Genomic DNA, 115343 nt, shown 5'->3' on the forward strand with positions numbered 1-115343 from the left:
CGAGCTCGCCGAATCCCGCGGCTGGGAGATCGCGATCAAGGACGACTTGCTCGAAGAGGTGCTTTTCCTGGTCGAGACGCCGACCGCGCTGTCGGGCTCGTTCGATCCGGCCTTCCTGGACATCCCGCAGGAGGTGCTGATCACGTCGATGCGCGAGCATCAGCGCTACTTTCCGGTGCTGGACGCGCAGGGCAAGCTGCAGCCGCACTTCGTCACCGTGCGCAACGGAGACGCCGCTTCGCTGGCTAACGTCGCGAAGGGCAACGAAAAGGTGCTGCGCGCCCGGTTGTCGGACGCGAAGTTTTTCTACGCCGAAGACCAAAAGGGAAAAATCGACGCCTTCCTGCAAAAGCTGGAGAGCATCGTCTATCACGAAGAGCTCGGCACGGTCGCCGACAAGGTGCGCCGCATCCGGGTGACCGCCGACAAGCTCGCGGAGCTGCTGAGAGCGGACGAGAAGGTTCGCGCGGCCGCGTCGCGCGCCGCGGACATTTGCAAGTTCGACCTGGTGACGCAGATGGTTTACGAATTCCCCGAGCTGCAGGGCATCATGGGAGAAGACTACGCGCTTAAGTTCGGCGAGTCGCCTGCGGTCGCCACGGCGATCAACGAACACTATTCGCCGCGCAACGCTTCGGACAATCCGCCGGCTTCGCTCGTGGGCGCGATCGTGGGCATCGCCGACAAGCTCGACACGATCGTCGGCTGCTTCCTGATCGGCATCATTCCGACGGGCTCCCAGGATCCGTACGCGCTACGCCGCCAGGCCGCCGGCATCGTGTCGACGCTGCTGGCGCACGGGCTCGAGCTCAAGCTGTCCGACCTGTTCAAGCTGTCCCTCGACGTCTATGCCGCCGCCGGCCTCGGCAAGCGCGAAGCGTTCGAAGTCTCGCGGGACTTGAGCGAATTTTTCGCGCTGCGGGTAAAGAACGTATTGACGGAGCAGCAGATCCGTTATGACGTCACCGATGCGGTGCTCGGCGCGGGCTGCGACGACGTCCGCCGCACGGTGCTGCGCGCGCAGGCGCTGCAAGCTGCCGCCGGCGGCGATGACCGCGAGACGTTCCGTCCCGCGGCCGAGGCGTTCGGACGCGTCGCGAATCTCGCGGCCAAGGGCGGGGATTCGCGCCAGGTGGACGCGTCGCTGTTCGCCGACCCGGCCGAAGGCGCGCTGTACGAAGCGTGGATGAACGCGCACGGCAAGATTCTGACCGCGACGGCCGAGGCGAGGCTGTCCGAGGCGCTGTCGGCGCTGTCGGCGCTCAGCGGGCCGATCGCCGCGTTTTTCGAGGCGGTCATGGTCATGGCCGAGGACGAGGCGATCCGCCGCAACCGGCTGGCGCTGCTCGGGCTGATCGCGGACGACGTGCGCGGCTTCGCCGACTTTGCCAAGCTCGCGGGCTGACCCTGGCCGCGCCGCGGCCAATCGAACGGAGGGATGCACCATGGAAGCAACAAGCGTAACCGTCTACGTCGTCTCCGATTCGGCCGGCGATACCGGAGAACTCGCGGTGCGGGCGGCCGCCGCCCAATTTCACCCGCTCAAGGTGCAAATCCGGCGGGCCGGCTTTATCCAGCGGGAGGCGGCGATCGACGCCGTGCTCGAGGCGGCGCAGAGCGAACGTGCCGTCGTGCTGTATACGCTCGTCATCGATGCGCTCCGCGCTTATATGGCTACGGAGTCCGCGCGGCGGGGCATCTCGGCGATCGATCTGCTCGGCCCGCTCATCGACCAGATGGAGCAGCGCTTCGGCTGTCAATCCAGGCATGAGCCGGGTTTGAATCATGTGCTCGACGCCGGGTATTTCCGCAAGGTCGAGGCGGTCGAGTTCGCGGTTCGTTACGACGACGCGCGCGACGTGACCGGCGTCAGCAAGGCGGACATCGTGCTGACCGGCGTCTCCCGGACGTCGAAGACGCCGCTCTCCATGGTGCTCGCGCACCGGACGTACAAGGTCGCGAACGTGCCGCTCGTACCGGAGCTCACGCCGCCGCGGGAGCTGTTCCTGGTCCCGAAGACCAAGATCTTCGGGCTGACGATCCGGCCGGACGCGCTGAACGCGATCCGCGTCGAACGGCTCAAGGCGCTCGGACTGCCGAACACGGCTTCGTACGCGACGGCCGAGCGGATCCAGCAGGAGCTGGAATACGCGCACGGCATTATGAAGAAGCTCGGCTGCGTCATCATCGACGTGTCGAATAAGGCGGTTGAAGAGACGGCCAGCCTGATCATGGAGCAGCTGGAAAAATAGTCGCATTTCGACAAAAAAACGGCGGACAACCGGCATGCCTCCAAGGCGGCTGGTTGTTGCTTTCTTACGGGAACCCGGCCTGAAATTTTGGGCCGCAGGAAGGATTTATCGCGCCGGTAGCGTATATAATAGGGACTCACAACATCATCAATGAGCGGGGTGTCGAATGCTGCAAAATCCGGTCCGGGTCGTGGTCGACGCGGACGCCTGCCCGGTAAAACCGGAGATCGCCGCGTGCGTGAGGGCGGCGGGGACGAGAGCCCTGCTCGTATCTTCGCATGCGCACGTGCTCCAAGCCGAGGAAGGCGTCGACGTCGTGACGGTGGACGCCAGCGACCAGTCGGCGGATCTGTATATCGCCAATGCGCTTAAAGGCTCGGACATTCTCGTCACCGGCGACTATGGGCTGGCCGCGTTAGGACTGGCGCGCGGAGCGGCGGTGTTGACGCCGCGCGGCAAGGCGATCGACGAGGAGAATATCGACGGTCTGCTCGCGCAGCGGCATTTTTCGGCCAAGCAGCGGCGCGGCGGGATGCGGACGCGAGGACCGAAGCCGTTCACTGACGAGGACCGCGACCGCTTTCAACAAAAACTGACATTGCTGCTGCGGAGGTTGCAGGAGAATTCGTTCGTTTAGCGAATTGTATTACGTGCCGAAATCGAACGGCAGGGCGGATGGCTTAATATGTATAACGGCATGATTCCACAAGAGACGATCGACGAGGTTCTTCGGCGGTACGACATTGCGGAGACCGTCGGTCGTTACGTTCAGTTGTCCAGGAACGGCAAGTATTTGAAGGGGCTTTGCCCTTTCCATTCCGAGCGCACGCCTTCCTTCACGGTGACGCCGGAAAAGCAGATCTTCCATTGCTACGGCTGCGGCAAGGGCGGGAATGTCGTCAAGTTCGTGATGGAAATCGAAAACGAGACTTTCCCCGAAGCGATCCGGAGCATGTGCGAGGAAGCGGGCATTCCGATCTCCTGGCAGGCGCCGGAAGGAGAGCAGTCCGAGCGCCAGAAGGAACGCTCCGTCATGACGGAGGCGCATGCGTACACGGCGAAGTTCTATCACGCCGTGCTGCGCAACACCGCGGCCGGCACCGGTGCGATGAACTATCTCCGGGACCGCGGCATGACGGACAAGCTGATCGAGGAGTTCGGGCTCGGCTACGCGCCGGCCCGGTGGGATACGCTGACGCAGGCGTTGGACAAGAAGGGCTTCGACCTGGCGGAGATGGACCGGGGCGGACTTCTGTCCAGGCGGCACGAAGGCGAAGGCTTCGTGGACCGCTTCCGCGACCGCGTCATGTTCCCGATTCACGACGGCGACGGCAAGATTATCGCTTTCGCGGGGCGGCTGATGTCGGACGGCCAGCCGAAGTACCTGAATTCGCCCGAGTCGCCGCTGTTCAGCAAGAGCCGGACGCTGTACCGGTTCCACGCGGCGAAGGGCACGATTCGCAAGACGAGGCAGGTCGTGCTGCTCGAAGGCTACATGGACGTCATCAAAGCTTGGTCGGCAGGCGTGCACAACGGCGTCGCGACGATGGGGACCGCACTCACCGGCGAGCACGCTTCCTTGCTGAAGCGCTACGCGGACGAGGCGATCGTCTGCTACGACGGGGACGATGCGGGGATGGCCGCGGCGAGCAAGAGCATCCCGCTCCTGGAGAACGCCGGCTTCAGAGTGCGGGTGGGCGTGCTGCCCGGCAAGATGGACCCGGACGAATACATCTCGGCATACGGCTCCGAAGCTTATATGCGGGAGATCGTCGAAGGCGCGGTGTCCGCCCTCAAATTTCAGCTCATCTATTTGAGGAAATCCCATATACTGCTAGAAGAAGACGGGAAGCTCCGGTATCTCGAAGACGCCATCAAGCTCGTGGCCAGGCGCGAATCGGCTACCGAGCGGGAGTTGACGCTCAAGGAGCTGGCGCAGGAATTCGGGGCTTCGACGGACAGTTTAAAGCAGGACGTGTTCAAGATCAGGCAGCAAGAGAAATTGGGAACGGCTGGGGATATTCCGGACGGATCGTGGAATAATGAATGGAATGATAACCGAAGTTCGGCCAAGCTTCCCAAGGTGTCGGTCGACTATGTCAAGGCCGAGCAGTATCTCCTGTCGTGGATGCTGCAGGACGGCGAGACGGCGGGGATCGTCCAGGGACGGTTGGGCGATCGCTTCCATGTGGAGGATCACGCGGCAATCGCTGCTTATCTATATGCCTATTACGCGCAGGGCAACCAGCCTGACATAGGAAGATTCATCGCCACGCTGCAGGACGACCGGCTGGAGCGCGCGACCAGCGCCATCGCGCTGATCGAAGTGCCATTCGGAGAGCGGGAACTTGCCGATTGCATGCGAACGGTCGAACGCCAGGTGACGAAAAAGGACGATTTGCAGAGCTTGTACGAAGAAATGAACCGAGCGGAGCGTACCGGTGATCCATTGCGCGCCGCGCAAATATTGACAGAGATTATCGCCCTGGAGAGACGGCAGAAGGAAAGCTGAAGCCGCCGCTGCAGGGAGGAGGGAGTCGGAAATGGCGAACGATCAACACACCGGACTCGAGACGGAGAGCTCGCTGGAGCAGGTCAAGTCGCTGCTCATCGAACAAGGCAAGAAAAAGGGCGGACTAACCTATAAAGACATCATGGAGAAGCTGTCTCCGTTCGACCAGGACGCCGAACAAATCGACGATTTCTTCGAGCAGCTGGCCGATCACGGCATCGAGGTCGTCAACGATCACGACGAGATCGGAGGCGGCCGGGATCGCGAACGCGACGAGGACGAACGCGACGAGTTCAACTTCGACGACGATCTGTCGCTCCCGCCCGGCATCAAGATCAACGATCCGGTTCGCATGTACTTGAAGGAGATCGGACGCGTGCCGCTGCTGGGCGCCGACGACGAGGTCGAGCTTGCGAAGAAGATCGAGATCGGCGGCGAAGGCGGCGAGGAAGCGAAGAAGCGTCTGGCCGAAGCGAACCTGCGCCTCGTCGTCAGCATCGCGAAGCGGTACGTCGGACGAGGCATGCTTTTCCTCGACCTCATCCAAGAGGGCAATATGGGCCTGCTGAAGGCCGTCGAGAAGTTCGACCATACGAAGGGCTACAAATTCAGTACGTACGCCACCTGGTGGATTCGCCAAGCGATCACGCGGGCGATTGCCGACCAAGCGCGGACGATCCGGATTCCCGTCCATATGGTGGAGACGATCAACAAGCTGATCCGCGTATCGCGTCAGCTGCTGCAGGAGCTCGGACGCGAGCCGGCGCCCGAAGAGATCGCGGAGCAAATGGAGCTCAGCGTGGATAAGGTTCGCGAGATCATGAAGATCGCGCAGGAGCCGGTGTCGCTCGAGACGCCGATCGGCGAAGAGGACGACTCGCATCTGGGCGACTTCATCGAAGATCAGGAGGCGTTGGCGCCGGCGGATGCGGCGGCTTACGAGCTGCTGAAGGAACAGCTGGAGGACGTGCTGGACACGCTGACCGAACGCGAGGAAAACGTGCTCAGGCTGCGGTTCGGCCTCGATGACGGCCGCACGCGTACGTTGGAGGAAGTCGGCAAAGTATTCGGCGTCACGCGCGAGCGGATCCGGCAGATCGAAGCGAAGGCGCTCCGCAAGCTTCGTCACCCGAGCCGCAGCAAGCGTCTGAAGGACTTCCTGGAATAAAAACCGAACGCCGGACTGCGTTCATGCAGAGGACCTTGCGCCGATCCATGGGCTGCAAGGTCCTCTTGGCATCCAGGGTGCTACGTAGCGAGAGGAGCTGTCGACATGCCTCCATTGGACGAGGACAAGAGGAAATGGGTCGTGCGGGAGATCGAATCCTGGCGCCGGGCGAAAATGCTGCCCGAACAGTATTGCGACTTCCTGCTGAATTTGTATTTGGACGATCTGACGGTTCGGCCCAAGAGCGCGGCGGGCGAAAAGCTGCGTCAGATCGGTCAGGCTTCCGGAAAACAATGGTTGTATGTCATTGGCATATTTTCCTTGATCTGCCTTGTTGTCCTTCATTTTAGCGCGTTTCCGCTGGCATTGCAAATAGCGGTCGCGGTCATCGGCACGGGCGCGCTCGTCGGTCTAGGCTCTCGCTATAGGGAGCGTCTGCCGGCGCGCGGCCTGGCGCTGCTCAGCGCCGGGATGCTGCTGCTGCCCGCCGCGGGCACGGCGATCCTTTACGTTCAGGGCTGGACGGACGGACCGGGATTGTTCGTGCTGCTGCTCGCCAGCGCCCTCATCTGGATCGTATGCGGCATCGCGGAGCGCTTCGCGGTGCTGCACTGGCTCGGATGGATGGGCGTCATCGCGCTCTACGCAGCCGTGCTGTCTCGGCAGGTGCCGCATCCGAGCTGGCTCGAGGTGCAGGTGTTCTGGGTGCCTGCGGCGCTGCTGTTCGCTTGGCTCAGCTGGTTCGCGCACGTGAAGTTCAAGGCGACCGGCGCCGTGCTGTTCGCGACGGCGCTTATTCTATGGTTCATGCCCGAGGTATACTCCGCGCTGTTCGGCGTGGACCGGGATTGGATCCAGGTCGAGCTGCTGGTTAAAATCGCGCTGGTCGGCACGCTCATGTTCCGGCTGCGCAGACAATGGATGGAATGGGTTGCATGAACATGAATGATAGGAACGGCAAACCTTCGATAGATGCGCCGAAGCTGTCGAAGCGGCTCGCCGCGCTTGCTGGGCTCGTGAGGCCAGGCGCGCGATTCGCGGACATCGGCACCGACCACGCGCTGCTCCCCGTGCATTTGGCTTTGGCCGGCACGATCGCGTATGCGGTCGCGGGCGACGTAAACGCCGGACCGGCCGAGGCGGCCAGGCGGCAGGTACGTGCCGCGGGCGTCGGGGACGTCGTGACCGTCCGCCATGGCGACGGTCTGACGGTGCTCGCGCCGAATGAAGTGGACACCGTCTGCATCGCCGGCATGGGCGGCAGCCTGATGGTGCGCCTGCTCGAGGAAGCGGGCGAGGCGCTGTCGGGCGTGACGACGCTCATCCTTTCGCCGCACGTAGCCGAGGATCAGGTTCGGCGCTGGCTCGAAAACAATCGCTACGTGCTTGAGCTGGAGCGCCTCGTCGAAGAAGACGGCGAGATTTATACGCTGCTGCGGGCGGAGCGCGCGGCGAGCGCCGCGGAGTCCGAAGCCAGGCACAAGGCGCTGTACGATGCGGCCCTGCTCGGCGCCGAAGGCAAGGCGGTTCCGACGGATTTGTTATACGAGATGGGCCCGTTGCTGCTCCGTTCGCCGGACGAAGCGTTCATGGCCAAGTGGCGCGGCGAACTGTCGAAGCGCGAGCGCATCGCGCAGGGAATGAAGCAATCGGACGCCCCGGAAACGCGCGCCAAGCTGGAAGCCTGGACGCGCACGACGGCCGAGATCGAGGAGGTATTGGCATGCTTGCAAGGGGAGAGACGATCGCCCAATTGATGGAACGGCTCGCGCCGAAGCACTTCGCGGTCGAAGGGGACAAGATCGGCCTGCAGGTCGGTTCGCTGCGCAAGGAGATTAAGCGCGTGCTGGTGACGCTCGACGTCAATCCGGACGTCGTGAAGGAAGCCGTCGGATTGGGGGCGGAGCTCATCGTCGCCCATCATCCGATCATCTATCGGCCGCTCGCCCATCTGCAGACGGATACGCCGGCCGGCGCGCTAGCCGCGGAGCTGATCAAGCGGGATATCGCGGTCTACGTGTCGCATACGAACCTGGATACCGCCGAGGGCGGTCTCAACGATTGGATGGCGGAAGCGCTCGGCCTCGAAGGCCGGGACGTGCTGGAGGAAGTCCACACGGACAAGCTGTACAAGCTGGCCGTATTCGTGCCGCGTACGCACGGCGAGGCCGTACGGGACGCGATGTTCCGGGCAGGCGGCGGCTGGATCGGCAATTACAGCCATTGCAGCTTTAACGTCGACGGCATCGGCACCTTTATGCCGCGCGAGGGGAGCGACCCGTTCATCGGCGAGAAGGGGAAGCTGGCGAGCGCCGAGGAGACGCGAATCGAGATCATCGTCCCCGAGAGCGCGCGCAAGGCGGTCGTGCAGGCGATGCTGAAGGCGCATCCGTACGAGGAGGTCGCCTACGATCTGTACGGCGTCGACCTGAAGGGCCGTTCGTTCGGTCTTGGCCGTGTCGGCAAGCTGCCGGCGGCCATGCCGCTGGACGACTTCGCCGACCATGTCAAGGAACGGCTCGGCATGCCGTTCGTCCGCGTCGTCGGGGACGGCGCGCGGCCGGTGCGCAAAGTCGCCGTGCTCGGCGGCTCGGGCCGCAGCTACATCAAGCGGGCGATGTTCATGGGCGCAGACGTGCTCGTCACGGGCGACATCGACTTCCATTCGGCGCAGGATGCCGAAGCGGGCGGGCTCGCGATCGTCGACCCGGGACATTATGCGGAAAAGATCATGCGACCCAAGACCGCGCAGTGGCTGCGCGAGCGGCTCGCGGAGAAGGGCTACGCGACGGAAGTGTTCGCGTCCGAGGTGCATACCGATCCGTTCAGGCTGAAATAGCTGGCGGCCGAGGCGCCCCTCATCCTGCAAAAGCGCAGGATCGCGGAGCGAGGCGCTTTCAGAATGAGGCTATCCTGCAAAAGTGCATGATGAAACGTCTAGTTTATGCGAAAATGGCTATTTGCGCGGCTGTATCATGCAAATTTGCGCGATAGCATGCGGTTAATCACATATGTCCAGCGTTTATCATGTATTTTTACATGATACCGACGACGCAAGAAAAGGCGCACAAGCCCGTGTAGCAGCCTACTTTCCGGCAGTGGGCGCCGCTGCCATTGTGCCGGAGCGCAATATTCGTTATACTTATCGGTGCATATCGGAAAGTTCGACAGACAATCGCTGGCGGCTTCGCGCCGCGAGAGGAAAGTCCGGGCTCCGTAGGGCAGGATGCTGGATAACGTCCAGTCGGCGCGAGCCGAAGGATAGTGCCACAGAAATGGACCGCCGATGGCCGCGATTCGTCGCGGATCAGGCAAGGGTGGAACCGTGGTGTAAGAGACCACGAGGAGCACTGGCGACTTTGCTCCTGGTAAACCCCATCCGGAGCAAGACCGAAGAGGAACGCAGCGGCCTTGAGCCGCGGCCCTTGCCCGGGGCGCGTTCGGGTTGGTCGCTTGAGCCGTGCGGCAACGTACGGCCTAGATAGATGATTGTCGCTTCCATCCGTGGGAGGACCACCAGGTCCGTCTTACCACCGGAAGTACAGAACCCGGCTTACGTCGCGCTTTCCGATTATGCGCTAATGAATCCGTCCTTGCTTTTTACATAAAGGATAGGAGGTCGATACAGATGAGCGTGCACGAACACAACGAAGCATGCGGCCATGACGAAGATTCGGACGGCGAAGCCGCGACGGTCCAAGAGATGGTGTCGATGATGAGCAGGGCCGGATGGCGCATTACCGACCAGCGCCGGACGCTTGCCCGCATTTTCGCCGATACCGAAGGCTATTTGTCTCCGAAGGACGTTTACGACCAGTTAGCCGTGAAGTATCCGAGCGTCAGCTTCAATACCGTTTACCGCAATCTCCGGATGCTCAGCGATATGGGCGTGCTGGAGCAATTTTATTTTATGGACGGCGGGCTTAAGTTCAGGGCGAACTGCGCCAAGCACCATCATCACCACCTCATCTGCACGAACTGCGAGAAGACGCTGTCGTTCGACTACTGCCCGATGAAGGAAGATCTGGAGCTGCCCGGCAGCTATCGCGTGCTCAGCCACCGATTCGAGATTTACGGCGTGTGCGAGGAATGCCAGCAAGAAGGCGCGAAGGCGATCGCCCGTTAGTCGCGAAGCCATGAATAGTGTTGACGCTTATGCGGCATACTGCTATATTGTTTAAGTGTAATTGTTACGGATAAATGGATACGAGTATGTTAAAGCCGGCTGCGAAGCGGGCTTTCGTTATGCGATATAAGCGTAACTTTTACGATAAAGGACGAGGAGGAGAACGAAATGGCGCTCGTAGCGATGGAGCAGGTCGTGTTCGGTTACGACGACGTACCGAGCCTGGAGGACGTGAATCTTGAGATTGGCGCAGGCGAATTCGTCGCCGTCACCGGACCGAACGGCGCATCCAAGACGACGCTGCTCCGACTCATGATGGGCCTGCTGGCCCCTTGGAAGGGCAAGATCAGCCTGGCGTCCCGAGGCACCGGCGGCGGCAAGCTGACGATCGGTTACGTCCCGCAGCAAATCGCGGCGTTCAACAGCGGCTTTCCGAGCAGCATTCTGGAGTTCGTGCGCTCCGGCCGCTATACGAAGGGCTCGTGGCTCAGGAAAATGGACGCCCGGGATCATGAACAGACGGAGTTGGCGCTCAAGCAGGTGGGGATGTGGCATCTGCGGCACCGCAAGATCGGCGAGCTGTCCGGCGGCCAGAAGCAGCGGATTTGCATCGCGCGGGCGCTGGCGATGGAGCCGGACCTGCTCGTGCTGGACGAACCGACGACGGGCATGGACCGGGAGAGCCGGTTCGGTTTTTACGAGCTCATGAAGACGCAGACGGAGCAGTACGGACGCACCGTCGTCATGGTCACGCACGGCCTGGACGAAGTATCGCCATATTTGGATCGCATCATCGAGCTGGAACGGAAGGAGGATGGCAAGTGGAGATGCTGCACTACGACTTCATGCAGAGGGCATTTCTCGCCGGCGCGCTCATAGCGCTCGTCGCATCGGCGCTCGGCGTCTACCTGATGCTTCGCAGGCAGGCGCTGATGGCCGACATGCTCTCGCACGTCTCGCTGGCGGGCATCGCGGCCGGCGCTTATCTCCACTGGAATCCCACCCTGACGGGATTCGCCATCGCCATCGTCGGCGCGGTCGCCGTCGAATATGTCCGCCGATCGTACAAGACCTACAGCGAGATCTCCGTCGCGATCATCATGGTCGGCGGGCTGTCCAGCGCCGTCATCATCATGAACCTGAACCAGAGCGTGAACAAGAGCTTCTCGTCTTACTTGTTCGGCTCTGTCGTGGCCGTCAACCGGACCGAGCTTATCCTGATGCTCGCGGTGTCGGTGCTGGCCGCCTTGTTCTTCATCCTGATGCGCCGTCCTCTCTATCAGATGACGTTCGACGAAGATACGGCCAAGACGTCCGGGCTGCCTGTCAACTGGCTGTCGCTCGCGTTCAGCGTCGTCACGGGGATGATCGTCGCCGCGGCGATGCCGATCGTCGGCGTCCTGCTCGTCTCGTCGCTCGTCGTGCTCCCTGCGGCGCTCGCCATCCGGCTCGCCTCGAGCTTCGCGATGGCGATCGGTCTCTCGATGGCGTTCGGCCTCGGCGGCGTATGGTCCGGACTGGCTGCCTCGTATGCCTTCAGCACGCCGCCCGGCGCGACGATCGCGCTCATCCTGCTCGCGATTCTGCTCGTCGGCATCGGGCTCAAGAAGGGCGCGCTTCGCGCGGCGAAGCGCAAAAGCAGGCTCGGCCATACCGGCGCTGCGCCGGATTCGCCGTACGAAGCGGCGCGATTCAGCAGCACGGCGCGCGTCGCGGAGAAGGGGGAGTCGCGAGGGTGAAGGAGATTCTGGCTAAAGCGGCGCTGTCGTCGCTGGCCGCATCGATGCTGCTCGCGGGGTGCGGGCATGGCGGGACGAACAACGCCGCGGGTACCGGCGCGAATGGGGACTCGCCGGGCAAGCTTCATGTGGCGGCCAGCTTTTATCCGATGTACGAATTCGCCAGGCAAGTCGCCGGCGACCTCGCCGACGTGACGTTGATGGTGCCGGGCGGCGTGGAGCCCCACGATTGGGAGCCGACGCCCAAGGATATGGCGCTGCTGTCCAAAGCCGACGTTTTCGTGTACAACGGCATCGTAGAGGGCTGGGCCGAGCAGGCGATCTCTAGCGCGGGCAACGGGGATCGCGTCGACGTCGAAGCTTCTTCCGGGCTCGAGCTCGAGACGGGCGGCGGCGAACAGGCGTCGGACACCCGCGAGCAGGCCGGCATGGACCCGCACGTATGGCTGAGTCCCGTGCTTGCGCAGCGGGAAGTCGAACGCATCAGAGACGGCCTGTCAAAGGCCGATTCGGCACACGCCGCCGACTACGAAGCGAATGCCAAGGCCTATATCGCGAAGCTGCAGCAGCTTGATGCGGACTACCGCACGGCGCTTGGCCAAGCGAAGAACAAGACGTTCGTGACGCAGCATGCCGCATTCGGCTATTTGGCGCGCGAGTACGGGCTGACGCAGCTGCCGATCTCCGGCCTGTCCCCGGATCAGGAGCCGACGCCTGCGCAGATGGCCTCCGTCGTGAAGGAGATCAAGTCGCTCGGCATCTCGACGATCTTTTTCGAAGAACTCGTCGACCCGAAGGTCGCCGAGACGATCGCGAGCGAGACGGGCGCGAAGACCGACGTGCTGAATCCGATCGAGGGGCTCACGAAGGATGACAAGAAGCAGGGACTCGATTATATCGGCTTGATGAATCAGAACCTGGCTGCGCTCGAAAAAGCGTTAAACGCTTAATAAGAGCTGCGCTTCCTATATGTTCGCGACATGTTTGCGATAAAAACCCCGGTTTTCCCGGGGTTTTTGCTTGTCCGAAAGAGGTCGTCTTTCGTTTAATCCCATTAAAATGACCGGACAGTTCAGTTTGTGATCGATCCTCGAATTCGGTACAATATAGAAAACCGAATGCATTCTGAAAACGGAGCGTGAGACATGTCGGAGTTCGAACATGATTTGTCCAAGTACGCCGAACTGATCGTAAAGATCGGCGCCAACGTGCAGCAAGGCCAGGACGTGTACGTCTCCAGCCAGATCGAGGGGGCGCCGCTGGCCCGTCTGGTCGCGGAGCATGCCTACAAGGCCGGGGCCGGCAACGTGATCGTGGACTGGGCGGACGATGCGCTCACCCGTCTGAAGTACGATCATGCCGCGCCTGAAGTATTCACCCAGTTTCCCGAGTGGGAGAAGCTGCGCCGCAACGAAGTCGTCGAGCGAGGCGGCTGCTTTATTTTCCTCAACTCGTCCAACCCCGATCTGCTGAGCGGCGTCGATCCTAAAAAGATCGGCAGTTATCAAAAGGCGGCCGGCGAGGCGCTCGCCGTCTATCGGCAGGCAACGGCGTCGGACAAGATTGCCTGGACGATCGCGGCCAGCGCCACCAAGGCATGGGCGGCGAAGGTATTCCCCGGCGAATCCGCCGAGGTGTCCGTCCGCAAGCTATGGCAGGCGATCTTCGATGCGGTCCGTCTCCATGCGGACGATCCGGTAGAAAATTGGCGCGCGCATGATGCGAATCTGCAGGCCAGAGCCGCTTGGCTGAACGAGCAGCGGTTCGACAAGCTGCACTACAGCGCGCCGGGTACGGACCTTACGATCGGGCTGCCGAAGGGCCATCTGTGGATGACGGCCGGCGGGACGAAGCCGGACGGCATCGGTTTTATGAAAAACATGCCTACGGAGGAAGTGTTCACGGTTCCTCACCGCGACGGCGCCAGCGGGTATGTGAGCAGCTCGAAGCCGCTTAGCTACAGCGGCACGCTCATCGACCGCTTTAAGCTGACGTTCGAGAACGGGCGAATCGTCGGCGTAGAAGCCGAGGAAGGCGAGGAGATTCTGAAGCAGATCGTCGAGACGGACGACGGCTCGCATTACTTGGGCGAAGTCGCGCTCGTGCCGCATCGGTCGCCGATCTCGAACGCCAATCTTTTATTTTACAATACGTTGTTCGACGAGAACGCGTCCAACCACCTGGCGATCGGACTCGGCTTCCCGTTCACGCTTGAAGGCGGCAAAACGATGTCGCCCGAGGAGCTGCGAGAGGCCGGCGTCAACGCAAGCGTCGTTCACGTCGACTTCATGGTCGGAAGGGCCGACATGGAGATCGACGGCATTCGGGCGGACGGCACGAAGGTACCGGTATTCCGCGGCGGTAATTGGGCGAACTGACGTTCACGCAGCCTACCCATTTCGAACGATACGGAGGATGATCCTATGGAACCATTCGAGCAGCAGCTGGCCCGGTACGCGGAACTTATCGTCAAAGTCGGCGCGAACGTCCAACAAGGCCAGGAAGTGTTCATCGTCAGCCAGATCGAGACGGCGCCGCTGACGCGCCTCGTCGCCGCGGCGGCCTATGAAGCGGGCGCTTCCAACGTGCACGTGGATTGGAGCGACGACGCGGTGTCCCGCCTCAAATACGATCATGCGGACCCCGAAGTATTCCGGTCATTCCCCGCATGGGAGACGTTGAAACGCGGCAGCTTCGTGGAAAAGGGCGCCTGCTTCATCTCGTTCGTCTCGTCGGGCCCGGACGTTCTGAAGGGCGTCGATCCGCAGCGGATCGGCGACTATCAAAAAGCGGCCGGCGCGGGACTCGCCGAATTTCGCAGGGCGATCCAATCCGACAAGGTCGCGTGGACGGTCGCGGCGGCGGCATCGAACGATTGGGCGCAAAAAGTGTTCCCGGGCGATGCGCCGGAAATCGCGCTCAGCAAGCTGTGGCTGGCGATCTTCGACGCGGTCCGCCTGCACGCGGACGACCCGGTCGAAGCTTGGCGCGAGCATGACCGCGTCCTGCACGGCAAGGTCGATTGGCTGAACGGCTTGCGTCTGCGCAAGCTGCACTACAAAGCCGCCGGCACGGACCTGACGGTCGAGCTGCCGGATCGCCATCTGTGGGTCGGCGCCTCAAGCGTGACGCCTGGCGGCGTCAACTTCATGGCGAACATGCCGACCGAAGAAGTGTTTACGGCACCCCGGCGCGACGGGGTGAACGGCTACGTGAGCAGCACGAAGCCGCTCAGCTATGCGGGCAATATCATCGACCGCTTCAAGCTGACGTTCGCGCTCGGACGGATCGTCAAGGCCGAGGCCGAGGAGGGCGAAGCGATCCTGCAGCAGCTCGTCGAGACCGACGAAGGCTCGCATTATCTCGGGGAGATGGCGCTCGTCCCGCATCGCTCGCCGATCTCGGAGTCGAACATCCTGTTCTACAACACGCTGTTCGACGAGAATGCGTCCAATCACTTCGCCATCGGCAGCGGCTACGCGTTCAACGTCGAGGGCGGCAAGACGATGACGCCGGAAGAGCTGGCGGCGAGCGGCGTCAATACGAGCGTCGCGCACGTCGACTTCATGATCGGGTCCGCCGAGATGGATATCGACGGCTACTTGGAAGACGGAACGGTCGTGCCTATCTTCAGGAACGGCAATTGGGCGTGACGATCGCGCATCGAAAAAAGGTTGACCGGCAGCTGCCGGCCAACCTTTTTTTGCTTTGCGGCGTTCGCCGCTTAACGATCCTCGAATTCCGAGTCGTCGGATTCGGCTTCGGCCCAGCCGTCGCGGCCTTGCTTCCTGCTCCCGTACCAGAGCAGCAGACCGATCAGGATAAAGGCCGTGAGCGCCATAAGCGGAATGGTGATGACGCCGAACCAATCCAAGTAATCTTCGTTGCACGGAACGCCGACCGTGCAGGGGAGAATGCTGGCCATGCCCGGCACCTTTTGCTCGCCGTAATGATAGAGCGAGATGAACCCGCCGATCGCGATTAACGGCGCGACGTAGCCGACGATGCGCCGGTCGCCGCGAATGGCGGCGCGGCCGAGCAGCAGCACGAGCGGGTACATGAAGATCCGCTGCAGCCAGCACAGCTTGCAGGGCGCGTAGTTCAGCACCTCGCTCATGAAAAGGCTGCCGCCGGTCGCGACGAGCGAGACGACCCATGCCAAGTAGAGGAAGTTAGCCCGGATAAACGAACGCATCGCTTAAGCGTCCTCCTTAGGAGGCCGAGGCGGAAGCGGTCGAGGCGGCCGGCGCTTCCGGCGACGCCTTGAGCGCCTTCTCGATCTCGGCTTTCAGATTGTCGTAGCTCAGCGCCTGGTCGTCGGACAGCTTTTTGCCGTTCAGAACAAGGGTCGGCGTGCCGGTGAAGCTGTTGTCGCGCGCGATCTTATTGTGTTTGTCCACTTCGGACTGGTATGTAGCGCCGTCGATGTCTTTTTTCAGCTTGTCGAAGTCGAGCTTCAGCGACTTGTCCTGCGCCAGTTTGACGAGGAAGTCCGAGGTCGCCCAAGTCGCGCTCTCGGCGCCTTGATTTTCGTAGACGGCATGATAGAAGTTCCAAAACTCGTCGTTGCTCTGATGATAGACGGCTTGCGCGGCGAGCGCGGCGGTTCTCGAGTCCGTCTGCGGGCTGATGATCGTGAAGTTCATGAAGCTGAGCGATATTTTGCCTGTATCGATAAAGTCCGCCTTTAACTTCGGATAGATCTCGTCGTTAAAATATTTGCATGTCGTACACTTGAAATCGCCGAATTCGACGAGCTTGACGGGCGCGTCGGTCTGGCCGATCGTCGGCAGCGTATCGTAATCGAAATTCAAGTCCTCGGGCTCGGGCCGGAATACGATGGCAAGCGCGATGATCGCCACGGCGGCCACGACCGTCGTCCAAACCCAGATCCGCGATTGCTTGCGCCTCTTGCGCGCCAACTCTTCTTTTTTCAACCGTTCTTCTTTCTTTCGCTGTGCCTTGTCCAATGAGCTCGACCCCTTCGTTCCGGATGAATATTCATCGTAATTTCGGCGATCTTTCCAAACCGCGCTTCTCTCTATTATAGAAGTCCGAGAGTCAAACGACAAATCGTAGTTTTCGAGGCGGCAAAATAAAAGCCGTTCCGCGCGGAGAGCGGGAGCGCAATGTCCCGAGCTCCGCGGCAGAACGGTTTTTAAGCCGATCGTTCGCGAGAGAAGCGCATCATGCTTTCGGCCGGAAGGACGGCAAACGAGGGAAGCGACGTCAGCGGCCCAGCAGGTTGGACAACAAGTTTTGCAATCTTACCAGGAGCCGTTGCTGAACGATGTCGGCCTGGCCTGCGTTTTGCGTGTCGGCAACGGCAGCCTGCTTATTAGCGGCCGGAGCGGCGCTTTTGCCCGCGGCCGCCTCCACGGCCCCGCGCACGTCGATCTGGCCGTAGCCGAATTCCGTGTCTTTGCCGGCTGCGCCGAGGTCTCTGGCGGTCTTGCCGAGCAGCTCGGCGATCCGGTCGTTCGTCAAGCTGCCGTCTGCCGCCAGCATGAGCGAAGCGAGCGCCGACACGTGCGGCGCAGCCATCGACGTGCCGGATAGCGCCGCGTACCGGCTACCGGGATACGTGCTGGCGATAGAGGTGCCCGGCGCGGCTACGTCGATATAGTCGCCGTAATTCGAATACGGCGCCCGCAGCTCGTCGGAGCCGGTCGCGCCCACCGCGACGACCTCCGGATAGGCGGCCGGATAGCCGGGCCGATCCGTGTTGTCGTTGCCGCTGGCGGCAACGACAATTACGCCCTTATCGTGCGCGTATTTGATCGCGTCGTGAAGGAACTGGGCCTCCGCATAGTTGCCGAGGCTCAGATTGATGACCTGCGCGCCATGGTCGGCCGCCCAGATGATGCCTTCGGCGACGGAGTAGGTCGTGCCGGCGCCGGAGTTGTCCAGCGCCTTGACCGGCATCACTTTCGTGTACCAGGTCATGCCCGCGACGCCTTCGTTGTTGTTCACCTCGGCGGCGATAATGCCCGCGACGTGGGTGCCGTGTCCGACATCGTCCTCCGGCGGCGCCGAAGGATCCACGATGTTGGTGCCCGCCACGAGGCGGCCCTTCAGATCCGGATGATCCAGCTGGACGCCGGTATCGACGACGGCGACGACGATGTCCTGCTTGCCTCGGGTGACGTTCCAGCCGCGCTCCGTCGCGATCTCCGGCAGGTTCCACTGGTATTGCCCGTACAGCGTGTCGTTGGGCACGACGTCGGTCTGGAGCGGGCTTCCCGCGCCAAGCGGCGCCGGGCGGCCCGCTGGCTTGCCGTCGTTGGTCAAATACAGGTAATGCGGCTCCGCGAAGACGGGGTTCCAGTTTTTCTTGAAGTAGTCGATCAACTGGGCGGTCCGGAGCGTCTTCGATCGGAAAACGTACGTCTGCCGGCGGTGCTCGCGTGCGACAGTCAGGTTCAACGTTTTGCGCAGCTGCAGAAGCTCCCGCGGCGTGAGCTGGCGCCTCAACTTGACGACGACTTCGTCGACGGCGTAATGGCTGGCGTTGCCGTTCGCGTCGCCCGACGTAACCTGCTTGTCCTTCAGCCTGCCCGGCTCCGTCGCTTGCGTTCTGAAGCGGCTGTTGTCGGGATACGGCACGAGCCGCAAGTTTCGGCGTTGATGTTTTCCGACTTCGTCGATGGCGTCCGCGTGAATCAGGGCGACGAGGCCGCCGCCGCCGGCCGGAACCGCGAGCACGTAGCCGCTGTCGCCGTGGATCGGGAGGGCGGCGGATTCAAAGCTGCGTCCCTGACGGACCGCGGACATCCCTTCTTGCCAGGCCTGCCGAACCGTGGGGTCGTATCGCTCCATTTTCGCGCCGACTGCGGCCTCGGACGAACCCGAAGAACCGGATGGTGCGGACGTCCACGCCATCGCTTCAAAGTGCGGATTGGCAGCCAGCATGTCCTTCATGAACGCTTTTTTCCGTGCCTCTGACAGGGTGGCTGATCCGGATTTTGAAGCCGCGGCCGCCAGCTTGCGCATATCGCTGCTGCATTCGATCCGGCACAGCATGCCGGTCGTCTCCATATCCCGCTTGATCGTGTCGAGCTTTTCGGCATGCTCTTCCTTGGCCGCCGCCGAGTACCGGCTCTCCTGCCGGGCCGGAGGAGAGACGTCCCGCGCGCCGGGCGCCGGCACGATGATCGGCACGGCGAAGATGGCCACGGCAACAGTAAATAATAATCCGACGATCGCATATCTGCGGCGCATGGGCGGATCGACTCCTTTTGCATGTAGGGGTGAACGCGAAGGTCTCGGCTTATCGCCTTTGTAGGCTTTGATAAGGGGGAAAAATTATACGGAGGAATTGCGCGCGGCGCAGTACCGTTCGAGGTCGATTTATGGTACGATAAAGGCATTGCGTCTCTCGGGAACTCTGTGAGGCGCCCCATGCATGTGCATATATGGAAAGGGGAAAGCAATTTATGCCATCCGCCAACGTGAAGGCGTTAGCCGAGTCCAGCCGCGACAAACTCAAAGCGGCCATCGATCCACTTGAGACCTTCCTGAACGGACACGCGCTTCCGCAGTTGGTTGCCGAAGATAACGCCGAATCGTTTTATGCCGGACTGCTGTCCGATCTCCGCCACCTGCTCGTATTTTCCGAAGTGTCGTACGAGAAGCTGGGCGCGCTGCTCCGCAGGCCGAACTTTGACGAGAAGGCCGCCGAACGTTCCCTTTACGAGGTTTACCATTATTGCGTCAATGCCTTTTTCTATCCGAAAAACGAAGGATATTCCGAAGACGGCCGGTACGCATACACCGGGCAGGACGCGATTCGCTTCCGCGCCAAGCCCGTTCGGGCGGCCCGCGATCTCGTGCTGGGCGTGTCGCGCGTCTACGAGGAGCTTCGGGAAGACCTTGCTTATTACGAGAGCGAATATCTCATTCAATGCCGCCTGCAGTCCAAATAAGGCCAAGCAAGCCTGCACATCCCTGATTGCCGCCCGCATGCGCTGACCCGAAGTGGCCAGACTAAGCGGCGGAGGTGATTCCGTTATGCCTAGAGGCGTAGCCTGCAGCGTCAGCAATTGCGCGTTCTGGGACAAGGGCAACCGGTGCGGCGCCGAAGAAATCGCCATCGAGATCGACGCGCACGCCAAGGCCGACTGGAATGAGGAGTTCGGGGACGAATCGTTCGCCGAGCACCATGACAAGGCGGCCAGCTCGAGGAGCACCTGCTGCCTGACCTTCAAGCCGAATTCTTGATCATTCGTTTTGCCGATCGCCGCCCGCACCGGGTTTCCCGGGACGGGCGGCGATTGCGCTTGCCGGGGATATTCGCCGCGATATGCTGGTCGTCGGCCGCGAAGTGTTGTACAATGGAAAAGGTAAAATGTCGAATAAAAGGGCGGATTCGTCGATGACATATATTAACGGCATCACGGGCAGTTCTGTCGACCCGCGGATGTTGAAGCAGCTTTTGCTGGCGCAGCTTACCTCAGGAATAGATCCGTTCGCAGGCAGCGCCGACGCCGTGACGTCGGGTGCCGGCGACAACAATTTGTTCACCCAGTTGCTCTCTCAGTATATGGGCAGCACGGACAGCTACGGTTACGCCGATTCCGGCGCGCTGGACGGCTTGTCGGCGCTGAACGGTATGTCAACCGGTACTTCCGGTTCGACGGCGAGCCTCGGGCTTTTGTCCCTGAACGCAGGTTCGTACGGGACGAGCCCGCTCGGCAGCCTCGAACTTGGCGGCACGGGCGAGCTCGCGGCCGACGCGAGCGCGTCAACGTCGGCTTACGACGGCTTGATCCAAGCCGCGGCCGAGCGCTACGGGATCGATCCCGCCCTGATCAAGGGCGTCATTCAGACGGAGTCCTCGTTTAATCCGAACGCGGGCTCGTCGGCCGGCGCCAAAGGGCTCATGCAGCTGATGGATGGCACCGCCGCTGGTCTCGGCGTGTCGGATTCGTTCGATCCCGCTCAAAATATCGACGGCGGGAGCCGGTATTTGTCTTATTTGCTGCGCAAGTACGACGGCAGCGAGATGACCGCGCTTGCCGCTTACAATGCCGGACCGGGCCGCGTCGATCGCATCGGGCTTCGCTCCGACGACGACGTGGCGGCTCGCCTGTCCGAGCTTCCCTCGGAGACGCAGGCCTATATCGGCAAAGTATTGGCGGCGCGCAGCGGATGGACGCTGCCTTAATCACGGTTCGCTAGATTAATGAACGCTGACGCGAGAAGGGATCAAGGCGGCTTCGTGCCGCCTCTGGTCTTTTTCTTTGTTTGCGGCAAAGAAGGGAACTCCGACCATTGAAAACCTACTACTTCGATCATAGCGCTTCCACGCCGCCCTACGAATCCGTGATCCGTACGGTCGCCGAGCTGATGGCCGAGCATTATGCCAATCCTTCGGCGCTTCACCGGGCCGGCACCGACGCGGGCAAGCTGGTCGAGCGAGCCAGAACCGCTATCGCCGCGCTCCTAGGCGCGGCGCCGGGCGAAGTGGTCTTCACGTCCGGCGGCACGGAGAGCAACAATCTGGCGATGAAGGGCATACTGGGGCAGACTGGCCGCAAGGGCAAGCACCTGATCACGACCGCGATCGAGCATTCCTCCGTGCACGCCACGGCCAAGCAGCTCGAGAGCGAAGGCGTGCGCGTCACCTACCTGATGCCGGACGCGCATGGCCGAATCGGCGCCGCGGACGTCGCTGCCGCGATCGCCGAAGACACGGCGCTCGTGAGCGTCATGCACGTGAACAACGAGACGGGCGCGCTGCAGCCGATCGAAGAGATCGGCGAGCTGCTCCGGGACCATCCGAGGATCCGGTTCCATGTGGACGGCGTGCAGGCGGTAGGCAAGGTGCCGTTCGACTGGGCGCGTTCCCGCGTGGACCTGTACAGCGCTTCGGCCCACAAGTTCAGAGGTCCGAGAGGCGCCGGTTATTTGCTCGTGCGCGACGGGCTGAAGCTCCGTCCGCTGCTCGCGGGCGGCGGACAGGAGAGCGACGCGCGCAGCGGCACGCACAATCTGCCCGGCATCGTAGGCATGGCGCAGGCGCTTCGACTCGCGCTCGAATCGATGCCGGAGCGGCGCACGCGGATGTACGACTTAAGGCGGAGGCTGCTAGACCGTGTGAAGGAAATTCCCGAGTATGTGCTGAACAGCCCCGAGGAAGAACGGCTCGCCTCCCCGCAGATCGTCAACCTGTCCTATCCCGGCATGCGGCCAGAGGTGTTGCTTCATATGCTCGAGGAGCACGGCGTGCTCGTGTCTACGCAATCGGCCTGCTCGTCCAAGAGTTTGAAGCCGAGCCGCGTCCTGATGGCGATGGGGCTGGGCGAAGCGAGGGGAGCCGGGAGCATCCGGATCAGCTTCGGCGACGAGCATGCATCCGAAGATATCGACACGCTGGCCGAGCGGCTGCGGATGACCGTAGCCAAGCTGAAGCCGCTGGAAAGGGACTAAACGATGAATTTTGACTATTTGCTCGTTAGGCTGGGCGAGCTTACGCTCAAAGGACGCAACCGCGGCAAGTTCGAAACGCTCATGCTGGGCAAGATCAAGCAGGCGTTGACGGACTACCCGGAGCTGTCGTACGAGAGCTCGTTCGGCCGCGTTTATATTAAGCTGAACGGTGCGGACGGCGCTCGCGTCCTCTCCAGGTTGACCGACGTGTTCGGGATCTGGACGATCAGCCCGGTACTGAGGGCGAAGCACGATCTAGAGGACATCCGCAAAGCCGCGCTGGCCGTCATGGAAGCGCACCGGCCGGTGCCTTCGACCTTCAAAATGAGCGTGAAACGCGCCTGGAAGACTTTTCCCCATGATTCGATGGAGATGAACCATCTGGTCGGCGCCCATGTGCTGCGCAACACGCCGTCGCTTAAGGTCGACGTGCGCGAGCCGGACGTCGAGCTGCGGCTGGACATCCAGCAGCAGGGCGTATTCGTCTACTGCACGGTCGTACCCGGCGCAGGCGGTTTCCCGCTCGGTATGAACGGCAAAGCGATGCTGCTGCTGTCCGGCGGCATCGACAGCCCCGTAGCCGGCTGGACCGCGATGCGCAAAGGGCTGGAGATCGAAGCCGTACACTTCCACAGTTACCCGTTCACGAGCCAGCAGGCGACCGATAAAGTCATTGCCTTGGCCCAGCGGCTGGCCTACTACGGCGGCCGCATCAAGCTTCACCTCGTGCCGTTCACCGAGCTGCAGACGATGCTGGCGCAGCAGAAGCAGGACCATCTCATCATCACGTTGATGCGCCGTTCGATGCTTCGGATTGCGGAGCGCCTCGCGGAGCGGTCCGGGGCGCTCGCGCTCGTCACGGGAGATAGTCTCGGCCAGGTCGCCAGCCAGACCCTCGGCAGCATGAACGTCATCGGGCGCGCCGCGGAGCTGCCGCTGCTCCGGCCGCTCGTCATGATGGACAAGCTGGAGATCATTCGCATCTCCGAGCGGATCGGCACGTACGAGACGTCCATTTTGCCTTACGAGGATTGCTGCACGTTGTTCGTGCCCAAATCGCCGGCCACGAATCCGAACCTGCGCGTCGTCGAGGGCATCGAGCATGCGCTGGGCGAGCAGCTTGAACGTCTGGTTGCCGAGGCTGTGGCAGGTACGGAGACGGTCGTCATGACGCCGCAGGGGCGGGAGGAAAAGCGACCTTCCGCTGCCGCCGAAGATCGTTGGTTCTAAGCGAGGGAGAACAATAGCCTGTCCGGGTCGGCTGACGACCGGATAGGCTTTTTTTTGAATGCGAAAAAGAGCCGGGACCCGTCGAGGTCTCGGCTCTTTTAGAGAGCGGCGAAAGTTAAGGCGTATTCGGGGAATTCAGCTTGCGGGCTTCGTTTTTACGGTTTTTGGCGGCGTTGCTCCAGATGCCGAGCGCCATTACCGCGATGACGATCACGATGATGAATGTCCAATTCGTCGCATCGTTGTCGAACAGTTCTTCGAATTTCTTTTCGTGGGTGATCATTTTGGCCGCTGTGTACGCCAGTATGGCGGAGCCGATATAGATGATCCAGGGGAACCGCTTGATCAAATTGACGAAAATCGTGCTGCCCCAGACCACGATCGGGATGCTGATGAGCAATCCCAGGATGACAAGCAGCGTGCTGTGGTCGGAGGAGCTGCCGCCCGAAGCGGCTCCGGCGACTGCGATCACGTTGTCGAGGCCCATCGCGGCATCCGCGATAACGATCGTTCGGATCGCGGTCCATAAATTGCTCCCGGCTTCGACATGCTCGTGCGACTCTTCCTGGACGAGCAGCTTGTAGGCGATCCAGATGAGCACGACGCCGCCGACGGCAAGCAAAAACGGGATTTTAAGCAAATATACGATCAGCAGCGTCGCGATCACCCGAATGATGACGGCGCCGGCCGTTCCCCATAGAATCGCTTTTTTCTGGCTCGCCTTCGGCAGGTTTCGAGCGGCCAGGCCGATGACGATCGCGTTGTCGCCCGCGAGCATCAAGTCGATCAAGACGATCGTAATCAAGGCGGTAAAAAATTCGGCGTTCAAAAAATCCATTCCCGACCCTCCAGCATTGAATTGATAATCGTTTATACGGCGGGCGGACGAGAAGGATTCAAAAAAATGCGGCGCCGGCTCCTTTCATATTAAGACCGGCCTGTACATATAACTGGGGGAGGAGGTGCGCTTCATGGAAATATGGGGTCAATTGGTCGTTTTTTCGCAAATCGTACTTATCAATTTGCTGCTCAGCGGCGACAACGCCGTCGTCATCGCCATGGCCGGCCGGAGACTGCCGCCCGCGCAGCGACGACGCGCGGTATGGTGGGGGGCGGCCGCGGCCGTGCTGCTGCGGTGCGCGCTCACCGTGCTGGCCGCTTTGCTGCTGGACATCCCTTATTTGCAGACTGCCGGCGCCGTCCTGCTGTTCGTCATCGCCTTCAAGCTGCTGACGGACCACAAGGAAGAGGTTAACGCCGGCACGGGCGCGTCCACGCTCGCGGGCGCCGTATGGACGATCGTGGTCGCCGACTTCGTCATGAGCTTGGACAACGTGCTCGCCGTGGCAGCCGTCGCAGGCGAGGATACGGCGCTGCTTCTGATCGGCATCGCGATGAGCATACCTATCATTATTTGGGGCAGCTCGTTCATTATGCATTTGCTGGACCGATATTCTTTTCTTTTGTATGCGGGCGGCGCGCTGCTCGCCTATGCCGCATGCGAGATGGCGCTGAAGGACAAAGGACTCGTGCCGCTAATCTCTCTTTTAAGCGAGAACGGAATGCGGGCGCTGCCTTTCGCGGCCGTGGCGGCCCTCTTGACGGCGGCGCTCTGGATGAAGCGGAGAAGCCGCGTACATTCGTGACAGCATTGTGGCTTTTCATCTTTTTTAAACGCGTCGAACTAGTTTTTTACCCCGACTTCCATTAAACTGTTAGATAAAAGAAACGAATTTCGTTCGTTCGCAATAGACAAGCGAAGTGGGGGAGACGCGTTGAACAAGCAATCCGCCGCGGTTGGAATCTGGATTTTGGCTGCGGGATTGATCATTTTGCTCGGCAAGTTGGGCGTCTTTTCATTTATCGGGGCCGTGTTTTGGCCGATCCTGATTTTAATCGTCGGCATTTTGCTCCACGTGCTGTATTTCGGCGGCATCGTGCCTGCCGTCATTCTCGTGCCTGCCGGCATCCTGACCGGATCGTCGCTGCTGCTCATGGTCGGCAACTGGTTCGGCTGGGGCTCGATGCGGTATATTTGGCCGCTCTTTTTGCTCTCGATCGCGATCGGCTTGTACGAATACGCCGTTTTCGGCATCGGCAAGGACCGCGCTGTGTGGAACGCCGCGATGGGCATCGGAGCGCTCTCGCTCCTGCTGTTCGCCATCATGCTGCTGTGGACGTGGGGGATCTATCTGCTCGCTGCGGCCTTGATCGGATTCGGCGTCTGGCTTGTCCTGAGCCGGCGCAAGCCGCGCAGACGCCGCCGATAATCCGAACCTGATGAAGTTCGACAACTGAGGGTTGGCAATCGGGCTCGCTTAGCGTATAATTGAAGGGATGTAGACAACGTCGGCCTCGCGTCGGCGTTTTGTGTTGGACACGGTAAATTAGGGGCGGCGGGTTCGATTCAGTCGAATCGGGCTTGTCGATCATAATGGATACAGATATAAAAATTACAAGGAGTGGAACCATGCAACAAAGAGACCAAATCCGCAACATCGCGATCATCGCCCACGTTGACCACGGCAAGACGACGCTCGTCGATCAGCTGCTGCGTCAATCCGGCACGTTCCGGGACAACGAGCAAGTCCAAGAAAGAGCGATGGACTCCAACGATCTCGAGCGGGAGCGCGGCATCACGATTCTGGCGAAGAACACCGCCGTCCACTATAAGGATCATCTGATCAATATCGTCGACACCCCCGGACACGCCGACTTCGGCGGCGAAGTCGAACGGATCATGAAGATGGTCGACGGCGTCCTGCTGGTCGTCGACGCGTTCGAAGGCTGCATGCCGCAAACCAAGTTCGTTCTTCGCAAGGCGCTTGAAGCGGGTCTGACGCCCATCGTCGTCGTCAACAAGATCGACCGTCCGGCGGCGCGTCCGGCCGAAGTCATCGACGAAGTGCTCGAGCTGTTCATCGAGCTCGAGGCGAACGACGAGCAGCTCGAATTCCCGGTCGTCTATGCGTCCGGCCTGAACGGCATCGCGAGCCTTGACGCGGATACGCTCGGCACGACGATGGAGCCGCTGTACGAGACGATCATCGAGAAGATTCCGCATCCGACCGAAAATCCGGACGAGCCGCTGCAGTTCCTCGTCACGCTGCTCGATTACAACGAGTACCTGGGCCGCATTCCGATCGGCCGCGTCAATCGCGGGAAGATCCGTCAAGGCCAGCCGGTCGCCGTCCTCGACCGCGAAGGCAAGATCCGTCAAGCCCGCATCGAAAAGCTGTTCGGCTTCCAAGGCCTGAAGCGCGTCGAGATGGAAGAAGCGGCAGCAGGCGACATCATCGCCATCGCCGGCATCAAGGACGTCAACATCGGCGAGACGATCGCGGACCCGGCGAATCCTGAGGCGCTGCCGGTGCTCAAGATCGACGAGCCGACGCTGCAGATGCGCTTCCTCGTCAACAACAGCCCGTTCGCGGGCCGCGAAGGCAAGCACGTCACCTCGCGCAAGCTGCGCGAGCGACTGTTCAAGGAGCTGGAGACGGACGTGGCGCTGCGCGTCGACGAGACCGACAGCCCCGATGCCTTCGTCGTCAGCGGCCGCGGCGAGCTGCATCTCGGCATCCTCATCGAGAATATGCGCCGCGAAGGCTATGAGCTTCAAGTGTCCAAGCCGGAGGTCATCCTTCGCGAGATCGACGGCGTCAAGAGCGAGCCGATCGAGCGCCTGATGATCGACGTGCCCGAGGAGAGCATGGGCAACGTCATGGAGAGCCTCGGCACGCGCAAGGCGGATATGGTGAACATGATCAATAACGGCAACGGCCAAGTCCGTCTCGAATTTCTCATCCCTGCGCGCGGCCTCATCGGCTACCGCACGAACTTCCTGACGCTGACGCGCGGCTACGGCGTCATGAACCACGCATTCGACAGCTACGGCCCGGTCGTGGGCGGCCAGGTCGGCGGCCGTCACCAAGGCGTGCTCGTCGCCAGCGAGACGGGTTCTTCTACCGTCTACGGCATGATGGGCGTCGAAGACCGCGGCATCATGTTCGTCGAGCCGGGCACGGAGATCTATGAAGGCATGATCGTCGGCGAGCATACCCGCGACAACGACATCATCGTCAACATTTGCAAAGAGAAGGCGCTCAACAACATCCGTACGGCCAACAAGGAAGAGACGGTCAAGCTCAAGTCGCCTCGCCTGATGTCGATGGAAGAAGCGCTCGAGTACCTGAACGACGACGAGCTGTGCGAGATTACGCCGAAGTCGATCAGACTGCGCAAGAAGCTGCTGAACAAGAGCGAGCGAGAGCGTTCGGAAAAGCAGCGCAAGATGGCCGAGTCCGGCGTTTAATCGGACGTCCGAGAGTGGAAAGGAGGAGCGTGCATGCAGGCCTGGTTTCATGAAAGTCCCTATGGTCCCTATGTTGCTTACGTGTTGATCTTGGCCTTTACGGTCTATATCTTCAACGCCGTCTTCCGGATGGGCCGACTGCCCATTCTGAAGGAGATCATCGTGCATATCATCATGGCGATCGGATGCCTCGTGCTACTCCTGCTCCAGCTCGACAAGCTGCCGATCATTCAATGCATGTCGGTCGCCGTCATCATGATGCTGATGCTTCGCGGCCGCCAGATGTACGACAAATGGCGGGCCAAGCGAGGCGGCGCCGAAGCGGCCGTCAAGCGGACGGAAACTTAGAATCGAATGTTGCTCCGGCGAACCCCGGGAGAGCCCCGCGCTCTCCGGGATTCGCCTTTTTAATTCACGGAAGAGGTGAAGCGATGAGTTCCAACACGCCGCTGCCGCCGCGCCGAAGTACGGGCGCCGCGAACGCAACTGTCAGGGCGAATCCTCCGAAAAAGAAAAAGAAGAAATGGCCTCGCGTTCTTTTTACGTTGATCCTGCTTGTCATTCTAGGCCTTGGCGCTTATGCATATTCCTTATGGAGACAGGTTAGCGGCGCGCTGGACGACGCATCCGCGGGCGCGTCCACGCAGACGGTTCCGGCCGCGGAGAAAGCGCAGAACAAGCCGCTGGCGCTTATGCTCCTCGGCATGGACTATCGTCCCAAGATCGGCGGCATGAACACGGACGTCGTCATGGTGGCCGCCTTCAATCCGAAGTCGAACACCGCGACGGTCGTGACGATTCCGCGGGATTCGGACCTGCAGCTTGACGGTTATTCGACGCAGAAGATCAATGCTTTTTATGCTAGATTTCATAAAAAAAGCGATGCCAAGGGCGATGCGGCAGACGCCTATGCCCGCGACGAGATGAAGCAAATGCTCGGCAAATTTTTCGACGTCGACATCAAGTACGCGTCCGTGCTGAAGTTCCAAGGCTTCGTCGACATCGTCGACAAGCTCGGCGGCGTCAAGGTAAACGTCGACAAGGATATGCGTTATGTCGACAATGCGGACGGGACCAACATCGATCTGCAGGCGGGCGAGCAGACGCTGAAAGGGGAAGACGCGCTCGGCTTCGTACGCTATCGCAAGTCCAACCGCGGCACCGCGGCGTCGAGCGACTTCGAGCGCAACGAGCGTCAGAGCCAGGTGCTCGGCGCCATCGTCGACAAGATGAAGTCGTTCGGCGGCTTGACCAAGCTGGGCGGCGTCATCGACGTTGCCGGCAAAAATCTCGTAACGGACATTCCAAAAGCGCAGATCACGAACATCTTGAAAACATACTATGATATCAAGCGCGAGGACATCCGTTTCATCCCGCTCACCGGCGTCTGGAAAAGCCCTTATGTCTACCTGGACAAAGCTTCGGTGGCGGAGGCCAAAGCCGCGCTTGCCGAAGAGCTGTCGCCCGAAGGCCGGGCCGCGACGCCGGCCGCGACGGACGCCGAAACGAAATAGCGGTGCGTCCGAGACAAGCGAGCTAGGTTGGCATCGCTTGGCCTCCTCGGGGGGCGTATGCTATACTGAGATCAAGCGTACCCCAATGCAAAGTGCCCATGACTCTAAACCACGGTGCCCAGGGAGTGTTGCGGATGGCAGGCAGAGGCTGTAGAACGACCGGATTCGGCGAATGCGTTCAGATGCCGTCTTTGCGGAGCGGCAGGCTTGTCCCGGGCTTTTCTTGCGGCTCAGGATCGCCTTCGCGCCTTCTGTCTTCGCTGCCTGCGCGCCGTCGTGCGGCGTTTATATGCGATATGTACAAGAACCCAGTGACTTCACTGGGTTCTTTGCGTATTTGCGGACGTATTCGCGTGCGATTTGGCTGCCGGTCCGTTGCCGTCCGGCAAGGCCGGTGGCACGATGCTGCGCGGTACTTGGGGTACGAGACGGCCGATAATGTCCGCCATTTCCTCGGCGAAGCCCGCGATCGGCCGGCCGCGCTTCGCGTCGGCCCGAATCTCGCGAATCCGCTCGGCCATATCCATGTCCGCGGTCACGAGCGCATCGATGCCGTAAGGATCTTTGCGGAACGCCTCGGCGACGGCATACTTCGTCGTCCCGACTCTCGAACGCTCCATCTTCGGGTCGACGTCGATGCCTACGACGGCATACTTGCCGAAGATGACGCAGTTGGCGTGGCGAACGCCTCGGACGCCTTCGGCCAGCTGCTCGAGGTGGCTTGCTACGGCCTTGGCGTTCGGCCGGACCGCGACGGTGCCGTCGCGGGCGGAGACATCGTCTCCAGGCGCGCTGCGCGCCTGCAGGCGGTTCTGGTCGGGCTGGGCGGGAGCGGCGGTCCGATTGCCGCATCCGGCGGCTGAGAGCAGGGCCGAAGCCAGCAGCAAGATCAATCCGGCTTTGGCCGGCTTGCGAACGTACATGTGGGGATCACCATCCTCGTGGGTATCAATTCTTTTAAGGGGGGATGTCCGAAGTCTTCAAAAAAGGCTTCAAGCAAGCTCCACCTGGCATTATGATTCCCTGTCCCATGCGCCGGTATGTAAATACGTCACAATCCGTCTCAACCGGGAGGAACCGCCGTGAAAAAAATTTACGTGCTCGATACGAACGTGCTGCTCCATGATCCGCTCGCTTTGTTTGCCTTCGGCGCGAACGAGGTCGTCATTCCTTCGGTCGTGCTCGAGGAGATCGACTCCAAGAAGAGGCTGGCCGACGAGATCGGGCGGAACGCCCGGTTCGTGTCCAGGGAGCTCGACCGCATGCGGGAGATCGGGCATTTGCACAACGGGGTTGCTCTTGAAAACGGCGGCGTGCTGAAGGTGGAAATGAATCATCGCCGCTTCGTACGGGTGCAGGAGCTATTCGGGGAGATGACCAACGACAACCGCATCCTGGCGGTCGCGCTGAACTATCATCTGGAGGAACAGGAGCAGCCGGAGTCCGGGCGTCCTGTCATCCTCGTGAGCAAGGACGTGCTGGTTCGCGTCAAGGCGGACGTGCTGGGCGTTACGGCCGAGGACTATCTGTCCGACCGGATCGCCGAAGGCACCGATCATTACACGGGCCAGGTCACGCTGCACGTTCACCCGGCGCAGATCGATGAATTTTATACGTACCGTTTCCTAAGCATCAATCAGCTGGGACTCAAGCAAAAGCTCCACCCGAACGAATTCGTCATTCTTCGCGACGAGCTCGGCACGTCGAAGTCGGCCCTCCTGAAGGTGAGCCAGGACGGGGCGAGGCTCGAGCCGCTGCATCTGTCCAACGAGCCCGTATGGGGCATTACGGCCCGCAACGCGCAGCAGCGCATGGCGCTCGAGCTTCTGCTGAACGACGATATACCGCTCGTCACGCTGACGGGCAGGGCGGGTACCGGCAAGACGCTGATTACGCTGGCCGCGGGCCTCATGAAGGTCGAGGACGAGCACAAGTACAAGAAGCTGCTCATCGCGCGTCCGGTGGTGCCGATGGGGAAGGATATCGGCTATTTGCCGGGAGAGAAGGAAGAGAAGCTGCGGCCTTGGATGCAGCCGATCTACGACAATCTGGAGTTTTTGTTCGATACGAAAAAATCGGGGGACTTGGATAAAATTTTGATGGGGCTAGGCAGCATCCAGGTCGAGGCGCTGACGTACATTCGCGGTCGTTCGATACCGGGGCAGCTGATCATCATCGACGAAGCCCAGAACCTGAGCAAGCACGAGGTGAAAACGATCGTCTCCCGCGTCGGCGAGCACAGCAAGATCGTGCTGCTCGGAGACCCGGAGCAAATCGACCATCCTTACCTGGACGCGCAAAGCAACGGTCTCACGTATTTGGTCGAGAGCTTCAAGGCGGAGGGGATCAGCGGTCATGTGACGCTTGAAAAGGGAGAGCGCTCCAAGCTTGCCCAACTGGCCGCGGAGAAGCTGTAGGCAAGGAAATCGGCATCGCAAGCAGGGCCGGGCGCGCGAGAGCGTCCGGCCCGCTTTATGCAGGCGCCATGCATAATCGTGCTATTTGGCCTGCATCGAAGTTAAAGCGTTTGCACGATAGAGGCGACAAGCCGTCCCAATCCTGCTATCATGGTAAAAAAACGAATCGCGCCCGCGGCAGCGGGCGGAGGAAGGTGTTGGACCGTGACGCGCCGGAAGTATGTCGTCGTGCTCATGCTGCTCATGCTTGCGGTACTGCTCACATCGCCCTGGGCTTCCGCGCCGGAGCCCGACCTCGCGCCGGACGCGGCGCCGGAGGGTCAAGAGGCGACCTTGGAGGAGCCCGTATTCGCCGAGCAGCATGCGGACCTGACCGTCAAGATCATGCAGGACGAGGATACGTTCCGACTGCTCGAGAAGCAGTCGGAAGATTTCGAGCGCAGCCATCCGGACATTCGCGTCCATCTGGAGCGAGTCGACCCGGAGGGCGTGACGGATTTGCTCGATGACTGGCACGAGGAGGCGGATGGCGCCGATGTCGCGCTTGTCCCGAGTTTATGGGTGAAGCGTTTGGCCGTCTCCGGCGTACTGATGCCGGCGGATTCCGCGTTCGAAGGCGACGCGATGTCCGAGCAATTCGAAGCGATCGCCGCCCCGCTCAAATGGAACGGCTACATGTGGGGCGTGCCGCATCATATGGACCCTTACGTCGTCGTGTGGAATCGCGCGCGACTGGCCGCGGCCTCGCGTCCAGACGGCAGCGCCTTGACGCTGCCGCTCGGGACCGATGATTGGGCGTCGTTCGGCGCGGAGATGGCGAGCGAGGGGAGCCGGCCCTGGCTCGCGATCGACGAGCGCGATTCGGCGGCGCTCCTCACTTGGCTGGGCGCGGCGACCGGACTTCGGCCCGATCTGCTGCTGGGCGATTCGCATGGCCAATGGGGAACGGGGCCGGCGGCGGCGGCGCTCGACACGCTTCGAGGCTCCGTCAGCTTGCGGGCGCCGGATGGCGGCGCCGCGTTCTGGCAAGCGATGGCCACGGGGCAATACGCGGCAGCCGTCACGCGGCTATCGGTCGCCGAGGCAGGCATCGCGAGCCTTGGCTCCGAAGCCGCCGCCGGACTGTCCATCGACCGCAGCGGCTGGGACAAGGCTTATGCGTTCGAAGGCGGAGCATCGTTCGTCATCGGCGCGCGTACGCCCGGCGAGAGCGCGGCCAAAACCTGGATCGCGGCGATGACCGAGACGCAGCTCCAGCTCGACAACTATGACGCGGCGGGGTATTTGCCCGTATACCGGACGGCGTATGCCGATCGCCGCACGATGCCGAATCTGACGGGCAGGGGCGCGCAGCAGTTTCCGAACTGGGCGCCCGAGGTCGGCCCCGACTGGCCGTCGCTGATGAACAAGATCGGTCTCTTCTGGACGGATTGGCGCCAGGAGAGGCTCTCTCTGGCGGACTGGCCCGCGAGGTGGAGCGGGTTACTTGCCGATCTTCAGCTTCACGATTAGCTTGCCGTCCTCGAGGGTCACGCTGTCGGCTTTCAAATAAGCCATCACCTGCTGCGGATAGAAGCCGAGGTCGAAGTCGCGCACCAAATCGTCGCGGGTCGTGTCGGGCAGCGTCAGTCCGTTAAATACAAGCGTGTCCATATGAAACATAATGGCGTTTTTAGGTTCGTTCTCGACCGTATAGCTGCCTGTGACGGCGACCTCCATCGAGCCGCTTTTTCCTTGCAGGGACAGGAGATTCGGCTTGAACGCAATGGTGAAGTCCTTGAGGAGCTCGCTTTGCGCGCGAAGAAATTCGTTCAATTGCGTATCGGTCAAAGTTAGCGTCGTCGACAAGCCTTTCGTTTTCAGCGCTTCCGGGTGGTCCTGGATCCAGTCCGGCAGCTTGTTCATCGCTTTGGCCAGCGCGCTGAAGTGGCGTCGCACTTCGTACAGCCCCGCGGTTTGCCAGTAGGATTGCATTTCCTCCAGTTGCTTGCGCGCCAGCGCGGGATCCTCGCTTCCGTCGATGGCATTCTGAATCTCGGCCTGCAGCGCCGCGACCCGGTCGCGTTGTCTCTCGAGGTCGGCCGCCACGCGGGACAGCTCTTCCTTGTCCTTCTTCAGCTTGTCTTGGCCCTCCCGGATTTCTTCGTATTCTCGGTTGAAATCGGCCAGCGTGCGCCGGTCGGCTTCGAATATCGTGTCCATCAAGTCCCAGCTTCTGAGCAGCCCGGCGAGCGATTTGAAGTTGACGAGGACGCCCAGCATCGCTTCCTTTTGACCCATATAGTAGGCTCGCAGCACGCGCCCTGCTTTTTCGCGCTGCGCCGCGATGGCGAGCTGACGCTCCGCGAGCTTCGTTTCGTTTTGCGCGATGCTCTTTTCGGTTTCCTCCCGAAGCCCGGAGATCCGCTCGATCTCCCTGTCGATCTCCACGACGCTGAGACCTTTCTCGAGCAGCTGCCGGGTCGTCTCGGAGAGCGGCTCCGCATAGACGGGAGGCGGCGTCGGCACGATTTTTCCGGGAAACAGCAGCATGAGAAAAACGACGGCGACGGCAAACAGCGCTAATCTCCGCATCGGGCCCTCCTTTCCCTCTGGCAGACAGGTGCGGCAGTAGTCAAGCTTATGCGTTCCTACTTCATTATAGACGAAAAGAACCCCCTCGAGAGAGAGGGGGCGCACGGGGAAGAAGCCTGCTAACGCGCAGGCATCCGTTGACGAAAATAAAAAGGCCGGAGCGGTTAGCTCCGGCCTTTAGGCGCGCCTTGGATTAAGCCGGCAAGCCCATCTCGAATACGGACCAATAGGTAAAGCCGAGGAACGCGATGATCATATAGCCCCAGAACATGAAGACGTATGTGCGCTCCGTGAACTTCAAGTAACCGAGCAAGAAGAAGGCGGCCGTCTGAATAAAGAACAGAAGCGCCATTTCATACATATCGCCTGCAAACGACATGAGCGCGATCGCGAGCGTCCAGAAACCGAGCATCCGGAACATGCGTGCCATGGTAATCCCCCTTCAGCGTTTCTCTAACCATTTTTCTACAGCATATTATACCCACGGTTCGGGGGCAGTGTAAACGGTGATTCGTGACGAAATGGCAAACTTTTCGTCCAAGCCTAGTATGCCTTCCCGGCGCGCCGCTATTCGCTTGGCCGTCCGTAAGTTTTCGGAGAGCGCGGGCGGAAGGTATACGACGTGCAAAAATGGATATACCTAGAGGTATCCGATAGATTCTATGATTTCTATCACGGGCATACAGATAAAAAAAGAAAGCAAGTAATGCGAGCGATCGAGGAGGGAATAGACCGCATGGCGGCTATTAGACAAGATGCATGGAGCGCGGATGACGATCTGATTTTGGCGGAGATCACGCTACGCCACATACGGGACGGGAGCACGCAGCTCGCCGCGTTCGAGGAGGTCGGGCAGCGGATCGCGAGGACGGCCGCGGCCTGCGGATTCCGTTGGAACAGCTGCGTTCGTAAGCGCTACGACGATGCGATCAGCATTTCGAAGCAGCAGCGGCAAAAGCGCAATTATCTCAAAAAGCAAGGCGCCATCGCGCTGACGTCCGATGAACGGCCTTCGGCCGCCGCGGAGGAAGAAGGTGCCGGCAAGGGCGAGCTGATCAGCTCCGACGCGCTCAGCTTGGAGGCTGTCATCCGTTACTTGAAGCAATGGAAGGGCTCCGTCCAGGATCTCGGCAAACAGGTAAAGCAGCTGGAAAAGGAATTGAGAGAAAAGGACGAACAGCTGCAAGCGCTCCGGGAGATCAACGATCGTCTGTCGAAGCAGGCCAATGCGGCGCAGACGGACTACCAAGTCGTCAACGACGATTATAAAGCGTTGATCCGGATCATGGACCGGGCGCGAAGGCTTGCGATCTTGTCCGAGGAGTCGGAAGAAGAAAAAGCGAGATTCAAGATGGATGCCAACGGCAATCTGGAGCGTATCGAGTAGTCTTCCGGCGCTTCGCTATTCAATGCCGTCCCCCGCCGCGCGCGGCGAGGGACGGCATTTTCGCGTTCGGCGCCGCAAAGCCGCCGTTGTGCGGGCGGGCGAGACGCGGTATGGTATTTCTTGGACAAGTAGGACGGGACAGATGCAGCGAATGCTCAAGCAAAGGAGGATTCACGTGGCGAACATGCAGATCATCGGCGGCGGGGCGATCGGATTGCTGCTCGCGGGCAGGCTGGCGGCGTCGGGCATCCGCGTTTGCGTGAGGACGAGAACGCGCGCGCAGGCGGAAGCGCTGGCGTCGGGCGGCGTAACGGTGCTGTCCGCGCCGGGATCGGCGGACGTGCGCGCCCAGGTGGACGCCGCGGCGCTGGACGATGCCGCGGCCGTGCCGGCGGGCGATACGCTGCTCGCCGTCAAGCAGACGGCGCTGACGCCGGATTTTCTGGATCGCCTGGACGCGGCTATGCCCCCTGGCGCATCGATAACGGCTTTTTGCAACGGCATCGGCCATACCGACCTGCTGGCGGCTCGCTTGCCCGGCAGGCGCCTATATGCGGCCGTGACGACGGAGGCGTCGCTTCGGATCGACGCGACGACCGTGCGCCATACCGGCATAGGCGAGATTCGGCTCGGCCGCGCGCCTTTGTTCGAGCGAAGCGGCACAGCTTTTGCGGCAGGCGAGGAGAGCGAGGCGGCGACGGTGGCGACGATGCTGAAACAGGCAGGATTTTCCGCGACGCTGTCGAATGATATGGCGGAGAGAATGCTGCGGAAACTGCTGAGCAATGCAGTCGTCAATCCGCTGACCGCGCTGCTTCGGGTACCGAACGGGGCGTTGGTCCGAACGCCGGAGCGAACGGCGCTTATGCGATCGCTGTTCGACGAGACGTTGACCGTGCTGGAAGCCTGCGGGCTGCCGAGGGACGCACGCTTGTGGGACGAGCTGCTCGAGCTGTGCGCGCGAACGGCAGCCAATCGTTCGTCGATGCTGCAGGACGTGCTGGCGAACCGGCCCACGGAGATCGGAGCGATCAACGGCGCCGTCGTGAGGCTCGCCGCGCGGCATGGGGCGAACGCTCCTTATAACGAGTCGCTCGTCGCGCTAGTGTCCGCGATGCGGGGCGACGACAAAGAAGGGTGAGTGAACGCGCTTGTGGAATGCGCTAGTATCCGCTTACGCCGTATTGGCCATCGGCTCCGTCATTCCGTTCGCCGCCGTCTACGGCATCTCGAATATGCAGACGGGCGACAAGAAGCGCGCGATGGGGCTCGCGATGGACATGACGACGATTTTTCTCGTCGGCATCGTGAGCGTGCTGCTCAATCGGGCGTTCGGCATACATATGGGTTTTTATATGATTCTTCTATTCATGCTGCTTGGCGCGGGATTGATCGGCAACGCGCAATACCGGCTGCGCGGCAAGGTGGACGGCCTCAAGCTTTTCCGAGCGATTTGGCGGCTGTCTTTTTTCGGACTGGCGGTATTGTACGTGCTGCTCATGCTGATTGAGATCGTGCGGTTCCTCGCCGGCGGGGAGTGGGAATAACCGCGCAGACGAAAGACCCGCCGCCTCGCCGAAGCGAGGGGCGGGTCTGCCATCGTGAAGCCGCATTCGCGCGGCGACGTCACATTCTCCGGGTTTTCAGGCCCGCGATGCCGCGAAACTTGAGCAGGGCGGCCGCGATCGCGATGCCGGCGGCCGTCCAGGCGGCGACGGCGACCAGCTGCGAGGCCGATTGCTGCTTCACGCCGATCGCGATAAGCGCCCAGGCGACCGTCAAGGGGAACCAAGGATCTCTGTCTTTAAACGCGGCGACGGCGGACAGCGCGGCCGCGACGACGAACAGGGCCACGGCCCACGTCCGGTCCGGCACGCCCCAGCCGTCCCAGCCGCCGGCCCGGAGCGCGACCGAGATATTGACGATCGTCGCCACCGTTACCCAGCCCAGATAAATCGAAAAGGGCAGCGCGATCAAAAAGAAACCGGCCCGGTCGCCTTTCACGCGTGCGGCGGGGCGGGACGAGATATACAAGCCGATCAATGTCAGCAGCAGGCCGCATATGACGAACGCGGACGCCGTATAGCGCTCCGAGTGCCATACGAAGAGCCAGCAGACGTTGAACAGGCAGCTCGCGAAAAACCATGGCGACGTCGCCCTCATCGTCTCGTCGTGGCGGCGGCTTGGCAAAAAGGCGGCGACGACGTAGCCGAGCGCAAGCAAATAAATGACGCTCCAGATCGAAAAGGCATAGCCGGCGGGGGTGACGAGCGTCGGCACCTTGTCCGATATTTCACCCGACGATCTGCCGAAAAGACCGCCGGTTGCGGCGGCCGCGTTGACCGCGACGACGCCGAGCCATCCGGCCGCGTTCAGAAAGCGCCAATGCAAGGGCATAGGGATTCCTCCTTCTTTCTTTGACGATATCCGGCCGCTTCATGTACAATCGAGAATGACACCATTCGGACGGGAGGATGTCCGGGATGAATACGACTCCCTTTAATGACGGGACGGCGCAGTCTCTCTCCGAAGCGTATAGGCGCGGCGACGACCAGGTCGCGGCGCTCTTCGGAAGCGCCCACTGCAAGGATATAGAAGCTTGGAGCAAGCGGGCCGCGCGGCTCGATCAAGGCGCGGGCGGCCGCGTCGACAGAAGGCGGCTCGGCGAGGCGCTGCTGGATTACCAGCGCCGGCTGAGCCCGGGCCCGCTCGCCCTGCGGCACATCGAAGCGCTCGCGGGCGAAGGCGCGCTCGCCGTCGTCGGCGGCCAGCAAGCGGGGCTGTTCGGCGGTCCGCTCCTGATCGCCTACAAGGCGCTGACCGTCATTCAGGCCGCGAAGCACGCGTCGCGAAGGCTGAGCAGGACGGTCGTGCCTGTATTCTGGATCGCCGGCGAGGACCATGATTTCGAAGAAGCCAATCATTTATACGTTTCCCCGGGCGAGGGCGAACCGCGCAAGGTCAAGCTGGGCCGGCCGGAAGGGCCCCGCCATGCCGTGAGCAGAACGCCGCTCTCCGCGGTCGATTGGGAGGTCGCGCTGACCGAGTTGGCGCTGACGCTCCCTGATACCGAATTTAAACCGAATCTGCTGCGTCAAATCAGGATGCATGCCAGCGACGCGCCTACGCTGACGCTGGCGTTCGCCCGCCTGCTCTCCGAGTGGTTCGCGGACGACGGCCTGGTCCTGATGGACGCGGACGATCCCGCGATCCGCCGGCTCGAAGGCGGCCTGTTCGGAGAACTCGTCGCGGGCAGCGAGCGCCTGAGCGACGCGCTCGCCGCGGGCGAGGAGGCCGTCAAGCGGCTCGGTTACCCGATCCAGGCGGAGTCCGCGCCGGACGGCGCCAACCTGTTCGTGCACGCCGAGCAGGGCCGCATGCTGCTCTTCAGGCAAGGCGACCGCTTTGAGGACCGCAAGGGCGGACTCGCATACGACAGGAACGAGCTGCTGCGGATGGCCGCCGAGCGTCCCGAGCAGCTGAGCAACAACGCGCTCTCGCGACCGCTCATGCAGGACTACTTGCTCCCCGTGCTCGCCACCGTGCTCGGTCCTTCCGAGATCGCCTATTGGGCGTCGCTCGGACCGGCCTTCGCGGCGTTCGGGCTGGAGATGCCCGTCATCGTGCCGCGGCAGTCTTTTACTTATTTGGAGCCGCAGGTAGAGAAGCTGCTGACCAAGTACGGCGTCACTGCGGCGCAAATCGCCGCGGACGGCGAGCGTCTGAAGCGGGACTGGCTCGCCGCGCAGGATACTTGGGACATCGGCGGCCGGTTCGCCGACGTCAAATCGCGGTTCGGCGAGCTGTACGCGCCGGTGCTCGAGACGGTGTCCCAGGTGGACAAGGGACTCGTCAAGCTGGGCGAGAGCAACCTGGAGCTCATTCTCGAGCAGATCGCTTACCTCGAGCAGCGCACGACCGGCGCGCTGGCGGGGCGGCACGAATCTTCGCTGCGCCAGTGGGACCGGATGCTGCATTCGCTGCGTCCGCTCGAGCAGCCGCAAGAACGCGTGTACGGCATCGTCCATTTTATTAACCGCTACGGCATGGGCTGGCTCTCCGCTCTCCGTTGCATTCCGTTCGACGTCACGGGCGGCCATCGCTTGATGGCCCAAAAGCAGGCCGAGCCCGGCGGCCGACATCAGGAGGTTTGTTGTTCATGAAAACGACGTTGTCCAGCATTATCCGCGATCCGTCGCTCGCCCCGGAAGGCAAGCTCAAGATCGATTGGGTCGAAGCCCATATGCCGGTGCTGAACCGGATTCGCGAGCAATTCGCCAAGGATCTTCCGTTTAAAGGGCTGAAGGTCGCCATTTCGCTCCACCTCGAAGCGAAGACCGCTTATCTGGCGAAGGTCGTCCAGGCTGGCGGCGCCGAGGTGGCGATCACCGGCAGCAATCCGCTCTCCACGCAGGACGACGTGTGCGCCGCGCTGGCCGAAGACGGCATCGCCGTGTTCGCCAAGTACAACCCGTCTTCCGAAGAGTATCACAGCCTGCTCGAGCGGACGCTCGAGACGAAGCCGGATCTCATTATCGACGACGGCGGGGACCTGGTCACGATGCTGCACACGACGCGCCGCGATCTGCTGCCTGGCATCCGCGGCGGCGCCGAAGAGACGACGACTGGCATCCTGCGCCTGAAGGCGATGGAAAAAGACGGCTCCCTGCAATTCCCGATGGTGGCCGTTAACGACGCCTTCTGCAAATACTTGTTCGACAACCGCTACGGCACCGGTCAATCGGTATGGGACGGCATCAACCGTACGACCAATCTGGTCGTCGCGGGCAAGACCGTCGTCGTCAACGGTTACGGCTGGTGCGGCAAAGGCGTGGCGCTCCGCGCGAAGGGACTCGGCGCGAACGTCGTCGTCACCGAAGTGGACGCGATCAAGGCGGTCGAAGCTTACATGGACGGGTTCACGGTGCTGTCGATGGAGGAAGCGGCCAAGGTCGGCGAGTTTTTCGTCACCGTCACGGGCAACAAAGACGTCATCACAGGCGCGCATATCGCGCATATGAAGGACGGAGCGATCCTGTCCAACGCGGGCCACTTCGACGTCGAGGTAAACCTGGTCGAGCTCGAGGCGATGTCGGTGTCCAAGCGCACCGTGCGCCGCAACATCGAGGAATATCGCCTGAAGGACGGCCGCAAGATTTACGTGCTCGCCGAAGGGCGTCTCGTGAACCTGGCGGCCGGGGACGGTCACCCTGCGGAGATCATGGACATGACGTTCGCGCTGCAGGCGCTCTCCCTTCGTTACGTCAACGAGAATTACGAGTCGATCGGCAAGCAGGTCGTCAAGGTGCCTTACGCGCTGGACGAGCAAGTGGCGAGAGCGAAGCTGGAGTCGCTGGGCATCGCCATCGACACGCTGAGCGAAGAGCAAAAATCGTACCTGGACAGCTGGGCCGGGCACGAATAATGACGATTTTTTAATATCCTAAAATATTTTGAGGAAATCCTGCTTTTAAAGCAGGATTTCTTTTTTTTTGCGCGAATAGTCATCATAAGTGGTTTAAAGTGGGGCCAAGTGGTGGAATATGGAGGGGGTGTGCAGCGGTCATGTTTTTAGGGGAATATCAGCATTCGATCGACGACAAAGGCCGAATCATTATTCCCGCTAAATTCCGCGACGCGCTGGGCACCGACTTTATCGTCACCCGCGGACTCGACAGCTGCTTGTTCGTTTATCCCCGCGAAGAGTGGGCGCAGCTGGAACAGCGGATTCGCGCGCTGCCGTCCATGGCGGCCAATGCGAGAGCTTTTTCCCGGCTGCTGTTCTCCGGCGCTTCCGAGGGCGAATGGGACAAGCAGGGAAGGGTCAACCTTCCGAACCACTTGCGAGACTATGCCAAGCTGGACAAGGAATGCACGATTATCGGCGTATCCACGAGAGTGGAGATTTGGGACAAGGCGACTTGGGAAGCCTACAGTCATGCCTCCGAGGAATCGTTTAACGAGATCGCGGAGAAGCTGGTCGATTTCGATTTTCATTTCTGATCGCAGAGGACGTCGTCGCGCAGCCACGGATCGCGTTTACACATCACCACTACATAGACAGATGCAACCGACAGCATGACCGCGAGGGTTGCCGGGAGGCCATACTTTGTTCCACCACATCACCGTGCTCAAAGAAGAAGCGGTAGAAGGTCTGAATATCCGCGAAGACGGCATCTACGTCGATTGCACCTTGGGAGGCGCAGGACACAGCGAGTTGATCGCTTCGCGTCTCGCCCCTGGAGGCAGGCTCATCGGTCTGGATCAGGACGACACTGCGCTCGCCCATGCGCGGGAGCGACTGGCGCCGTACGGCGACATCGTGACGCTGGTGAAAAGCAACTTCCGGCATCTCGCGGACGCGCTGCGGCAAGCGGGCGTACCGGAAAAGGACGGCGTGCCGCAAGTAGACGGCATCCTGTTCGATCTGGGCGTATCGAGCCCGCAGCTGGACGAAGCCGATAGAGGCTTCAGCTACAATCATGACGCGGAGCTCGACATGCGCATGGACCGCGGGCAGCCGCTCACCGCACGTGAGATCGTGAACGAGTGGGACGAGCGGGAGCTGTCGCGTATCCTGCGCGACTATGGCGAGGAGAAGTTCGCGCGCAAAATCGCCCGCCATTTGGTGGAAACGAGGGCCAAGACGCCCATCGAGACGACCGCGCAGCTCGCCGAGCTTGTGAAAACGGCGATTCCCGCCGCCGCAAGACGTACGGGAGGCCATCCGGCAAAGCGGGCTTTTCAGGCGATTCGCATCGCAGTCAATGACGAGCTGGAGGCATTCCGCGACGCGCTGGAGCAGGCGATCGATTGCGCCGCCCCGGGCGGACGCATCGCCGTCATTACTTTTCATTCGTTAGAGGACCGTATTTGCAAAGAGACGTTCGTCAAGGAAGTGCCGGCCAACATCAGCCCGCCGGGATTCCCGGTGACGGTCTGGGGCGAAGGAAGGCTGAAGCTCACGCCTCGCAAGGCGATCGTGCCTTCCGACGCGGAGCTCGAGCTGAACAACCGGGCGCGCTCGGCCAAGCTGAGAATCGCCGAAAAGCTGGATCCGGACGCAGCGAGAGAACCGGGTTGAAGATCCGCATCAGGTCCTTGAACGATCGAATGCCGCAATTCAAATAGACAAGCTTGAGACATCCAAGCGCGGGGGGGAGCGAGGAACATGCGATACTATGGCAATTTGGCGGTTCGCGAGGAGCGTCAGCCGGAGCAAAAAAAACAGCAGCGCGCCGCGTCGCCGCAGACGGCGTCCCAGGTTCGCCGCAAAAGCATACCGGTGGGGGAGAAACTGTTGTATCTGCTCACCGTTTTCGTCTGCGTCGCCGTAGCGGGATTGATCCTGTACCGCAACGCGGGGTTGTACGAGATGAACCGCAACATTCAGAAGATTACGAGCGAGTACGAGACGAGCGCCGATCAATCGAAGGAGCTGCAGCGCGAAGTGGACAAGCTGCGGGATCCTGCGAGAATCGAAAAACTTGCAAAAGAAAACGGTTTTGTCGAGCCTAGCGGCCAACAACCGATCACGCTGTCCGGTAAGGGAGACTAACGGAAACGAGGGCGTTCGCCCGAGATTGAACGGAAGGTGAGGGGCATGACGAAACGAATCAAATTGCGCACGCTGCTGGCGGGAGGGGTAATCACCCTCCTGTTTCTCGCTTTATGGGGGCGAATCTACTGGGTGCAGGTCGCGCATGCGGAGTTCTGGGCGGAGCAGGCGCGCAATACGTGGGTCACGACGAAGAAGCTCGTCCAGGATCGCGGCACGATCACCGACCGGACGGGCACCGTGCTGGCCTCGGACGCCGCGGCATACACGCTCGCGCTCAGCCCGAAGGTCATTCACGAGCTGGATGCCGGCCACCCCGAGTGGAAGCTGATCGACCAGATCGCGTCGAAGGTGAACAACATCTTGGGCAAGCCGGAGGCTGCGGTCCGCAAGATCATAGATGCTAAAACGAGCAAAGGCGTGTACTACGTTCAGCGCGAGGTGCAGCCCGAGGGCTGGAAGATGGACAAAGAGGTCGCCGACCGGCTGACCGCGTTCCGCGATCAGTTGCGCGAGCAGACCGGCAAAAAGGACGTTGGCATTTATCTCGTCGAAGACAAGAAGCGCTATTATCCGAGCGGCTCGCTCGCCTCGCAAATCCTCGGTTACGTGAGCAAAGAGGGCTTAGCGAAAATGGGACTTGAAAAGACGCTCGACGATCAGCTCAAGGGCGAAGAAGGCTCCATTACATACGAGAAGGACGGTAAGCGGACGCAGCTCGCCGACGGGGAGATCGAGGCCAAGCAAGCGGTGGACGGCAAAAACGTCACGCTTACGATCGATCGGGACATCCAGTATTACATGGAGCAGGCGATGAAGACGGCCTACGAGCAGTACCATCCGCTCAGCATGACCGCGATCGCCGCCGATCCGAAGACGATGGACATACTCGGCATGGTCAGCCTGCCGGACTTCGATCCGAACAATTACTGGGATTATGCGAAGGATCAATCCGCGTTCAAGAACAACGCGGTGCAATCGATCTACGAGCCGGGCTCCACATTCAAGATCGTGACGCTTGCGGCCGCCGTGCAAGAAGGGCTGTTCAACCCGAACGACAAATACATGTCCGGCAGCGTGGCGATCCCCAAATCCAAGCCCGTCAACGATATCAAGCGCGGCGGGTGGGGCGAGATCACTTACCTGGAAGGTTTGAAGCGTTCGAGCAACGTCGCCTTCGTCAAGCTCGGCTACGAGAAGCTGGGCAAGGACAAATTCAAGCAGTACATCGACAACTTCGGCTTCGGCCAAAAAACGGGCATCGAGCTGGCGGGCGAGATCGCGGGTACGACGCAGCTGACGTGGGAACGCGACTACGCGGCGGCGACGTTCGGCCAAGCGGTCTCCGTCACGCCGATCCAGCAGGTCGCGGCGGTCGCCGCGGTCGCGAACGGCGGCAAGCTGATGACGCCGCATATCATCAAGTCGATCTCGGACCCGAACACCGGCGAAAAGGTCGTGACCGAGCCGAAGGTCATCCGCCAGGTCATCTCGGAACAGACGTCCAAAAAGGTCGGCGAGTATCTCGAGCAGGTCGTCAGCGACAGAGAGATCGGCACGGGACGCAATGCCTACATCGACGGCTACCGGATCGCGGGCAAGACCGGTACGGCGCAGAAGGTCATCGACGGCGTATACGCCGAAGACAAATTCGTCGTATCGTTTATCGGCTATGCGCCCGTCGAGGATCCGAAAATCGTCCTCTACGTGCTCGTCGACGAGCCCGAAGACAAGACGCTCGGCGGCGGTTCCGGCGCGGCGCCGATCTTTAAAGAGATCATGCAGAAGTCGCTGCTTCACCTCGGCGTCCTGCCGAACCCGTCGAAGGATTCGGAAGAAGACAAGAAGAAGGATGGCGAAGCGGCGACGCCCGCGCCGGTGACCGCCAAGGTCATCGACGTGAAAGGCATGACGGCGGCGCAGGCGAAAAGCAAGCTCGGGAACAGCGCGTTCGACGCGATCGTGCTCGGCAAAGGCGACAAGGTCGTCTCGCAGCTGCCCAAGGCTGGCGCCGTCCTCCCGACCTCGCAGAACGTGTATCTCATGACCGAAAAAACGATTGGCAGCGTGCCGAGCATGAAGGGCTTGTCGCTCCGCGACGCGCTCGACATGTGCTCGCTCCTCGGCGCTTCCTGCACGGCGAGCGGACAGGGCTACGTGTCCGGACAGCAAGCGACCCGGGACGGCGGCAAGCTGTCGATCGCGCTGGTTCTTGCGCCGCCAGCCGGCACGACCGTCCAATCCTTTGCCGGCAAGGCTTCGGCAGGCGAGCAGGATCAAGTCGCTGCCGGAGACGGCGGCGACAACGCGGCGGACGTGGACGACAGCGCGTTGACGGACGCGGGCGATTGACGCGTTTTCTGCCAAGGCTTTGTCCGGCTAGACAGGCATAGCTTGTTCTAAGCCCCTTCTCCATGGAATAGGGTGGGAGTAACGCACCGATATTCCGGGGAGGGGGCTGACCTGCGTGAGAATCTCGCAAGTGACGGTGAGGCGGCGCCTGCTGCTGGCGCTGCTCGCGGTAGGAATCGGGTTCATGGCGCTGATCGCGCGCCTCGCATACGTTCAGCTGGTCAAGGGAGGCAAGCTGGCCGAGCAGGCGGAGGAATCGTGGCGCCGCCAGATTCCGTTCGAAGCCAAGAGAGGGACGATCACGGACCGTACCGGCATCAAGCTTGCTTACAACGTCAGTTCGCCGACCGTATACGCGGTGCCGGCGCAGGTGAAGGACAAGGAAGGGACGGCGGCCAAGCTGGCTCCCCTGATCGGCATGGACCGGGACAAGGTGCTGGAGATGCTGAAAAAGAAGGCCAGCAACGTGAATCTTCGTCCCGGCGGACGCAAGATTACGCTTGCGCTGGCCCAGCAAATTCGGGATCTCGCGCTTCCTGGCATCTACGTGGCGGAGGACAACAAACGCTTCTATCCGTTCGGCACGATGGCCGCGCAGGTGCTCGGCATTACGGGCTACGACAGCGGGCTGACCGGCGTAGAAAAGCAGTATAACCAATTGTTGTCCGGCACCCGCGGGAACATCTCGTTCCTGACCGACGCGGCCGGCCGGCAGATGCCCAATTCTTCCGAAGCCTATCAGCCGCCGCGAGACGGACTGACGCTGCAGCTGACGATCGATCAGAAGGTTCAGTCGATCGTGGAGCGCGAGCTGGACCAGGCGATGCTGAAGTACCAGGCGAAGGACGTCATCGCCATCGCGATGGATCCGAAGAGCGGAGAAATTTTGGCGATGGGCAGCCGGCCGACGTTTCAGCCGGACCGCTATCAGGAAGCGGCGCCTGAAGTATACAACCGCAATCTGCCGATCTGGATGACGTACGAGCCCGGGTCCACGTTCAAGATTATTACGTTGTCCGCGGCCATTCAGGAAGGCAAAGTCAATTTGAAAAACGAGTCTTTTTACGATCCCGGATACGTCGAGGTCGGCGGCGCGAGGCTGCGCTGCTGGAAGAAGGGCGGACACGGCAGCCAATCGTTCCTGGAAGTCGTCGAAAACTCGTGCAACCCCGGCTTCGTCGCGCTGGGACAACGGCTTGGCAAGGAGAAGCTGTTCGAATACATCAAAAACTTCGGCTTCGGCAAAAGAACCGGCATCGATATCGGCGGGGAAGAAAACGGCATCCTGTTCAAGCTCGCGAACGTCGGCCCGGTCGAATTAGCCACGACGGCGTTCGGCCAGGGCGTGTCGGTGACGCCGATCCAGCAGATCACGGCGGTCGCCGCCGCGATCAACGGAGGCAAGCTGTTCAAGCCGCATGTCGCGAAGGCTTGGGTCAACCCGGATACGGGCGAGACCTTGCAGGAGATCGAGCCTGAGCTCGTGCGCCAGGTCATCTCTCCGGAGACGTCGAAGCAGGTGCGCGAAGCGCTCGAGAGCGTCGTGGCGCAAGGTACGGGGGGCAACGCGTTTCTCGACGGCTACCGGGTCGGCGGCAAGACGGGGACGGCGCAAAAGGTCATTAACGGCGTGTACTCGGCGAGCGAGCATATCGTCTCATTCATCGGTTTCGCGCCGGCGGACGACCCGCAGCTGATCGTATACGTCGCCGTCGACAATCCGCAGGGCATCCAGTTCGGGGGCGTCGTCGCGGCGCCGATCGTACGCAATATCATGGCCGACGCGCTGCCGTATCTAGGCGTAGAACCGCGCAAGGACCAGATCGGCAAGGAATACAAGCTCGGCGAACTGCCGATGGTGAACGTGCCGAACCTCGTCGGCAAGTCGGTGACGGATCTGTACGAGGACATGAACATGAACTTTCAGCTGTCGGCCTCGGGCAAAGGAGATACGGTGCTGCGCCAGGCGCCCGAAGCCGGGCAGCGGGTGCAGAAGGGCTCGGTTATCCGCATTTACCTGGGAAGCGACGGCGGGCAGGCGCCCGCGGATGAAGGCGCGGATTGAACCGAGGCGCCGGTGGCGTTTTGAACGACGCCTTGATATAGGCGGGAAAACCGGCTAACGAGGTTGAGTGCGGCGTGATAACCGTAATAATCGGGTAACAGAGCAGGGGGCGACGACGAGAAGGGGCATTCCATTGGAACGCTCCCCCGCTTGGCCGGTTGTCTAAGGTTGATTTAAGCCCGACTGCCAAGTGTTTCCTTGCCCTTGTTTGAAAAGTCGTCCTGGCGGATAATGTACGCATAGGAAAATCAATCAATCCTCATTTCTTATCTACGCCAGAAGAGCAACTCTGCTGTAGTCCAAGGAGCTGAACGTGCGATGCAACTGAATCAATTAGCCAAGGAACTGCTGCTGCATCGGATTGTCGGCGATGGCGGCGTCATTATTCATGGCATCGAGGCGGACTCGAGAGCCGTGCAGGCGGGACAGCTGTTTTTCTGCCTGCCGGGACATACCGTCGACGGCCACGACTTCGCGCCGCAGGCGCTGGAGCGAGGCGCGGCGGCGCTCGTCGTATCGCGGGAGCTGCCGCTGTCGGCGCCGCAGCTGGTCGTGCCCGACGTGAGACGGGCGCTCGCCGTGCTGGCAGACATCTGGTACGGTCATCCTTCGCGCAGGCTGCGTCCGATCGGCGTGACCGGCACCAACGGGAAGACGACGACGACCTATCTGATCGAGCGCATCCTGAGCGATGCGGGCCTGTCGCCGGGCGTGATCGGCACGATCGAAGCGAGATACGCGGGCGCGAGTTACCCGATGTCGGGGACGACGCCGGACATTTTGCCGCTGCAACGCCTGCTCGGCGACATGGATGAAGCGGGCACGGAACGGGCGGTCATGGAGGTCAGCTCGCACGCGCTGGAGCAGGGCAGGACGTGGGGAACCCGGTTCCGGACGGCGATCTTTACGAACCTGACGCAGGACCATTTGGATTACCACGTGACGATGGAGGCGTACGCCGACGCGAAGGGGCTGTTCTTTTCGAGGCTCGGCAACGACTACGGCACAGGCCCCGACGAGCGCGCGTACGCCGTACTGAACGCCGACGACCCCGTCTCGGCCAAGTTCGCGAAGCTGACCGCCGCCGAAGTGGTCACCTACGGCATCGAGCGGGATGCCGACGTGCGCGCCCGGAACGTGCGGATCTCGTCCAGGGGCACGTCGTTCGACGTGGAGACGTTCCGCGGGTCCAAAAGCGTGCAACTGCGCATGGTCGGCAAGTTCAACGTGTACAACGCGCTCGCTTCGCTCGCCGCCGCGCTCTGCGAAGGCATCGGGCTTGACGCCGCCGTGGCGAGCCTTGAGGCGGTGCCGGGCGTCCCGGGCCGCGTCGAAGCCGTGGACGAGGGGCAACCGTACGCGGTCGTCGTCGACTACGCGCATACGCCGGACGGCCTCGACAACGTGCTGCGCGCCGTGCGCGAGATCGCCGAGGGCCAAGTCATCTGCGTGTTCGGCTGCGGCGGCGACCGTGACCGGACGAAGCGCCCGATCATGGGCAAGATCGCGGCTGCGCTCGCGGACGTCCTGCTCGTGACGAGCGACAATCCGCGTTCGGAGGATCCGCTCGCGATCCTGCGGGACATCGAGGCGGGGCTCAAGGAAGACGCGGTCGATCCGGGCCGCTACAAGCTCGAGCCGGACCGCGGCGCGGCCATTCACAAAGCGGTTGAAATGGCCGGCCCCGGGGATGTAGTATTGATAGCGGGCAAAGGGCATGAGACCTATCAAATTATCGGCGGCGTGACGCACGACTTCGACGATCGGCTGACGGCGCGCGACGCGATAAGGAGCAGGATGCTGTGATAAGAGCTACGCTTAGCGAAGTGGCCGCATGGTGCGGCGCGGAGCCGCAAGGGACGCCGGCGGGCGCGGAGCCGGAGATCGCCGGCGTATCGATCGACTCGCGGTCGATCCAGGGCGGTCAATTGTTCGTGCCGATCGCGGGAGACCGGTTCGACGGGCACGACTACATAGAGGCGGCTGCGAGCGCGGGTGCCGCTGCCGCGTTATGGCAGCGCGACCGCGCGCTGCCGGCCGACGCGGGGCTGCCGCTGCTGCTCGTCGACGATACGCTCGCCGCCTTGCAGCGGCTGGCCGAACGTTACCTGGCGAGCTGGCAGCCGAAGGTCGTCGGCGTCACCGGCAGCAACGGCAAGACGACGACCAAGGACTTGATCTTTTCGGCGCTCGCCACCGTTTACCGGACGGCGAAAACCGAAGGCAATTATAACAATCATATCGGATTGCCGCTGACGATCCTCCGGGCGGACCGCAATACGGAGGTTCTCGTGCTGGAGATGGGGATGAGCGGCTTCGGCGAGATTTCGTTGCTCTCCCGCATCGCGAAGCCGGACGTCGCCGTCATCACGAACATCGGCGAGTCCCATCTGGAGCATCTCGGTTCGCGCCGCGGCATCGCGCAGGCGAAGCTGGAGATCGCCGAGGGGCTGAAGGACGGCGGCACGTTGGTTTATAACGGCGACGAGCCGCTGCTTCGCGAAGAGCTGGCGGCGCTGGCGCTGCCCTCGGGCGCCGTCGGGACGATTACGTTCGGCGAATCCGAGGCGTGCGATCTACGCGCGCTCGATATCGCGACGGACGCGGAGCGCGCGACGTTCGCCGCGTCGCCTCGCGTCCCGGCGGACTCGCCCGGCGACGGCGACGTTGCGCCTGGATCGCATGCGCAAGCGGCCGAGAGTCAGGTTTCCCGCTTCGCGGTGCCGATTCCCGGCCGGCACAACGCGGTTAACGCGTTGGCGGCGATCGCGGTCGCCCGCCTGCTTGGCGTCGGCGACGCGGACATCGCGCGCGGCTTGGCCGAAGCCAAGCTGACGGGCATGCGCATCGAGCGCGTCCAAGCCACGAACGGCGCGCTTATCCTGAACGATGCGTACAATGCGAGCCCGGCTTCCGTGCGCGCGGCGATCTCGCTCGTCGCGCAACTGCAGGGCTACCGCCGCAAATGGCTCGTGCTCGGCGACATGCTCGAGCTCGGACCCGACGAGGCCGAGTTCCACGCATCCATCGGACGCGAGCTGTCGCAGGGCCAAGCCGACGGGCTGCTGGCTTACGGGCCGCTGTCCGCCCATACGGCGGAAGCCGCCTCGCGCGCGTTGCCGGCCGGATCGGTTCGGCATTTCGCCGACAAAAACGAGCTGGCCGAAGCGCTTTTGGCGCTCGTCGAGCCGGACGATCTCGTGCTCGTGAAGGCTTCGCGCGGCATGCGGCTCGAAGAGATCGTGCGGCGCCTGGCGGCAGGGAAGGAGGGGGGACGCTGATGGATTACGCATCTACGCTATGGACGCTCGGCGTCTCCTTCCTGCTCGCCGTATTGCTCGGCCCGCTATGCATTCCGATGCTTCGCCGGCTGAAGTTCGGGCAGCAGGTGCGGGACGACGGGCCGCAGTCTCATTTAAAAAAGACAGGCACGCCTACGATGGGCGGCATTATCATCCTGCTCGCTTTGACCGTGGCGTTCCTGAAATTTTCGGACCGAGGCTGGCCGTTCTGGGCGCTGCTCGTCGCAAGCCTCGGCTTCGGCCTCGTCGGCTTCCTGGACGACTTCATCAAGATCGCGATGAAGCGTTCGCTGGGCCTAACGGCCAAGCAGAAGCTTTTCGGACAGCTCGTCGTTTCGATCGCGTTCTGCTTCATCATCCACCGGATGGGCCTTAGCACCGCCGTCGGCGTGCCGGGGACGGATTGGTCGCTCGATCTCGGCTGGGCGTATTACATACTCGTCGTCGTCATCTTCTTCGCCGCGACCAACGCGGTAAACTTTACCGACGGCCTCGACGGCCTGCTGTCGGGGACAAGCGCGCTCGCGTTCGGCGCCTTCGCCATCGTGGCGCTGCAAGCGACGCAGCAGCAATCCGCGATTTTCTCGGCGGCCGTCGTCGGCGCGGTGCTCGGCTTCCTCGTATACAACGCGCATCCGGCCAAAGTGTTCATGGGCGACTCGGGGTCCCTCGGCCTTGGCGGCGGCATCGGCGCGGTCGCGATTTTGACCAAGACCGAGCTGCTCCTCATCGTCATCGGCGGCGTATTCGTGCTCGAGATGCTGTCGGTCATCATCCAAGTCGGGTCGTTTAAGACGCGCGGCAAAAGGGTATTCAAGATGAGCCCCATCCATCATCACTTCGAGCTTACCGGCTGGTCCGAGTGGCGCGTGGTGACGACCTTTTGGCTGGCCGGGCTCGTTTTTGCCGCGATCGGTCTGATTCTGTATAAGGGGATTGGGAACCTATGATGCCACTGGCGAATTACCGCGGCCGCAAGGTCGTCGTGCTGGGCCTCGCCCGCAGCGGCGCCGCGGCCGCGAAGCTGTTCCATCAGGCGGGCAGCGTCGTGACGGCGAACGACCGCAAGGAGAGAGACGCCTGTCCCGAAGCCTCGGAGCTCGAGGCTTTGGGCATTTCTGTTGTTTGCGGCGGACATCCGGACGATCTGGTAACCCCGGACACGGCGCTGCTCGTCAAAAATCCGGGCATTCCGTACTCGGCGGCGCCGATCCGGCAGGCCGAGGCGCTCGGCGTCGAGGTCGTGACGGAGGTCGAGGTGGCGGGGCAGCTGTCCCCGGCGCCGATCGTGGGCATTACGGGCTCCAACGGGAAAACGACGACGACGACGTGGACGGGCGAGCTGCTGACCGCGGCGGGTCTGTCGCCGATCGTCGCAGGCAATATCGGACGGCCTTTGGTCGACGCGGCGCAGGAGATCGGGCCCGACGGCTGGCTCGTGGCCGAGCTGTCCAGCTTTCAACTGAAGGGGACGACCGACTTCCACCCGCGGATCGCGTGTTTGCTGAATCTGGCGGAGACGCATCTGGACTATCACGGCACGATGGAAGACTACGTAGCGTCCAAGGCGAAGCTGTTCGCCAACCTGAGCGAAGGGGATACGGCCATTTACAACGCGGACGACGACGTAGTCGCGGAGATCGGACGCACGGCGGCCGGGCGCCGGTGGCCGTTTTCGCTCACCAAGCGGCTTGCGGTCGGCGTGTCGGTCGAGCCTCCTTTTCCGGCGGATGCCGAAGGCGATTCGTCCGAGGCTCACTCCGCCGAGCGATGGATCGTCGCGCGCGACGAGAGCGGCGCGCAGACGCGTATCGCTGCCGTCGACAGGCTCGGCATTCCCGGACGGCACAACTGCGCCAACGCGCTGGCCGCGGTCGCGATCGCGCTGGCGGCAGGCGCGGAGGCATCGGCGCTGCGGGAGCCGCTCGAGCGATTCAAGGGCGTCGAGCACCGCCTGGAATACGTCGGTACTTTTCGCGACGCGCGCTATTACAACGATTCGAAAGCGACCAACCCGACGGCGACGATCATGTCCGTTTCTTCGCTGCCTGCGCCGCTCATCCTGATCGCGGGGGGGCTCGACCGGGGCTCCGATTATCGCGAGCTGATCCCGCTTTTCCAAGATCGCCTGAAAGGCATCGTGACGCTCGGGGAGACGCGGGAAAAGATTCGCAAAGTCGCGGAGGAGGCCGGTTTAACGAACGTCGCGGTCGTCGAACCTGTAGAGGATGCCGCCGAGACGCTGAAGAGAGCCGTGCTGGAAGCCGCCGCTATGGCGGGGCCGGGAGATATCGTGCTGCTCTCGCCCGCTTGCGCAAGCTGGGACATGTTCCCTTCCTATGAGGTAAGGGGGCGCATTTTTAAGCAATCGGCGCATACGCTGTAAGAAGGGGGCTCGTCCCCACTTCTTCGTTTGGCGAGGTGTCCGGTTTATGGCCAAGGTCCACAAGGCCCCCGATATTTGGATGATCGCGGCGACGCTCGGCATTTTGGCGGTCGGCATCGTGATGGTATACAGCGCGAGCGCGGTAGCCGCCTTCCACGATTACGGCGACAAGTTTTATTACGTGAAGCGGCAGCTGCTGTTCGCCGCGCTCGGCATTTTCATGATGTTCGTGACGATGAACGTAGATTACAGCCGTTTGCGGCGCTGGGCGCTGCCCGGCTTGCTGCTGTGCTTCGGACTGCTGCTGCTCGTGCTCGTGCCGGGCGTCGGCGTCGTGCGCGGCGGCGCGCGCAGTTGGCTCGGCATCGGCAGTTTCGGCATCCAGCCGTCCGAGTTCATGAAGCTGGCGATGATTTTGTTTCTCGCCCGGTTCCTTGCCGAACGGCAGCAAAAGCTCGTGTCGTTTACGAAAGGGCTTCTGCCGCCGCTCGGCATTCTGCTCGGCGCGTTCGGGCTGATCATGCTGCAGCCGGACCTCGGCACGGGCGCCGTCATGATCGGCGCCGCGCTGCTCGTCATTTATGCGGCCGGCGCCCGGATCGGACATCTCGGGGCGCTCGCGATGGTCGGCGTCGTCGGACTCGTCGGCCTGATCGCCGCGGCGCCATACCGGCTGCAGCGGATCACGGCCTTTCTCGACCCCTGGCAGGACCCGCTGGGCGCGGGGTATCAATCGATCCAGTCGCTGTACGCGATCGGGCCGGGCGGACTCGTCGGGCTCGGTCTCGGTATGAGCCGGCAGAAGTATAATTATTTGCCCGAGCCGCAAACGGACTTTATTTTTTCCATTTTGGCCGAGGAGCTCGGCTTTATCGGCGGCAGCTTGCTGCTCATTCTGTTTTTGCTGCTGATCTGGCGCGGCATGCGGACGGCGATCGCCATCGACGACCCGTTCGGCAGCTTCCTGGCGGCGGGCATCGTAGGCATCATCGCCGTTCAGGTCCTGATCAACATCGGCGTCGTCATCGGGCTGATGCCCGTCACGGGCATCACGCTGCCGCTCGTCAGTTACGGCGGCTCTTCGCTGACGCTGCTTCTGACGGCGCTAGGCATCTTACTTAACTTATCCAGATTTGCGAGGTGACGCTATGCGTATCGTGTTGACCGGCGGCGGTACCGGCGGCCATATTTATCCCGCGCTCGCCATCGGCCGCGAGGCCGAACGGCGCGATCCGGCCAGCGAGCTGCTGTACATCGGCACGAAGCGAGGGCTCGAGAGCCGGATCGTCCCCGAACGGGGCGTGCGTTTCGAGAGCATCGACATTACAGGCATACGAAGATCGTTGTCACTGGAAAACGTTCGCACCGCCTTGCGGTTCGTTCGCGGCGTGCGGCGCGCCAAGTCGCTGCTGCGGGAATTCAGGCCCGACGCGGTCGTCGGCACCGGCGGCTACGTATGCGGGCCTGTCGTCTACGCGGCAGCCAAGCTCGGCATACCGACGCTGCTGCACGAGCAAAACGTCGTGCCCGGCCTGACGAACAAATTTTTAAGCCGCTATGCGGATGCGGTCGCCGTCAGCTTCGCCGACTCCAAGCCGCATTTCGCCAGAGTCAAAAGCGTGGAGTACGCCGGCAACCCATGCGCGACGGCCATTCTCGGGGGAGACCCCATTCGCGGTTACGCCTCGCTGGGACTATCGCCGGGCACGCGGTTCGTGCTGATCGTCGGCGGCAGCCGGGGCGCGCAAACGCTGAACCGGGCGGCTGCGGAAGCGGCGGCCAAGCTTGGCGGTTTGCCGGACGTGCATTTTGTGTTTGCCTCCGGCGAGCGGTATTATGAGGAGCTGAAGGCGGAGATCGACCGGATCTCGGACCCGTCGGTCGCGAGCCGGCTCCATGTCAAACCGTACATAAGCAATATGGCGGAAGTGCTAGCGGCGACGTCGCTCGTCGTCGGGCGCGCGGGCGCTTCGTTTATCGCCGAATTCGCCGCGCTCGGCGTGCCGGCGATCTACGTGCCTTCACCCAACGTGACGAACAACCATCAGCAAGCCAACGCCGAGAGCGTCGTCCGCGTCGGCGGAGGCACGATGATTCTCGAACGCGAGCTCACCGGCGCCAAGCTGTACGAGGCGGTCGCCGGCATTATGGGCGACGAATCCCGCCGCGTCAAAATGGCGGAAGCGGCGAAGTCCATCGGCATGCCCGAGGCGGCCGGCGTTATTTACGACCAATTGGAACGCATCGTCCGCCGCGAGCGGACTTGACTTGTATTGAAGGACTGCGAGACCGCCGCTGAAGCGGCGGCGACGGCGGCTAGCTGGGCGATTGTCACCATGCCGGGCGGCGCGACATACGATAGGGTGTAGTCGCGGCTGTCCGCAATGATGAGCCAGGCGCCCGCGTATAACCCGCAGCTCCTTAGAATGAATTGGAGGAGATATTGGATGGAGCAGTTGATCGCGGACCTTGAACGGTCGTATTCGGGGGTCGTCAAGCAAGGCGAGCCATTGGCGCCATATACGACCTGGAAGATCGGCGGACCCGCCGACCTATTCCTCGTGCCTGCGGACGCGGAGCAATTGGCTTCGGCCATTGCTATCCTCGGTCGGCACGGCGTCCCCTGGACCGTCCTCGGACGCGGCTCCAACACGCTCGTTTCCGACCGCGGTGTCCGCGGCGCCGTGATCAAGCTTGGCGGAGGATTCGATTCGGTCCGGTTCGAGGACAATCTCGCGATCGCCGGCGGATCGTATTCGTTCATCAAGCTGTCGGTTATGGCGGGCAAGGAAGGGCTGACCGGCCTGGAATACGCCGGCGGCATTCCCGGCACCGTAGGCGGTGCGGTTTATATGAACGCCGGGGCGCATCATTCGGACGTTTCGCGCATCTTAAAGTCGGCCGACGTCGTCTGGGAAGACGGCTCGAAGGGAACGTACGGCAACGAGGAACTGCACTTCGGCTACCGTCATTCGATTTTGCACGAGAAAAGGGGCATCGTGACCGAGGCGGTGTTCGCCCTGGCGCCCGGCGACCGCAAGGAGATCGCCGCCATGCTGGCTTCCTACAAGGATCGGAGACTGCGCACGCAGCCGCTGCAGCTTGCCTGCGCGGGCAGCGTATTCCGCAATCCGGAGGGGGACCACGCCGCGAGACTGATCGAAGCTGCGGGCCTGAAGGGCACCAGGGAGGGCGGAGCCGTAGTGTCGGAGCTGCACGCCAACTTCATCGTTAACGAAGACCATGCGACGGCCGAAGACGTGCTCGCCTTGATGGAACGCGTAAGACGGACCGTAAACGAACGGTTCGGAATATTACTCGCACCCGAGGTGCTCCTGATGGGCGAGCGGTAATTCCGGAGGTGAATTCCTTGGACAAACTGGTGATTGAAGGCGGCAAACCGCTTTCGGGCACCATCCGCATCCATGGAGCCAAGAACGCCGCCCTGCCGATCCTGGCCGCGACGCTGCTCGCGCAGGAGCCGGTAACTCTTCGCAACATTCCGAAGCTTCTGGATATCGAAGTCATGTTGGACATCATGCGGGATCTCGGCTGCGCCGTGCTGCGCCGCGGCGACGTCGTGACGATCGACGGCACGGTCGCGAGCTCCTCGCACGTACCCGAGCGTTTGATGCGCCTGATGCGCTCCTCCGTATTTTTGATGGGACCGCTGCTCGCCAGGTTCGGCGAAGTGCAGGTCTATCAACCGGGAGGCTGCGCGATCGGCGAACGCAAGATCGATCTCCATCTTCGCGGCCTCGCCGCGTTGGGGGCGGAGATCGAAGAGACGGGCAGCCGCATCGTATGCAAGGCGGCCCGCTTGACCGGCGCGGAGATCAGCCTGGATTTTCCAAGCGTCGGAGCGACAGAAAATATTATGATGGCGGCCGTCATGGCGAACGGACGCACGACGATCATCGGCGCCGCCCGCGAGCCCGAGATCCAGGACCTGCAGCGGTTTCTCAACGCGATCGGCGCGAAGGTCCGGGGCGCGGGCACGGACACGATTACGATCGACGGTACGGAGGTCCTTGGCGGCTGCGATTTTCAGATCATTCCCGACCGGATCGTGACCGGCACTGCGATGGTGGCCGCCGCCGCGACGCGAGGCGAGGTCACGCTCGAGGGCGCTGAATCCGCCCATCTGATCTCTCTCATTCACGTCATGCGCCGCGCCGGTGTTCACATCGAGACCGGGGATGGTATAATAAGAGTCGGCGCCAAGGGCCGGCCGCGAGCGGTCGACCGGATCGTCACTTCTCCTTATCCCGCTTTTCCGACCGATATGCAGGCGCAGCTCATGGTATTGCTGTCGCTCGCGGGCGGCGTCAGCGTTATTAAGGAGACGGTGTTCGAGGGACGCTTCAAGCATGTAGACGAATTATGCCGCATGGGCGCGGACATTCGCATCGACTTGAATTCCGCGATCGTTCGAGGCGTGCCGAGGCTATACGGGACGACGGTCGAAGCCACGGACCTTCGCGCCGGCGCCGCGTTAGTCATCGCGGGGCTTGCCGCGCAGGGCAAGACGATCGTCGAGCAGGTTCATCATATCGACCGGGGTTATGACGAGATCGAGCGGATGTTCGCGAGTTTGGGCGGCGATATCTCTCGCGTCTCCGACAGCTAGACAAACGAAGCGACGATCGACCGGGAGGGATAAGCGTATTTTGCTTATCCGCTTCCGGGCCGGCGGGGGAGCGGGAATTTTCGCCTTCGATCGGCCGCCAGGGCGGGCCGCCTTTGCTTTTTCGGACTTGGGACAAGCTATGCGTTTCCGCCGGCTGTCGAGAGGAGAGCGCGCAAGATGATAGAGCGAATTCCCGCTTTGCCGCGGGAACAGACGGGGACGAGACGACGCGGCGGCAAGCTGCTGTGGATTGTCATTGCCTTGTTCGTCGCGGTGTTGATCGTATTGTTTTTCAGATCCTCTCTTTCCCGCATCAGCGTGATAGAGATTCAGGGCTTGACTTATTTGAACCAAGACCAGGTCGGCGCCCAGCTCGGCGTAGGGATCGGAGATTCCTTTTTTATGCCGGCTTCGGACAAGCTGGCTCAGCGGGTTAAGCGACTGCCTCAGGTCAAGGACGTCCGGGTCGCGAAGCATTTTCCTGGCAAGCTGGAAGTTACGGTACAGGAGCATGCGCCCGTGGCGATCGAATTGGACGGCAAAGGCGGGCTATCCGTTGTCCTGGCCAACGGCATCGGCGTGCAGCCTGCTGCCGGCAGCGCGCTTCCGGCCAAGCCCGTGCTTACTGGCTGGACGAAGAACGATCCGCAGCGGGCGGCATTGTGCCAGGCGCTGGGCGGCTTGGCCGCCGAAGGGATCGCCGACTTCTCGGAGATCTCGCCGGATCCTTCCAGCGCGTATCCCGACAGGATTCGCATTTTCACGCGCTCCGGGTTCGACGTGCTGACGACCGTCGGCAAGCTTAAGGACAAGATCGCGATACTGAGCGAGCTGGTGGAGAATAGGGAGCCGGGAACGGTAGTCCTTCTCGATTCGGACACGTACTCGCCTTATTCGGCACAAACGGACCCGCCCGGCGACGAAGAAGCCCCGTAACTTAAGGAAAAGGACTCTACTCAACCGCGCGGTTTAATGCTAGAATTTTTGTATGCTTTCGCCGCGTTAATTACGGGAGCGATTCAGCGCCTCAGGCAAAATTGCTAGAATGAGGGAACTAAATTTTTTGTTGAAAAAAGAGGGAAAATCCCGTCTGCGTTGAATAAGTACTGAATGTGTACCGATTTGGCTTCGTTCGGAACCCCTTGAATAACTCCTCATTCCGCAACGGATTTCAATAAGTCGCGACCAAACTAACGAATGGCCGGACGGCCGGATTGCAAAGTTTTTATGTATTTACGGGAGGTGCCACCGGTTGAGCAACAACGACCTCATCGTCAGTCTGGACATCGGAACCTCTAAGGTTCGGGTGATTATCGGAGAAATAAGCAACGGAGCGATCAATATCATCGGCGTCGGATCGGCGGACTCGGATGGCATCCGAAAAGGCGCCATCGTCGACATCGATCAGACGGTCCAATCCATCCGCAACGCCGTGGACCATGCCGAGCGCATGGTGGGCATCACCATCGGCGAAGTGTACGTCGGCATCGCGGGCAATCATATCGCGCTGCAGAGCAATCACGGGGTCGTGGCCGTCTCGAACGAAGACCGGGAGATCGGCGAAGACGACATCGAACGCGTGCTGCAGGCGGCCAAGGTCGTCGCGCTGCCTCCGGAGAGGGAGATCATCGGGCTGTTGCCTAAGCAGTTCCTCGTAGACGGACTCGCGGGCATCCAGGATCCGCGCGGCATGATCGGCGTGCGGCTCGAAGTCGAATGCACGATCATTACCGGGACGAAGGCCGCCGTACATAACCTCATGCGTTGCGTCGAGAAGGCCGGCCTGCGCATCTCCGGCATCGTATTGATGTCGCTCGCTTCAGGCATGATGGCCTTGACCAAGGACGAAAAGCAAATGGGGACCGTGCTGGCCGACATCGGCGCCGGCTCTACCACGATCGCGGTGTTTGAAGGCGGCAGCCTTGTCGCCGTATCGACGCTGCCGATCGGCGGGGACTACGTGACGAGCGATATCTGCTACGGCCTCAAGACGCAGACGGAGCACGCCGAGAAAATCAAGCTGAAGTACGGCAGCGCCCGCCAAGACGAGGCGGCGGACGATGTCCGCTTCAAGGTGATGCGGGTCGGCAGCAACGTGGAAAAGGAATTTTCCCAAGTCGACCTTGCGAATATCATCGAGCCGCGCATGCAGGAGATTTTCCATATGATTCGCCAAGAGGTCAAGCGTCTTGGCTACCTGGACAAGCTCAACGGCTACGTCCTGACGGGCGGATCCGTATCCATGCCTAGCGTGCTATCTCTCGCCCAGATCGAGTTGGAAGCAAGCGTACGGATTGCGGTCCCCGACTTTATCGGGGTGCGGGATCCTTCGTACAGCAGCGGAGTCGGCATGATCCAATACGTGATGAAGTACGTACGAACCCGGGGGGCGCCGCCCGCCAAGCGTCCTGCGAAGAGCAAGGCTGCGGCGGCCAGCGCGCCTGCCGGCAAGACGGGCGTCATGGAATGGTTTAAGAATATGTTCAAGGAATTCATATAAGCCGCCACTGACGAAGATTCACCAGCGAAGCGAGGAGGAGTATTGAGATATGTTAGAGTTTGATTTTGAAATGGAACCGCTCGCGAAAATTAAAGTCATCGGGGTCGGTGGCGGAGGCAGCAATGCAGTTAACCGCATGATCGAAAACGGCGTCAAGGGCGTCGAATTCATTACCGTCAATACCGACGCGCAGGCACTGCACCTGACCAAGTCCGAGCAAAAGCTGCAAATCGGCGACAAGCTGACCCGTGGACTTGGTGCAGGCGCAAATCCCGACGTTGGCAAAAAGGCAGCGGAGGAATCCCGCGACGGCATCATGAACACGCTTAAGGGTGCGGACATGGTATTCGTCACCGCCGGCATGGGCGGAGGCACGGGTACGGGCGCGGCGCCGGTCATCGCCGAGCTGGCCAAGGAATGCGGCGCGCTGACGGTCGGCGTCGTGACGCGGCCGTTTACGTTCGAGGGGCGCAAGCGCTCCGGACAGGCTGAACTGGGCATCGAAGCGCTCAAGGAAAAGGTCGATACGCTGATCGTCATCCCGAACGACCGACTGCTCGAGATCGTCGACAAGAAGACGCCGATGATGGAAGCGTTCCGCGAAGCGGACAATGTCCTTCGTCAGGCGGTCCAGGGCATCTCCGATCTGATCGCCGTGCCCGGACTCATCAACCTCGACTTTGCGGACGTCAAGACGATCATGACGGAACGCGGTTCCGCCTTGATGGGAATCGGCGTCGCCTCCGGCGAAAACCGCGCGATGGACGCGGCCCGCAAGGCGATCATGAGCCCGCTGCTCGAGACGTCGATCGAAGGCGCGCGCGGGATCATCATGAACATTACGGGCGGCTCGAATCTGTCGCTCTTCGAGGTAAACGAAGCTGCGGAGATCGTCATCTCGGCTTCGGATCCCGAGGTGAACATGATCTTCGGCGCCAGCATCGACGACAGCATGAAGGACGACATCAAAGTTACGGTCATTGCGACGGGCTTTGAGCACAAGGGTCCGGTACGCCGGCCGATCTCGTCTTCTTCGCCTCAATCGAGTCCGGCTTCGCAGACCGAACATCAGGATGCCCGCGCGAGCGGTCACAACCTGCGCCCGTTCGGCGGCGGCTCGACTTCCAGCGAGCAGCTGGACATTCCGGCATTTTTGCGGAATCGCCCTCGCGGCGACCGTTAATATTCGGATCGAATCCGATACTGCGGCCCAATCAAACCTTAATAGCACCAAGCGATGTCGAGGACCGGCTAATGATGCGGTCTTCTTTTTTTGGCTTTGCGAAGCAGGTAATCGTCGTTTGCCTGTCGAACTCTCTCAGCACAGTTAAGCAGTTTCCGCACAGGAGGCACATGATGTCCAATCCGTATCGTTCCTTTACAACTATGCTGGCGGCATTCGTGGTCATCTTCGGTGTGCTTCTTTCAGCCGTCTCCTACTGGTTTATCTCTCATGAGCTAATCCGGGAGACGAGCGGCTTGACGCGCAATGCGGTCGTAAAATATATCGAGGGTTTGCCTGACGCGAAGAAACTGTTCGAGCAGTCTGCGACGGATCGAGCTTCTCTTGTTCAAGCCGGCGAAAGCGCGGCCGAAGATGACCCTTCCGGTGTTGAAGAAGAGCGGCTAGCGGCTGACATTCGCGCGGCCTTCGATCCTTATGGAATAACAGACGTTCGTTTCGTAAATCTCGAAGGTCAAGTAGGGTTCAGCTACAATCCTTCAAAAATAGGAAGCACCTTAACCGGTCGCGAACGCGAGAGATTCGATAAAGCGATGGACGCGGGGGAGATGCTGGCGGATAGAACGTCCGCAGACCTGAATCTATGGCTTCCGGTCTCCTCTGAAGAGGGGAAATTAATCGGAGCAGCAGAAGTGTCCAAAGATTGGTCCGCGCAGAGCGCAAAAATACTCAAAATCAGTTTGACGATCGTCGTCTTGCTGGCGGCAGGGATGACGCTGCTCTTTTTTAGCCTGCGTCAAATCTTTTTGCGTTCGTCGCGCGTCATCGAGCGCCAGAACAAAGAACTGAGCGAGATGCTCGAGCGCGTGCATCGTACCTATGATGAGTCATTGCAGGCAATGAGCAGCGCGCTGGATAGCAGGGACAACGAGACGCAAGGTCATTCCCTGCGTGTCACCGCCTATGCGTGGTTGTTGGGCCGACAGATGGGCATTGAAGGCGAACAATTGGAGATGCTGTACCGCGGCGCGCTGCTGCATGACGTCGGCAAGATCGGCATTCCGGACTCGATACTGCGTAAGGACGGGCCGTTGGACGAGATGGAATGGGCTATCATGCGCACGCACGTTAACATGGGTGTGCGAATGCTGGCGCATATCGAATTTTTAGGACCGGCGCTGGACGTCGTCCGCTGTCACCATGAGCGCTGGGACGGCCTGGGTTATCCCGACGGCCTGAGAGGCGAACAGATTCCCATATGCGCAAGGATTTTCGCCGTATGCGACACCTACGACGCCATCACGTCGAACCGTCCGTATCGCGCTTCCAAATCCCATGAGACGGCAGTCGAGGAATTAAAACGATTTGCGGGCACCCAATTTTGTCCGGCGGTCGTGGAAGCCTTCATGGAGCTCCCCGCAGATACGATGCAGCGCGTTCGAGAGTTGTCGCAACAAGATATCCAATTTTTGTCGCTGGACGAATTGCTCCCTAAGGTCGTTTAAGTGTATGTTACGGATACCGTTTACCTTCGCTAGCGGCGGAGGTTTTTTATTTGCTCCGAGAAGGAGGCGGGGGGCATAATCCCCACTCTTTTTCTCCTTTATCGACCTTATCCCCTTCGCTCACTCTGGCTGTGCCATATCCTCTTTTTCTTGTTTTACAGACCTAATCCCCTTCGCTCATAATGCGCGGGTGATCACCATTCAAATTCCTTTTTCAAGCCTTATCCCTTTCGCTCACGGCGTTGTTCATCGCCTTATCGACCTTATCCCATTTGCTCATTTTTTCTTCAGGGAAAGATTGACATGTTCAAATCCCTGACTTAAAATAAGAACAAATGTTCCTGTTTGGAGGTTGGAATGTGAGTTTATTCGATCTTCCTGAAGGTTCGTGGGAAACCTGGACAGAAGAACAATGCGTGGAGGCCTTATTCAATGCGCGTTGGCCCGATGGTTTCCGTTGCCCGCGATGTTCATACGCGCATTACTCGGTGATCAAGTCGCGCAAGTACCCATTATATGTTTGCGCTTCATGCCGACATCAAACTTCCGTTACCGCCGGCACTGTTTTTCATGGGACGCGCACGCCGCTCCGTATGTGGTTTAGGGCCATGATTTGGCTCGTCGCGGAAGCCACTTCAGTCGAACTTTCCGATATATTGGGGGTTACATACAAGACGGCTTGGCTTATCGGTCACAAGCTGCGAGATGCATTGACGCAAGAAGCGAACGAGCAATATTTGTCTGGCGTAGTTGCGGTGACCGGCGGAATCTATGGATGGAGGAGGGCCTCCAGCAGCCTGGTCATGGAACCGACGGATGAGCCGGTAGCAATTGGCGGGACGATGGAGGGCGACGAGGAAGTCCGCGAGATTAAAATGGAGCATCTGAATAAGCGTGTGGCAGGAAGCTCACGTTTAATAAGCCGCAATGCGCAGATGGCGTTTTCGGACTTTCACGTATCGGAACACGCAAAGGTAGTTAGAGCTTTTCCTTACTTTGGCATGAATAAGCTGGCGCCTTTGTCAGCTGCATTGATGCATACGCTGCGTTGGTTTGATCGTACGCTTCAAGGCATCGGGCCTAAGCATCTGCAGGCTTATTTAAACCATCAATCCTTCGTTTTTAATATTGCTAAAAAAGAATCGAAAGTTGTTCCTTACATGCTGCGCTTATGTGCGACAAGCGATAGGATAACGTATCGCAAGCTTACAAGGCAAGCTAGTTAGTCGAGTTCCCATTAATGGCCCATATTCGGAGTTCGCGCTATTTTGAGCGAAGGGGATAAGGCGGATTCGTGAATCAAGACCACCTCACAATACCTTAATTAAGATCGATTGCTCCCAAATAACTCTTCTAAACGCTATTCCTTTCTTTTATCTTCTCGAATTAATTAATGACCTCTAATTTTTATAAAAAGCGATACTGAACTCTCAAATGACATATTACGCCAAAGTGAGCGAACGGGATAAGGCCGTAAACGCACCGAGAATCTTATTGCACCGTTGAAGTGGGATAATTTTACAGCGACGAAAGGGCCAGTCAGGTAAGAACGCAGCCCGATTTTGCTCGACAAAAAAACAGCCGAACCGGCGGCGCGTTTAGACAGACACCTCGCAGGCGCCATCTTATACTGAGAGCAATCCATTTCGTCCTCGGGACAAACGTTAGCGATGGGTTTGCATGGAAGGGTGTGGCGCGGTTGACGGTTTATGTGGACTTGGTGTTTTTGTCCAATCTGACGATCGACGCGTCCATTCTGATGACGACGGCGAAGGTAAGGCATCTTCGGCCGCGCCGAAGGCGGGTCGCGCTGTCTGCCAGCGTCGGGGCGGCATATGCGGCCGCCATGTTCGTAACGTCCGTACCTTATCTGTATTCGTTCGGGGCCAAACTCATGATTTCCGCTTTTATGGTTTATCTGACGTTCGGCTACGGCGGACCTCTTAAGTTCGCGAGGACCATAGGCTCGTTCTACCTGGTGAACTTTGCGACGCTCGGCGCGGTGATCGGCATCTCATCGCTGGTCAAATGGTCCGGGTCTCCATGGAGAGGAATTGCCTTCACGGACGACGGAGGGATGGTGCTGTCGTTTGACGTACAGGCCGTCATGCTCGTTTTGACGATGGGCATAGCGATCTGGTTGTACAGAAGCGAGGCCGAGAGCAGGGAAAGCAGGAAAAGGTTAGAGGCGCTCGTCGTCGACGTGAATATTCGTATCGGGGATCGGGAATGGACGTGCAGAGGGCTCGTCGATACGGGCAACCGTCTTTATGACCCGCTCACGCGCATTCCGGTGATGATCCTGGAGGCGTCCCTTTGGCGCGACGAGCTGCCGAAAGGCTGGGCTGACCGTTTGAGATCCGAATCCGCGGATCGGCTGATCGGCGAACTGGAGGAAGCCGAGGGCGGATTGTCCTCCTTCAGGGACCGGTATCGCCTCGTTCCCTACCGGGCTGCCGGGGGGAACTCGAAGCTGATGCTGGCCGTCAAGCCGGACAGCGTCACGATCTCCGATGCTGCCGGAAAAGAAGCGCCTTGCGTCCAGCGCCGGGTCCTGGTCGGACTCGATGGGGGATCGCTCTCCTCGGAGGGGGCTTATCGTGCGATCGTCCATTCCGATCTGACGCTCGCGAGCGCCGAAGTGCCGGCATCATCAACCCAGACCGCTTAACAGGAGGTTGTGCAAGTGCCCGTTAAATTGAAATTAATGTATCAGCTGACGTACTATCGCCTGTTGTTCTGGCTGGGCTGGAAAAGCGAAGAAGTGTATTATATCGGCGGCAGCGAAGCGCTCCCGCCTCCCCTGACGCGGGAGGAGGAGGAGTACTTGCTCGAGCGTCTCCCGTCCGGCGACGCCGCGATCCGCGCGATGCTGATCGAACGCAATCTTCGGTTGGTCGTCTACATCGCCCGCAAGTTCGAGAACACCGGCATCCATATCGAGGATCTCGTCTCGATCGGGGCGATCGGACTGATCAAGGCGGTCAACACGTTCGATCCGGAAAAGAAAATCAAGCTCGCCACCTACGCCTCGCGGTGCATCGAAAATGAAATTTTGATGTACCTGCGCCGCAACAGCAAGACCCGGACCGAGGTGTCCTTCGACGAGCCGCTTAATATCGACTGGGACGGCAACGAGCTGTTATTGTCCGACGTGCTCGGCACCGAGAACGATACGATCTATCGCAATATCGAAGAGCAGGTGGATCGCAAGCTGCTGCATAAGGCGCTCGACAAGCTGGCCGATCGCGAGCGCACGATCATGGAGCTGCGATTCGGCCTGGCCGACGGCGAAGAAAAAACGCAAAAAGACGTTGCGGATCTGCTCGGCATCTCGCAATCTTACATTTCCAGATTAGAAAAAAGGATCATCAAACGGCTCCGCAAGGAGTTCAACAAGATGGTATGATCCACGGTAAGCCGGCCGGGCTTCGGAATAAAAAGCCCATCCCAGGAGATACTTTACAGTAATGCTGCTCCCGGGAGGGAAACAACTTGACCCGCAACAAAGTGGAGATTTGTGGAGTGGACACCTCAAAGCTGCCCGTCCTCACCAATGCCGAAATGAGGGAACTGTTCCTAGCTCTGCAAACCCGCGGTGAACTCGAAGCCCGGGAAAAACTCGTCAACGGCAACCTGCGCCTCGTGCTCAGCGTGATTCAGCGGTTCAACAACCGCGGCGAATACGTGGACGATCTGTTCCAGGTCGGCTGTATCGGCCTGATGAAAGCCATCGACAACTTCGATTTAGGTCAAAACGTCCGTTTTTCCACCTACGCCGTGCCCATGATCATCGGCGAGATACGCAGATACTTGAGGGACAACAATCCGATCCGCGTGTCCCGAAGCTTGCGCGATATTGCCTACAAAGCATTGCAGGTCCGGGATCAACTGACGAACCGTCATTCCCGCGAACCGACGATTTTGGAAATATCGCAAGTGCTCGGCGTGCCGAAGGAAGATATCGTATTTGCCTTAGACGCCATTCAGGACCCCGTATCGCTCTTCGAACCGATCTATCACGACGGGGGCGACCCGATCTACGTAATGGATCAGATCAGCGACGAACGGAACAAGGACATTCAGTGGATCGAGGAAATCGCGCTCAGGGAAGCGATGCGCAAGCTGAACGACCGGGAGAAAATGATCTTGTCCATGCGATTCTTCGAAGGCAAGACGCAAATGGAAGTGGCCGACGAGATCGGCATCTCGCAGGCGCAGGTGTCCCGGCTTGAAAAGTCGGCGATCCAGCAAATGCAAAAACACGTAAAGACTTGAGGGTAAGAATCAAGCAGCTTGCGGGACCGGAGGCGACTCCGGTCTTTTTGACGTTTACGCCCGCGTCTCGAGTGCGTAGTGGCGCCGGTCAACATTTTCGGGCATGGCTCATATATTGAATTATGGGCGGTTGACCGGGTCCAGCGATTGTATTCGTCCCGGGCCGCGGAAAGCGGGGAGCGCCGGCATGAAAATATCCGATTTTCAGGCGAAAGACGTAATTAATATCGTGGACGGCAAAAAGTTAGGCCACGTGGCCGATCTGGAGCTGGATCTCAGGCAAGGCCGCATCGACGCGATCGTGGTGCCGGTGGGCGGACGCGTGCTCGGTATTTTCGGCGGCGGCGAAGACGTGGTCATTCCTTGGCGCAGCATCGTCAAGATAGGAACCGACGTCGTGCTGGTCCGGCTGGAGGAAGCAAGGCCCTACAAGAGCATCGAGGCGGAAAACGGCGGGCGCTGACGGAGATCGCCTAGGCAGCGTCCCTATGTTAAACTTGGTGCGGAGGTGAAGCAATATGGAACCATTCGCAAATACAATCGAATCATCGAGCGCCGGGCGCCGCGACCCCGGATTGTTGCCTCTTGCGCCCTGGTCGCGATTCGAGGATTTGACCGCCGGGTTCTCGACGCGCTTGGGAGGAAGCAGCCAGCCGCCGAGAGACGGATTGAACACGGCGCTCCATGTGGGCGACGACGAGCATGCGGTCATCGCCAACCGCCGCGCGATCGCGGAAGCGCTGGGATGGCCGTTCGAGGCTTGGACCTGCGCGGAGCAAGTGCACGGCAACAACGTCGTCCGGATAACAAGCGCCGAGCGGGGCCTGGGAAGACTGTCTCGCGATAGCGCGATTCAAGACGCGGATGCGCTGATTACGGACGAGCCCGACGTCTTGCTGGCGATGTACTTCGCGGATTGCGTGCCTTTATATTTTTACGATCCCGAGCATGGCGCCTTAGGTCTCGCTCATGCAGGCTGGAAGGGAACGGTCGCAGACATCGCCGCGGCGACGATTCGCGCCATGGCGGACGCTTTCGGAACTGATGCGTCCGGCTTGTACGCCGCGATCGGTCCGTCGATCGGCGGCTGCTGCTATGAAGTGGACGATATCGTCATAAACCGCGTACGAGGGATCGTGCCCGATGACGAAAGCTTCCACGTTCCGTCTTCTGAAGGCAAATCTCGGCTAAACTTGAAAGAAATCAACAAGCATCTTATGATTAAAGCAGGAATATTGCCGAGCCGCATCGAAATGTCTGGGTGGTGCACCAGCTGCAGCACGGATTTGTTTTTCTCCCACCGCAAGGAACGGGGACAAACCGGGCGAATGATGAGCTGGCTGGGTAAGAAGAAATAGAGGTGAATGCCGCGATGACGTTGGAGCAGCGGCTTAAAGACGTAGAGCGTCGCATTGCGCAAACCTGCGAGAGATGCGGTCGGGATCCCGGGAGCGTGAACGTCGTCGCCGTGACGAAATACGTGTCCGCTGACACGGCCATGCGCGCGGTAGAGGCCGGAATGCGCCATATCGGCGAAAACCGCTGGCCCGCGGCGGAAGAGAAGTGGCGGCTCCTCGAGGGACAGGCCGTTTTTCACTACATCGGCTCGCTTCAGAGCAGGAAGGTCAGGGATGTCGTCGGCAAATTCGACTATATTCATTCCCTCGACCGCTTGTCGCTCGCCGTGGAGATACATAAGCGCGCCGAAGCGCTAGGTATCCGGGTGCCTTGTTTCCTGCAGGTGAACGTCTCCGGCGAAGATTCCAAGCACGGACTTGCGCCGGAGGCCGTTCCTGCGCTCGTCGCTTCGCTCGGCAAGCTGTCCGGCATTCGGCCGGTCGGGCTCATGACGATGGCGCCGATCGCGGACGATGCCGAGGAGACGAGGCCCGTATTCGCCGGCTTGCGCAAGTTGATGGACGAGCTCAACGGCATGTCTTTGCTGGACGAGCCGCTGACGGAACTGTCGATGGGCATGTCCGGCGACTTTGAAGTCGCGATCGAAGAAGGCGCCACTTGGGTGCGCCTAGGCAGCGTCCTGGTCGGAAACGAAGAGAACGACGGATAACGGAGGGATCATGATGGGCGTGGTTAACAAGTTCTTGAACTATCTCGGCCTTCAGGACGAACAAGAGCGGGACCGGGAGCGGGAAGAGCCGATGGGGTACGAGGATGAGCCGGAAGTTGAAACTTCGGCCTTCGAGCCGCGTAAACCTACGGGGAAGAATAATATCGTGAGCATCCATTCCCAGAAAAACGTTCGGGTCATTTTGACGGAGCCGCGGACGTACGACAACGAAGCGCAGGAAATCGCGGACCATTTGAAGTCCAGACGATCCGTCGTCGTGAACCTGCAGCGGGTGCGCAGAGACCAGGCGATCCGGATGGTGGATTTCCTGAGCGGTACGGTCTACGCGCTCGGCGGACACATTTCCAAGCTCGGTCCGAATATTTTCTTGTGCACGCCGGATTCGGTCGAGATCACGGGGACGATCTCGGAGCTTCTCGCGGAGGATGCCGATTACACTAAAATGAGGTGACAGCAGCATTGACGGCTTTGGATCGGGTCATTGATTACCTGTATAGTTTGCAGCTCATTTACAGCTGGCTTATCCTAATCTACGTGCTGATGTCTTGGCTGCCTAACGTCAGGCAGAGCTACATCGGGGAGCTGCTAGGCAAGATCGTAGAGCCTTATCTGAAGCCTTTTCGCAAAATCATTCCGCCGATCGGCGGCGTTCTGGACATCTCGCCGATCATCGCTTGGTATGCGCTGAAATTTTTGGTGAGAGGCCTTGAAGAGGTCATTCGTTTTCTCGCCGGCCTGGTCGGCGTGTCCTAATCGGAAAGGATCGAACCAGCATGAGCAAGAGCGACATTTATGCACACTTCCTTCCTGACGAAAAGTCCTTCGTGGACCGCGCCTGGGAGTGGGTCGAGCGGGCCGCCGAGCAGCACGAGCTCCGGCGTACCGATTTTCTCGATCCGCGCCAGGCGCATATTTTGTATGCGTTGGCGAATCGACACCCGGACGCCGCGATCCGTCTGGAGGGCGGCTATGAAGGCGCGGAGCGGGTCAGGGCGCTCATCGCGCCGGACTACCGGCCGCTCGAAGAAGAGGACGCGGGCATCGCCGTGCTCGATATCGCGAGCGACGACCGGCGTCAGTCCGAGCTCGACCACGGCGATTATCTCGGCGCGCTGCTCGGTCTCGGCATCAAGCGCGAGAAGATCGGGGACATCCATGTCCGCGAGGATGGCTGCCACGTGCTGATCGCAACCGAGATCGGCGATTTTTTGCGTTCGCATCTGAAGCAGGTGCACCGGATCGAGACTTCGGCTTCCGTATTGCCGCTCGAACGGCTCCTTGCCGTGCCGGTGAAGCTCGAGGAGAGTTCGATCTCCGTCGCCTCGATGCGCCTCGACGGCATCGCGAGCGACGTGCTGCGCGTCAGCCGCGCGAAGATCATGGATCCGATCCGCGCGGGGCGCTGCCGGGTCAACTTCAAAACCGTTGAGGATCCGTCTTCGCAGCTGCGCGAAGGAGACATCGTTTCGTTCAAAGGTTTCGGAAGATTCCGCGTGTTGGAGGACCAAGGCGTCTCCAAAAGCGGGCGGATTCGTCTGCGCATAGGCAAATATGTGTAGAATCAAGCAGGAATTCCGCGTCTCGCGTCGAATCTGCCTTAGATAGCGATCTTGCGATCTGTCGCGAGCCAAGTATACGATGCACGGGAGGAACGACCAATGCCATTAACGCCATTGGATATTCATAACAAGGAATTCGGGCGCAGATTGCGCGGCTACGACGAAGACGAAGTGAACGAGTTCCTCGACCAGATCATCAAGGATTACGAAGCGATGATCCGAGACAACAAAGAGCTTCAGAACCAAATCGTCGGCCTTCAGGAGCGGCTCGGCCACTTCGCGAACATCGAGGAGACGCTCAGCAAGACGATCATCGTCGCGCAAGAAGCGGCCGACGAGGTTAAGAGCAATGCGAAGAAGGAAGCCCAGCTCATCGTCAAGGAAGCGGAGAAGAACGCCGACCGCATCATCAACGAATCGCTCTCCAAGTCGCGCAAGTACGCGCTCGAGGTGGAGGAGCTGAAGAAGCAGGCGGCGATCTACCGGGCGCGCTTCCGCACGCTCGTCGAGACGCAGCTCGACCTGCTCACGCAGGACGGCTGGGAAAAGCTCGAACCGCCGGAGTCACGCGCAAGGGACAACGAGCGGGTTCGCGAGATCGTCGAATAGTCGATATCGAACCGCAATAGGATGGGCGAACGCCGATTTGACAAATCGGCCTCTTCGCCGTATAAATGGGTTATACGCGTTAACGTCGATGACGGGAACGGCGTGCGGATGAACCATCCCAGAGAGTTGGCGGCTGCTGCGAGCCAACGTTGGTCGCCGCGACGCCCATCCTCCCCGAGACGCCGATCCGAACGTCCGGCGCCTGTGCCGGATCATTAAGACCGGCCGATCCTTCCCTCGTTACGGGATACCGGTTCGAACGCCTGCCTCGCGCATGCCGTCCGTCCGGCTTGAGCGCCGCTGCTGCCCTATGAATGGGACTGCGGCTGAACAAGGGTGGTACCACGAGAGATGTCTCGTCCCTTTTACGGGGACGGGCTTTTTTTATTTTCAGACCCGAATGCAACGACAACTTTCGAGAAAAGGAATGATGGTCATGCGTCGCGTGGACGTTAAAGAAAAAGCCCGCAGCCGCGAGCTGCGCGTATTGGAGCAATGGAAGGCCGAGGATACGTTCCGTCAATCCATCGAAAATCGCAACGGCAAGCCGAACTTCGTCTTCTATGAGGGTCCGCCTACCGCGAACGGCAAGCCGCACATCGGACACGTGCTGGGTCGCGTCATCAAGGACTTCGTCAGCCGCTACAAGACGATGTCCGGCTACCGCGTTACCCGCAAGGCCGGATGGGACACGCACGGCTTGCCCGTCGAGCTCGGCGTTGAAAAGCAGCTGGGCATCTCCGGCAAGCAGGAGATCGAGAACTACGGCGTAGAGCCGTTTATCAAAAAGTGCAAAGAGAGCGTGTTCGAGTACGAGCGCCAATGGAGAGAACTGACCGAGGCGATCGGCTATTGGACCGACCTCGACAATCCGTATATTACGCTGGAAAACAAGTACATCGAGAGCGTATGGCATCTGCTGTCCACGATTCACGGCAAAGGACTGCTGTACCGCGGCCACCGCGTCAGCCCGTATTGCCCGGACTGCCAGACGACGCTCAGCTCGCACGAGGTCGCGCAAGGCTACGAGGACGTAAAGGATTTGACCGCGACGGCTAAGTTCAAGTTGAAGGACAGCGGCGAGTTCGTTCTTGCCTGGACGACGACGCCGTGGACGCTGCCGTCCAATGTCGCGCTGGCCGTACACCCTGATATCGAGTACGTGCGCGTCAGCCAAAACGGCGAGACGTACATCGTGGCCGGCACGCTGGCCGAAAAGGTCATGAAAGGCGAATACGAAACGCTCGGCACCGTAAAAGGCAGGGAGCTTGTCGGCCTGGCTTACGAGCCGTTGTTCCCTTATGCGGGCGGTCCGCTGGACGGCGCGTACCGCGTCATCGACGCGGCGTTCGTCTCCGACTCGAGCGGTACGGGCATCGTCCACATCGCGCCGGCGCACGGCGAGGACGACTACCGCGTCGCCCGCGAGCACGGCGTTCCGATGCTGCAGCTCGTGAACGGCCAGGGCCGCTACACGGACGAGGTGAAGGGCTTCGCCGGTCGCTTCGTCAAGGATCCGGAGGTCGACATCGACATCGTGAAGTCGCTGTCGGAGCGCGGCCTGCTATATCACAAGGAAAAGCACGAGCACAGCTATCCGTTCTGCTGGCGCTGCAAGACGCCGCTGCTCTACTACGCGACCGAGAGCTGGTTCATCAAGACGACGGCGGTCAAGGAACAATTGATCGAGAACAACAAGGGCATCGCCTGGTACCCGGAGCATCTGCGCGACGGCCGGTTCGGCAAGTTCCTCGAGGATCTGGTCGACTGGAACATCAGCCGCAACCGCTACTGGGGCACGCCGCTGAACGTGTGGACCTGCGAAGACTGCGGCGCTGAAAAGTCGCCGGGCAGCATCGCGGAGCTTCGCGCGTCGGCCGTGGGCGACGTGGCCGAGGACATCGAGCTGCACAAGCCTTATGTCGACGCCATCGCGCTTCGCTGCGGCTGCGGCGGCACGATGCATCGGACTCCCGAGGTCATCGACGTCTGGTTCGACAGCGGCTCGATGCCGTTCGCGCAGCAGCATTATCCATTCGAAAACATGGAGCGCTTCGAGGAGCAATACCCCGCGGACTTCATCTGCGAAGGGATCGACCAGACGCGCGGCTGGTTTTTCAGCCTGCTGGCCGTCTCCACGCTGTACAACGGCAGGGCGCCGTACAAGTCGGTCATCTCGACCGGCCACGTATTGGATGAGAACGGGCAGAAGATGAGCAAATCCAAGGGCAACGTCATCGATCCTTGGGACATCATTGAAGAGTTCGGCACCGATGCCTTCCGCTGGGCGCTGCTCGCGGACAGCGCGCCTTGGAACAGCAAGCGGTTCTCCAAAGGCATCGTCGCGGAAGCGAAGTCGAAGGTCGTCGATACGATCGTGAACACGCATGCGTTCTACGCGCTGTACGCCACGATCGACGGCTACAAGCCGGAAGAGCATGCCGCGAAGCCGTCGGCCAACAAGCTGGACCGCTGGATTCTGTCCCGGCTCAACTCGCTCGTAGTCGCGACCGTCGAAGGGCTCGACGCGAACGACTTCCTCAATCCGGCGAAACGCATCGAAGCGTTCGTCGACGAGCTGTCCAACTGGTACGTTCGGCGTTCCCGCGACCGCTTCTGGGGAAGCGGCCTGGGCGAGGACAAGGTCGCTGCCTATCAAACGCTGGGCACCGTGCTGCTGACGTTGGCGAAGCTGATCGCGCCTTACCTGCCGTTCCTGGCCGAAGACCTGTACGGCAACCTCGGCGGCAAAGGCAGCGTACACCTGGCCGATTATCCGGTAGCAGACGCCGGCGCGATCGACGCCGCGCTCGAGCGCGACATGGAGACGGCTCGCGGCATCGTCGAGCTCGCGCGCAACGTGCGCAACGAGACGGGACTCAAGACGCGCCAGCCGCTGTCCGAACTGCTCGTCGCGCTGAGCGTGCCGTTCGACGCCGCCGAATACGAGGAGATCGTCAAGGACGAGATCAACGTCAAGGCCGTCACGCTCGTGACCGAGGACAGCGGATTCGTCGACTACACGCTCAAGCTGAACCTGAAGCTGGCCGGTAAAAAGTACGGCAAGCACGTCGGTCCGATCCAGGGCAAGCTGAAGTCGCTGTCGGCCGAGGAAGCGCGCGAGATCGTATCGTCCGGCGAGCTGGCCTATACTTCGCCGGAAGGCGAAGCGCTCCCGGTGACGCTGGACGAACTGCTCGTCGAAAAGCAGGCGAAGCCCGGCTTCGCGTCCGCGTCGGGAGGCGGCGTCACCGTCGCGCTCAACACCGAGCTGACGCCTGCGCTCGTGCAGGAAGGCATCGTGCGCGAGGTCATCCGCGCTGTGCAGGATCAGCGCAAAAAGCTCGATCTGCCGATCGAGCAAAGAGTCGGACTCGTGCTCGAGGCGGACGCCGAGACCGAGGCGGCGCTGCGCGCCTTCGACGCCGTGCTGCGCGACAACGTGCTCGTGAACGACGTGTCGTTCGGACGAACCGAAGCGACGGAGACGGTGCAGGCCGGCGAGCTTCGGATCGGCATCGCGATCTTTGCCGGCTAAATGCCGGCGTAGCTCCGGTAAGTTGAACGCTGTCTCGCGCCGCAAGGGTATGAACCGCCGCGAAATGAGCCAACCTGAATAAAAGCAGGAAGCGATAACGAGTCCTGTCCGCAAGCGAGCGCGAGGGCCTTTTGGGCGGGCGTTCCGGCGGCAGGGCTCGTTTTTTGCGCGGGAGGCAGGGAGCGGCATGAGCGAGAACAAGCCCGCCGGGGGTTCCGACGTGCGGATGAAGACGCTGGCGGAGGAAGCGAGCGCGCTGAGGCGTTTGCTCGAAGGGTTGTCCAAGCGGCTGGACGAGCTGGCTGTTCAGATGGAAAAGGCGCAGCTGAGAGATTACGTGAATTTGATGAGCAGGCCGTGGCAGCTCATATGGCGCAACTGGCTGTCCGGCATTGCCAGAGGCATCGGCATCGCGCTGGGCTTTACTTTTTTCGCGGCTACGATCGTATGGCTGCTTCAAATTCTCGGCGCGCTGAATTTGCCGATCATCGGGGACTACATCGCCGAGATCGTCAAGATCGTGCAGCGGCAGCTCGAGATCGAGCATTATTGAAGGCTGACGGCGTTAGAATCGCGGAGCGGCCGGATACGATTGCGAACGCGAATACGAATACGGATACGAATACGAATACGAATACGAATACGAATACGAATACGAATAGACGCCCGCCCGAAGGCAGGCGTCCCGTCCGTTTAATCGTTCGTTTGTTCGTCGGACCACGCGTCCGGCTCCAGCAGGCCTTCGCCTTCGTGCGATTCAAGGTACCTTCGATAGGCGCTGTTGCGAACGATCCCGCTCGAATGGCCGGTAATATCCGCTGCGAGAAAGCTCTCGATCGGCTCCACGAAGCCGTCGTTTTCATCCGATTCGATATAGATCGCGCTGTAATCGTCGTTGTTGTTCCCTTCGGCCATGGCCGGACTGTCGGAGTTGCCCCACGATTCGACGATCTGCCAGGCGTCTTCGCCGTCAAAGCCGTTTTGCTCGTCGCTCTCGTCCATGCTGGTGCGTCCGAACGGAGGATGCAAAAACAGCTCTTCGGCAGGCCTGCCTTCTTTTTCTGCCTGAACCGGCTCATGCTCGACGCAGAATACCGCGGTCGGCATCGCCGCCAGCCGCTCGGTCGGAATGAATTTGCCGCAAGCCTCGCAAATGCCGTATTCGCCCGTATCCATGCGGCGGATAGCCGCTTCAACTCTTTCCAGCGCCAGCGCCTCGCGTTCAAGCAGGGCGATGTCTTTGGCCCGCTCGAACGTCTCCGTGCCGGCGTCCGCGGGGTGATTGTCGATGCCGCTCAGATCGCCCGTGGCGTCGCGGTAGCTATCGGTCAGGCCGAAATGCCCGTTGGCGCCGACGCGGCTCTCGATATCGGCCCGAACATCAAGCAGCCGCCGGCGCTGCTCGGACATGAAGCTGTCGGACAACGTAAGATGCATGCCGATCCCTCCTTGATTTTGTCGCGAAGCGACATGGCGTTCCATACGACAGCTAGTTTGCGCGCACGGGCGAAGAATCATGTCGGGCAGGGGGAGAGCATGTATTGGAGACGCTGCCGTGAATTGGCGAAAGACGTTGGACGCCCGCTCCGGCGGTATGTTAAAATCAGTGCATTCGGCCAAAGCGGTCAGAATCATTCGCGGAAGGGCGGCAATCCGGACATGCAACGACGTCAAATCGGCTTATGGGTGTACTACCTCGCGGCTGCGGTCGTATTCGCCATCGATTACGTATCCAAAAAGCTCATCGAGCACAACCTGGAACTGAACGAGCAGATCAAGGTCATCGGCAACTTTTTCCTCATCACGTTTATTCACAACCGGGGAGCGGCTTTCGGCATCCTGCAGGAGCAGCGCTGGTTTTTCTTGCTGATCACCGTCGTCGTCGTAAGCGCCATCGTCATCTATTTGAACCGGTCGCACCGGAACAACAGAAGGCTGATGCTCGCCGCGCTGTCGCTGATTTTGGGCGGTGCGCTCGGCAACTTTCTCGATCGCGCGTTTTACGGACAAGTCGTCGATTTCCTCCAATTGAACTTCGGATCTTATACGTTCCCGATCTTTAATATTGCCGATTCCGCGATCGTCGTCGGCGTATGTCTGATCATTCTCGATTCGCTGCTCACGCCCACACCGACACAGGAGACCAAGAATGAAAAACACAACGAACCGAGCGAACGCCAGCCGGTCTGAAAAAGAGGAATCAACCTTAATGTCGATCCCGACCGGGAAGCGACCTCCCGTTTTGCCCGAAGAAGACGACGAGGGCGGAGCAGGCACGATGTCCTGGGAGATCGGCGAGGAAGCCGCAGGACAGCGCGTCGACAAGTTTTTGACCGCCGCGATCGAAGGCGAGACCGTATCGCGGTCGCAAATCCAGGATTGGATCCGCGACGGGCATGTGCTAGTAGGCGGGATGAAAGTGAAGCCGAACGCCAAGTTGCAAGCGGGCAGCGCCTTGACCTTGGTCATGCCCGACGCGGCGCCGATCGAGGCGCAGCCGGAAGACATCCCGCTGAACGTCGTCTACGAGGACGGAGACGTCATCGTCATCGACAAGCCGCGTGGCTTCGTCGTCCATCCCGCGCCGGGGCACGCTTCGGGCACCGTCGTCAACGCGCTGCTGCATCACTGCCGCGACCTGTCCGGGATCAACGGGAGCCTGCGTCCAGGCATCGTGCACCGCATCGACAAGGATACGTCCGGCCTGCTCATGGCGGCGAAAAACGATCTGGCGCACGCCTCGCTCGCCCAGCAGCTCAAGGACCACTCCGTCACGCGACGCTATACGGCGCTCGTATACGGCAACGTACCGCATGACCGCGGGACGATCGACGCGCCGATCGGACGCGACACGAGCGACCGCAAGTTGTTCACGGTCACGGAAAAGGGCGCGAAACGAGCCGTTACGCATTTCAACGTGCTCGAGCGCTTCGGGGATTATACGCTGGTCGAACTGCAGCTCGAGACGGGACGTACCCATCAGATCCGCGTTCATATGAAATACATCGGCCATACGATCGTCGGCGATCCGTTCTACGGCGGCCGCGCCGGCCGAACGCTCGGCATGGAGGGTCAAGCGCTCCATGCGGGCGTGCTCGGCTTCGATCATCCGCGCAGCGGGGATCGGCTCCTGTTCGAGTCGCCGCTGCCCCAGGATATGGAGCATGCGCTGTACATGCTTCGCACGCGCTAGAATTTCTGCAAATGATCGACGGATTTGTCCATGGCGGCAGGGGCCCGTTTTAAGGCATATTGGTACCATAGCAAGCGATCCCATCACACGTCCGCCATCGGACAAGGAGTGTCGTCAAGTGAGCGTCGAACAATATCAAGGCACCTTCATTCAACAACAATTCGCGGACCGCATCGGCGGCGCGAATTACGGCAAGGATACGAACATTTACAAGTTCGAAAAGATCAAGCGCGCCAAGGCTGCGGCTAAAGCTGCATTTCCGGACATCGAACTGATCGACCTCGGCGTCGGCGAGCCCGACGAGAAGGCCGACGACGGCATCATCGCCAAGCTCGCCGATGAAGCGGCCAAGCCGGAGAACCGCGGCTACGCCGACAACGGCATTCCCGAATTCAAAGCTGCGGCAGCGAAGTACCTGAAGGAAGTGTTCTCGGTAGACGGCATCGACCCGGCCACCGAGATCGTCCACTCGATCGGCTCCAAGCCCGCGCTTGCGATGATGCCATCGGCGTTCATCAATCCGGGCGACGTCGCGATCATGACCGTACCTGGTTATCCGGTGCTCGGCACGCACACGAAGTATCTGGGCGGCGAAGTGTACAATGTCAAACTGACGAAGGAAAACAACTTTCTGCCCGATCTGTCCGCCATTCCGGCCGACATCGCGAAGCGCGCCAAGCTGCTGTACCTGAACTACCCGAACAATCCGACGGGCGCGGCCGCTACCCCCGAGTTTTTCGCGGAAGTCGTCGAATGGGCGAAGAAAAACGAAGTCGTCGTCGTGCACGACGCGCCGTATGCCGCGCTCACCTATGACGGCGTGAAGCCGCTGAGCTTCCTGTCCGTACCGGGCGCCAAGGATATCGGCGTCGAGCTGCACTCGCTGTCCAAGTCTTACAACATGACCGGCTGGCGGATCGGCTTCGTCGCAGGCAACCCGCTGATCGTGAAGGCGTTCAGCGACATTAAGGACAACAACGACTCCGGCCAGTTCATCGCGATTCAAAAAGCTGCCGCTTACGGCCTTGCGAATCCGTCGATCACGGAAGAGATCGCGCAGAAGTATTCGCGCCGTCACGACCTGCTGGTCGCCGCGCTGAACGAGATCGGCTTCAAGGCCGAAAAGCCGAAGGGCTCGTTCTTCCTGTACGTCGAAGCGCCGAAGGGCATCAAGGGCGGCCAACGCTTCGCGACGGGCGAGGATTTCTCCCAATTCCTCATTCGCGAAAAGCTTATCTCTTCCGTTCCGTGGGATGACGCAGGCCACTTCGTCCGATTCTCCGTCACGTTCCTTGCGGCCGGAGAGGAAGAAGAGCGCCGCGTTATCGGCGAGATCAAGCGCCGCCTGACGGACGTTGAATTCGAATTTTAATCGGTCGCTAAAGCGGGAGCCTTCGGGCTCCCGCTCTTTGTTGACAGACCCTGTCGAAAATGAGATAATGAGTTCCAATGAACCCGTACCTTTAATTCAGTCCCGTGAGACTGGCAAGGTGGCGCGAATACTACGGATGAGATCCGACGCGGATCGTACTTGGACCGGCTATGCCGTCCGGATCCCAGCGTCATCATCTTCGTATGTCCCGACCTCCTTGGCTAGCCAAGGAGGTTTTTTGATGCCGTCTTACCGAGGAGGAGGCGCACCCGTGCAGGAATCCCCGAACGTCATTATGGACGAGGCTGCCATCCGCAGGGCGCTGACGCGGATCGCGCACGAGATTTTGGAGAAAAACAAAGGAATCGAGGGCTGCGCGATCGTCGGCATCCGGACGCGGGGCGTCTATCTGGCCCGGCGGATCGCCGAGCGAATCCGCGAGATCGAAGGCAGTCCGATCGCGGCGTGCGAGCTGGACATTACGCGGTATCGCGACGACCGCCCGCTCGGCGACGCGGTATCCGCGGGCGTCGTGTGCAGCGACGGAGACCGCTCGTTCGACGTGAAGGACAAGCGCATCATCCTGTTCGACGACGTGCTCTACACGGGCCGCACGATCAGGGCCGCGATGGACGCGCTCATGGATTGCGGGCGTCCGCAGTCGATCCAGCTGGCCGTCCTCGTGGACCGCGGGCATCGCGAGCTGCCCATCCGGCCGGACTACGTCGGCAAAAACGTGCCGACGTCGAAGCACGAGCAGATCGAGGTGTCGCTGACGGAGATCGACGGCGACGACCGGGTGATGATCAAGCATCCGCGAGAAGCGGAAGTGGGCGGCTAAGCATATCGTAATCGACTGGGCTGCTTTACTAGCAAAAGGAGGAAGAAAATCCTTTGACGACGACCTGGATACTTAACGGACTTACGATCGATCCCGAGACCGGCGATACGGTCAAGAAGCACTTGAAATTGGAGAACGGCCTGGTCGCGCAATGGCTTGACGGCTCCGCTGAGCCGGACGTGGGAAGCGCCGAGGCGATCGACGCCGCCGGCAAGCTCGTATCGCCCGGATTGATCGACATGCACGTGCATCTGCGCGAGCCGGGCTTCGAACATAAGGAAACGATCGCTTCCGGTACGGCTTCGGCGGCGAAAGGCGGCTTCACGACGATCGCCTGCATGCCGAACACGCGGCCGGTCATCGATACGCCGGACACGGTGAAGCTGGTGTTGGAGAGAGCCGAGGCCGCTTGCGGCGTGCGCGTCCTTCCTTACGCGGCGATCACCAAAAACGAGCTCGGCCGCGAGCTCACCGACTTCGAATCGCTGAAAAGCGCAGGCGCGATCGGCTTCACCGACGACGGCGTCGGCGTGCAGAACGCGCAAATGATGAAAAACGCGATGGCGCTGGCGAAGTCGCTCGACATGCCGATCATCGCGCACTGCGAGGACGATTCGCTCGTGGTCGGCGCCGCGGTGTCCGAAGGCGCGTTCGCCAAAAGGCACGGCCTGAAGGGCATTCCGAACGAATCGGAAGCGATTCACGTCGGCCGGGACATCTTGCTGTCGGAAGCGACGGGCGTGCACTACCACGTCTGCCACGTCAGCACCGAGCAGTCGATCCGGCTGATCAAGCTGGGCAAGTCGGTCGGCGTGAACGTCACCGCGGAAGTGTGTCCGCACCATCTGCTGCTGTCGGACGAAGATATCCCGGACAGCATGGACGCGAACTGGAAGATGAACCCGCCGCTGCGTACGCCGCGCGACGTGGAAGCGTGCATCAAGGCGCTCGAGGAAGGGACGATCGACATCATCGTCACCGACCACGCGCCGCACAGCGAGGAAGAGAAGGCGAAGGGCATGGAACGCGCGCCGTTCGGCATCGTCGGCTTCGAGACGGCGTTTCCGCTGCTGTACACGAAGTTCGTCAAGACCGGCCGCTGGACGCTCGGGTTCCTGCTGAGCCGAATGACGAGCGATCCCGCCCGGGTGTTCGGGCTGGATACGGGCAAGCTGGAAGTCGGGGCGCCGGCTGACATCACGCTGATCGATCTGGACGGCGAACGCGAAGTCGATCCGGCGAGCTTCCTGACGAAGGGACGCAACACGCCGTTCACGGGCTGGAAGCTGTCGGGCTGGCCGACGCTGACGATAGTCGCAGGCAAGACGGTCTGGAGCGAAGAACAAGGCATACTTAAGAGCAGCGAGGAGTGATCGGGATGCAAGCGAGACTTTTACTTGAAGACGGCACCCTGTTTACGGGGCAATCGTTCGGCGCGGAAGGCGCGTCGGTGGGCGAGGTCGTATTTAATACGGGCATCACAGGATATCAAGAGGTCATCTCGGACCCATCGTATTGCGGACAGATCGTCACGATGACGTTTCCGCTGATCGGCAACTACGGCATCACGCGCGACGACTTCGAGTCGGTACGTCCGTTCATCCACGGCTTCGTCACGCGCCGCTACGAGGAAGTGCCGAGCAACTGGCGCGCCCAGGATTCCCTCGGTCATCTTCTTAAAGAGTACGGCATTATCGGCATCAGCGAAGTCGACACCCGCATGCTGACGCGGATCATTCGCCGCCATGGCGTCATGAAGGGCATCCTGACGACGGGAAGCGAGCGCGTCGAGGAGCTGCAAGAGCGCATGGGCGCAACGCCGCTGCCGCGCAACCAGGTCGCCTGGACGTCCACGAAAAACATCTTTTCAAGCCCGGGCACCAAGGAGCGCATCGTGCTGATCGACTACGGCGCGAAAAGCGGCATCCTGCGCGAACTGACGCAGCGCGGCTGCGACGTCATCGTCGTGCCGCACAACACGACGGCCGACGAGATCCGCCGCCTGCATCCGGACGGCATCCAGCTGTCCAACGGCCCCGGCGACCCCAAGGACGTGCCGGAGTCGGTCGAGACGGTCCGCCAGCTTCTCGGCGAGTATCCGATTTTCGGCATCTGCCTCGGCCACCAGCTGTTCGCGCTCGCATGCGGCGCGGACACCGACAAGCTGAAGTTCGGTCACCGCGGCGGCAACCACCCGGTCAAGGAACTCGAATCCGGCCGTTGCTACATCACTTCCCAGAATCACGGCTACACGGTCAAGGAAGAGTCCGTCGCGGGCACCGACCTCGTCGTGACGCATATCAACAACAACGATAAGACGATCGAAGGCCTGAAGCACGCCAAATTCCCGGCCTTCAGCGTCCAGTACCATCCGGAAGCCGCTCCCGGACCGTTCGACAGCAGCTATCTGTTCGACCAGTTCCTGGAGTCGATCCGCGAGCACAAGCTGAAAAACCCCGAACGCCCGCGGCAAGCGCAACTGTCGGAGATGCTGAGAGGAGAACTGCAGTATGCCCAAAAATAATGAACTCAAAAAGATTCTCGTCATCGGCTCCGGTCCGATCGTCATCGGCCAGGCGGCCGAGTTCGACTACGCCGGCACGCAAGCTTGCCAAGCGCTGAAGGAAGAAGGCCTCGAGGTCGTCCTCATCAACAGCAACCCGGCCACGATCATGACCGATACGAACATGGCCGACAAGGTATACATCGAACCGATCAACCTCGAGTTCGTCTCCCAAATCATCCGCCAAGAGCGTCCGGACGGCTTGCTGCCGACGCTGGGCGGCCAGACCGGCCTCAACATGGCCGTCGAGCTGGCGCGCGCGGGCGTGCTTGAAGCCGAAGGCGTCAAGCTGCTCGGCACGCAGCTGACCGCGATCGAAAAAGCCGAGGACCGCGACCTTTTCCGCGAGCTGATGCGCGAGCTGGAGCAGCCGGTGCCGCAGAGCGAGATCGTCACGACCGTGCAGGAAGCGGTCGACTTCGCCGACACGATCGGCTATCCGGTTATCGTGCGTCCGGCCTACACACTGGGCGGCACGGGCGGCGGCATCGCCGGCAGCGAAGAAGAGCTGCGCGAGATCGTGGCCAACGGCCTGCGTTACAGCCCGATCGGCCAGTGCTTGATCGAGAAGTCGATCGCCGGCATGAAGGAAGTCGAATACGAAGTCATGCGAGACGCGAACGACAACTGCATCGTCGTCTGCAACATGGAAAACTTCGATCCGGTCGGCGTCCACACGGGCGATTCCATCGTCGTGGCGCCTAGCCAGACGCTGTCCGACCGCGAATATCAAATGCTGCGTTCGGCTTCGCTCAAGATTATCCGCGCGCTGAACATCGAAGGCGGCTGCAACGTGCAGTTCGCGCTCGATCCGCACAGCTATCAATACTATGTCATCGAAGTTAACCCGCGCGTCAGCCGCTCCTCGGCGCTTGCCTCCAAGGCGACGGGCTACCCGATCGCCAAGATGGCGGCGAAGATCGCGGTCGGCTACACGCTCGACGAGATCGTCAACCCGGTCACGGGTCAGACGTACGCTTGCTTCGAGCCGACGCTGGACTATATCGTGAGCAAGATTCCGCGCTGGCCGTTCGACAAGTTCACGGACGCCAACCGCAAGCTGGGCACGCAGATGAAGGCGACCGGCGAAGTCATGGCGATCGGCCGCACGTTCGAAGAGTCGATTCACAAAGCGGTACGCTCGCTCGAGATCGGCGTGCACCGTCTGTTCCTCAAGGGCGCGGAAGAGCTTGACGAAGAGACGCTGACGTCGCGTCTGGCCAAAGCCGACGACGAGCGCCTGTTCCTGATCGCCGAAGCGTTCCGCCGCGGCTGGAGCTTGCAGCGCATCCAGGACACGACGAGCATCGACTGGTGGTTCCTGGACAAGATCGAACGCATCGTCTCGTTCGAAGACGTCATTCGCCGCGAGCCGGGCCTGACGCCCGAGACGCTGTACCAGGCGAAGCGCATGGGCTTCACGGACCGCGCGATCGCCGAGCTGCGCCGCGAGGGCCAAGGCGCGTCCGCCGCGCTGACGGTCGAAGCCGACATTCGCGCGCACCGTCTCGCGCAAGGACTTAAGCCGGTGTACAAGATGGTCGACACCTGCGCGGCCGAGTTCGAAGCGACGACGCCTTATTACTACTCGACGTACGAGACCGAAAACGAAGTGATCCCGAGCGACAAGCAAAAGGTCATCGTGCTCGGCTCCGGACCGATCCGCATCGGCCAGGGCATCGAGTTCGACTACTCGACCGTGCACGCGGTATGGGCGCTCCGCAACGCGGGCTACGAAGCCGTCATCATCAATAACAATCCAGAGACGGTATCGACCGACTTCAACACGTCGGACCGCCTTTACTTCGAACCGCTCTTCTTCGAAGACGTCATGAACGTCATCGAGCAGGAGCAGCCGCTCGGCGTCATCGTCCAATTCGGCGGCCAGACGGCCATCAACCTGGCGGGTCCGCTGTCCAAAGCCGGCGTACGCATCCTCGGCACCTCGCTCGACAGCATCGACGAAGCCGAAGACCGCAAGCGGTTCGAAGCGCTGCTGCGCGGACTCGAGATCGCCCAGCCGAAGGGCAGCACCGTCACTTCCGTCGACGAGGCGGTCGGCACGGCGCAGGAGCTCGGCTACCCGGTGCTCGTTCGTCCTTCGTACGTCCTCGGCGGACGCGCGATGGAGATCGTCTACTCGGACGAAGAGCTGCTCGCTTACATGAAAGTCGCGGTCAAGATCAATCCCGAGCATCCGGTCCTGATCGACCGTTATATGCTCGGCAAGGAAATCGAAGTCGACGCGATCTGCGACGGCGAGACGGTGCTCATCCCGGGCATCATGGAGCATGTCGAACGCGCCGGCGTCCACTCCGGCGACTCGATCGCGGTATATCCGCCGCAGACGCTGTCGGACGACATCAAGCAGCAGGCGGTCGACATCACGATCCGCATCGCCAAGGCGCTGAAGACGGTCGGCCTGGTCAACATCCAGTTCGTCGTCTGGCAGGATAAGGTATACGTGATCGAGGTCAATCCTCGCTCGTCGCGTACGGTGCCGTTCCTGTCCAAGGTCACGAACATCCCGATGGCGAATCTGGCGACCCGCGCGATCCTCGGCGAGAAGCTGGCCGACCTGGGTTATAAGGACGGCCTGTGGCCGGAAGACGAGCATGTATCGGTCAAGGTGCCGGTGTTCTCCTTCGCCAAGCTGCGCCGCGTCGACCCGACGCTGACGCCGGAGATGAAGTCGACGGGCGAGGTCATGGGCCGCGACCGCCACTTCGCCAAGGCGCTGTTCAAGGGGCTCATCGGCTCGGGCATGAAAATCCCGCAGTCGGGATCGATCATCGCGACGGTCGCCGACAAGGACAAGGAAGAAGCGATCGGCATCCTGCGCGGCTTCTACAACCTTGGCTACAAGCTGATCGCCACGGGCGGCACGGCGGACGCGCTCGAAGCGGCCGGCATGCGCGTCAAGCGCTGCAACAAGCTGAGCGAGGGCTCGCCGAACATCGTCGACCTGATCCGCACGGGCCAGGCGCAGTTCGTCGTCAACACCCTGACGAAGGGCAAGACGCCGGAGCGCGACGGCTTCCGCATCCGCCGAGAGGCGGTCGAGAACGGCGTCGTGTGCCTCACGTCGCTCGACACGGTGAGCGCGCTGCTGCACATGCTGCAGGCGCTGCGCTTCTCCAGCGAACCGATGCCGGTCTATTAATAATAGCGCGCCATGCCCGGTCTTCCGCCAGCTCCATCGGCGGCGGATCGGGCTTCTATATGGGCGAAAGGCGGGAAAAACCCGTAAAACGAGTCCAAAACCGAAACGGGAAGGCGGATGAACACGATGACGTTAACGCTGACGCGCAAGGAAGCGGCGGCCAAGATCATGGTCGGGCTGGACAAGCCCGACGCCGAAGCCGCATTGCAAGTCGCCGGCCGGCTAGAAGGCACGGGCTGCTGGGTCAAGGTCGGCATGGAGTTGTTCTACGCCGCCGGTCACGAGATCGTGCGGGAGCTGAAGAAGCGCGGCTTCAAAATCTTCCTCGACCTGAAAATGCACGACATCCCGAATACGGTACGCGGCGGCGCGCGCAGCATCTCCCGCATGGGCGTCGACATGTTCAACGTGCATGCGGCCGGCGGCAGCGCGATGATGCAGGCGGCCATGCAGGGCGTGAACGACGCCGTCGAAGCGGGCGAAGCGCAGTCGGCGCCGCTCGTCATCGCCGTCACGCAGCTGACGAGCACGAGCCGGGAAACGCTGAACGGCGAGATCGGCATCGCGGGCAGCGTAGAGGAGGCTGTCGTGCGCTACGCCGTGCTCGCGAAGCATGCCGGTCTGCAGGGCGTCGTCGCCTCGCCGCTCGAGGTGGAGGCCATCAAAGCCGCCTGCGGCGAGGGCTTCCTCACGGTGACGCCGGGCATTCGCCCGGCCGGCGCTGCGCTTGGCGACCAGGCGCGCGTGACGACGCCCCGGGAAGCGGTTGACGGCGGCACCGACTATCTGGTCATCGGCCGTCCCATCGTAGCCGCGCAGGACCCGGCGCAGGCACTCGAATCCATTTTGAAGGAGCTGACCGAATCATGAGCGAATCCGTAAACCTTGCGCAGCTGCCGTCCGTCATCGCGGGCGCGCTGCTGGACATCGGCGCCGTCTCGCTGCGCCCGCAGGACCCGTTTACCTGGACGAGCGGCATCAAATCGCCGATCTACTGCGACAACCGGCTGACGATGTCTTACCCGGCGATCCGCCGCACGATCGCGGAAGGCTTCGCCGCGATCATCCGCGACAAATACCCGGACTGCGAGGCCGTCGCGGGCATCGCCACGGGCGGCATCCCCCATGCGGCATGGATCGCCGACATTCTCGGGCTGCCGATGCTCTATGTGCGCGACAAAGCCAAGGGACACGGCAAGACGAACCAAATCGAAGGCCACTTCAAGCCGGGGCAAAAAGTCGTTCTGATCGAGGACTTGATCTCGACGGGCGGCAGCTCGCTCAAAGCGGCCGTCGCCGTGCGCGACGCCGGCTGCGAAGTGCAGGGCGTCATCGCGATCTTCACGTACCAGTTCCGCAGCGCGCTGGACGCGTTCGCCGCCGAGTCGGTGCCGCTCGACACGCTGTCGAGCTATAGCGCGCTGATCGACGTCGCGCTGTCGCGCGGCGCGGTCCGCGAGCAGGACGTGGCGCTGCTTCAAGAATGGCGCCAGGATCCGAAGGCGTTCGTCTGGGCTTAATCCCGGCGCAGCAAAAATAAGCCCGGCCTTTCGTCCGATCGGACGAAAGGCCGGGCTTTTCTGCATCAATCGGGCCTTGGAGCCTCAGATGACAAATTGTTAATGCGCCGCTTTCCTTGTCGTTGATTCAATCCGCGCTCACCGGGTTAATGAAGATCAATACGGTGCAAACGAGACGCTGGAACGAATAGATAACAACGACAAAGAGAGGTTGATATTGATCATGAACACCGACATCTACCAACAACTGCTGACCGAAACCGAAGATCTGCTTTATCGCGTACGCATTTACGATCGCGACATGGTTCACACCGACGAGATTATCGAGATGGACCGGACGCATGAGATGATCAGCAGCCTGCGCTGGATGGGCGAGAGCGAGATGTTCCGCACCAAGGCGATCGAAAAGCTCATCCGCATGCGCCACCGTTTGATGACGATGATGGAGGATCTGCTGTTCACCGCTTAAGCAAAAAAACCTTCGGCATTCCGCTGCGGCAGCGGAAGGCGTCCGAAGGTTTTTTGTTTGCCGCTTTTATGCATCCGGTACATCGCTTCGATGGCTTCGATCAAAATTCCCGATGCCTCCTATCGATACCGTTCATCCGAGAATAACGCCAAAAGCGGTTGTTCGAAAACCGATGTGCTGGTAATATCTATCATCAAACGGAAGGGTTTCTAGGGAGCCGACGCCCCGCAGCCAGCGGAGCGGTCGAACCGAGCGAGACCGAAGAGGCGATAGCCTCCTTACACCGTAGGGATAAAAGACCTTCGGCAAGTTCCGCCACGAGGCGGATTTGCCGCGGGTCTTTTTGGTTTGAACGCTGCATGCGCGATTCGAAAAAGGGGGGGTACCGAGATGAAGCTGGCACTCGAGGCGAGAGCGCTCGGCAAGACGTTCAGAGTAAAGGAAAAGCGGGCGGGAGTGCGCGGCAGCCTGAGGTCGCTGTTCGCGCCGGAATGGAAGGAAAAGACCGCCGTCGACCGCATCGATCTATCCGTGGCGACCGGGGAGACGGTCGCGCTGCTCGGCCCGAACGGCGCAGGCAAGTCGACGACGATCAAAATGCTGACCGGCATTTTGCATCCGACCGCCGGAGAGGCGACCGTGGCCGGACTGACGCCGTGGCGGGAGCGGACGAAGCTGGCCTATCGGATCGGCACCGTGTTCGGACAGAAGTCGCAGCTATGGTATCATCTGCCCCCGGTCGACACGTTCGAGCTGATCAGCCGGGTCTACGAGCTGGACCGCCGCGATTACGCGAAGCGACGGGACCGGCTGGTCGAGCGGTTCGAGCTCGGACCGTATTTGCATACCCCGGTGCGCAAGCTCTCGCTTGGCGAGCGCATGCGCTGCGAGATCGCCGCCTCCTTTCTCCACCGCCCGCAAATTTTGTTCCTCGACGAACCGACGATCGGGCTCGACGTCGTCGTCAAGGAGCGGATCCGCGAGATCATCCGCGAGCGCAATCGCGAGGAGGAGACGACGGTATTCCTTACGTCCCACGATGCCGGAGACGTGGAAGAGCTCTGCTCGCGGGCGATCGTCATCCATCACGGCGGCGTGCTCGTCGACCGGCCGGTCGCGCTGCTGCGGCGGGAGCTGCTCAGCAGCAAGACGGTCACGGTCACGCTGGCGGATTCAGAGGACCCGGCTACGGCGGCCGAATGGTTCGGCCGGCGCGCCTGGGCCCCGCTGCCCGAAGGCGTCGAGCTGGCGGCGATCGAAGGGAAACGCGTTCGTCTGTCGGTCGACCTGGCGCTTACGGATATGAACCAGCTGCTCGCCTCGCTGACGCAAGCGGCGCGCATCGCGGATTTGACCGTCGAGGATCCGACGCTTGAGGACACCATCAAGCATATTTACGGCATGGAAAAGACGAAGGGAGGCGTGTCGCCTTGAGCCGAACCGCTCGCATCCTGTTAGGCGCCGGCCGCAAGCAGCTCGCGGTCGTACGAATCGCCCTTCGGCAGCAGTGGGCGTACAAGGCGGACTTTTTGCTTCGATCCTGTTTTCTGCTGCTCATTCTGTACGTGCTAGGACAGTTGTACGGAGCCGCGTATGAGGGAGATTACGAACGGGCGATCGGCGGGTTCACGCTGCGGCAGATCGTCTGGTATCTCGTATTCACCGAAGCGATCACGATGGCGGGGCCGCCTGTCGGCATCAGAATCGAGGAAGAGGTCAAAAGCGGTGACATCGCCGTCCGCCTGACGAGGCCGTTGTCCTACGTCGGCTATCATTACGGCTCGTATCTCGGAGAAGGCGCCTTGCGGTTTTTCGTTCTATTGCTTGCCGGCGGGATCGTCGCCTGGTTGTCGGTCGGACTGCCTACGCTAGATTATGGCTTGCTGGCTTATCTGCCGCTCGCCATGCTCGGATTGACGTTATCGTTTTTGATGACGGCGGCCGTCGGATTGTGCGCTTTCTGGGTAGAGGAGACGCGAGGACTGGAATTCGTAGTGCAAAAGCTGCAGTTCACGGCGGGCGGCTTGCTGATCCCGATCAATCTCATGCCCGAGTGGCTGCAGCGCGTATGCGCCTGGCTGCCGTTTCAGGCGGCGCTTTACCTGCCGGCCCGCCTGGGCGTCCGGTTCGACGGCGAAGAGATGCTTCGGGCTTGCTCGCTTCAATTCGCATGGATCGCCGCGCTATCGCTGCTCGTCGCTTTCATATTCAGAAGGGGAGTGGGGAAGCTCCATGTCAACGGGGGATAAACGAATGTCGGGCACGCTCCGCTTCCTGCTCGCGAGCTGGAAGGTGAATCTCGCTTCGGCGCTGGAATATCGTTTAAGCTTCTTTTTGCTGGCGGGCATGATGTTCGTCAACAATACGATTTGGCTGTTTTTCTGGTATTTGTTTTTCGCCCGGTTTCCGGTCGTGAGCGGTTGGGAGATCGGCGACGTCATGCTTCTGTGGGCGGTCTCCGCAGGCGGCTTCGGATGGGCGAGCGTGCTGTTCGGCAACTTTCCGCGCATCGCGACGATAGTCTCCTCGGGCCAGCTGGACGTGTATTTGTCACAGCCGAAGCCGGTGCTGCTGAACATGCTGACGAGCCGCATGTCCGTGACGGGCGCGGGCGATTTTGCGTTCGGCCTGATCGTCTTTTTGTGGGCCGGCGACCTTACCCCGAGAGGCTGCTTGCTGTTCGCCTGCGCGCTGCTCCTCGCGGGCGTTTTGTTTATCGGCGTTATGGCGATCGCGGGTTCGCTCGCCTTTTGGATCGGCAACGCGGAAGGCATTGCGAGCCAGGTGTTCGGCGGCTTCATCTCGTTGACCATTTATCCGACCGGCATCTTCCGGGGGGCGGCCAAGGTCATTCTGTTCACTGTCGTTCCCGCCGGCTTCATCGGTTATATGCCGATCGGTCTCATGCGCGAATTCGATCCGGGCTTTGCCGCCGCCGCGTTCTGCGCCGCCGCGATCTTCTCCGCCTGCGGCGCGCTGCTGTTCCGCGTGGGTCTCGCGCGGTACGCGTCCGGCAATGCGATGACGATGCGAAATTAAAAAAGCGCCCCTTCGGACGATGATCCGGAGGGGCGGTGCTGCGTCGGCGGCTTTATTCCGTCGCCGTGCGGCCTCCGCTGCGGATGCTCCGCAAGTAGGTGGCGCAGGTGACGGCGAAATAGGCGGCTTGCATGACAAGATAGATCGCGAACACGACGGCCGCGTACTTGAGGATCGGACTGCCGAGCAGATTGCCCAGCGCCTGAATGGCGAACAGGGCATGGACGCTGCCGACGATGCAAGGGATGAGGAAGACGAGTCCGACCTGCGTGACGACGATTCGCCGGATCTCGGCGGCGGTCATGCCGATGCGCGACAGCGCCTTGAACTGCGCCTGGTCGTCCTGCAGCTCCGTGAACAGCTTGAAGTAGATGAGGCTGCCCATCGCGATAAAAAACAGCAGGGAAATAAACAGGCCGATGAACAAGGTCAGCGAGATCGATTGGTTGGTGGAGACGTAGCTCGGGACGCGGTACGTCTGCGCTTGCGATTCGAAGTCCGGGTCCATCGCCTTCACGATTTTGTCGACCGTGTCCTCGCTATGCTCCCAGTTCGACCAGTCGTAGCCGTAGCTGACGAGCCGGCTTGCGGCCGGCGCCGATGCGCTTAGTTGATCGAAGCGGGCGTCATCGACGACAAGCAGGTAAGTCGCGTAGGAGACGGGGCTTGCGACGGCGCCGGCATATTGGTCGGTCAATTGCAGCTTGACCGTGTCGTTGCCCAGCGTGAGACGTACCGCGCCGTTCTGGATCGGGCGGTAGCTCTCCATCTCTTGATAAGGCAAAATCATCACGGCATCGTCGCCGGCCGGGGCTACAAGCTTGCGGCCAAATCGCTTGGCCTCGCGGTTGTAGTCGCTCTCGGATACGATCATCGCCTCGAGTTCGCGTTTGCCGGCGGTCGCGCCGTCTTTCGAGAGATGTTCGCCGAGCAGGCCGGACAGCTTCTGCTGCCGGGTGACGTGCAGGCCATCCTCGCGGACGATGCGCTCCATCTTGGCGGGATCGATGACCTGATGCGCGCCTTCTCCGCGCTCGACAAAGCCGATCGCAAACGGCGTGTGGTCGAGCACTTGCGATCTTTGAAGCTGCTGCAGCACGTAGACGGTGCCGGACGCCGACAGGACGACCGCGCTCATGACCGTGATGACGAACAGGAGGCGCGCGTTGTCCTTCATTTTGTACACGAGCTGGGAGACGGTCAGCATGTTCGTCCGATCATAGTAAAATCGTTTGCGCCGCATGAGGAGCCGCAAAATCGCGACGCTGCCCTGAGCGTATAAAAAGTAGGTGCCGACTACGGTGAGGCCGACGACCGGCAGCGTCAGGACGAGGAAAGAGCGGGCGTTCATCGTCATCGCGAGCGCATAGCCGCCTCCAAGCGTCAGGAAGCCAATGACGGCAGCCCAGACGGAAAGGCGCGGCTCCGGCTTCGGCTTGCGCGCTTCGCGCAGCAGCTCCACGATCTCCGAGCGGCCGACCCGGAAGAGCGTCAGCGCCGTGATGATCATGAACAAGGCGAAAAAGCCGGCCGCCGTCATCCATAAGGCCGCGGGGGGCACCGCGAAGCGAATCGTCTCGCCGGCGTCCAACAGCGCGCCGAGCGCCAGGAAGAACAGTTTGCTGAACAGCATGCCGAGACCGATGCCGGCCGCGATGGACACCGCCGCGATGAACGCGCTCTCGTACAGCACCATTTTGCGGATTTGGCCGCGCGTCATGCCGAACAGCGTGAACAGGCCGAATTCCTTTTTGCGCGTCTTCATGAACGCCGAGTTCGAGTAGAGGACAAAGAAAAACGAGAAAACGATGATGAGAATTTCGCAGGCCAGCATGCCCTGCTTTACTTGAAGGGCGCCTTTGATCTCGCCGCTCCGGACGTCGGGATGAAACAGAAAAGCCGCGTAGAGATAGAAGATCAGGACGGAAAACACGCTGCTCAAAATAAAGGCGCTGTACGCGCGCCAATTGCCGCGGACGTTGCTAAGCGCGAGCGAACGGAATGTCATCGAAATTCCCTCCCAGCACGCTTAGAGCATCCAAGATTTGTTGGAAAAACGCCTGCCTGTTCACGCCGCGGCGAATTTCCGAAAACAGCTTGCCGTCCTTGATGAACAGGACGCGCTTGCAGTAGCTCGCGGAAAACGGATCGTGCGTAACGAGCAGCACGGTCGCGGACAAGCGCTCGTTCAGATCTTGCAGCGCGTTCATGACGTCCTTGGCGGACTTGGAGTCGAGGTTGCCCGTCAGCTCGTCCGCGAGCAGCAGAGACGGCTCGTGGATGATCGCCCGCGCGATCGCCGCGCGCTGTTTCTGGCCGCCCGATACTTCGTAGGTCCGTTTGTTCAGGATGTTCTGTATGCCGAGCAGCTCGGCGATCGGGCGCAGCTTCTGCTCGATGACCGCCGGCTTCGCGCCTTCGAGCACGAGCGGCAGGATGATATTTTCTTTGATCGGCAGCGTGTCGAGCAGGTTGAAATCCTGGAAGACGAAGCCGAGCTCGCGCCGGCGGAACAAGGCGATATCCCGCTCGCTTAAGCTTACGGGATTCGTCCCGCCGATCTCGAGCGTCCCGAACGTCGGCTTGTCGATCGTGGCGAGCAGGTTGAGCAGCGTCGTCTTGCCGCTCCCCGACGGGCCCATGATGCCGACGAACTCGCCTTTGTCGACGGAAAGGTCGATCTGGTCGAGCGCGTGGTAGGCGACGCCGCCCTTGGCGCCGTATACTTTGGACAATCCTTGCGTTTTGAGCACTTGCATGCGGTTAAACCCTCCTGCCTGTTGTCTATATGCCTTAAGTATAGCGGCGTCGGGAGGGACGGCCCATCGAATTAGCTTTCAATTCCGGCGCCTTTACCTTACAAAGTTGTCACGTTTGATTGCGTTCGTCTGTCAGGCGGTGGATGCCGGACGGCCGAAAGTCAAGCGTAACCGTCGTGCCTGCGCCCTGTTCGGAGTCGATGCGGAGGCCGATGCCTAGCCGCGCGCAGGCTTGCTTGGCCAGATAAAGTCCCATGCCGGTCGACTCGCCGGTCAGCCTGCCGTTGCTTCCGGTGAAAAACGGTTCGAATAGCCGCGGCAGGTCTTCGGAGGCGATGCCGATCCCCTCGTCCGTCAGGCGAAGGAGCGCCGACCCGTCCGGGTTACTTTCGATCCGGATCAGGAGACGCTGCGGTCTTTCGTCCTTTTTCGCGTATTTGATCGCGTTGGATACGAGCTGGCCAAGAATAAATGCGAGCCACTTGGCGTCCGTCTCCACCGCGGCGTCGCCTTCGAGCGAGGGGAAAATCGAGCGCCGGATGAAAGACCGTTTGTATTCGACGAGCACCGCGCGCGCGATGTCGGACAAGGATACGGCGCGAAACGACGCATCCAGCTCGAACTTGTCCAGCCTCGACGTGTGCAGCATCATATCGAGACCGTGCCGCAGGCGGTCGGTCTCCTCCATGACGCTGCGTTCGGTATCTCGCGTTCCGGCCGCGCCGCCCGGATCGGGATGCCGCTGCATGAGCAGCTCGATGACGGACAACGGCGTCTTCATCTGATGGACCCAGCGCGCCGTAAAATGGCGGTGGAACTCCTGCTGCCGGCGCAGGGCGCTCAGCTCGTTCGCGTGGACCGTGTACAGCCGCGCCAGAAGCGCGGCCATCGCCCGTTGCTCTCGCGTGACGGGCGAAGCGAGCGCGAGCGAAGCCGCAGCATCGCCCGCCGCCGCCTGCCGCCACGCTTCGGCCAGCTCGCGCGCGAACGCCTTGCGGCGCAGCCAGCCGGCGGCCAGCCAAGAGGCGACGACGAGCGCGACGAGCAGCGCGATGTAGGCGGCGTCGGCCCAAGACAGCGGCAGGCCGACGTTCCATAGCAGCAGCTGGACGAACGTCAGCGCGAGCAGAACCGCGACGACGAGGACGACGATATGAGGGAGGCGGTCGATCAAATAGTCCCGGAACGAATAAGGCCGTAAGCCGTCGCCGCCGCGTTCATTCATGGGCGGCCGCCGATCCGGCGTCATCGTCCGAATCCGAGTCCGGCCGCAAGCGGTAGCCCTGGCCTCGGATCGTATCGATCGCGTCTCTTAGGCCCAACTCCTCGAGCTTTCGGCGAAGCCGGGTGACGTTGACCGTGAGCGTGTTGTCGTCCACGAACTGGACGTCGTCCCATAGCGCCTCGAGCAGCTCCTCGCGCGAGACGATGCGGCCGGCCTGGCGGAGCAGGGCGTGCGCGAGCTGCCGCTCGTTTTTGGAGAGCGGCACGCGCGCGCCGCGCCAAGACAGCTCGCTGCGGCCGATATCGAGCGCGAGGCTGCCGGCGGCGACCGTATCGCCGCTTGGCTGCGCTTGCCCGGCGGCGTATTCGCCGTAGGCGCGCCGCAGCGCGCTTTTGATTTTGGCCATGAGCAGATCGAGCGGGATCGGCTTCGCGACATAGTCGTCGCCGCCGTTTTCGATCGCCATCACCTGGTCCATCTCGCCGGACCGCGCGGACAGGAAAATGATCGGCACATTCGATCGCAGGCGAATCTGTCTGCACCAGTAGTAGCCGTCAAAGTACGGCAGGTTAATGTCCAGCAGCAGCAGGTGGGGCTGAACGTCTTCGAATTCGGCGGCGAGATCGCGGAACCGGCTCGCGACATGCGCCTCAAAGCCGTACCTTCCGATGTAATCCCGCAGCAGCGCTCCGATTTTTTCGTCGTCTTCGACGATCATGATGCGGTACATGCGGCCGGAGCCTCCTTGTCGAATCGGATTGATTAATTTAGATGCGGCCGTCGCACGGCATCTTCCGCTAGCGGTTCGCGTTCGCCACGTCGTCCAGCCAAGACCCGATGTCAGCGTTCAGCTTTTGCAGCTCCGGCATCGCCGTCGCCGCGTCGCTTAGCTTGTAGCGCGACTTCAGCGTCAGGATACGCGTTACGCTCTCGTCGATTCGCGCCTCCGTCAGTTTTCCGTCCTTTACCGCGTTCAGCAGCGCCTTGTACACTTTGCGTTCGACGTCGTAGCCGTGCGCGACGAGCAGAATGTCGCTGCCCGCCGACACGCTCTTGACGGCGGCGTCCGCCAGATCGTAGTGCTTGGCGATCGCGCCCATCGTCATATCGTCGGTGATGACGACGCCTTTGTAGCCGAGCTTGCCGCGCAGCTGATCTCCGATGATCACCTTGGAAAACGATGCGGGCGCGTCCGGATCGATCTTCGGGAACAAAATGTGCGCGACCATCACGGCGTCCGCCTGCTCCCCGATCGCAGCCTGAAACGGCACCCACTCCAGTTTTGCCAGCTGCTCGGCCGTCTTGTTCAACACGGGCAGGTCCAGATGCGAATCGACCGCCGTATCGCCGTGGCCGGGAAAATGCTTGACGACGGAAACGACGCCTTCTTCGCGCAGGCCCCGCATGGCTGCCAGACCCATGCGAGTCGCCAGATCGGCAGTCGCGCCGAACGAGCGGGTGCCGATAACCGGGTTGTCGGGATTGCTGTTAATATCGAGCACCGGCGCGAAGTCGACGTTGAAGCCGGCCGAGCTTACCTCGCGCGCCAGCAGCTCGCCCATGCGCGTCGCCAGCTTTTCGTCGCCGGTTTTCCCGACGACGGCCGCCTCGGGAATCTTTTTGTAGCTGGACGGCAGACGGCTGACCTTGCCGCCTTCCTGGTCGACGCTGACGAAGATGGGCGCGTTGCCCGCCTTGGCGTTGGCGGCTTTGATCGCGTTGATGAGCTTGACCGTCTTCGACACGTCCGCGATGTTGTCTTTGTACAGGATGACGCCGCCGATGCGGTCTTCCCGGATCATTCGCAGCGTCGAGGCGTCCGGCGCCGCGGTACCTTCGAAGCCGGCTAATATCATTTGTCCGATCTTCTCTTCGAGGCTCATTTTTGCGATCCGATCCTTGATCGACACGGAAGAAGCGGGTCCGTCCGTCGGCTTGGAAGTAGGCGAAGCGGACGCCGAGGGAGAAGAGGAAGCGGATGCGCTGGGCGAAGCCGCGGGCGACGCCGAGGGGGAGGGAGAAGCGGACGGGGAGGCGCTGGGCGACGCCGCCGGCGCCGAGACCGACGGGCTTGCCGGCGCGGTCTCGGAGGCGGAGCCCGAAGGGCCGCCGCAGCCGGCCAGAAGCGCGATCGCAGTAGCGGATATGGCGACGGCGCGCAGCGATTGAAGCGGGAGAGACAACGGCGTACGGACGACTTTATTGCGGGACATAATGAACCTCCTTTAGATTTAGGTCAGGCGGAGTGAAAAAGCCCCCGCCGCAGATGCGGCGAAGGGGCTGGATCGGGATATTGAGCCGTCTGGGATGGTTTTTCGGATCAGGCTTTGGCGGCGTCGAAGGAGCTCTTGAGCGACACGATCCGGTTGAACGCCGGCCGCCCCGGCGCGCCGTCCTTCGGATCGACGTTGAAGTAGCCGTGACGGAAAAACTGGAATTTCTCCTGCGCGGCCGCTTCCTTCATGCCGGGCTCGACGAACCCGGACAGCGTCTCGAGCGACTGCGGATTAATGCGTTCGAGGAAGGTCTTGTCCTCGGCGTCGTCCTCGTCCGATTCGTCCAGAATGAGCGGCTCGAACAGGCGGAAATCGGCGGGCACCGCATGCGAAGCTTCGATCCAGTGAATCGTGCCCTTGACCTTGCGTCCGGTGAAGCCGGTGCCGCTCTTCGTCTCCGGATCGTACGTGCAGCGCAGTTCGACGACTTCGCCGGCCTCGTTTTTCACGGCTTCCTCGCATTTGATGAAGTAAGCGTGCTTGAGGCGGACCTCGTTGCCCGGGAACAAGCGGAAGTACTTGGCCGGCGGCACCTCCATGAAGTCGTCCTGCTCGATGTAGATCTCGCGGGAAAACGGAATGCGGCGGCTGCCCATTTCTTCGTTCTCCGAATTGTTTTCCGCGTCAAGCCATTCGGTCTGTCCTTCCGGATAGTTCGTGATGACGACCTTGAGCGGCCGAAGGACGGCCATCGTGCGCAGCGCCTTGAGCTTCAGGTCCTCGCGGATAAAATGCTCGAGCATGCGCTCGTCCACGACGCCGTAGCTCTTGGCGACGCCGATCTCGCGGCAGAACGCGCGGATCGCTTCGGGCGTATAGCCCTTGCGGCGCAAGCCGGAGATCGTCGGCATGCGCGGATCGTCCCAGCCGTCCACGACCTTCTCGTCGACGAGCTGCTTCAGCTTCCGCTTGCTCATGACCGTGTTGGTCAGGTTCAGGCGGTTGAACTCGTATTGACGCGGCACGCTCGGCATCTCGCACTCGGCGACGACCCAGTCGTAGAAGGGACGCTGATCCTCGAACTCCAGCGTGCAGATCGAGTGGGTGACGCCCTCGATCGCGTCTTCGATCGGATGCGCGAAGGCGTACATCGGATAGATTACCCAGGCGTCGCCCGTATTGTGATGGTGCGCGTGCACGATCCGGTAGATGACCGGGTCGCGCATGTTGACGTTCGGCGACGTCATGTCGATTTTGGCGCGCAGCACCTTTTCCCCGTTCGCGAACTCGCCGCTCCTCATGCGCTCGAACAGCGCGAGATTCTCCTCGGGAGAGCGATCGCGGTAAGGGCTGGGTTTGCCGGGCTCGGTCAGCGTGCCGCGAGACTCGCGAATCTCGTCGGCGGACTGATCGTCCACGTAGGCGAGTCCCTTGCGGATCAGCAGGAGCGCGCGCTCGTACATTTCGCCGAAGTAGTCCGAAGCGAAGAACAGGCCGTCCCACTCGAAGCCGAGCCATTTGACGTCCTGCTTGATCGATTCGACGTATTCGACGTCTTCCTTGACGGGATTCGTATCGTCGAACCGCAGGTTCGTGCGGCCTTTGAACTCGTCGGCGAGCTCGAAGTTCAAGCAGATCGACTTGGCATGGCCGATATGCAGATAGCCGTTAGGCTCAGGCGGGAAGCGGGTGACGATTTCCTTGACGCGGCCCGCTGCCAGATCGTCGATCACGATGTTCTTAATGAAGTTGGAAGATGAAGTTTTATTTTCGGCGGCTTTGTCCACGGCGACCCGACCTTTCTGTGCTGCGAGGTTATTTACTCATGATACACAATTATACCCTTCCTTATAAAGTTTTTGCGAAAAAAAGCGAGGTTGCCCAAGGGAAACCGCCAAGGAAAAAAACTTTCAGCATTTTTTCAGATTTCTCATAAATTTAATCTAAAGACGTAACTTTTTCGCGAAATCTCTCGTTATAATGTTGAACTGTAATATGGTAGACCGAGGGAGGAAAGGCAATGGAAGTTCCCGAGCGGCAGCCGCTGCTTAGCGTCAGGGGCGTGGAACGATCCTTCGACGTCGGCGGACAAAAGCTGCGCGTGCTGAAGGGCATTAATCTGACCCTCGAGCCGAACCAGCTTATCATGCTGAAGGGCCGATCCGGCTCCGGGAAGACGACGCTGATGAATTTGATGGGGGGCCTCGACAGGCCGACAGAGGGAGAGATCTTTTTCCAAGGCAAGCCGTTTCACGCATGGAACGACGACAAGCGGACGGAGATCCGCCGCAAGGATATCGGCTTTATTTTCCAAGCCTACGCCCTTATGCCTTTGTTATCCGCCTACGAGAACGTCGAGCTGTCCTTGCGGATGGCCAAGAAGCCGCGGAGCGAATGGAAGTCCCGGGTGACCGCTTGCCTCGAGCTCGTCGGACTGGCGAAGCGGATGCATCACCGGCCCTTCGAGATGTCGGGGGGCGAACAGCAGCGCGTGGCGATCGCCAAGGCGATCGCGCATCGGCCAAGCTTGTTGCTGGCCGACGAGCCGACCGCGGAGCTCGACTCGCAGATGGCGGCGCAGGTCATGGCGGTATTCCGGGAGATCGTCCGCACGGAAAACGTCACGATCTGCATGACCACGCACGATACCACGATTATGGAGGTTGCAGACCATGTCTATGAAATGGTGGACGGCGTCTTCGTCGCAGGATAAAAAGAAAAGCGGCATGCGCCGCGCGGCGGGCCTGTTGGCCGCCGTCGCCCTGTCCACGGCCGTGGCCGGCTGCTCGCTGCTGCCGGACGAACCGGAGGAGGAGGATCTCTCTCAGATTCAGTTGCCGGAGATATCCAAGAAGCCCGAGTACGAGGTGACGACCAAGACGCTCGAGACGACGGTGTCCGGTTCGGGCAAGCTGCTTTCGACGCAGGAGAAGACGCTGTACTACTCGGCCAAGGCGATGGACGGGTTGCGTCTCAAAAAGTTGTACATAGAACAGGGCGGTCAAGTGAAGGCCGGTCAACCGGTGGCGGAGCTGGACGTCGAGGATATGAAAAAGCAGCTGCGCGACCAGCGGCTGCAATTCCGCCAGCAGGAGCTTCAGATGAAGCAGACGCTGCGGGACAAGGACGAGATGGACCCGATCGAATTCGAGCAGAAGCAGATCGCCTTCGAAGAGGCTCGCCAGAAGATCAGCGACCTGGAGGCCGATATCGGCAGTGCCGTGCTCGTCGCGCCGTTCTCCGGCACGGTCGTATCGCTGAACGTTCAGGAAGGTGCCGCCATCAAGGTGTACGATCCGCTGTGCGTCGTCGCCGATCCGAGCAGCCTGATCGTAGCTGGCGAGATGTCTTCCGACGATCTGCAGCAAGTCGCTGCCGGCATGGAAGTGACGGTCGATATCAACAGCGCCGGCACGGTGAAGGGCAAGATCAAGTCGCTGCCCGTGCCCAAAGCCGATAATGGCAACGGTGGCGGCGGCGCCCAGGGACCGAAGGTTACGAATCTCAGCGACTATCTGCTGATCTCGGTGGCGAAGCTGCCGGCGGGCGCTGCGCGGGGCACGCCGCTCAGCTTTTCCATCGTCGTCGACCGCAAGGTGGACGCGGTCGTCATCCCGCGCTCGACGCTTCGTACGGCGGGAGCGCGGACGTACGTACAGGTCGCCGAAGCCGACGGGAGCAAGCGCGAGGTGGACATCGAGGTCGGCCAGCAGACGGCGACCGACATCGAAGTGCTGTCAGGTCTGACGCCGGGACAGAAAGTCGTAGGCTCTTAAGCTATGGCGCTCATCCGGTTTTTATTTCGCAAAATGTGGAACACCCGCTGGCTCACGCTCAGCACGCTGGCGGGCCTGCTCGTGGCCGTCGCCTTCACGACGAGCATCCCGATGTACGCGGACGGCGCGCTTAAGCGGGTCGTCGCGAGCTCGCTGAAGGAGAACAGCCAGGGGCTGCCGGCAGGCTCGCTGCTCTTCCGCTACCAGTCGAGCGACGGCAAGACCGACCCGGCGAACTTCGCCGCGGTCGACCGCTATATTAAGGAAGACGTGCCTGCGCGCGTCGGCTTCCCCAAAGAAGCCGACCAGCGGAGTCTGACGATCAAGTCGGCCGAGGTGCAGCCCGAGGATCCGGGCAAGGTCGACGCGAGCCGCACGCGCAAAATGACGATCTCGTCCTTCGGCGGCCTGAAGGATCAGGTCGAGATGGCCGGCGGCAAGTGGTTCGCGGACCGCGCGGGCTCGGACGGCACGCTCCAGGCGGTCATGATGGAGGAGGCGATGCTTCGCCTCGATCTGCATGTCGGCGACGTGCTCCTGTACCCGATCTACGGCGGCTTGAATCTGACGCTTCGGGTCGAGATCGTCGGCAGCTTCAAGCCGAAGGCGGATTCGGCCGCGTACTGGTACCAAGGCCTCGATACGCTGCTCGGCACGCTGTTCATCGCGGAGCCGGCCATGCTCGAGGATCTCATGGGGAAGCAGAAGATCCCGCTGCAGATCGCGGCCTGGTATTCCGCTTACGACTTGCGGAACATCCAGACGAGTCAGCTCACGCCGCTCGCGCACACGTTGTCGCGGGCGGACATCGAAGCGAACCAGCTGCTTAAGGACACGCAGGTGGTCATCTCCTTCGCCGAGATGCTTAGCGATTTCCGCAAGCAAAGCGTCCAGCTTCAAACGATGCTGTTTACGCTCGCGGCGCCGATGATCGCGATGGTGTTCTACTTTATTACGATGAACGCCCAGCAGTCGCTTGAAAAGCAGCGCTCCGACATCGCGGTGCTGCGAAGCCGGGGAGCGGGGACGCGGCAGATCTTCCTGCTCTTCCTGCTCGAGGGCATCCTGCTCGGCATTGCGGCGCTCGTGGCGGGGCCGTTCATCGGCTGGTACATGGCGAAGAGCATCGGCTCGGCGAGCGGGTTTCTCGAGTTCGTCAACCGCAAGTCGATACCGGTCGGCTTCTCGACGGACAGCGTGCTGGCCGGCGCGGCGGCGGTCATCGTCGCGATCGGCGCGGCGGTCATCCCGGCGCTCGTATTCACCCGCACGTCGATCGTCGACTACAAGCGCAAGATGGCGCGCGGCGACCGTCGGCCCTTCTGGCAGCGCTGGTTCCTCGACGTCGTGCTCGTGGGCGTGGCGGCGTACGGCTGGTACCTGTTCAACGAGCGGCAGATGATCTCGTTCAAGACAGGCATGACGACCGACCAGCTGAACGTTCAGCCGTTCCTGTTCTTCGTGCCGGCGATCAGCATTTTCGCGGCGGGTCTCGTGTTCCTGCGGCTGTTCCCGCTGCTGCTGGCGCTGTTCGGCTGGCTGGGACGCTCGTTCCTGCCCGTGCCGCTCTACCTGACGCTGACGCAGCTGTCGCGGTCCGCCAAGTCGTATTATCCGCTCATGATCTTGCTGATCCTGACGCTCGGCCTGGGCGTGTACAATGCGTCCGCGGCCCGCACGATCGGACTGAACTCGGAGGAGAGGATCCTCTATCAGCACGGCGCGGACGTCGTCATCTCGGCCGCCTGGGAAGGCAATGCCGAAGTGTCGCAGTCGTCCGGCGGCGGATCGGGCGGAGGGAGCGGCGGCGGTTCCGGCGGGGGATCGGGCGGCGGCTCCGGTGGAGGAAGCGGGGGAGGGCAATCGCGCCCGCTGCCGACCAAGATCAATTACAACGAGCCGCCGTTCGAGACGTTCCGGAAACTGCCGGGCGTCGTTCATGCGGCACGGGTGCTGCAGGCGAAGGCGAGCCTCACGGTCGCCGACCGGACCGCGGGCCAGGCGACCGTCGTCGGCATCGACAACGTCGACTTCGCCCGGGTCGCCTGGTTCCGCAAAGACCTGTACCCGGCGGGCTTTTACAAGTACTTGGCCGTCATGGGCAGGTCCGCGGGCTACGCGCTAGTCTCCAGCAACCTGGCCAAAAAATACAACCTGAAGCCCGGCGACCAGATCGACGCGATCTTGCAAGACCAGAAGATCCCGTTCATCATCGCGGCGTCGCTGCCCTACTGGCCGGCGCAATACCCGGACGAATCTCCGTTCCTGGTCGCCAACCTGGATTACCTTTACGACAATATGCCGCTCATGCCTTACGACGTCTGGCTCAAGATGGAGCCCGACGCCAAGACGGCGCCGCTCATCCCGGCGCTGCAAGAGAAGGGCGTAGAGATCGCATCGATCTCCGACGCCCGCAGCGACTTGATCGCGCAAAGCAAGCATCCGGCCCGTGGCGGCGTGTTCGGCATCCTGAGCCTCGGCTTCATGGTCACGATCATCGTCACGCTGTCCGGTTACATCCTGTATTGGTTCTTTAACCTGTCGGGACGGATCGTGCAGATCGGCATCCTGCGCGCGATGGGATTGTCCAGGCGCCAGTTGACCGGCATGCTGCTGCTCGAGCAAGTATTCACGGCCGGACTGTCGATCGGCCTAGGCATCGGCATCGGCAAGCTCGCGAGTCTGCTGTTCCTGCCGTTCCTGCAGACGACGGACAATACGGCCGGCCAGGTGCCTCCGTTCCGCGTCATCTTCGAGCAGACGGACACTTATCGCCTGTATATCGTCGTCGCCTTCATGATGCTGATCGGCGTCCTGATGCTGGTCACCCATATCCGCCGCTTGCGCGTCCATCAGGCCGTCAAGCTGGGAGAGGAGCGCTAATCCATGATCGATTGCGAAGGACTCGTCAAAATTTACAAGACCGACGATCTGGAAGTCGTCGCCCTGCAAGGGCTCAACCTGTCCGTCAAGGACGGCGAGATGATGGCGATCATCGGCAACAGCGGCAGCGGCAAGTCGACGCTGCTGAATATCCTCGGCGGGCTGGACCGTCCGTCAGCCGGCCAGGTGCGGGTAGGACCTTGGGATCTGCTCAAGGTGTCCGACCACGACCTGGTGAAGTACAAGCGCGAGACGGTCGGCTTCATCTGGCAGAACAACGCGCGCAACCTGCTGCCGTATTTGTCGGCGCTCGAGAACGTGGAGATGCCGATGATGTTCAACGGCAAGGTCGACCGGGCTTACGCCAAGCAGCTGCTGGAGTGGGTCGGGCTCAAGGAACGGATGCACAACAAGCTGACGCAGCTCTCGGGCGGGGAACAGCAGCGGGTCGCGATCGCGATCTCGCTGTCCAACCGCCCGAAGATGCTGCTCGCCGACGAGCCGACGGGCTCGGTCGACTCGCGGACGTCCGACATCATCATGGACATCTTCCGCAAGTTCAACCGCGAAATGGGCCTGACGATCGTCATCGTCACGCACGATCTGTCGCTCGCCGGCAAGGTCGACCGTGTCGTCGCGATCCGCGACGGACTGACGAGCACCGAGTTCATTAAGCGCAATCCGAACCTGGACGGCGCGCCGCCGCTAAGCGGCGTAGGGGTGAATGACGACGTGCACGAAGCTTTCGTCGTCGTCGACCGCGTCGGACGCCTGCAGGTGCCCAAGGAATATTTGAAGCAGCTCGAGATCGGAGACAAGGCAACGATGGAGTTCGACGGAGACAAGATCGTCATCCGCGCGCCCAAATCAAACGAGGGGGAATCCGCATGATGGACCAAAGAAAGAAAACCGTAAGACGCGTCGTGGCAAGCGGCTTGACGCTGAGCCTGCTCGTGCCGCTGCTGGCGGCGTGCAACGACAAGAACGAGGAAGATCCGAACAACCGCCGCACGCTGCGCATCGGGATGATGTACGGCAGCTCGCAGGACGAATCGTATTACCGCCAGCAGTATACCGACCTTTTCGAATATACGCATAAAAATATCGATATCGAGCTCGTTCCGGCGATCGACTGGACGGAACAGCAGTTCGAGGAGCCCGACAAGCAGCAGAACGTCGACCAACTGGCGAAGGTTAAAGAGATCATGACGGGTGCCAACCCGGTCGACGTCATGATCGTCGACTCCACGGCGATGCTGAGCCAGCTCGTCCAGGAAAACATGCTGAAGCCGCTCGATCCGCTCATCAAGGAAGACAAGATCGATCTGACGGACTACGTGCCTTCGGTCATCGACGGCATCAAAGAAGTCGGCGACAATCAGCTGTACGCCCTGACCCCGACCTTCGTGCCTTCGGCGCTGTTCTACAACAAGACGCTGTTCCAGAAAAACAACATCGAGCCGCCGCGCGACGGCATGAGCTGGGACGAAGTGATCAGCCTGGCCAAGCGCTTCGGCGACGGCAAAGGCGGCAAGGACGCGACGTTCGGCTTCTCCTTCAACCAATGGGGAGCGAGCGACGGCTTCTCCGACATGACGCAGTATGCGGCGCCGCTGGGTCTGCGCGTATACGACGAGAAGGGCGAAAAGATGCTCGTCAATACGCCTCAATGGGAAAAAGTATGGACGACGATCGCGGACCTGTACAAAAAGCATGTCGTTCCGACGCAGGAAGATATGCAAAAGGTCTACGAGGCGCAAAGCAAAGACGTCGTCGTCGGCGGCGACGGCGGTCAGGTTTACAATCCTTACCAGAACCAGCTTTTCTTCTCCGGCAAAATGGCGATGGTGCTCGGACAGTATTACATGCTGAACGATCTGGAGACTTATAACAAAAACTATGAAAAGCTGAAAATGACGAAGCTTGACTGGGACGTCGTAACGGTGCCTCAATTCATAAATGAAGCGCCGGGCGTCGGTACGAACATCACGCTGAGCGCGCTGACGAGCATCAACGCGAAAGCCGCCAACCCGGACGACGCCTGGGAATTCGTCAAGTTCATGAACGGCGAGGACTGGGCGAAGCTGAAGTCCCGCAGCAGCTACGAGATGACGGCGCGCAAGTCGTTCATCAAGCCGCGCGACGGCATGACCTACAACATCGACGCCTTCACGCAGCTCAAGCCGGCGCCGCAGCAATCCCTGGCTGACGCCAAGCTGCTGCAGGAGCGTCCGAACCTGAACTTTATCAACCAGCTCGGCAGCTCCGAGTTCCAGCAAGTACTGAGCGGCAAGCTGTCCGTCAAGGAAGCGCTCAAGGAATACGAGGAAAAAGGAAACGACATGCTGCAGAAAATCAAACTGAACCCGAAGGGCCAGTTCGATCCCGGCATCGGCGGCGACGTATACGGCGGCGGCGGCGGCGTGGTACGACCGCTGGACTGATTGACTTGAACTTCTAATCATTTTTACGCTGAGACTTTCGCTTTCCATCACGGTTTACTAACTTTGCGCGATCAGTCATCGATGAGCTGATCGCGCTTTTTTTTGCCCATGAACGGAAGAAATTGCCGATTGAGGAAACAGAAGGGGGACTAATCAATGATGAAGAAAATAAACAAAAGCTGGGGCTTCGCGCTGGCATCGCTGCTGGTAGCCGTACCCGCGCTCGGCGCCTGTACGGATGGGCCGGAGAGCAACGACGAGGAACGAAGAACGCTGCGGATCGGCATGATGTACGGGAGCAAGGAGAGCGAATCCTACTACCGGCAGCAGATGACCGACATGTTCGAGGTAGACCACGGGAATATCGACATCGAGTTCGTGTACGGAATCGACTATACCGATATGCAGTTTGCGACGGAGGAAGAGCGCAAAAAGCAGGATATCGACCCGCAAGCGAAATTCAAGGAGCTGCTCACGGGGGACAACCCCGCCGACGTCGTCATGACCGATATCGTCTCGATGAAAAAGTTATCTACGGAAAACCTGCTCAAGCCGCTCGACGATTATATTAAGCAGGACAAGATGGACCTCGACGACTTTTTGCCTGCCGTTATCGATACGATCAAATCCCAAGGGAACGGACAAATTTACGGGCTTGCTCCGACCTTTTCGAGCAGCGCTTTGTTTTACAATAAACAATTGTTCGCCGACGCCAAGATCGCGCCGCCCACCGACGGAATGACCTGGAACGAGATCTTCTCGCTCGCTCAGTCCTTGAAGAGCGGCAAGGATAAGGATGCCATATACGGATTTGCGTTCAATAACTACGGAGGCGGAGTCAGCTTCTACGACGTGCAAGCCTCAAATGGGGGTGCCTCGAAGATGCGCATTTTCGATGCCGCCGGCGAGAAGATGACCGTTCATACGAAGGCCTGGGCGGACGCATGGGCCAAGCCGATTCAGCTGTACAAAGACAAGGTGATCCCGCACGCGGAAGACGTGCAGGCTAGCGCCGCCATGGCATCGAGCGACGGAAGCGTCGCCGCCTACAACCCTTATCAAGGAAACGGATTTATCGGGGGCAAGATCGCCATGACGGTGGGCAGCTACTACATGGTTAACGACCTGATTAATTACAACAAAAACGTAAGCAGGATGAAAGACGCCAAAGCCGTCGACTGGGACGTCGTCACGGCGCCGCAGGCCGAAGGCGGAAATTCAGGGGGCTTGTATCTCGGCAATCTCGCGTCGATCAATGCCAAGAGCGCGAACCCGGACGACGCATGGGCTTTCATCAAGCATCTGAACAGCGAAGAAGTCGCGAAGTTCAAGGCAAGGAGCCAAGGCGAGCTGAGCGTCCGGCAAAAGTTCATCCAGCCCAAGGACGGAGCGACCTACCGGATCGAGGCGTTTACCAACGTGAAGGCGTATACCGACGAAGTCGGCGAAGCCGATCAGGAGCTGTTCCGCGAGCGCCCGAACCTCAATCTCATTTCGGAGCTCGGCAGTTATCTGTTTCAGGAGGCGGCGGACGGAAAGAAGACGATCGACGAGGCGCTCGCCGAATGGGATCGCAAAGGCAACGAGCTGCTGCAGAAGATCAAACAGAATCCGAAGGGGGATCTGTCCGGCGAGCTGCAGACCTACCGGGACGCCGCTCAATCGGGAATGAAAAACCTTCTCCGGGCTGCCGCGGGAGAATAAGCGGCGGAGCATGGCCGGCACGCCCGGGGTTAATTCCGCTTCAAAACGAGCATCCTATACCCATAACGACCACATTCCGGAGGGACGGATAGGGGATGAAATGGGTGTACTGGTCGCGGCTCTACGATAGCAAATTCCAGGCGGGATGCCTCGTGCGCCGCATCGAAAACGACGGCTGGCTGTTCGGCGTCGAAATGCCGCGGGAAGTCGAAGTGTACCGTTCGAGAAAAGGAAAATTCGGCGTCAGGTATATGCCGTAATCGCGTTATGAAGGACCCGCAGCAGCCGACGGTTGCGGCGGGTCCTCTTGCTGTGGTATCGTCGACGAAGAAGAGCGCTCCATCCGCTTGATGGAACCTGATATTTTTGACTGGAGGGGTAGCAATTGAGGAGAATGCCACTGTCCGCGGATACCGCGCAAAAGCTGGCCGCGCACCTGAAGGTGCCGCTCGAGCATCTAATGCATATGCCGCAGCATATCTTGCTTCAGAAACTCGCGGAGATGGCCGAGAAGGAAGCCGGCGCCGCTTCGGAGACGGAGCAGCATAAGAATCCGGAAAAAAATCAAAAAGAATAGCGACTTTTCCTTGACGGATTACTCTTGTGTGCGGTATATTAATTCTTGTCGCCATTGAGGGACACTTGATCGATTAACGACGCGGGGTGGAGCAGCCCGGTAGCTCGTCGGGCTCATAACCCGAAGGCCGCAGGTTCAAATCCTGCCCCCGCAACCAATTTTTTAGCTTCCTCGTAGGATCATGACGAGGGCCCTTAGCTCAGTGGTTAGAGCTGTCGGCTCATAACCGATTGGTCGGGGGTTCGAGTCCCTCAGGGCCCACCACAGCGAGGAACGGTCAAGATCCCGCATCCATCCATGCCGGGGTGGCGGAATATCCATGACTATAATTCCTGCATAAGCCTAAATGCCAGCATCTTCGCAAGTTTTACGCAACATACATAACGCAGTCCTATTCGTCTCCCTTTGTATTTTTTCGTCCTACCGGTCGAAAATTACGAAGAGGAGGCTTTTTTGCATATTGAGCCCAACCGCCTTCGTCGCATCGATTTAGCGTCGGCTTGCGGCAATTGTTCCTCGAAAGAATAATTGGCGCATAGCAGATATGGGTTATTTAGCGCGGGGCGGCGAACAGGCACGTCCAGGCGCTGCTACGGTATCGGCGGCGTGGGGATTCAATGAAAAGCAGCTCACGCAAGACTTCCGCCCCGATGGCGATCCAATGCCAGAGCCTTGCGGTAAGTGGCGCGAGGCTGCTAATTCTTTTAAACGGAACTCGTACCGAAAAAGAAGCCCCGATTGACCTGCGTTTAAACGCGGATCGCACGAGGCTTTTTTTGCTTTTATTTTTCGCCTACCAACGCGAATTGTCCGGACGTCGTGTCTCCAATAGCGTAATTCTTTATTGTTAAGTTTACATCGGCATCATTCCAGGCTGGCAAATCGTCCGGCGCGTAAGATTGATACCGCCCCTTAACCTTTTCGATAATCGTTGTACTTTTGGCGCGGAGTTCCCGATCAGCGAGGTCAAAACCGCCTTGACCTTTATAATGGAGCGCCATTTGTGGTTGCGTGTCTAAGTCGATAATTACGCTTACTTTACCGTCATTGGTAGGTGTCAAATAGAGTTTGTTTACAACAAAGTCGTCTGTTACGATTCCACCTTCGACTTCATGCTGAATACTAGCGAGTAGGGCGATTTTTGCGATAGATTGTGCTCGATTCTCGATATCTGAAATTTGTGTGATGTAGGAATCCGTCTTTTCAGTGAGAGCCTTAATCAATTGGCTCTGACCATCTAGCGCAATTTGTTGGGCATTGAGGTCATCTTGTAGTCGGGTGTTCTTTTGGTACAACAAACCGACACCTATTAATGCAACAATCGTAAGGACAGTCACTACGAGAAAAAGCGGCTGTGCATAAAGTGACTTCGGCTTAGCTGCGACTACCGAAGAGGTAGTTCCTAATACCTTAGCTTCGCCATTTTCTTGGTTAATTTCCAACATTCTTCCTCCCGATATCGTTCTTAAGTCACCTATATTCGACAGATAAATTACAATTCCTTCCTCATGCCGGGTCGTTCTTAAAATTGACTTTGTTGAAGGGAACCTGCAGCTAATATTCCGTTTTAATTTACGTTGAAAGTTGTCGATGGGCTTTTTTCTCGTTTATACTGGTAATATACGGGAGGGGTAAAGATTGAAAATCGATGCGAACGCAATCGCCATCATAATGGGTTATGTGGTAAAAAAGACATATAAGCGTGAAGTTGCCGGATTTGCTCTGACGGTCGGCGGTGTTGCCGGCGCAATACTCGGTATACTCATTGGCATAGCAACGAATATATAGTCGGCTGCTGCGCCGGCTTTTTTTATTTTACGTTTGACGCGTCGCCTCGCGCATAGTACAATGGAAAACGTCGACTTAACGCGCAGGACCATGACAATTGCGAACCAGTCATCGGATGGGTTAACGTGAGCCCAAACGGAGTCCTGTACGGTAAGACGAAAAAAGCGCGAAAGCGAAACGTAGGAAACCGCGTAGTTATGCGGAAAACATGCCGGGGTGGCGGAATTGGCAGACGCACAGGACTTAAAATCCTGCGATGGGTGACCATCGTACGGGTTCGACCCCCGTCCTCGGCACTTTGCTTTTTATAGGCTCGCTGGGGTTGACGTTGTCGACAACGGAAGTCTGGATGCATGATCGCTATATTACATACGACATTTAACACGCTCCGCTTTATCCGTTCGCGATGTTCGCGAATGCATGAAGCGGAGCGTTTTCGTTATGCTTTTCGCATTCGATGCCACTGGATACAAACAATGTGATAATGCTCTCATTAACGTTTGGGCTGATCCGGTAGGGGTACATATACCGTGGGCAGGCAAGCCCGACTAACCCTAAGGAGTGATTCTGAATGGCACGCAACGACGACGACAAGATGAGCCGCGAGGAAGCAGGACGCATGGGTGGAGAAGCTACGGCTAGGACGCATGACAAGGAATTTTACCAGGAAATCGGCGAAAAGGGCGGCGAAGCCCAAGGCGGCAGCAACAACCGCGGCCAAAGCGACGATCGCGACGGCATGAGCCGCGAAGAAGCGGGCCGCAAAGGCGGACGCTCCTGATCCGAAGCTCCGATATGGACGGATGCAAGCAATCGTAAAATAGCATGACCTGCAAAGCGCTGAATGCGGCCTCCGCATTCGGCGCTTTGATTTGTCCGGGCGCAATCGCTTTTACATACATTCGAGGGGAGGAATTACGGCGGACGGCGTTGAATTGAATAATGAAGGCATCAAGAGCTTAGCTATCGTGCAAAGGCGAAATTGAATGGGGTGTAACGGCGTGATGAAGCAATATGCGATCGATCTGGCCAAAAAATTGTACAGGGAGCATGATCGTTCGTACTTCGTCGTTCAAGAAGAAGACGCTGAGTCTTATAGAGTCGTAGACAAGGCGGAGAAGGAAGAAAAGCAGCTGAACCGCTATGTCGTATTCAGCATAGAAGTCGACTAAACGAGATAAAACGACGGCTCCGGTCGCGCGCGATGCGCGGCCGGAGCCGTTCTATTACTGCTCGAGACCGATGGAGGCGGCGAACTCGCGCTGCAGCCTGCGCGTGATCGGACCCGGCGTGCCGTGACCGACTTCGCGTCCGTCAACGGCGACGACCGGCGTGATCTCGACGGTCGTGCCCGTCACGAATGCTTCGTCGGCCGCATACAGCTCGTCCAGCGTGAAGGGGCGCTCTTGTACAGGGATCTCCGCCGCCCGCGCCAGGCGAAGCGCTACGGCGCGCGTGACGCCGTGCAAAATCAGATTGTTCGCGGGGTGCGTGATCAACGCGCCGTTTTTGACGATCATGACGTTGGACGCACTGCTCTCGGTGACGATGCCGCCGCGTTGCAGAACCGCATCCGCCGCGCCGCGATCCGCCGCCTCCTGTTTCGCGAGCACGTTGGCAAGCAGGTTCAACGTCTTGTAATTGCAATGCAGCCAGCGGATATCCTCGAGCGTGACGACCGATATCCCTTGATCCATCGCTTGAACGGGGCGCGCGACCTCGCGGGTATAAGCGAGCGCGACGGGGGGCGCGCCGGCGGGGAAGAGGTGGTTGCGGGGCGCCGCGCCGCGGGAGATCTGCAAATAGACGGTGCCTTCGGAAAGCGCGTTTTGCGCCACCAATTCCGTCATTGCCGCGCGCAGTCCGTCGATTCCCCAAGGCAGCGCGAGCCTTAATCCTTCCGCGCTCAGCCGCAGTCGCTCGAAGTGGGCTTCGGCTTCGAACAATTCGCCGCCATATACGCGGAATACCTCGTAGATACCGTCGCCGAAGTTATAGCCGCGGTCATGCGGCGAGATTCGCACTTCCTCCTCGGGCAGGAATGCGTTGTCGTGCCAATAGATCGAAGTCATGGACGCGTCTCCTTTGCCTTTTGGGCGAACAGTTCGATTCTGCTATAATAGAATCGCTTCATAGCTATCATAAATCAGGAGGCGTGCCTCATGCCAGCGGTGTTCAAAAACGATTGGGAGCCCCTGCTACAACCCGAACTGGACAAACCCTACTATAAGACGCTTAGAACGCAATTAGCCGCCGAATACCGCGAACGGACGGTCTTTCCGGACATGAATCATATTTTCGAGGCGCTGCATCTGACTTCTTATCGGGATGCCAAGGTCGTCATCTTGGGCCAGGATCCGTATCACGGCGCCGGACAGGCGCACGGTCTCAGCTTTTCCGTGCTGCCGGGCGTGCGCCAGCCCCCGTCGCTCCGCAATATTTTTAAAGAACTGCAGAACGATCTCGGATGCGAGGTGCCGAATCACGGCAATTTGTCGCATTGGGCGAAACAAGGCGTACTGCTGTTGAACGCGGTGCTGACGGTGCGGGAAGGCGAGGCCAACTCTCACAAGGGTCTGGGTTGGGAGCGGTTTACCGACGCCGTCGTAGCGGCGCTGAACGAGCGGGAAGAGCCCCTCGTGTTCATCTTGTGGGGCAGCCATGCGCAGAAGAAGGCGGCGTTTATCGACAAGCGCAAGCATTTCGTGATCGCTTCGGCGCATCCGAGTCCCTTGTCCGCCCACAACGGTTTTCTCGGCAGCCGGCCATTCTCCCAGGCGAACGACTATCTGAAGCAAGCCGGCCTCAAGCCGATCGATTGGTGCGTGCCCGAGCTGGCGACGGGGGAACGGGAGCTTATGCGCCAGGAGACGGCGGCGTCGACTGAGAGTTCCGAATCAGACGGGCAGGGATGAACCTATTCATGGAAAAAAAAGAGCCGCCGGGGATATCCCCTGCGGCTCTTTTGAGCTGCGTCGTTTATTGCGCCTCGCCGCCGAGAACGGGGGTGTAGGCGTTGCTCACATAAACGGACGCTTTGACCGTCGTGATCACTTGCGGGTAAAGCGCCGCCGGATCGGGCTTTAAGATCCGGTAGGTAACGATCGCTTGCTTATCCTTGAACGCGACGTTTGCGATCTCGATGCCGTAGCCCGGATGCGGAGCTTGGGCGGAGACGGTGACCTTCAGTGCTTCGCTGCCGTACGCCTCGCTCGTCAGCTTCACTTCGGTCAGCGGAGAGACCGGCTGCTCGGGCTGCGCGGGCGGTACGGGCTGCGTGTTCTTGACGAACGAGAGCGCTTTGGCGAGGATGACCGCCGCTTCGCTGCGGGTGATCGCATTCTTCGGACGGAATTTCCCGTTGTCGAGGGTGGCGATTTTTCCGATCAGCAGCTTTTGGACGCTGTCCATGTAGCCTTTCGTGACTTTATCCTCGTCCTTGAACGTTTGGTACATTTCGATCCACGCATATTCGCCCTTCTTGCTGATCGCCTTGAAGATCCAGTGCGCGAATTGCTCGCGCGTGACTTTGCCGTTCGGGTCGATGTCGCGCGGGATCTCGAGCCCGTTCAGATTCGCGACGATGAAGGCTTTGGCATAATACGCGTCGTCCTTGACCTTCGTATAGAAGTCGCTCGCCTTAGGTTCCTTGATAAAACGAATGTTGTCGATGTTGAGCCCGAAGCCGTTCACGATGAGCAAGACGGCGGATTGCGCGGTGAGCGCGCTTTTCGGCTTGAACATCCCGCCGCCGTCGCCTTTGATCAAGCCTTTCTTTTGAAGCTGCTCGATGTAGCTTTTTCCGGCGTCCTTTTGAATATCGTTGAAGGCGAACGCGGAACCGCTTGCGGTCAAGCTGAACAGCATGACTGCGAGTAGAACGAACAAGCTTTTGTACGATTTTTTCATGATCGAGTCCTCCTTGTTTGGATTGTTTTTCCCGAACGGTCAACCACTCAAACGCAAGCGCGAGCGGAAAGGTTGCAGCAAACGAAAAAGGAAGCCCTCGCGGGCTTCCGGAAAGTTAAGTATGGTGATCTGAACAGGGATCGAACCTGTGACCCCTACCCTGTCAAGGTAGTGCTCTCCCAGCTGAGCTATCAGATCATGTGTGGTGGCGACTTGATTGATTATAGAGGAAGATGGACGCTGTGTAAAGTGTTTTTTGAAAAAAAATAGATGGCCCAAATCGGCGAGTCGCCTGATCGCGGACCCGTCGATTTGGACTCGATCGCGTTACGTATTTTTCTTGGCTTCGGCTGTCCAGGAACGATTGATTTGTTCCTTTAGATGAACGCGTTCCTTTTCGAGCAGCTTGCCGATCAGCTGGTCCTCGCTGATGCCTTTGGATTTCCCGATTTGCGCGATCGACTTGCCCTTCTTCAGGTCGTCGATCAACTGCGTCGACGTCATGCCCAGCACCTCGGCGATATCGTTCAGGCGGCGCTGGTGCTTGCGGCCGTGGTGATGGCCTTCGCGGTGAACGCGTTCGGCGTTCGGCACTGGCGCGACTGCGGCGGGCGTCTGAACCTGCTGGGCGACCGAAGGCTCGTTACCTGCCGGCGTTTCGGCGCTGGCGGCCTTGCCTGCCATCG

106 protein-coding genes, 4 tRNA genes and 1 other RNA gene (2 of these 111 only partly in view) are annotated in these 115343 nt (G+C 60.6%); 91 read left to right on the forward strand and 20 right to left on the reverse strand.

Translation table 11 applies throughout. The annotated features are described in order from the left end of the window. The 15 genes from glyS to BM235_RS16260 all read left to right on the forward strand — a co-directional run. A protein-coding gene (glyS, locus tag BM235_RS16190; RefSeq protein ID WP_090115096.1) for a glycine--tRNA ligase subunit beta crosses the window boundary here: on the forward strand, positions 1-1405 show its 3' portion. It extends 683 nt beyond the left edge of the window; 1405 of the gene's 2088 nt are visible here — the last part of the coding sequence; its start codon lies off the left edge, out of view; it ends in the stop codon at positions 1403-1405. A 40-nt stretch (positions 1406-1445) separates the two neighbouring features. Continuing rightward, the gene (locus BM235_RS16195; RefSeq protein ID WP_090115098.1) at positions 1446-2252 is read left to right on the forward strand and encodes a pyruvate, water dikinase regulatory protein; all 807 of its coding nucleotides are present in this window, start codon (positions 1446-1448) and stop codon (positions 2250-2252) included. A gap of 166 nt (positions 2253-2418) precedes the next feature. Beyond that, positions 2419-2889: a YaiI/YqxD family protein gene (locus BM235_RS16200; RefSeq protein WP_090115100.1), complete on the forward strand. Its 471-nt coding sequence runs from the start codon at positions 2419-2421 to the stop codon at positions 2887-2889. 48 nt (positions 2890-2937) lie between these two features. Then, positions 2938-4764, forward strand: a complete 1827-nt coding sequence (dnaG, locus tag BM235_RS16205; RefSeq protein WP_090115102.1) for a DNA primase — start codon at positions 2938-2940, stop codon at positions 4762-4764. 31 nt (positions 4765-4795) lie between these two features. Further along, positions 4796-5932, forward strand: coding sequence for an RNA polymerase sigma factor RpoD (gene rpoD, locus BM235_RS16210; protein WP_090115104.1), 1137 nt, complete (start codon positions 4796-4798; stop codon positions 5930-5932). A 105-nt stretch (positions 5933-6037) separates the two neighbouring features. Beyond that, positions 6038-6871, forward strand: a complete 834-nt coding sequence (locus BM235_RS16215) for a hypothetical protein (protein ID WP_090115106.1) — start codon at positions 6038-6040, stop codon at positions 6869-6871. Between the two features lie 2 nt (positions 6872-6873). Then, the gene (locus BM235_RS16220; RefSeq protein WP_158543939.1) at positions 6874-7689 is read left to right on the forward strand and encodes a tRNA (adenine(22)-N(1))-methyltransferase; all 816 of its coding nucleotides are present in this window, start codon (positions 6874-6876) and stop codon (positions 7687-7689) included. Beyond that, entirely contained in the window at positions 7656-8771 is a 1116-nt protein-coding gene (locus BM235_RS16225; RefSeq protein WP_090115110.1) for a Nif3-like dinuclear metal center hexameric protein, read from the forward strand. Before BM235_RS16220 ends, BM235_RS16225 begins: the two co-directional genes overlap by 34 nt. A gap of 320 nt (positions 8772-9091) precedes the next feature. Continuing rightward, positions 9092-9503: RNase P RNA component class A (gene rnpB / locus BM235_RS16230), an RNA gene on the forward strand. Positions 9504-9560: 57 nt separating this feature from the next. Next, entirely contained in the window at positions 9561-10058 is a 498-nt protein-coding gene (locus tag BM235_RS16235) for a Fur family transcriptional regulator (protein WP_090115112.1), read from the forward strand. Positions 10059-10226: 168 nt separating this feature from the next. Next, positions 10227-10937, forward strand: coding sequence for a metal ABC transporter ATP-binding protein (locus tag BM235_RS16240; RefSeq protein WP_090115113.1), 711 nt, complete (start codon positions 10227-10229; stop codon positions 10935-10937). Then, positions 10880-11797, forward strand: a complete 918-nt coding sequence (locus BM235_RS16245; RefSeq protein WP_090115115.1) for a metal ABC transporter permease — start codon at positions 10880-10882, stop codon at positions 11795-11797. The genes BM235_RS16240 and BM235_RS16245 overlap by 58 nt, the downstream gene beginning before the upstream one ends. Then, positions 11794-12747: a metal ABC transporter substrate-binding protein gene (locus BM235_RS16250; RefSeq protein WP_255374413.1), complete on the forward strand. Its 954-nt coding sequence runs from the start codon at positions 11794-11796 to the stop codon at positions 12745-12747. Before BM235_RS16245 ends, BM235_RS16250 begins: the two co-directional genes overlap by 4 nt. A gap of 195 nt (positions 12748-12942) precedes the next feature. Beyond that, positions 12943-14175 carry an aminopeptidase gene (locus tag BM235_RS16255; protein ID WP_090115117.1) on the forward strand — a complete coding sequence of 411 codons (1233 nt, stop codon included), beginning with the start codon at positions 12943-12945 and terminating at the stop codon, positions 14173-14175. 45 nt (positions 14176-14220) lie between these two features. Beyond that, positions 14221-15450 (forward strand): aminopeptidase, encoded by a 1230-nt coding sequence (locus BM235_RS16260; protein WP_090115119.1) that lies wholly within the window; start codon positions 14221-14223, stop codon positions 15448-15450. 71 nt (positions 15451-15521) lie between these two features. Here the strand turns inward: BM235_RS16260 and BM235_RS16265 are convergent, their stop codons facing one another. The 3 genes from BM235_RS16265 to BM235_RS16275 all read right to left on the reverse strand — a co-directional run bounded on the left by BM235_RS16265 (position 15522) and on the right by BM235_RS16275 (position 19018). Continuing rightward, positions 15522-15992, reverse strand: coding sequence for a disulfide oxidoreductase (locus BM235_RS16265; RefSeq protein WP_090115121.1), 471 nt, complete (start codon positions 15990-15992; stop codon positions 15522-15524). Positions 15993-16008: 16 nt separating this feature from the next. Further along, positions 16009-16767 carry a DsbA family protein gene (locus BM235_RS16270; RefSeq protein ID WP_255374414.1) on the reverse strand — a complete coding sequence of 253 codons (759 nt, stop codon included), beginning with the start codon at positions 16765-16767 and terminating at the stop codon, positions 16009-16011. A gap of 259 nt (positions 16768-17026) precedes the next feature. Beyond that, on the reverse strand, positions 17027-19018 hold the full coding sequence (locus BM235_RS16275) for a S8 family peptidase (RefSeq protein WP_090115123.1): 1992 nt from the start codon (positions 19016-19018) through the stop codon (positions 17027-17029). A 215-nt stretch (positions 19019-19233) separates the two neighbouring features. Here BM235_RS16275 and BM235_RS16280 point away from each other — a divergent pair, with 215 nt between their 5' ends. From BM235_RS16280 to thiI, 5 genes are all read left to right on the forward strand, one after another. Beyond that, the gene (locus BM235_RS16280; RefSeq protein WP_090115124.1) at positions 19234-19722 is read left to right on the forward strand and encodes a YpuI family protein; all 489 of its coding nucleotides are present in this window, start codon (positions 19234-19236) and stop codon (positions 19720-19722) included. A gap of 85 nt (positions 19723-19807) precedes the next feature. Continuing rightward, positions 19808-20017, forward strand: a complete 210-nt coding sequence (locus tag BM235_RS16285) for a DUF1540 domain-containing protein (RefSeq protein WP_090115126.1) — start codon at positions 19808-19810, stop codon at positions 20015-20017. A 154-nt stretch (positions 20018-20171) separates the two neighbouring features. Then, the gene (locus tag BM235_RS16290; RefSeq protein ID WP_255374415.1) at positions 20172-20963 is read left to right on the forward strand and encodes a lytic transglycosylase domain-containing protein; all 792 of its coding nucleotides are present in this window, start codon (positions 20172-20174) and stop codon (positions 20961-20963) included. A gap of 107 nt (positions 20964-21070) precedes the next feature. Then, complete coding sequence (locus BM235_RS16295; protein WP_090115128.1) at positions 21071-22228, forward strand: cysteine desulfurase family protein; 1158 nt, start codon at positions 21071-21073, stop codon at positions 22226-22228. A gap of 3 nt (positions 22229-22231) precedes the next feature. Then, positions 22232-23458 (forward strand): tRNA uracil 4-sulfurtransferase ThiI, encoded by a 1227-nt coding sequence (gene thiI, locus BM235_RS16300; protein ID WP_090115130.1) that lies wholly within the window; start codon positions 22232-22234, stop codon positions 23456-23458. Between the two features lie 115 nt (positions 23459-23573). On the opposite strand, the gene BM235_RS16305 is transcribed toward thiI, so the two are convergent. After that, complete coding sequence (locus BM235_RS16305) at positions 23574-24296, reverse strand: TerC family protein (RefSeq protein ID WP_090115132.1); 723 nt, start codon at positions 24294-24296, stop codon at positions 23574-23576. Positions 24297-24429: 133 nt separating this feature from the next. On the opposite strand from BM235_RS16305, the gene BM235_RS16310 reads away from it, so the two are divergent. From BM235_RS16310 to BM235_RS16330, 5 genes are all read left to right on the forward strand, one after another. Next, positions 24430-25104, forward strand: a complete 675-nt coding sequence (locus BM235_RS16310) for a YjbE family putative metal transport protein (protein WP_090115134.1) — start codon at positions 24430-24432, stop codon at positions 25102-25104. Between the two features lie 129 nt (positions 25105-25233). Further along, positions 25234-25728: a hypothetical protein gene (locus BM235_RS16315; protein ID WP_090115136.1), complete on the forward strand. Its 495-nt coding sequence runs from the start codon at positions 25234-25236 to the stop codon at positions 25726-25728. A 200-nt stretch (positions 25729-25928) separates the two neighbouring features. Further along, positions 25929-27770 (forward strand): translational GTPase TypA, encoded by a 1842-nt coding sequence (gene typA / locus BM235_RS16320; RefSeq protein WP_090115138.1) that lies wholly within the window; start codon positions 25929-25931, stop codon positions 27768-27770. A 33-nt stretch (positions 27771-27803) separates the two neighbouring features. Continuing rightward, positions 27804-28118, forward strand: coding sequence for a YlaH-like family protein (locus tag BM235_RS16325; protein ID WP_090115140.1), 315 nt, complete (start codon positions 27804-27806; stop codon positions 28116-28118). Positions 28119-28201: 83 nt separating this feature from the next. After that, a complete protein-coding gene (locus tag BM235_RS16330; RefSeq protein WP_090115142.1) occupies positions 28202-29284 on the forward strand; it encodes an LCP family protein in 1083 nt (360 codons plus the stop codon). A 317-nt stretch (positions 29285-29601) separates the two neighbouring features. Here BM235_RS16330 and BM235_RS16335 read toward each other — a convergent pair whose 3' ends face one another. After that, on the reverse strand, positions 29602-30207 hold the full coding sequence (locus BM235_RS16335; RefSeq protein WP_090115144.1) for a YhcN/YlaJ family sporulation lipoprotein: 606 nt from the start codon (positions 30205-30207) through the stop codon (positions 29602-29604). A 159-nt stretch (positions 30208-30366) separates the two neighbouring features. On the opposite strand from BM235_RS16335, the gene BM235_RS16340 reads away from it, so the two are divergent. Both BM235_RS16340 and BM235_RS16345 read left to right on the forward strand, forming a co-directional pair. Then, positions 30367-31701 (forward strand): PhoH family protein, encoded by a 1335-nt coding sequence (locus BM235_RS16340; protein WP_090115146.1) that lies wholly within the window; start codon positions 30367-30369, stop codon positions 31699-31701. A 204-nt stretch (positions 31702-31905) separates the two neighbouring features. After that, positions 31906-33213 carry an extracellular solute-binding protein gene (locus BM235_RS16345; RefSeq protein WP_158543940.1) on the forward strand — a complete coding sequence of 436 codons (1308 nt, stop codon included), beginning with the start codon at positions 31906-31908 and terminating at the stop codon, positions 33211-33213. Here BM235_RS16345 and BM235_RS16350 read toward each other — a convergent pair. Both BM235_RS16350 and BM235_RS16355 read right to left on the reverse strand, forming a co-directional pair. Further along, the gene (locus BM235_RS16350; protein ID WP_090115150.1) at positions 33184-34275 is read right to left on the reverse strand and encodes a coiled-coil domain-containing protein; all 1092 of its coding nucleotides are present in this window, start codon (positions 34273-34275) and stop codon (positions 33184-33186) included. The two genes, BM235_RS16345 and BM235_RS16350, sit on opposite strands and share 30 nt — an antisense overlap. Before the next feature lie 193 nt (positions 34276-34468). Further along, a complete protein-coding gene (locus tag BM235_RS16355; RefSeq protein WP_090115152.1) occupies positions 34469-34705 on the reverse strand; it encodes a DUF2626 family protein in 237 nt (78 codons plus the stop codon). 306 nt (positions 34706-35011) lie between these two features. On the opposite strand from BM235_RS16355, the gene BM235_RS16360 reads away from it, so the two are divergent. The 3 genes from BM235_RS16360 to BM235_RS16370 all read left to right on the forward strand — a co-directional run bounded on the left by BM235_RS16360 (position 35012) and on the right by BM235_RS16370 (position 37209). Further along, positions 35012-35662, forward strand: a complete 651-nt coding sequence (locus BM235_RS16360; RefSeq protein ID WP_090115154.1) for an RsfA family transcriptional regulator — start codon at positions 35012-35014, stop codon at positions 35660-35662. A 184-nt stretch (positions 35663-35846) separates the two neighbouring features. Continuing rightward, entirely contained in the window at positions 35847-36803 is a 957-nt protein-coding gene (locus BM235_RS16365) for a ketopantoate reductase family protein (protein WP_255374433.1), read from the forward strand. A gap of 10 nt (positions 36804-36813) precedes the next feature. Beyond that, positions 36814-37209 carry a DUF3397 domain-containing protein gene (locus BM235_RS16370; RefSeq protein WP_090115158.1) on the forward strand — a complete coding sequence of 132 codons (396 nt, stop codon included), beginning with the start codon at positions 36814-36816 and terminating at the stop codon, positions 37207-37209. A gap of 79 nt (positions 37210-37288) precedes the next feature. Here the strand turns inward: BM235_RS16370 and BM235_RS16375 are convergent, their stop codons facing one another. Beyond that, on the reverse strand, positions 37289-38059 hold the full coding sequence (locus tag BM235_RS16375; RefSeq protein ID WP_090115160.1) for a TspO/MBR family protein: 771 nt from the start codon (positions 38057-38059) through the stop codon (positions 37289-37291). 86 nt (positions 38060-38145) lie between these two features. Between BM235_RS16375 and bshC the strand changes: the two genes are divergently transcribed. The 32 genes from bshC to BM235_RS16535 all read left to right on the forward strand — a co-directional run bounded on the left by bshC (position 38146) and on the right by BM235_RS16535 (position 75769). Continuing rightward, a complete protein-coding gene (gene bshC / locus BM235_RS16380) occupies positions 38146-39825 on the forward strand; it encodes a bacillithiol biosynthesis cysteine-adding enzyme BshC (protein WP_158543944.1) in 1680 nt (559 codons plus the stop codon). Beyond that, positions 39822-41087: an adenosylhomocysteinase gene (locus BM235_RS16385; protein ID WP_090115163.1), complete on the forward strand. Its 1266-nt coding sequence runs from the start codon at positions 39822-39824 to the stop codon at positions 41085-41087. The genes bshC and BM235_RS16385 overlap by 4 nt, the downstream gene beginning before the upstream one ends. A 140-nt stretch (positions 41088-41227) precedes the next feature. After that, entirely contained in the window at positions 41228-41665 is a 438-nt protein-coding gene (gene mraZ, locus BM235_RS16390) for a division/cell wall cluster transcriptional repressor MraZ (protein WP_090115165.1), read from the forward strand. 106 nt (positions 41666-41771) lie between these two features. Continuing rightward, positions 41772-42746, forward strand: coding sequence for a 16S rRNA (cytosine(1402)-N(4))-methyltransferase RsmH (rsmH, locus tag BM235_RS16395; RefSeq protein ID WP_090115167.1), 975 nt, complete (start codon positions 41772-41774; stop codon positions 42744-42746). Positions 42747-42833: 87 nt separating this feature from the next. After that, complete coding sequence (gene ftsL / locus BM235_RS16400) at positions 42834-43220, forward strand: cell division protein FtsL (protein WP_090115169.1); 387 nt, start codon at positions 42834-42836, stop codon at positions 43218-43220. Between the two features lie 45 nt (positions 43221-43265). Continuing rightward, positions 43266-45572 (forward strand): penicillin-binding transpeptidase domain-containing protein, encoded by a 2307-nt coding sequence (locus BM235_RS16405; RefSeq protein ID WP_090115171.1) that lies wholly within the window; start codon positions 43266-43268, stop codon positions 45570-45572. A gap of 115 nt (positions 45573-45687) precedes the next feature. Next, a complete protein-coding gene (locus BM235_RS16410; RefSeq protein WP_090115173.1) occupies positions 45688-47637 on the forward strand; it encodes a stage V sporulation protein D in 1950 nt (649 codons plus the stop codon). 318 nt (positions 47638-47955) lie between these two features. After that, a complete protein-coding gene (locus tag BM235_RS16415) occupies positions 47956-49443 on the forward strand; it encodes a UDP-N-acetylmuramoyl-L-alanyl-D-glutamate--2,6-diaminopimelate ligase (protein WP_090115175.1) in 1488 nt (495 codons plus the stop codon). Then, positions 49440-50918: a UDP-N-acetylmuramoyl-tripeptide--D-alanyl-D-alanine ligase gene (murF, locus tag BM235_RS16420; RefSeq protein WP_090115177.1), complete on the forward strand. Its 1479-nt coding sequence runs from the start codon at positions 49440-49442 to the stop codon at positions 50916-50918. The genes BM235_RS16415 and murF overlap by 4 nt, the downstream gene beginning before the upstream one ends. Then, positions 50918-51889: a phospho-N-acetylmuramoyl-pentapeptide-transferase gene (mraY, locus tag BM235_RS16425; protein ID WP_090115179.1), complete on the forward strand. Its 972-nt coding sequence runs from the start codon at positions 50918-50920 to the stop codon at positions 51887-51889. Before murF ends, mraY begins: the two co-directional genes overlap by 1 nt. Then, positions 51886-53325: a UDP-N-acetylmuramoyl-L-alanine--D-glutamate ligase gene (gene murD / locus BM235_RS16430; RefSeq protein ID WP_090115181.1), complete on the forward strand. Its 1440-nt coding sequence runs from the start codon at positions 51886-51888 to the stop codon at positions 53323-53325. Before mraY ends, murD begins: the two co-directional genes overlap by 4 nt. A gap of 46 nt (positions 53326-53371) precedes the next feature. Then, on the forward strand, positions 53372-54469 hold the full coding sequence (spoVE, locus tag BM235_RS16435; protein ID WP_090115183.1) for a stage V sporulation protein E: 1098 nt from the start codon (positions 53372-53374) through the stop codon (positions 54467-54469). Between the two features lie 4 nt (positions 54470-54473). After that, on the forward strand, positions 54474-55592 hold the full coding sequence (murG, locus tag BM235_RS16440) for an undecaprenyldiphospho-muramoylpentapeptide beta-N-acetylglucosaminyltransferase (protein WP_090115185.1): 1119 nt from the start codon (positions 54474-54476) through the stop codon (positions 55590-55592). 180 nt (positions 55593-55772) lie between these two features. Beyond that, positions 55773-56678: a UDP-N-acetylmuramate dehydrogenase gene (murB, locus tag BM235_RS16445; protein ID WP_090115187.1), complete on the forward strand. Its 906-nt coding sequence runs from the start codon at positions 55773-55775 to the stop codon at positions 56676-56678. A 17-nt stretch (positions 56679-56695) separates the two neighbouring features. After that, positions 56696-57955, forward strand: a complete 1260-nt coding sequence (gene murA, locus BM235_RS16450; RefSeq protein WP_090115189.1) for a UDP-N-acetylglucosamine 1-carboxyvinyltransferase — start codon at positions 56696-56698, stop codon at positions 57953-57955. A 177-nt stretch (positions 57956-58132) separates the two neighbouring features. Further along, positions 58133-58891 carry a cell division protein FtsQ/DivIB gene (locus BM235_RS16455; protein WP_090115192.1) on the forward strand — a complete coding sequence of 253 codons (759 nt, stop codon included), beginning with the start codon at positions 58133-58135 and terminating at the stop codon, positions 58889-58891. Between the two features lie 316 nt (positions 58892-59207). Beyond that, on the forward strand, positions 59208-60455 hold the full coding sequence (gene ftsA / locus BM235_RS16460) for a cell division protein FtsA (RefSeq protein ID WP_090115194.1): 1248 nt from the start codon (positions 59208-59210) through the stop codon (positions 60453-60455). 49 nt (positions 60456-60504) lie between these two features. Continuing rightward, on the forward strand, positions 60505-61638 hold the full coding sequence (ftsZ, locus tag BM235_RS16465) for a cell division protein FtsZ (RefSeq protein WP_090115196.1): 1134 nt from the start codon (positions 60505-60507) through the stop codon (positions 61636-61638). A 173-nt stretch (positions 61639-61811) separates the two neighbouring features. Next, the gene (locus tag BM235_RS16470; RefSeq protein WP_158543946.1) at positions 61812-63143 is read left to right on the forward strand and encodes an HD-GYP domain-containing protein; all 1332 of its coding nucleotides are present in this window, start codon (positions 61812-61814) and stop codon (positions 63141-63143) included. Positions 63144-63502: 359 nt separating this feature from the next. Then, positions 63503-64369 (forward strand): transposase, encoded by an 867-nt coding sequence (locus BM235_RS16475; RefSeq protein WP_158543948.1) that lies wholly within the window; start codon positions 63503-63505, stop codon positions 64367-64369. 473 nt (positions 64370-64842) lie between these two features. Then, positions 64843-65814, forward strand: coding sequence for a sigma-E processing peptidase SpoIIGA (locus tag BM235_RS16480; protein WP_158543950.1), 972 nt, complete (start codon positions 64843-64845; stop codon positions 65812-65814). Positions 65815-65829: 15 nt separating this feature from the next. Beyond that, positions 65830-66552 (forward strand): RNA polymerase sporulation sigma factor SigE, encoded by a 723-nt coding sequence (gene sigE, locus BM235_RS16485; RefSeq protein ID WP_090115204.1) that lies wholly within the window; start codon positions 65830-65832, stop codon positions 66550-66552. Positions 66553-66638: 86 nt separating this feature from the next. After that, positions 66639-67421, forward strand: a complete 783-nt coding sequence (gene sigG / locus BM235_RS16490; RefSeq protein ID WP_090115206.1) for an RNA polymerase sporulation sigma factor SigG — start codon at positions 66639-66641, stop codon at positions 67419-67421. Between the two features lie 187 nt (positions 67422-67608). Further along, positions 67609-67884 carry a YlmC/YmxH family sporulation protein gene (locus BM235_RS16495; protein ID WP_090115208.1) on the forward strand — a complete coding sequence of 92 codons (276 nt, stop codon included), beginning with the start codon at positions 67609-67611 and terminating at the stop codon, positions 67882-67884. Between the two features lie 55 nt (positions 67885-67939). Continuing rightward, positions 67940-68779, forward strand: coding sequence for a peptidoglycan editing factor PgeF (gene pgeF / locus BM235_RS16500; RefSeq protein WP_090115210.1), 840 nt, complete (start codon positions 67940-67942; stop codon positions 68777-68779). A gap of 14 nt (positions 68780-68793) precedes the next feature. Further along, positions 68794-69489 carry a YggS family pyridoxal phosphate-dependent enzyme gene (locus tag BM235_RS16505; RefSeq protein ID WP_090115456.1) on the forward strand — a complete coding sequence of 232 codons (696 nt, stop codon included), beginning with the start codon at positions 68794-68796 and terminating at the stop codon, positions 69487-69489. A 13-nt stretch (positions 69490-69502) separates the two neighbouring features. Next, a complete protein-coding gene (locus BM235_RS16510) occupies positions 69503-69961 on the forward strand; it encodes a cell division protein SepF (protein ID WP_090115212.1) in 459 nt (152 codons plus the stop codon). A 17-nt stretch (positions 69962-69978) separates the two neighbouring features. After that, the gene (locus BM235_RS16515; protein ID WP_369803523.1) at positions 69979-70263 is read left to right on the forward strand and encodes a YggT family protein; all 285 of its coding nucleotides are present in this window, start codon (positions 69979-69981) and stop codon (positions 70261-70263) included. A 20-nt stretch (positions 70264-70283) separates the two neighbouring features. Then, on the forward strand, positions 70284-71069 hold the full coding sequence (locus BM235_RS16520; protein WP_090115214.1) for a YlmH family RNA-binding protein: 786 nt from the start codon (positions 70284-70286) through the stop codon (positions 71067-71069). A gap of 99 nt (positions 71070-71168) precedes the next feature. Then, a complete protein-coding gene (locus BM235_RS16525) occupies positions 71169-71678 on the forward strand; it encodes a DivIVA domain-containing protein (protein WP_090115217.1) in 510 nt (169 codons plus the stop codon). 436 nt (positions 71679-72114) lie between these two features. Then, positions 72115-75216 carry an isoleucine--tRNA ligase gene (ileS, locus tag BM235_RS16530; protein WP_090115219.1) on the forward strand — a complete coding sequence of 1034 codons (3102 nt, stop codon included), beginning with the start codon at positions 72115-72117 and terminating at the stop codon, positions 75214-75216. A 187-nt stretch (positions 75217-75403) separates the two neighbouring features. Continuing rightward, positions 75404-75769, forward strand: a complete 366-nt coding sequence (locus BM235_RS16535) for a DUF5665 domain-containing protein (protein WP_090115221.1) — start codon at positions 75404-75406, stop codon at positions 75767-75769. Between the two features lie 140 nt (positions 75770-75909). Here BM235_RS16535 and BM235_RS16540 read toward each other — a convergent pair whose 3' ends face one another. Then, complete coding sequence (locus BM235_RS16540) at positions 75910-76653, reverse strand: TraR/DksA C4-type zinc finger protein (RefSeq protein WP_090115223.1); 744 nt, start codon at positions 76651-76653, stop codon at positions 75910-75912. A gap of 222 nt (positions 76654-76875) precedes the next feature. On the opposite strand from BM235_RS16540, the gene lspA reads away from it, so the two are divergent. The 13 genes from lspA to BM235_RS16605 all read left to right on the forward strand — a co-directional run bounded on the left by lspA (position 76876) and on the right by BM235_RS16605 (position 91376). Next, on the forward strand, positions 76876-77406 hold the full coding sequence (gene lspA / locus BM235_RS16545; RefSeq protein ID WP_090115458.1) for a signal peptidase II: 531 nt from the start codon (positions 76876-76878) through the stop codon (positions 77404-77406). A gap of 19 nt (positions 77407-77425) precedes the next feature. Beyond that, entirely contained in the window at positions 77426-78409 is a 984-nt protein-coding gene (locus BM235_RS16550; protein WP_090115225.1) for an RluA family pseudouridine synthase, read from the forward strand. 118 nt (positions 78410-78527) lie between these two features. Continuing rightward, the gene (locus BM235_RS16555; RefSeq protein WP_090115227.1) at positions 78528-79781 is read left to right on the forward strand and encodes an LL-diaminopimelate aminotransferase; all 1254 of its coding nucleotides are present in this window, start codon (positions 78528-78530) and stop codon (positions 79779-79781) included. Between the two features lie 271 nt (positions 79782-80052). Beyond that, positions 80053-80622, forward strand: coding sequence for a bifunctional pyr operon transcriptional regulator/uracil phosphoribosyltransferase PyrR (gene pyrR, locus BM235_RS16560; protein WP_369803519.1), 570 nt, complete (start codon positions 80053-80055; stop codon positions 80620-80622). Between the two features lie 53 nt (positions 80623-80675). Further along, positions 80676-81995, forward strand: a complete 1320-nt coding sequence (locus BM235_RS16565) for a dihydroorotase (RefSeq protein WP_090115241.1) — start codon at positions 80676-80678, stop codon at positions 81993-81995. Between the two features lie 5 nt (positions 81996-82000). Further along, complete coding sequence (gene carA / locus BM235_RS16570) at positions 82001-83146, forward strand: glutamine-hydrolyzing carbamoyl-phosphate synthase small subunit (RefSeq protein WP_090115243.1); 1146 nt, start codon at positions 82001-82003, stop codon at positions 83144-83146. After that, complete coding sequence (gene carB, locus BM235_RS16575; protein WP_090115245.1) at positions 83133-86348, forward strand: carbamoyl-phosphate synthase large subunit; 3216 nt, start codon at positions 83133-83135, stop codon at positions 86346-86348. The genes carA and carB overlap by 14 nt, the downstream gene beginning before the upstream one ends. Positions 86349-86474: 126 nt before the next feature. After that, positions 86475-87218 (forward strand): orotidine-5'-phosphate decarboxylase, encoded by a 744-nt coding sequence (gene pyrF, locus BM235_RS16580; protein ID WP_090115459.1) that lies wholly within the window; start codon positions 86475-86477, stop codon positions 87216-87218. Then, positions 87215-87868, forward strand: a complete 654-nt coding sequence (gene pyrE / locus BM235_RS16585) for an orotate phosphoribosyltransferase (RefSeq protein ID WP_090115247.1) — start codon at positions 87215-87217, stop codon at positions 87866-87868. Before pyrF ends, pyrE begins: the two co-directional genes overlap by 4 nt. A gap of 223 nt (positions 87869-88091) precedes the next feature. After that, on the forward strand, positions 88092-88337 hold the full coding sequence (locus tag BM235_RS16590) for a hypothetical protein (protein WP_143106688.1): 246 nt from the start codon (positions 88092-88094) through the stop codon (positions 88335-88337). A gap of 390 nt (positions 88338-88727) precedes the next feature. Next, positions 88728-89771 (forward strand): ABC transporter ATP-binding protein, encoded by a 1044-nt coding sequence (locus tag BM235_RS16595; protein WP_090115251.1) that lies wholly within the window; start codon positions 88728-88730, stop codon positions 89769-89771. Beyond that, positions 89768-90586 carry an ABC transporter permease gene (locus BM235_RS16600; protein ID WP_255374418.1) on the forward strand — a complete coding sequence of 273 codons (819 nt, stop codon included), beginning with the start codon at positions 89768-89770 and terminating at the stop codon, positions 90584-90586. The genes BM235_RS16595 and BM235_RS16600 overlap by 4 nt, the downstream gene beginning before the upstream one ends. A gap of 4 nt (positions 90587-90590) precedes the next feature. Beyond that, positions 90591-91376, forward strand: coding sequence for an ABC transporter permease (locus tag BM235_RS16605; RefSeq protein WP_090115254.1), 786 nt, complete (start codon positions 90591-90593; stop codon positions 91374-91376). 52 nt (positions 91377-91428) lie between these two features. Here BM235_RS16605 and BM235_RS16610 read toward each other — a convergent pair whose 3' ends face one another. The 5 genes from BM235_RS16610 to nagZ all read right to left on the reverse strand — a co-directional run bounded on the left by BM235_RS16610 (position 91429) and on the right by nagZ (position 97243). Further along, the gene (locus BM235_RS16610) at positions 91429-93384 is read right to left on the reverse strand and encodes an ABC transporter permease (protein WP_090115256.1); all 1956 of its coding nucleotides are present in this window, start codon (positions 93382-93384) and stop codon (positions 91429-91431) included. Next, complete coding sequence (locus tag BM235_RS16615; protein WP_090115259.1) at positions 93359-94135, reverse strand: ABC transporter ATP-binding protein; 777 nt, start codon at positions 94133-94135, stop codon at positions 93359-93361. Before BM235_RS16615 ends, BM235_RS16610 begins: the two co-directional genes overlap by 26 nt. Before the next feature lie 109 nt (positions 94136-94244). Beyond that, on the reverse strand, positions 94245-95360 hold the full coding sequence (locus tag BM235_RS16620; protein WP_143106689.1) for a sensor histidine kinase: 1116 nt from the start codon (positions 95358-95360) through the stop codon (positions 94245-94247). Continuing rightward, positions 95353-96090, reverse strand: a complete 738-nt coding sequence (locus BM235_RS16625) for a response regulator transcription factor (protein ID WP_090115263.1) — start codon at positions 96088-96090, stop codon at positions 95353-95355. Before BM235_RS16625 ends, BM235_RS16620 begins: the two co-directional genes overlap by 8 nt. Positions 96091-96157: 67 nt before the next feature. After that, positions 96158-97243 carry a beta-N-acetylhexosaminidase gene (gene nagZ / locus BM235_RS16630; protein ID WP_255374419.1) on the reverse strand — a complete coding sequence of 362 codons (1086 nt, stop codon included), beginning with the start codon at positions 97241-97243 and terminating at the stop codon, positions 96158-96160. 16 nt (positions 97244-97259) lie between these two features. Here nagZ and BM235_RS32585 point away from each other — a divergent pair, with 16 nt between their 5' ends. Beyond that, complete coding sequence (locus tag BM235_RS32585; protein ID WP_255374420.1) at positions 97260-97529, forward strand: hypothetical protein; 270 nt, start codon at positions 97260-97262, stop codon at positions 97527-97529. A 151-nt stretch (positions 97530-97680) separates the two neighbouring features. Here BM235_RS32585 and BM235_RS16635 read toward each other — a convergent pair whose 3' ends face one another. After that, positions 97681-99363 (reverse strand): glutamine--tRNA ligase/YqeY domain fusion protein, encoded by a 1683-nt coding sequence (locus BM235_RS16635; protein ID WP_090115267.1) that lies wholly within the window; start codon positions 99361-99363, stop codon positions 97681-97683. A gap of 233 nt (positions 99364-99596) precedes the next feature. On the opposite strand from BM235_RS16635, the gene BM235_RS16640 reads away from it, so the two are divergent. The 10 genes from BM235_RS16640 (at position 99597) to BM235_RS16680 (ending at position 109224) form a co-directional block, all read left to right on the forward strand. Then, positions 99597-100289, forward strand: coding sequence for an ABC transporter ATP-binding protein (locus BM235_RS16640; RefSeq protein ID WP_090115270.1), 693 nt, complete (start codon positions 99597-99599; stop codon positions 100287-100289). Continuing rightward, on the forward strand, positions 100249-101352 hold the full coding sequence (locus BM235_RS16645) for an efflux RND transporter periplasmic adaptor subunit (RefSeq protein ID WP_177244240.1): 1104 nt from the start codon (positions 100249-100251) through the stop codon (positions 101350-101352). The genes BM235_RS16640 and BM235_RS16645 overlap by 41 nt, the downstream gene beginning before the upstream one ends. 3 nt (positions 101353-101355) lie before the next feature. Then, positions 101356-104235, forward strand: coding sequence for an ABC transporter permease (locus tag BM235_RS16650; protein ID WP_090115274.1), 2880 nt, complete (start codon positions 101356-101358; stop codon positions 104233-104235). A gap of 3 nt (positions 104236-104238) precedes the next feature. Next, complete coding sequence (locus BM235_RS16655; RefSeq protein ID WP_090115276.1) at positions 104239-105126, forward strand: ABC transporter ATP-binding protein; 888 nt, start codon at positions 104239-104241, stop codon at positions 105124-105126. Next, the gene (locus BM235_RS16660; protein WP_255374421.1) at positions 105123-106679 is read left to right on the forward strand and encodes an extracellular solute-binding protein; all 1557 of its coding nucleotides are present in this window, start codon (positions 105123-105125) and stop codon (positions 106677-106679) included. Before BM235_RS16655 ends, BM235_RS16660 begins: the two co-directional genes overlap by 4 nt. A gap of 156 nt (positions 106680-106835) precedes the next feature. Then, entirely contained in the window at positions 106836-108383 is a 1548-nt protein-coding gene (locus tag BM235_RS16665) for an ABC transporter substrate-binding protein (RefSeq protein WP_090115279.1), read from the forward strand. A gap of 95 nt (positions 108384-108478) precedes the next feature. Next, positions 108479-108643, forward strand: coding sequence for a hypothetical protein (locus BM235_RS32075; RefSeq protein ID WP_177244241.1), 165 nt, complete (start codon positions 108479-108481; stop codon positions 108641-108643). 125 nt (positions 108644-108768) lie between these two features. After that, the gene (locus BM235_RS16670; protein ID WP_090115281.1) at positions 108769-108960 is read left to right on the forward strand and encodes a YycC family protein; all 192 of its coding nucleotides are present in this window, start codon (positions 108769-108771) and stop codon (positions 108958-108960) included. A gap of 80 nt (positions 108961-109040) precedes the next feature. Then, a tRNA-Met gene (locus tag BM235_RS16675) sits at positions 109041-109117 on the forward strand. Between the two features lie 31 nt (positions 109118-109148). Then, positions 109149-109224 (forward strand) — tRNA-Ile (locus BM235_RS16680). 518 nt (positions 109225-109742) lie between these two features. Here the strand turns inward: BM235_RS16680 and BM235_RS16685 are convergent. After that, on the reverse strand, positions 109743-110402 hold the full coding sequence (locus BM235_RS16685; protein WP_143106690.1) for a hypothetical protein: 660 nt from the start codon (positions 110400-110402) through the stop codon (positions 109743-109745). 196 nt (positions 110403-110598) lie between these two features. On the opposite strand from BM235_RS16685, the gene BM235_RS32080 reads away from it, so the two are divergent. The 4 genes from BM235_RS32080 to BM235_RS32085 all read left to right on the forward strand — a co-directional run bounded on the left by BM235_RS32080 (position 110599) and on the right by BM235_RS32085 (position 111920). Further along, positions 110599-110748 carry a hypothetical protein gene (locus BM235_RS32080; RefSeq protein WP_158543952.1) on the forward strand — a complete coding sequence of 50 codons (150 nt, stop codon included), beginning with the start codon at positions 110599-110601 and terminating at the stop codon, positions 110746-110748. Between the two features lie 210 nt (positions 110749-110958). Continuing rightward, positions 110959-111044, forward strand: a tRNA-Leu gene (locus tag BM235_RS16690). Between the two features lie 275 nt (positions 111045-111319). Further along, the gene (locus tag BM235_RS16695) at positions 111320-111529 is read left to right on the forward strand and encodes a KGG domain-containing protein (protein WP_090115285.1); all 210 of its coding nucleotides are present in this window, start codon (positions 111320-111322) and stop codon (positions 111527-111529) included. Positions 111530-111749: 220 nt separating this feature from the next. Then, positions 111750-111920, forward strand: coding sequence for a hypothetical protein (locus tag BM235_RS32085; RefSeq protein WP_158543954.1), 171 nt, complete (start codon positions 111750-111752; stop codon positions 111918-111920). A gap of 54 nt (positions 111921-111974) precedes the next feature. Here BM235_RS32085 and dat read toward each other — a convergent pair whose 3' ends face one another. Continuing rightward, positions 111975-112820, reverse strand: coding sequence for a D-amino-acid transaminase (dat, locus tag BM235_RS16705; protein ID WP_090115290.1), 846 nt, complete (start codon positions 112818-112820; stop codon positions 111975-111977). Between the two features lie 90 nt (positions 112821-112910). Between dat and BM235_RS16710 the strand changes: the two genes are divergently transcribed. Continuing rightward, the gene (locus BM235_RS16710) at positions 112911-113663 is read left to right on the forward strand and encodes a uracil-DNA glycosylase (RefSeq protein WP_090115292.1); all 753 of its coding nucleotides are present in this window, start codon (positions 112911-112913) and stop codon (positions 113661-113663) included. A 64-nt stretch (positions 113664-113727) separates the two neighbouring features. Here BM235_RS16710 and BM235_RS16715 read toward each other — a convergent pair whose 3' ends face one another. From BM235_RS16715 to BM235_RS16725, 3 genes are all read right to left on the reverse strand, one after another. After that, positions 113728-114657, reverse strand: a complete 930-nt coding sequence (locus BM235_RS16715) for an S-layer homology domain-containing protein (RefSeq protein WP_090115294.1) — start codon at positions 114655-114657, stop codon at positions 113728-113730. Between the two features lie 122 nt (positions 114658-114779). After that, positions 114780-114855: transfer RNA gene (locus BM235_RS16720), tRNA-Val, on the reverse strand. A gap of 129 nt (positions 114856-114984) precedes the next feature. Beyond that, positions 114985-115343, reverse strand: partial view of a hypothetical protein gene (locus BM235_RS16725; RefSeq protein ID WP_090115296.1) — the 3' portion only. Its footprint extends 67 nt past the window's final position; 359 of the gene's 426 nt are visible here — the last part of the coding sequence; its start codon lies beyond the right edge, outside the window; the stop codon is at positions 114985-114987.

The organism is Cohnella sp. OV330 (genome assembly GCF_900112065.1).
In the GTDB taxonomy this organism is placed as follows: Bacteria; Bacillota; Bacilli; order Paenibacillales; family Paenibacillaceae; genus Cohnella.

What these genes read in the sequence shown, in the direction of transcription:
- BM235_RS16195 (WP_090115098.1), top strand. Translation starts at nt 1,446, where the DNA reads ATGGAAGCAACAAGCGTAACCGTCTACGTCGTCTCCGATTCGGCCGGC.
- BM235_RS16200 (WP_090115100.1), top strand. Translation starts at nt 2,419, where the DNA reads ATGCTGCAAAATCCGGTCCGGGTCGTGGTCGACGCGGACGCCTGCCCG.
- dnaG (WP_090115102.1), top strand. Translation starts at nt 2,938, where the DNA reads ATGTATAACGGCATGATTCCACAAGAGACGATCGACGAGGTTCTTCGG.
- rpoD (WP_090115104.1), top strand. Translation starts at nt 4,796, where the DNA reads ATGGCGAACGATCAACACACCGGACTCGAGACGGAGAGCTCGCTGGAG.
- BM235_RS16215 (WP_090115106.1), top strand. Translation starts at nt 6,038, where the DNA reads ATGCCTCCATTGGACGAGGACAAGAGGAAATGGGTCGTGCGGGAGATC.
- BM235_RS16220 (WP_158543939.1), top strand. Translation starts at nt 6,874, where the DNA reads ATGAATGATAGGAACGGCAAACCTTCGATAGATGCGCCGAAGCTGTCG.
- BM235_RS16225 (WP_090115110.1), top strand. Translation starts at nt 7,656, where the DNA reads ATGCTTGCAAGGGGAGAGACGATCGCCCAATTGATGGAACGGCTCGCG.
- BM235_RS16235 (WP_090115112.1), top strand. Translation starts at nt 9,561, where the DNA reads ATGAGCGTGCACGAACACAACGAAGCATGCGGCCATGACGAAGATTCG.
- BM235_RS16240 (WP_090115113.1), top strand. Translation starts at nt 10,227, where the DNA reads ATGGCGCTCGTAGCGATGGAGCAGGTCGTGTTCGGTTACGACGACGTA.
- BM235_RS16255 (WP_090115117.1), top strand. Translation starts at nt 12,943, where the DNA reads ATGTCGGAGTTCGAACATGATTTGTCCAAGTACGCCGAACTGATCGTA.
- BM235_RS16260 (WP_090115119.1), top strand. Translation starts at nt 14,221, where the DNA reads ATGGAACCATTCGAGCAGCAGCTGGCCCGGTACGCGGAACTTATCGTC.
- BM235_RS16265 (WP_090115121.1), bottom strand. Translation starts at nt 15,992, where the DNA reads ATGCGTTCGTTTATCCGGGCTAACTTCCTCTACTTGGCATGGGTCGTC.
- BM235_RS16275 (WP_090115123.1), bottom strand. Translation starts at nt 19,018, where the DNA reads ATGCGCCGCAGATATGCGATCGTCGGATTATTATTTACTGTTGCCGTG.
- BM235_RS16280 (WP_090115124.1), top strand. Translation starts at nt 19,234, where the DNA reads ATGCCATCCGCCAACGTGAAGGCGTTAGCCGAGTCCAGCCGCGACAAA.
- BM235_RS16285 (WP_090115126.1), top strand. Translation starts at nt 19,808, where the DNA reads ATGCCTAGAGGCGTAGCCTGCAGCGTCAGCAATTGCGCGTTCTGGGAC.
- BM235_RS16290 (WP_255374415.1), top strand. Translation starts at nt 20,172, where the DNA reads ATGACATATATTAACGGCATCACGGGCAGTTCTGTCGACCCGCGGATG.
- thiI (WP_090115130.1), top strand. Translation starts at nt 22,232, where the DNA reads ATGAATTTTGACTATTTGCTCGTTAGGCTGGGCGAGCTTACGCTCAAA.
- BM235_RS16305 (WP_090115132.1), bottom strand. Translation starts at nt 24,296, where the DNA reads ATGGATTTTTTGAACGCCGAATTTTTTACCGCCTTGATTACGATCGTC.
- BM235_RS16310 (WP_090115134.1), top strand. Translation starts at nt 24,430, where the DNA reads ATGGAAATATGGGGTCAATTGGTCGTTTTTTCGCAAATCGTACTTATC.
- typA (WP_090115138.1), top strand. Translation starts at nt 25,929, where the DNA reads ATGCAACAAAGAGACCAAATCCGCAACATCGCGATCATCGCCCACGTT.
- BM235_RS16325 (WP_090115140.1), top strand. Translation starts at nt 27,804, where the DNA reads ATGCAGGCCTGGTTTCATGAAAGTCCCTATGGTCCCTATGTTGCTTAC.
- BM235_RS16330 (WP_090115142.1), top strand. Translation starts at nt 28,202, where the DNA reads ATGAGTTCCAACACGCCGCTGCCGCCGCGCCGAAGTACGGGCGCCGCG.
- BM235_RS16335 (WP_090115144.1), bottom strand. Translation starts at nt 30,207, where the DNA reads ATGTACGTTCGCAAGCCGGCCAAAGCCGGATTGATCTTGCTGCTGGCT.
- BM235_RS16350 (WP_090115150.1), bottom strand. Translation starts at nt 34,275, where the DNA reads ATGCGGAGATTAGCGCTGTTTGCCGTCGCCGTCGTTTTTCTCATGCTG.
- BM235_RS16355 (WP_090115152.1), bottom strand. Translation starts at nt 34,705, where the DNA reads ATGGCACGCATGTTCCGGATGCTCGGTTTCTGGACGCTCGCGATCGCG.
- BM235_RS16360 (WP_090115154.1), top strand. Translation starts at nt 35,012, where the DNA reads ATGGCGGCTATTAGACAAGATGCATGGAGCGCGGATGACGATCTGATT.
- BM235_RS16365 (WP_255374433.1), top strand. Translation starts at nt 35,847, where the DNA reads ATGCAGATCATCGGCGGCGGGGCGATCGGATTGCTGCTCGCGGGCAGG.
- BM235_RS16375 (WP_090115160.1), bottom strand. Translation starts at nt 38,059, where the DNA reads ATGCCCTTGCATTGGCGCTTTCTGAACGCGGCCGGATGGCTCGGCGTC.
- bshC (WP_158543944.1), top strand. Translation starts at nt 38,146, where the DNA reads ATGAATACGACTCCCTTTAATGACGGGACGGCGCAGTCTCTCTCCGAA.
- BM235_RS16385 (WP_090115163.1), top strand. Translation starts at nt 39,822, where the DNA reads ATGAAAACGACGTTGTCCAGCATTATCCGCGATCCGTCGCTCGCCCCG.
- mraZ (WP_090115165.1), top strand. Translation starts at nt 41,228, where the DNA reads ATGTTTTTAGGGGAATATCAGCATTCGATCGACGACAAAGGCCGAATC.
- ftsL (WP_090115169.1), top strand. Translation starts at nt 42,834, where the DNA reads ATGCGATACTATGGCAATTTGGCGGTTCGCGAGGAGCGTCAGCCGGAG.
- BM235_RS16405 (WP_090115171.1), top strand. Translation starts at nt 43,266, where the DNA reads ATGACGAAACGAATCAAATTGCGCACGCTGCTGGCGGGAGGGGTAATC.
- BM235_RS16415 (WP_090115175.1), top strand. Translation starts at nt 47,956, where the DNA reads ATGCAACTGAATCAATTAGCCAAGGAACTGCTGCTGCATCGGATTGTC.
- mraY (WP_090115179.1), top strand. Translation starts at nt 50,918, where the DNA reads ATGGATTACGCATCTACGCTATGGACGCTCGGCGTCTCCTTCCTGCTC.
- murD (WP_090115181.1), top strand. Translation starts at nt 51,886, where the DNA reads ATGATGCCACTGGCGAATTACCGCGGCCGCAAGGTCGTCGTGCTGGGC.
- spoVE (WP_090115183.1), top strand. Translation starts at nt 53,372, where the DNA reads ATGGCCAAGGTCCACAAGGCCCCCGATATTTGGATGATCGCGGCGACG.
- murG (WP_090115185.1), top strand. Translation starts at nt 54,474, where the DNA reads ATGCGTATCGTGTTGACCGGCGGCGGTACCGGCGGCCATATTTATCCC.
- murB (WP_090115187.1), top strand. Translation starts at nt 55,773, where the DNA reads ATGGAGCAGTTGATCGCGGACCTTGAACGGTCGTATTCGGGGGTCGTC.
- BM235_RS16455 (WP_090115192.1), top strand. Translation starts at nt 58,133, where the DNA reads ATGATAGAGCGAATTCCCGCTTTGCCGCGGGAACAGACGGGGACGAGA.
- ftsZ (WP_090115196.1), top strand. Translation starts at nt 60,505, where the DNA reads ATGTTAGAGTTTGATTTTGAAATGGAACCGCTCGCGAAAATTAAAGTC.
- BM235_RS16470 (WP_158543946.1), top strand. Translation starts at nt 61,812, where the DNA reads ATGTCCAATCCGTATCGTTCCTTTACAACTATGCTGGCGGCATTCGTG.
- BM235_RS16495 (WP_090115208.1), top strand. Translation starts at nt 67,609, where the DNA reads ATGAAAATATCCGATTTTCAGGCGAAAGACGTAATTAATATCGTGGAC.
- pgeF (WP_090115210.1), top strand. Translation starts at nt 67,940, where the DNA reads ATGGAACCATTCGCAAATACAATCGAATCATCGAGCGCCGGGCGCCGC.
- BM235_RS16505 (WP_090115456.1), top strand. Translation starts at nt 68,794, where the DNA reads ATGACGTTGGAGCAGCGGCTTAAAGACGTAGAGCGTCGCATTGCGCAA.
- BM235_RS16510 (WP_090115212.1), top strand. Translation starts at nt 69,503, where the DNA reads ATGGGCGTGGTTAACAAGTTCTTGAACTATCTCGGCCTTCAGGACGAA.
- BM235_RS16520 (WP_090115214.1), top strand. Translation starts at nt 70,284, where the DNA reads ATGAGCAAGAGCGACATTTATGCACACTTCCTTCCTGACGAAAAGTCC.
- BM235_RS16525 (WP_090115217.1), top strand. Translation starts at nt 71,169, where the DNA reads ATGCCATTAACGCCATTGGATATTCATAACAAGGAATTCGGGCGCAGA.
- ileS (WP_090115219.1), top strand. Translation starts at nt 72,115, where the DNA reads ATGCGTCGCGTGGACGTTAAAGAAAAAGCCCGCAGCCGCGAGCTGCGC.
- BM235_RS16535 (WP_090115221.1), top strand. Translation starts at nt 75,404, where the DNA reads ATGAGCGAGAACAAGCCCGCCGGGGGTTCCGACGTGCGGATGAAGACG.
- BM235_RS16540 (WP_090115223.1), bottom strand. Translation starts at nt 76,653, where the DNA reads ATGCATCTTACGTTGTCCGACAGCTTCATGTCCGAGCAGCGCCGGCGG.
- lspA (WP_090115458.1), top strand. Translation starts at nt 76,876, where the DNA reads ATGCAACGACGTCAAATCGGCTTATGGGTGTACTACCTCGCGGCTGCG.
- BM235_RS16550 (WP_090115225.1), top strand. Translation starts at nt 77,426, where the DNA reads ATGTCGATCCCGACCGGGAAGCGACCTCCCGTTTTGCCCGAAGAAGAC.
- carA (WP_090115243.1), top strand. Translation starts at nt 82,001, where the DNA reads ATGCAAGCGAGACTTTTACTTGAAGACGGCACCCTGTTTACGGGGCAA.
- carB (WP_090115245.1), top strand. Translation starts at nt 83,133, where the DNA reads ATGCCCAAAAATAATGAACTCAAAAAGATTCTCGTCATCGGCTCCGGT.
- pyrF (WP_090115459.1), top strand. Translation starts at nt 86,475, where the DNA reads ATGACGTTAACGCTGACGCGCAAGGAAGCGGCGGCCAAGATCATGGTC.
- pyrE (WP_090115247.1), top strand. Translation starts at nt 87,215, where the DNA reads ATGAGCGAATCCGTAAACCTTGCGCAGCTGCCGTCCGTCATCGCGGGC.
- BM235_RS16590 (WP_143106688.1), top strand. Translation starts at nt 88,092, where the DNA reads ATGAACACCGACATCTACCAACAACTGCTGACCGAAACCGAAGATCTG.
- BM235_RS16595 (WP_090115251.1), top strand. Translation starts at nt 88,728, where the DNA reads ATGAAGCTGGCACTCGAGGCGAGAGCGCTCGGCAAGACGTTCAGAGTA.
- BM235_RS16605 (WP_090115254.1), top strand. Translation starts at nt 90,591, where the DNA reads ATGTCGGGCACGCTCCGCTTCCTGCTCGCGAGCTGGAAGGTGAATCTC.
- BM235_RS16610 (WP_090115256.1), bottom strand. Translation starts at nt 93,384, where the DNA reads ATGACATTCCGTTCGCTCGCGCTTAGCAACGTCCGCGGCAATTGGCGC.
- BM235_RS16615 (WP_090115259.1), bottom strand. Translation starts at nt 94,135, where the DNA reads ATGCAAGTGCTCAAAACGCAAGGATTGTCCAAAGTATACGGCGCCAAG.
- BM235_RS16620 (WP_143106689.1), bottom strand. Translation starts at nt 95,360, where the DNA reads ATGAATGAACGCGGCGGCGACGGCTTACGGCCTTATTCGTTCCGGGAC.
- BM235_RS16625 (WP_090115263.1), bottom strand. Translation starts at nt 96,090, where the DNA reads ATGTACCGCATCATGATCGTCGAAGACGACGAAAAAATCGGAGCGCTG.
- nagZ (WP_255374419.1), bottom strand. Translation starts at nt 97,243, where the DNA reads ATGAGCCTCGAAGAGAAGATCGGACAAATGATATTAGCCGGCTTCGAA.
- BM235_RS16640 (WP_090115270.1), top strand. Translation starts at nt 99,597, where the DNA reads ATGGAAGTTCCCGAGCGGCAGCCGCTGCTTAGCGTCAGGGGCGTGGAA.
- BM235_RS16645 (WP_177244240.1), top strand. Translation starts at nt 100,249, where the DNA reads ATGTCTATGAAATGGTGGACGGCGTCTTCGTCGCAGGATAAAAAGAAA.
- BM235_RS16650 (WP_090115274.1), top strand. Translation starts at nt 101,356, where the DNA reads ATGGCGCTCATCCGGTTTTTATTTCGCAAAATGTGGAACACCCGCTGG.
- BM235_RS16655 (WP_090115276.1), top strand. Translation starts at nt 104,239, where the DNA reads ATGATCGATTGCGAAGGACTCGTCAAAATTTACAAGACCGACGATCTG.
- BM235_RS16660 (WP_255374421.1), top strand. Translation starts at nt 105,123, where the DNA reads ATGATGGACCAAAGAAAGAAAACCGTAAGACGCGTCGTGGCAAGCGGC.
- BM235_RS16665 (WP_090115279.1), top strand. Translation starts at nt 106,836, where the DNA reads ATGATGAAGAAAATAAACAAAAGCTGGGGCTTCGCGCTGGCATCGCTG.
- BM235_RS32075 (WP_177244241.1), top strand. Translation starts at nt 108,479, where the DNA reads ATGAAATGGGTGTACTGGTCGCGGCTCTACGATAGCAAATTCCAGGCG.
- BM235_RS16695 (WP_090115285.1), top strand. Translation starts at nt 111,320, where the DNA reads ATGGCACGCAACGACGACGACAAGATGAGCCGCGAGGAAGCAGGACGC.
- dat (WP_090115290.1), bottom strand. Translation starts at nt 112,820, where the DNA reads ATGACTTCGATCTATTGGCACGACAACGCATTCCTGCCCGAGGAGGAA.
- BM235_RS16710 (WP_090115292.1), top strand. Translation starts at nt 112,911, where the DNA reads ATGCCAGCGGTGTTCAAAAACGATTGGGAGCCCCTGCTACAACCCGAA.
- BM235_RS16715 (WP_090115294.1), bottom strand. Translation starts at nt 114,657, where the DNA reads ATGAAAAAATCGTACAAAAGCTTGTTCGTTCTACTCGCAGTCATGCTG.